Annotated in this window: 74 protein-coding genes; 25 read left to right on the top strand and 49 right to left on the bottom strand. The window is 38.6% G+C overall.

All coding sequences use genetic code 11. The features are described 5' to 3' along the window. Positions 1-802: 802 nt before the first annotated feature. On the bottom strand, positions 803-2,554 hold the full coding sequence (locus tag ACFSR8_RS12890; RefSeq protein WP_380292643.1) for a hypothetical protein: 1,752 nt from the start codon (positions 2,552-2,554) through the stop codon (positions 803-805). A gap of 218 nt (positions 2,555-2,772) precedes the next feature. On the opposite strand from ACFSR8_RS12890, the gene ACFSR8_RS12885 reads away from it, so the two are divergent. The 3 genes from ACFSR8_RS12885 (at position 2,773) to ACFSR8_RS12875 (ending at position 6,812) form a co-directional block, all read left to right on the top strand. Then, positions 2,773-3,291 carry an RNA polymerase sigma factor gene (locus ACFSR8_RS12885; RefSeq protein WP_380292641.1) on the top strand — a complete coding sequence of 173 codons (519 nt, stop codon included), beginning with the start codon at positions 2,773-2,775 and terminating at the stop codon, positions 3,289-3,291. A 265-nt stretch (positions 3,292-3,556) separates the two neighbouring features. Further along, positions 3,557-4,465, top strand: a complete 909-nt coding sequence (locus ACFSR8_RS12880; protein WP_380292639.1) for a FecR family protein — start codon at positions 3,557-3,559, stop codon at positions 4,463-4,465. Then, a complete protein-coding gene (locus tag ACFSR8_RS12875; protein ID WP_380292637.1) occupies positions 4,458-6,812 on the top strand; it encodes a TonB-dependent receptor plug domain-containing protein in 2,355 nt (784 codons plus the stop codon). Before ACFSR8_RS12880 ends, ACFSR8_RS12875 begins: the two co-directional genes overlap by 8 nt. Before the next feature lie 6 nt (positions 6,813-6,818). On the opposite strand, the gene argS is transcribed toward ACFSR8_RS12875, so the two are convergent. Continuing rightward, the gene (gene argS / locus ACFSR8_RS12870) at positions 6,819-8,603 is read right to left on the bottom strand and encodes an arginine--tRNA ligase (protein WP_380292649.1); all 1,785 of its coding nucleotides are present in this window, start codon (positions 8,601-8,603) and stop codon (positions 6,819-6,821) included. Positions 8,604-9,039: 436 nt separating this feature from the next. Here argS and ACFSR8_RS12865 point away from each other — a divergent pair, with 436 nt between their 5' ends. Next, positions 9,040-11,115 carry a tetratricopeptide repeat-containing sensor histidine kinase gene (locus tag ACFSR8_RS12865; RefSeq protein WP_380292635.1) on the top strand — a complete coding sequence of 692 codons (2,076 nt, stop codon included), beginning with the start codon at positions 9,040-9,042 and terminating at the stop codon, positions 11,113-11,115. Here ACFSR8_RS12865 and ctlX read toward each other — a convergent pair. From ctlX to rpsL, 39 genes are all read right to left on the bottom strand, one after another. Beyond that, on the bottom strand, positions 11,112-12,053 hold the full coding sequence (gene ctlX / locus ACFSR8_RS12860) for a citrulline utilization hydrolase CtlX (protein ID WP_380292633.1): 942 nt from the start codon (positions 12,051-12,053) through the stop codon (positions 11,112-11,114). The two genes, ACFSR8_RS12865 and ctlX, sit on opposite strands and share 4 nt — an antisense overlap. An 8-nt stretch (positions 12,054-12,061) precedes the next feature. Next, a complete protein-coding gene (locus ACFSR8_RS12855) occupies positions 12,062-12,976 on the bottom strand; it encodes a dimethylarginine dimethylaminohydrolase family protein (RefSeq protein WP_380292631.1) in 915 nt (304 codons plus the stop codon). Between the two features lie 147 nt (positions 12,977-13,123). Continuing rightward, positions 13,124-14,407: a citrate synthase gene (locus ACFSR8_RS12850; protein ID WP_186563036.1), complete on the bottom strand. Its 1,284-nt coding sequence runs from the start codon at positions 14,405-14,407 to the stop codon at positions 13,124-13,126. Between the two features lie 242 nt (positions 14,408-14,649). Continuing rightward, complete coding sequence (locus ACFSR8_RS12845; protein ID WP_380292629.1) at positions 14,650-15,162, bottom strand: DUF350 domain-containing protein; 513 nt, start codon at positions 15,160-15,162, stop codon at positions 14,650-14,652. Positions 15,163-15,165: 3 nt separating this feature from the next. Then, on the bottom strand, positions 15,166-16,203 hold the full coding sequence (locus ACFSR8_RS12840; protein WP_380292627.1) for a hypothetical protein: 1,038 nt from the start codon (positions 16,201-16,203) through the stop codon (positions 15,166-15,168). A gap of 76 nt (positions 16,204-16,279) precedes the next feature. After that, a complete protein-coding gene (eno, locus tag ACFSR8_RS12835; RefSeq protein WP_186563041.1) occupies positions 16,280-17,569 on the bottom strand; it encodes a phosphopyruvate hydratase in 1,290 nt (429 codons plus the stop codon). Between the two features lie 124 nt (positions 17,570-17,693). Continuing rightward, complete coding sequence (gene carA, locus ACFSR8_RS12830; protein WP_380292625.1) at positions 17,694-18,818, bottom strand: glutamine-hydrolyzing carbamoyl-phosphate synthase small subunit; 1,125 nt, start codon at positions 18,816-18,818, stop codon at positions 17,694-17,696. Between the two features lie 137 nt (positions 18,819-18,955). After that, positions 18,956-19,429, bottom strand: a complete 474-nt coding sequence (rplQ, locus tag ACFSR8_RS12825) for a 50S ribosomal protein L17 (RefSeq protein ID WP_380292623.1) — start codon at positions 19,427-19,429, stop codon at positions 18,956-18,958. A gap of 122 nt (positions 19,430-19,551) precedes the next feature. After that, a complete protein-coding gene (locus tag ACFSR8_RS12820; protein WP_186563047.1) occupies positions 19,552-20,544 on the bottom strand; it encodes a DNA-directed RNA polymerase subunit alpha in 993 nt (330 codons plus the stop codon). Positions 20,545-20,642: 98 nt separating this feature from the next. After that, complete coding sequence (rpsD, locus tag ACFSR8_RS12815; RefSeq protein WP_186563049.1) at positions 20,643-21,248, bottom strand: 30S ribosomal protein S4; 606 nt, start codon at positions 21,246-21,248, stop codon at positions 20,643-20,645. A gap of 174 nt (positions 21,249-21,422) precedes the next feature. Next, positions 21,423-21,806, bottom strand: a complete 384-nt coding sequence (rpsK, locus tag ACFSR8_RS12810; RefSeq protein WP_130965058.1) for a 30S ribosomal protein S11 — start codon at positions 21,804-21,806, stop codon at positions 21,423-21,425. Positions 21,807-21,905: 99 nt separating this feature from the next. After that, the gene (gene rpsM, locus ACFSR8_RS12805) at positions 21,906-22,280 is read right to left on the bottom strand and encodes a 30S ribosomal protein S13 (RefSeq protein WP_380292620.1); all 375 of its coding nucleotides are present in this window, start codon (positions 22,278-22,280) and stop codon (positions 21,906-21,908) included. A gap of 3 nt (positions 22,281-22,283) precedes the next feature. Next, positions 22,284-22,400, bottom strand: a complete 117-nt coding sequence (gene ykgO / locus ACFSR8_RS12800) for a type B 50S ribosomal protein L36 (RefSeq protein ID WP_010519235.1) — start codon at positions 22,398-22,400, stop codon at positions 22,284-22,286. A gap of 71 nt (positions 22,401-22,471) precedes the next feature. Next, positions 22,472-22,687 (bottom strand): translation initiation factor IF-1, encoded by a 216-nt coding sequence (infA, locus tag ACFSR8_RS12795; RefSeq protein ID WP_007094967.1) that lies wholly within the window; start codon positions 22,685-22,687, stop codon positions 22,472-22,474. A 53-nt stretch (positions 22,688-22,740) separates the two neighbouring features. Then, positions 22,741-24,108 carry a preprotein translocase subunit SecY gene (gene secY, locus ACFSR8_RS12790; RefSeq protein ID WP_380292617.1) on the bottom strand — a complete coding sequence of 456 codons (1,368 nt, stop codon included), beginning with the start codon at positions 24,106-24,108 and terminating at the stop codon, positions 22,741-22,743. A gap of 14 nt (positions 24,109-24,122) precedes the next feature. After that, on the bottom strand, positions 24,123-24,575 hold the full coding sequence (rplO, locus tag ACFSR8_RS12785; RefSeq protein WP_380292615.1) for a 50S ribosomal protein L15: 453 nt from the start codon (positions 24,573-24,575) through the stop codon (positions 24,123-24,125). A 15-nt stretch (positions 24,576-24,590) separates the two neighbouring features. Further along, positions 24,591-24,770: a 50S ribosomal protein L30 gene (rpmD, locus tag ACFSR8_RS12780; protein WP_186563058.1), complete on the bottom strand. Its 180-nt coding sequence runs from the start codon at positions 24,768-24,770 to the stop codon at positions 24,591-24,593. Between the two features lie 109 nt (positions 24,771-24,879). Continuing rightward, on the bottom strand, positions 24,880-25,404 hold the full coding sequence (gene rpsE, locus ACFSR8_RS12775; protein WP_186563060.1) for a 30S ribosomal protein S5: 525 nt from the start codon (positions 25,402-25,404) through the stop codon (positions 24,880-24,882). A gap of 6 nt (positions 25,405-25,410) precedes the next feature. After that, positions 25,411-25,767 (bottom strand): 50S ribosomal protein L18, encoded by a 357-nt coding sequence (gene rplR, locus ACFSR8_RS12770; RefSeq protein WP_380292613.1) that lies wholly within the window; start codon positions 25,765-25,767, stop codon positions 25,411-25,413. 10 nt (positions 25,768-25,777) lie between these two features. Next, entirely contained in the window at positions 25,778-26,320 is a 543-nt protein-coding gene (gene rplF / locus ACFSR8_RS12765) for a 50S ribosomal protein L6 (RefSeq protein WP_380292611.1), read from the bottom strand. Between the two features lie 15 nt (positions 26,321-26,335). After that, positions 26,336-26,734 (bottom strand): 30S ribosomal protein S8, encoded by a 399-nt coding sequence (gene rpsH, locus ACFSR8_RS12760; protein ID WP_380292647.1) that lies wholly within the window; start codon positions 26,732-26,734, stop codon positions 26,336-26,338. A gap of 76 nt (positions 26,735-26,810) precedes the next feature. Then, entirely contained in the window at positions 26,811-27,080 is a 270-nt protein-coding gene (rpsN, locus tag ACFSR8_RS12755; protein WP_092579393.1) for a 30S ribosomal protein S14, read from the bottom strand. Between the two features lie 3 nt (positions 27,081-27,083). Continuing rightward, positions 27,084-27,635: a 50S ribosomal protein L5 gene (gene rplE, locus ACFSR8_RS12750; protein WP_380292608.1), complete on the bottom strand. Its 552-nt coding sequence runs from the start codon at positions 27,633-27,635 to the stop codon at positions 27,084-27,086. 2 nt (positions 27,636-27,637) lie between these two features. Continuing rightward, positions 27,638-27,949 carry a 50S ribosomal protein L24 gene (gene rplX, locus ACFSR8_RS12745; protein ID WP_380292606.1) on the bottom strand — a complete coding sequence of 104 codons (312 nt, stop codon included), beginning with the start codon at positions 27,947-27,949 and terminating at the stop codon, positions 27,638-27,640. 36 nt (positions 27,950-27,985) lie between these two features. Further along, positions 27,986-28,354 carry a 50S ribosomal protein L14 gene (gene rplN / locus ACFSR8_RS12740; RefSeq protein ID WP_130937892.1) on the bottom strand — a complete coding sequence of 123 codons (369 nt, stop codon included), beginning with the start codon at positions 28,352-28,354 and terminating at the stop codon, positions 27,986-27,988. Positions 28,355-28,356: 2 nt separating this feature from the next. Further along, positions 28,357-28,614 carry a 30S ribosomal protein S17 gene (gene rpsQ / locus ACFSR8_RS12735; protein ID WP_042245209.1) on the bottom strand — a complete coding sequence of 86 codons (258 nt, stop codon included), beginning with the start codon at positions 28,612-28,614 and terminating at the stop codon, positions 28,357-28,359. An 11-nt stretch (positions 28,615-28,625) separates the two neighbouring features. Next, positions 28,626-28,817 (bottom strand): 50S ribosomal protein L29, encoded by a 192-nt coding sequence (gene rpmC, locus ACFSR8_RS12730; RefSeq protein ID WP_380292645.1) that lies wholly within the window; start codon positions 28,815-28,817, stop codon positions 28,626-28,628. A 12-nt stretch (positions 28,818-28,829) separates the two neighbouring features. After that, the gene (rplP, locus tag ACFSR8_RS12725; protein WP_380292603.1) at positions 28,830-29,249 is read right to left on the bottom strand and encodes a 50S ribosomal protein L16; all 420 of its coding nucleotides are present in this window, start codon (positions 29,247-29,249) and stop codon (positions 28,830-28,832) included. Positions 29,250-29,269: 20 nt separating this feature from the next. Further along, complete coding sequence (gene rpsC, locus ACFSR8_RS12720; RefSeq protein WP_186563072.1) at positions 29,270-29,983, bottom strand: 30S ribosomal protein S3; 714 nt, start codon at positions 29,981-29,983, stop codon at positions 29,270-29,272. A gap of 9 nt (positions 29,984-29,992) precedes the next feature. Beyond that, complete coding sequence (rplV, locus tag ACFSR8_RS12715; protein WP_380292600.1) at positions 29,993-30,400, bottom strand: 50S ribosomal protein L22; 408 nt, start codon at positions 30,398-30,400, stop codon at positions 29,993-29,995. A gap of 6 nt (positions 30,401-30,406) precedes the next feature. After that, on the bottom strand, positions 30,407-30,685 hold the full coding sequence (rpsS, locus tag ACFSR8_RS12710) for a 30S ribosomal protein S19 (protein ID WP_013869040.1): 279 nt from the start codon (positions 30,683-30,685) through the stop codon (positions 30,407-30,409). Positions 30,686-30,688: 3 nt separating this feature from the next. Further along, positions 30,689-31,516, bottom strand: a complete 828-nt coding sequence (rplB, locus tag ACFSR8_RS12705) for a 50S ribosomal protein L2 (RefSeq protein WP_186563075.1) — start codon at positions 31,514-31,516, stop codon at positions 30,689-30,691. A gap of 5 nt (positions 31,517-31,521) precedes the next feature. After that, positions 31,522-31,812: a 50S ribosomal protein L23 gene (rplW, locus tag ACFSR8_RS12700; RefSeq protein ID WP_186563077.1), complete on the bottom strand. Its 291-nt coding sequence runs from the start codon at positions 31,810-31,812 to the stop codon at positions 31,522-31,524. A 7-nt stretch (positions 31,813-31,819) separates the two neighbouring features. Next, positions 31,820-32,449, bottom strand: a complete 630-nt coding sequence (gene rplD, locus ACFSR8_RS12695; RefSeq protein WP_380292597.1) for a 50S ribosomal protein L4 — start codon at positions 32,447-32,449, stop codon at positions 31,820-31,822. Next, positions 32,449-33,066, bottom strand: a complete 618-nt coding sequence (rplC, locus tag ACFSR8_RS12690; protein WP_380292595.1) for a 50S ribosomal protein L3 — start codon at positions 33,064-33,066, stop codon at positions 32,449-32,451. Before rplC ends, rplD begins: the two co-directional genes overlap by 1 nt. 171 nt (positions 33,067-33,237) lie before the next feature. Then, positions 33,238-33,543, bottom strand: coding sequence for a 30S ribosomal protein S10 (gene rpsJ, locus ACFSR8_RS12685; protein WP_007650482.1), 306 nt, complete (start codon positions 33,541-33,543; stop codon positions 33,238-33,240). 11 nt (positions 33,544-33,554) lie between these two features. Next, complete coding sequence (fusA, locus tag ACFSR8_RS12680) at positions 33,555-35,681, bottom strand: elongation factor G (RefSeq protein WP_380292592.1); 2,127 nt, start codon at positions 35,679-35,681, stop codon at positions 33,555-33,557. A gap of 3 nt (positions 35,682-35,684) precedes the next feature. Continuing rightward, positions 35,685-36,161, bottom strand: a complete 477-nt coding sequence (rpsG, locus tag ACFSR8_RS12675; protein ID WP_380292590.1) for a 30S ribosomal protein S7 — start codon at positions 36,159-36,161, stop codon at positions 35,685-35,687. Between the two features lie 20 nt (positions 36,162-36,181). Beyond that, positions 36,182-36,556: a 30S ribosomal protein S12 gene (gene rpsL, locus ACFSR8_RS12670; protein ID WP_042245171.1), complete on the bottom strand. Its 375-nt coding sequence runs from the start codon at positions 36,554-36,556 to the stop codon at positions 36,182-36,184. Between the two features lie 210 nt (positions 36,557-36,766). On the opposite strand from rpsL, the gene ACFSR8_RS12665 reads away from it, so the two are divergent. The 7 genes from ACFSR8_RS12665 (at position 36,767) to rlmB (ending at position 49,505) form a co-directional block, all read left to right on the top strand. Further along, positions 36,767-38,485, top strand: coding sequence for a POTRA domain-containing protein (locus ACFSR8_RS12665; RefSeq protein ID WP_380292588.1), 1,719 nt, complete (start codon positions 36,767-36,769; stop codon positions 38,483-38,485). A gap of 306 nt (positions 38,486-38,791) precedes the next feature. Further along, positions 38,792-40,357 (top strand): carboxypeptidase-like regulatory domain-containing protein, encoded by a 1,566-nt coding sequence (locus ACFSR8_RS12660; RefSeq protein ID WP_380292586.1) that lies wholly within the window; start codon positions 38,792-38,794, stop codon positions 40,355-40,357. Between the two features lie 37 nt (positions 40,358-40,394). Then, entirely contained in the window at positions 40,395-41,960 is a 1,566-nt protein-coding gene (locus tag ACFSR8_RS12655) for a TonB-dependent receptor domain-containing protein (RefSeq protein WP_380292584.1), read from the top strand. Positions 41,961-41,974: 14 nt separating this feature from the next. Further along, complete coding sequence (locus tag ACFSR8_RS12650) at positions 41,975-43,672, top strand: SusD/RagB family nutrient-binding outer membrane lipoprotein (RefSeq protein ID WP_380292582.1); 1,698 nt, start codon at positions 41,975-41,977, stop codon at positions 43,670-43,672. 14 nt (positions 43,673-43,686) lie between these two features. Continuing rightward, positions 43,687-44,565, top strand: a complete 879-nt coding sequence (locus tag ACFSR8_RS12645; RefSeq protein WP_380292580.1) for a hypothetical protein — start codon at positions 43,687-43,689, stop codon at positions 44,563-44,565. 104 nt (positions 44,566-44,669) lie between these two features. Next, positions 44,670-48,647 carry an FG-GAP-like repeat-containing protein gene (locus ACFSR8_RS12640; protein WP_380292578.1) on the top strand — a complete coding sequence of 1,326 codons (3,978 nt, stop codon included), beginning with the start codon at positions 44,670-44,672 and terminating at the stop codon, positions 48,645-48,647. 117 nt (positions 48,648-48,764) lie between these two features. Then, positions 48,765-49,505, top strand: coding sequence for a 23S rRNA (guanosine(2251)-2'-O)-methyltransferase RlmB (gene rlmB, locus ACFSR8_RS12635; protein WP_380292576.1), 741 nt, complete (start codon positions 48,765-48,767; stop codon positions 49,503-49,505). Here rlmB and ACFSR8_RS12630 read toward each other — a convergent pair. Next, positions 49,502-50,284, bottom strand: a complete 783-nt coding sequence (locus ACFSR8_RS12630; protein WP_380292574.1) for a rhomboid family intramembrane serine protease — start codon at positions 50,282-50,284, stop codon at positions 49,502-49,504. The two genes, rlmB and ACFSR8_RS12630, sit on opposite strands and share 4 nt — an antisense overlap. Before the next feature lie 382 nt (positions 50,285-50,666). Here ACFSR8_RS12630 and ACFSR8_RS12625 point away from each other — a divergent pair, with 382 nt between their 5' ends. The 4 genes from ACFSR8_RS12625 to ACFSR8_RS12610 all read left to right on the top strand — a co-directional run bounded on the left by ACFSR8_RS12625 (position 50,667) and on the right by ACFSR8_RS12610 (position 58,774). Then, a complete protein-coding gene (locus ACFSR8_RS12625) occupies positions 50,667-52,829 on the top strand; it encodes a RagB/SusD family nutrient uptake outer membrane protein (RefSeq protein ID WP_380292572.1) in 2,163 nt (720 codons plus the stop codon). A gap of 459 nt (positions 52,830-53,288) precedes the next feature. Next, positions 53,289-56,999, top strand: coding sequence for a phosphoribosylformylglycinamidine synthase (gene purL / locus ACFSR8_RS12620; protein ID WP_380292570.1), 3,711 nt, complete (start codon positions 53,289-53,291; stop codon positions 56,997-56,999). Between the two features lie 166 nt (positions 57,000-57,165). Further along, the gene (locus ACFSR8_RS12615) at positions 57,166-57,684 is read left to right on the top strand and encodes a hypothetical protein (RefSeq protein WP_380292568.1); all 519 of its coding nucleotides are present in this window, start codon (positions 57,166-57,168) and stop codon (positions 57,682-57,684) included. Continuing rightward, positions 57,677-58,774 (top strand): hypothetical protein, encoded by a 1,098-nt coding sequence (locus tag ACFSR8_RS12610; RefSeq protein WP_380292566.1) that lies wholly within the window; start codon positions 57,677-57,679, stop codon positions 58,772-58,774. The genes ACFSR8_RS12615 and ACFSR8_RS12610 overlap by 8 nt, the downstream gene beginning before the upstream one ends. Before the next feature lie 130 nt (positions 58,775-58,904). Here the strand turns inward: ACFSR8_RS12610 and ppdK are convergent, their stop codons facing one another. The 4 genes from ppdK to pflB all read right to left on the bottom strand — a co-directional run bounded on the left by ppdK (position 58,905) and on the right by pflB (position 66,290). After that, complete coding sequence (ppdK, locus tag ACFSR8_RS12605) at positions 58,905-61,634, bottom strand: pyruvate, phosphate dikinase (RefSeq protein WP_380292565.1); 2,730 nt, start codon at positions 61,632-61,634, stop codon at positions 58,905-58,907. A 260-nt stretch (positions 61,635-61,894) separates the two neighbouring features. After that, positions 61,895-63,166: an L-lactate MFS transporter gene (locus tag ACFSR8_RS12600; protein WP_380292563.1), complete on the bottom strand. Its 1,272-nt coding sequence runs from the start codon at positions 63,164-63,166 to the stop codon at positions 61,895-61,897. 60 nt (positions 63,167-63,226) lie between these two features. Beyond that, positions 63,227-64,018, bottom strand: a complete 792-nt coding sequence (pflA, locus tag ACFSR8_RS12595) for a pyruvate formate-lyase-activating protein (protein ID WP_380292561.1) — start codon at positions 64,016-64,018, stop codon at positions 63,227-63,229. A gap of 46 nt (positions 64,019-64,064) precedes the next feature. Then, complete coding sequence (gene pflB, locus ACFSR8_RS12590) at positions 64,065-66,290, bottom strand: formate C-acetyltransferase (protein ID WP_380292559.1); 2,226 nt, start codon at positions 66,288-66,290, stop codon at positions 64,065-64,067. A 383-nt stretch (positions 66,291-66,673) separates the two neighbouring features. Here pflB and ACFSR8_RS12585 point away from each other — a divergent pair, with 383 nt between their 5' ends. The 10 genes from ACFSR8_RS12585 (at position 66,674) to ACFSR8_RS12540 (ending at position 78,543) form a co-directional block, all read left to right on the top strand. Beyond that, positions 66,674-68,443 carry an AMP-dependent synthetase/ligase gene (locus ACFSR8_RS12585; RefSeq protein WP_380292557.1) on the top strand — a complete coding sequence of 590 codons (1,770 nt, stop codon included), beginning with the start codon at positions 66,674-66,676 and terminating at the stop codon, positions 68,441-68,443. Between the two features lie 35 nt (positions 68,444-68,478). Continuing rightward, entirely contained in the window at positions 68,479-69,372 is an 894-nt protein-coding gene (locus tag ACFSR8_RS12580; RefSeq protein ID WP_380292555.1) for a DUF6882 domain-containing protein, read from the top strand. A 122-nt stretch (positions 69,373-69,494) separates the two neighbouring features. Further along, a complete protein-coding gene (locus ACFSR8_RS12575) occupies positions 69,495-69,875 on the top strand; it encodes a DUF1761 domain-containing protein (protein ID WP_380292553.1) in 381 nt (126 codons plus the stop codon). Between the two features lie 137 nt (positions 69,876-70,012). Beyond that, positions 70,013-70,453, top strand: a complete 441-nt coding sequence (locus tag ACFSR8_RS12570) for a MarR family winged helix-turn-helix transcriptional regulator (RefSeq protein ID WP_380292551.1) — start codon at positions 70,013-70,015, stop codon at positions 70,451-70,453. Between the two features lie 14 nt (positions 70,454-70,467). Beyond that, entirely contained in the window at positions 70,468-72,876 is a 2,409-nt protein-coding gene (locus ACFSR8_RS12565) for a 3-hydroxyacyl-CoA dehydrogenase/enoyl-CoA hydratase family protein (RefSeq protein WP_380292549.1), read from the top strand. Positions 72,877-73,008: 132 nt separating this feature from the next. Beyond that, complete coding sequence (locus ACFSR8_RS12560; protein ID WP_380292547.1) at positions 73,009-74,202, top strand: acetyl-CoA C-acyltransferase; 1,194 nt, start codon at positions 73,009-73,011, stop codon at positions 74,200-74,202. Positions 74,203-74,211: 9 nt separating this feature from the next. Next, positions 74,212-76,023, top strand: coding sequence for an acyl-CoA dehydrogenase family protein (locus ACFSR8_RS12555; RefSeq protein ID WP_380292545.1), 1,812 nt, complete (start codon positions 74,212-74,214; stop codon positions 76,021-76,023). Between the two features lie 88 nt (positions 76,024-76,111). Then, positions 76,112-76,306, top strand: a complete 195-nt coding sequence (locus tag ACFSR8_RS12550) for a hypothetical protein (RefSeq protein WP_380292543.1) — start codon at positions 76,112-76,114, stop codon at positions 76,304-76,306. Positions 76,307-76,317: 11 nt separating this feature from the next. Further along, positions 76,318-77,964: a M1 family metallopeptidase gene (locus ACFSR8_RS12545; protein ID WP_380292541.1), complete on the top strand. Its 1,647-nt coding sequence runs from the start codon at positions 76,318-76,320 to the stop codon at positions 77,962-77,964. Between the two features lie 3 nt (positions 77,965-77,967). Then, positions 77,968-78,543 (top strand): YdeI/OmpD-associated family protein, encoded by a 576-nt coding sequence (locus ACFSR8_RS12540; protein WP_380292539.1) that lies wholly within the window; start codon positions 77,968-77,970, stop codon positions 78,541-78,543. Here the strand turns inward: ACFSR8_RS12540 and ACFSR8_RS12535 are convergent. The 3 genes from ACFSR8_RS12535 to ACFSR8_RS12525 all read right to left on the bottom strand — a co-directional run bounded on the left by ACFSR8_RS12535 (position 78,540) and on the right by ACFSR8_RS12525 (position 82,939). Then, the gene (locus tag ACFSR8_RS12535) at positions 78,540-79,433 is read right to left on the bottom strand and encodes a carbohydrate kinase family protein (RefSeq protein ID WP_380292537.1); all 894 of its coding nucleotides are present in this window, start codon (positions 79,431-79,433) and stop codon (positions 78,540-78,542) included. The genes ACFSR8_RS12540 and ACFSR8_RS12535 overlap by 4 nt on opposite strands. Positions 79,434-79,443: 10 nt before the next feature. After that, a complete protein-coding gene (locus tag ACFSR8_RS12530) occupies positions 79,444-80,718 on the bottom strand; it encodes a glycosyltransferase (protein WP_380292535.1) in 1,275 nt (424 codons plus the stop codon). Between the two features lie 139 nt (positions 80,719-80,857). Then, a complete protein-coding gene (locus tag ACFSR8_RS12525) occupies positions 80,858-82,939 on the bottom strand; it encodes an HAD-IIB family hydrolase (RefSeq protein WP_380292533.1) in 2,082 nt (693 codons plus the stop codon). Positions 82,940-83,298 lie beyond the last annotated feature (359 nt).

Raw genomic sequence — 83,298 nt, 5'->3', positions numbered from 1 at the left:
AACTTTTCTTGGTAATCTTTCTTGCCTTGCATACAGAAAGATACGAATTTTCTGTATATTTAGCGAGTGGTTGTGCAACAGGCACAACGTGTATAGCTCATTGCGGCTGAATTCCTAATCGGAATTCATTGCAATTCACTATCTTTCGGTTACGGCGGAAAATCATAGCTGATTTTCCGCAACGAGCCATACACAAACCGTTAAACGAACTTTTGACCCGTCCTGAATAAACCAAAAAGCTACGCGAAAAACTTCGCTAACAAAGCAGCCCGCGGTAGGGATTGAACACATCGACTGCGCTTAGTGCAGGCTAAATGTTTGAAATCCTTTTTTAAAGCAGTTATGGTTTAAGTCTGTGCAGAAAATAAATTTTTGAGATTGCCACAGTCGTTCCTCCTTCGCGATGACAACTTAAAAAAGATTGAGTAGTGAAAGCCTGCCGGCAGGCAGGCCCGACCCGCAGGGGAACGCCCAAAAAATCACACTAAAGATGAGATCCCGATCTTCATAGGTATTAGTTTAACCATCAAACTTGAGCGCGGTTATAAAAACTTCTCAAATTTGGGTTTCACTAAAAAAAGGCTACCAAATTTAATTTGACAGCCTCTAAAAAGGAATCTTAGTTAACCAACCTACAAACCGAATAAATAAGGGTTTCCTTTATTAACCAAAAGCAAAAATTATTTCCTTGAAATTAATTTTTTAAATTCCCGTCAGTGCGGGAATGACAACCCCGCCTGCCGGCAGGCAGGTTCAATGGAAACCTCGAGACCTACAGCCTCGAGGAATTCTTTTCAATTTTTTATTGTGTTTTTTCAAGAACTAGGATACGCTCTATCATTCCGTTGGCACCGAAATCTTTCAATTCAATTCTGTTAGGCGTGATTTCCTTAATTCTCCATCTGTGGTTCAACTCATTCATTGGTTGCTGATCTCTTCCAAAATGCAACCCTAAATGAAGGCCATCGTTTCTGTAGGCCAACCAAGATCCGAAAAAGTTTTTCCCGGCACCTTCGGCAATCACTCTACCATTTTCATTGAAACCTATCACGATGTCGTTATAGTTATCGGTTAAATCAGCATCAAGCTCCATGTACGAGGCCACTTCCCAGATTCCGTTTATCAATACACCTTCAACATAATCTAAGTCGTCATCGATATCTGGACAGTGTCTCTTCAATACCATCTGGTTGTTTACATTAGTCAACTTAATAAAATCTTTACCTAGGAAAGTAATCAACCATTGTAGTTTCAAGTCTGGTCTTCCTTCAAGATTGATTTCCAATCCGATACCTGCAGGTCTTACAATTACTTCATAAGTACCCTCAAGTAATTCACCTTGAACTCTGATATGAACTTTGTTTCCTTCGTAGAACTTTAATGGTGTACCGATATAATCTTTCTCGTTATCCGCACCGTCAACTTGTAAACGGGCTACTCTCCATAAACATTCCTGTAAGAAGTTTTTAACACGCTCTTTAGTAATATCAACAACTACGTCGCAGTTTCTTTTTAGTACGATTCGGTTACCGCCTTCTTGGTAGATTTTAATTCTTCCGTCTTCGAATTCGTAAATGAACCACTCTAAAGTAAAGTCAGCCAAAGATTCAAACTCCATCTTAATCAAAGCACCTCTATCACTTACTCTTGTGCTCCAAGAACCGGTCAATACATCACCATTTCTAGCTTTCATGGTAACTACACCTTCTTTTTTGAAATTGATAGCATAGTTTTGGTAAGCCTCAGTCAAGGTATTGCTATCTCTTTTAAATTCGAATACCACCCAAGGACATCTAATCAAATACTCATCCAGACGCTCTTTAGTGAAATCGTCGTCGTTATGGTCGTTATCATCGTCTTCATCACAAGCATCTTTAGCTTCATGGATGATAGCTCTTAATTCTTCATTATTATTAGCCTGAATCGTAGTACCATCGGCCAATACCATAGTTACTGGGAAATTTAAACTAGCAATAACCTCGCTATTTCTTACACGCTTCATAAATCTGTGTAATTGGCGGTCGTTTTCAATAGTCACCACATCAATAACATCAAAATTAGGACTATACACAGAAAAGGAAATTGGATATTGGAAATCGATACATTCTATATCGTCGTCCTCTTCATTTTCGCCTTTACATTCTTTAACAAAAGCTTCCAACTCGTCCGCATTGTTAATGACTATTTCATCATGCTCCCTGTTAATAATAGTAATGGGGAAAATGATGTCCAGACGATCGTCGTCGGTATCAAACTCATCGTAAAGTTTTTCGATTAAACGAAAATCTTCTTTGGAATCGATACGAAGTTCAATCCCTCTCACCTTAACAATAACAGGTAATTTTACGGCAATACAGCTGGCTCTGTCGATAATATTATCAGCAGATCCGTCCATGGTAGATGCGGAGCTAATCATGGCGGTAAGTGCAGAATCTGCAACAAGGGCTTCGGCCTCGGTGGGCTCAGTAATTTCTACCGTTTCCTCCTGACACGAAGAAAACAATAGAAGGGCAAAAAAAGGCAATAGCAATAGGGCTTTAAATTTAGTTTTCATGGTATATGATTTTAGGTTAAACTTCTCTATGCGTTTCAATGATAAATAGGTGTTCATGATAGTTAAAAGATTGAAACGATTCATAGCGTTTTTATTATAAAACAGGGTAACTTTAAAAATTCCTACCCTACCTCTAAAAAATTTCAAAAAAAATAAATTCCAAATTCCAAAATAAAACACCAAAACCTTTATTTTAGTGGCACCAACTACCAAGTAACATGGCCAAACAATTACATGAAAATATTTGCGAAGAGCGTTTATTTTCATCCATATTCAATAAATATTCCAAGGATTTACACGATTTTTTATACTATAAGTTTGGAGAATTGCTCAATCCGAAGGACAAAGTACAGGAGGCTTTTGTAAAACTGTGGCAAAACTGCGCTAAAGTTTCCCCGGATAAGGCCAAAAGTTTTGTATTTACCACCGCCAACAATTTAATGTTGAACGAAGTGGCCCATCAAAAAGTGGTGCTGAAACATCAGCAAACATCAAAGCCAAAGATGAGCACCAATGAAAGTCCAGAGTTTTTAATGCTGGAACAGGAATATAATGACAAACTGCAACGGGCATTGGCCAATTTAACCGAACCTCAACGGGTGGCTTTTATGATGAACCGCGTGGAAGGGAAACGCTTTAAGGAAATTGCGGAACTGTTGGATATTTCCACCAAAGCGGTGGAGAAACGGATTTATGGGGCGCTGGAAAAGTTGCGGAAGGAGATTAAGGAGCTGTGAACAGTAGGCAGTCGCAGTATTCAGTTGACAGTGCCCTCAATAAGGCGTTCACACTGAACACTGAACACTGAACACTGAACACTGAACACTGAACACTGAACACTGAACACTGAACACTGAACACTGAACACTGAACACTGAACACTGAACACTGAACACTGAACACTGAACACTGAACACTGAAATTTAAGTTTTTGAAAAAAAATTAAATGATAGGGGTAGGAAAAAATAAAACATACTTGTTATATAATTGAATAACGATACGATGAAACGAGAAACACTCATATCAAAATGGTTAAATAACGATCTAAATGATCAGGAATTCGAGGCGTTTAAAGCGCTTGAGGACTATGACGAGTTAGTAAAGTTAGATAACAGCCTGCAAGGATTTAAGGCGGATACCTACGATACTTCCAGTGAATTGGAAGGGGTATTATCCAAAATCCGTGCGGCAGAAACGCAAAAAACGGCGCCAAAACTTGGGGTGTTCAAAACGTTTTTGCGTGTGGCGGCCGTTATTGCCATTTGTTTCAGCGTGTACTATTACACCACTACCCTTGATACTACGGTGACGACGCAATTTGCGCAAAAAACCACTGTAGAATTACCAGATGCATCTACCGTTTCCCTCAACGCAAAGTCAGTTTTGGCTTATAATAAAACCCATTGGAACAAAGAACGTGATGTTGAATTGCAAGGCGAGGCCTTTTTTAAAGTGGCCAAGGGCTCTACATTCAACGTAAACACCACATCAGGAACCGTAACGGTTTATGGTACTCAATTTAATGTAAAACAACGGGACAATTATTTTGAGGTTATTTGCTACGAAGGATTGGTTGGCGTTACCTACAATGCCCAAGAAACAAAATTAAAACCTGGCGACAGTTTTTTAATTATCGATGGGAAAAAAATTACTAAAGAAAAAGATTATCGCTCATCACCTTCGTGGTTAAATAACGAAAGTGAATTTAAAAGCATTCCGTTTAAGCAGGTTGTTGCCGAATTTGAGAGACAATACGAGGTGGATATTACCTTAGTTGGTGTAGACTCCACTCAACTGTTTACGGGATCATTCACCCACGACAACCTTGATGTGGCATTAAAATCTATTGCACTACCTTTACAAGTATCGTACAGCAAAAAAGACGGTACGATAATTTTAAAGCGTGAATAACAAAGGGCTACTTATTGTTCTTGTACTCTTATTTTTTTTGAATGGTGCCATCGGTTTCTCTCAAACCAATCAAGAAACCCAACCTCTTTCGGCTATTCTCAAAATACTGTCTGAACGCTATAAAGTTAGTTTTTCTTATGTGGATGAAACGATTGCAGATATTGAAACGACACTCCCAAATGCCGATTTAGACCTTTTGGACGCACTTGTAGAAATTGAAATCAACACCGATTTGGAATTCAATGTTTTGGACACGCGCTTTATTACGATTATTAAACAAAAAGAAGAAGAAAAAACAATAGTCAGGGAAAGGCTCGAAGAAGTGGTGGTCAATAATTACTTGACCTCGGGTATCACCAAATTTAATGATGGGACCATCAATTTAAGACCGGCCAAGTTCGGTATTTTGCCTGGATTGATTGAACCCGACGTGTTGCAGACCATTCAGGCACTTCCGGGGATTTTTAGTATTGATGAATCCGTTTCAAACATCAATGTAAGAGGTGGCACGCACGACCAAAACCTCATCCTTTGGGACGGCATAAAAATGTACCAATCCGGACATTTTTTCGGGCTGATTTCGGCATTTAATCCCTACACCACTGAAAAAGTGAATGTTTCGAAAAACGGGACCCGTGCCAGATTTGGAGATGGGATTTCCAGTGTGATTGATATGCGCCTTTCAGATGATGTGGACGGGAATTTCAATGGTGGACTTGGGTTTAATTTGATTAATGCCCACGGGTATGCCAAAATCCCGATTTTCCGAAATATGGAACTGCAAATTTCAACAAGACGTTCCATTACGGATTTAATCACCACACCCACATACGACCAGTATTTTAAGCGGGTATTTCAGGATTCTGATTTATCCAACCATCAAAAAAATGACAATACCATTTCCCAAAATGAGGATTTTACGTTTTATGATGTCACTGCTAAATTACTATACGACATCACCAAAAAGGATAAAATACGTCTGCATTTTTTAAATGTGAACAACAGCTTGAAATATGAGGAACGCTCTACCATAAATGACAGAAGCGAGGCACTGAATAGTAGTTTAAGTCAACAAAATTCGGCCTACGGTTTCACCTATATTCGGGATTGGAGTTCTAAATTCTCGACTACCGCACAATTATATGTAACCAATTATGATTTGGATGGCACCAACTTCGACATCATCAATAATCAGCGACTGATTCAGGAAAACGAAGTGTTTGACGGTTCGGGTCGATTGGACATCGATTATAAAATGAACCCCAATTTTAAAGTCAATTTAGGCTATCAATTTACCGAAACGGGCATCAGCAATTTGGAAGATGTTAACAATCCTGAATTCCGGAGCTTTATCAAAGAGGTGATCAGAAGTCATTCCGGTTATGGAGAAATTGCTTTTTTATCCAATTGTGCCAAAACAAAACTGAAATTGGGTACACGGGTCAATTATTTCAACAAATTTGATGAAGTTCTTGTAGAACCACGGTTGAACTTTAGCCAGCGCTTTTTGGGAGCTTTCCGATTGGAATTATTGGGCGAATATAAAAGTCAAACCACCACCCAGATTATCGATTTACAAAATGATTTTCTAGGAATTGAAAAACGCCGATGGGTATTGGCCAACAATAAAACCGAGGTAGAGATTGAAAATGGAAAATCATTGTATCCTGTTCCTATCGTAAAAAGCAAACAGGCCTCGGCTGGTATTCATTTCAATAAAAATAAGTTTTTAATAAGTGCCGAAGCCTTCATTAAAAAAGTGGACGGCATTACAACAAGAAGTCAAGGCTTTCAAAATCAATATCAATTTCTACATGCCGTTGGCAGTTACGAAATCAAGGGTATTGACGTACTCATTAATAAACAATTTTCGGATGTAGTGAGTACGTGGCTAGGCTATTCCTACAGTGTAAACGACTATACGTTTCCTAAACTTAATAACGGACAACCCTTCCCTAACAACGCCGACATTAGGCATGCCCTGACCTTTGCTGGAACATACAACTACAAAAATTTAAAATTGGCACTAGGTTTCAATTGGCACACCGGACGACCGACGACAATGTTCCTTGAAAACGATGATCCCAATAATCAGGACACTATTCTTTATGAAAGCCCGAATGCTTCCAACCTTCAGGATTATATGCGAGCAGATTTTTCGGCCACGTATTCATTCAACCTCTTTGGGAAATCAAAGGGGGTGATGGGCGCCTCACTTTGGAATCTTTTCAACAAAAAAAACATCTTGAACACTTACTATACTTTGGATGATGAAAACAATATTACCACAATTGAAAACCAATCCTTGGGTATTACCCCCAATGTAAGTTTTAGAATGGTGTTTTAGAAATATCTACATCCGCTCAGGCACATCAATACCCAAAACGCTGAAGGCATTTTTAATGGTCTGACCAACCGCATTTGAAAGTTGTACCCTAAATACTTTTTCATCGTCATTATCGGCGCCCAAAATGGAAACGTTTTGGTAAAAGGAGTTAAATTCCTTGACTAAATCGTATGTGTAGTTTGCGATTAAAGCCGGGCTATGTTGTTCCGCCCCAAACTGTATGATTTCTGGGAAGGACTGCAATTGTTTGATGAGTTCGCGCTCTTTTTCGTGAAGTGATACTTCAGTGGAATTCAGAGCTATATTTGGACTTAAATCGGCCTTTCTTAAAATCGATTGAATCCTAGCATAGGTATATTGGATAAAAGGCCCTGTATTCCCTTGAAAATCAATAGATTCTTTTGGATCAAATAAAATCCGTTTCTTGGGGTCAACCTTCAGAATAAAATACTTTAACGCTCCCAAACCAATGGTTTTATAAAGGGCTTTCTTTTCTGCTTCGGAATAACCGTCCAGTTTTCCCAATTCTTCCGAAATCTCTTCAGCCGTGGTTGCCATTTCAACAATTAAATCATCTGCATCCACCACAGTACCTTCCCTACTCTTCATTTTGCCACTTGGCAAATCTACCATGCCGTAGCTTAAATGGTATAGGTTTTTGGCCCAATCGAAGCCCAGTTTTTTCAGAATTAAAAACAATACCTTAAAATGATAATCCTGCTCGTTTCCAACGGTATATACCATGCCGCCAATATCAGGGTTATCCTTGATACGCTGTATGGCAGTACCAATATCTTGCGTCATATACACGGCAGTTCCATCTGCTCGCAATACGATTTTTTTATCCAATCCTTCGTCGGTCAAATCACACCAAACGGACCCGTCGTCCTCTTTAAAAAACACCCCGGATTTAAGGCCTTCGCCCACAAATTCCTTTCCCAGCAAATAGGTATCGCTTTCATAATACAAGGTATCGAAATCTACTCCTAAGTTTTTATAAGTTTCGTCGAAACCATCGTAAACCCATCCGTTCATGGTTTTCCATAGAGCAACTACTTCTTTATCACCTGCTTCCCATTGGCGAAGCATATCTTGTGCTTCCAATAGAATGGGTGCGTTCTTTTTAGCATCATCTTCGGATTGTCCGTCGGAGACCAATGCCTCTATTTCCTTTTTATATTCTTGGTCAAATTTTACATAATAATTTCCGACCAACTTATCCCCCTTAAGGCCAGTATTTTCGGGTGTTTCGCCATTCCCAAATCGTTGCCAGGCCAACATGCTTTTGCAAATATGGATCCCCCTATCATTGATAATCTGAGTTTTGTAGACCTTTTTGCCAGATGCTTTCAGGATTTCAGCCACACTGTAACCCAAAAGGTTATTGCGAATATGCCCTAAATGTAGTGGTTTGTTGGTGTTTGGCGAGGAATATTCCACCATTACGGCCTTCTCATCTTTATAAGGCGATACAAATCCATAATTTTCATCATTCTTGATACTGTCAAAGAAGTTCAAATAGTAAACATCACTGATCTCAATGTTTAAAAAGCCCTTTACAACGTTAAAGCCTTTGACCTCATCCACATGATTCACTAGGTAATAACCTATAGTTTCGCCGATAACTAAGGGATTTCCTTTTACAAAACGCAACATTGGAAAAATAACCAAGGTAATATCGCCTGCAAATTCCTTTCGGGTAGCTTGAAATTCAAAAGACTCTAAATCTACTTGATACTCGGTCGAAACAGCTTGCTTTACATGTGCAGAAAGGGTGTCTTGAAGGCTCATCATCTTGTGGTTATAGGCTGGCAAAGATAACAAGTTTTTCATGTTATTTCTAACAATAATTCCAAGCCTAAATTGGCGCTATAGCTTAAAAATGTCAAACTTGTAGAATATTGAATGTTAGATATTTATTCCATATAAAATCTGATGATTTTTTGTTGTGCGCATTTCGTCGATAAAAGTGCCGTTTTTCTATGATTTTTGCCGTTAATCTATTCGTCGATTTTTTAAAAAAAACTGAGGTTCCCTTCATCTAATTTTTTGGTAGAAAAACCCATAAATTAGAATATCAAGGGTCTTTTTGCAACTTTTGCTATGCGAAGCTATTATTGAACAAAAAATTGGATCAATCAACCGACCCCAATAAAGACTACTTGATCTCCCTCAACCAAGCATCTTTAAATAGTGGCTTTGTGAAAAGCTATAATTTAAAAGCTATATGAGGAGGATTTTTACCCTAATTATTTTCTTATCCGTATTCCTAGGTTTTACACAAACCAAGGAAATAGATAGCCTATCTATAGCTTTGGCATTTCAGACTTCTGACTCCCTTAAAGTTGACACTTCCCTCAAACTGATTGAATACCTTTTCGAGAACAAAGACTACGATCGTGCCATTAAATATATAATCGAAAGTGATAAGCTTTCCTCCAAAATTGGTTACGGAGATGGTATAGCTAAGACCACATATTATAAAGCTTTGATTTATGCCCGAAAGAGCGATTACATTAATGCCATAGATGGTTATACCAAGGCAAAGGCACTTTTTAATCAGCTAAAGGATACGCTTAACGTGGCCAAAGTAAACAATAGCATAGGCCTAATTGAGATTGAACGTGGCAATTATGCTAAGGGGCTACAATATTCACTTTCTGCTATAAAGGAGTTAGAGAACCGTAATTTGTACGAGGAATTAAGGACTGCCTATGCCAGTTTGGGCAAAGCTTATGGTGAAATTAATGATATGAATAAGGCCATCGAATTCAACACCAAAGCCTTAGAAATTCAAGAACAACTTAACGATAGTGAAGGCATAAGTAGCTCTAGTCTTAAATTGGCCGAACTCTATTCCAAAATAAAAGAGCACCGTAGGTCTATTGATTTTTACGAAAGGGTATTGGCAGGAAAAAATGGCAAAAACGATTCATTAAGAAGCGAAATACTTCCTAAATTAGGTGGAGAGTACCTTAGCTTTAATGATTATGATACTGCGACCAAATATTTAATTCAAGGCCTAAATCTTAACAGGAAAAATCGAAACCAGCAAAATTTGATGGTTACTTTGCATAATTTGGGCAGTTTAAATTTAAGCCAAAACAGATTAATTATTGCGGAGCAACAACTGCTAGAAGCCGGAGCCATTGCCAGAAGGCTTAATGACAAAGAGGAACTTTTAAAGCATTATAAACTAATGAAGGCTTTGGATTCCACCAAACGGAAATTTGACGGAGCTTTTGTTTGGCAACGCAATTATTACAACCTAAAAGACAGTTTGGAAAAGGCTAAAACCAAACCCATAGCCGAAACGGTTAAGATTCCTGAAGAGGACCTCAACTTAAATTTTGACCAGGAAGAAGACAAAAAAGAAGCCGCTCTTGAAAATAAAGAACAGATTATTACCGAAAACCAGGACAAGTTAAATCAATTTAAGTTGTTCTTTTATATTTTGTTGGGCGTACTTGCGCTGGTTTGTATATTCTTGGTCTGGGTTTATATGAAACGTAATAATAGCCTGAAATACGCTCAAGAACTAGAAGAAAAGAACCTAAAAATACAATTGCAAAATGAAGCTTTTGTGGAGCAGACCAAGCACCTGGAAAATATAAATAACGTTAAGGACAAGTTGTTCTCGATAGTTTCGCACGATTTGAAAGACTCTTTATCGTCCATTAACGGATTTATAGATTTGCTCAGGGACGGTTCTCTGTCCCGGGAAGAGTTTGATAACTTGATTCCCGAATTGAGCGAAAATGCTAATAATGCTTCGCTTTTATTGTTCAATTTATTGAATTGGTCCAAATCCCAAATGCAGTCGCTTAAGCCAAGTCCGAGCTTATTCGATATTCAAGAGGTATTTGAGGAAAAAGTGAAGCTAGTTGAGCAACGCTTGGAGAGTAAGGGCATTGAGCTGGTAGACCATTCGCTTCGTGATTTCGCTTATGCTGATAGAAGCATGATTGAAATCGTTATCCAAAATCTATTGGCCAATGCCTTAAAATTCTCAAGAAAAGGTGATACGATTACCATTTCAAACCACATCAGCAATGGCACATGCATTCTCAGCATTGCAGACACCGGCATAGGTATTTCTCAGCACAATATCGAAAAACTCTTTAAAAGTAGTAGTTTCACTACTATGGGCACCAATAATGAGAAAGGTACTGGTTTAGGGCTTTCAATTTGCAGAGAGTTGGTAGAACTTAACGGCGGTAAAATTTGGGTGGAAAGCACCGTTAATGTTGGAAGTACATTCTACGTTCAATTGCCGAAATCCAAACCCAACGGCGATCACTAATTTACTTTAGGCAAAAACACCTCTGCCATCATACACCGCGCGCTTCCTCCTCCGCAGGTTTCAATGGTATTCAGATCACTTGAAAGGATTTCGCAATGCTTCGCAATAGCATTGATTTGCTGTTTCGAAAGGCTGTCATATGCCGATTGGCTCATAATCAAATAGCGCTCATCATTTTGTGCCCTTACCTGCAACATATTGCCCGCAAATTGGGCTACTTGTTTTTCTGTAATATCAATAATTTCTTTACCATCATCTTTTAAGTGTTTGATAACATTTTTTCGTTCCTTTTTGTCGTCAATACTACTTAGACAAATTACAGCAAACGTTTCTGCCACGCACATCATTACATTGGTATGGTAAATCGGTTTCCTGTGCCCATCGACTGTTTGGTTGGCCGTAAACACAATAGGAAAATATTCAAAATCCTCACAAAACTCAATAAACAAATCCTCATTGGCCCTAGGCGATAATGCACAATATGCTTTTTGGTTGGCGCGATCTAAAATCACGCTTCCAGTACCTTCCAAAAACACTCCCTCTTCTTCGGCACTGGTATAATCAATTATATTATTGATAATGAACCCCTCGGATTCCAAGGTTTCCAAAATATCTTCTCTACGCTCCAATCTCCTGTTTTCAGCAAACATTGGATACAAGCCTACATCCCCATTTTCGTGAAAGGACACCCAGTTATTGGGGAAGATAGAATCGGGGGTATCCGTTTCTATTCTGTCATTTGCCACAACAACGTTTACACCTATACCACGTAACTTTTCAACATAGCTATCAAACTCGTTTTGCGCTTTTACCTTAATGGTTTCAGGCAAAACACCGTCAATGGATTCTTGATAATAGTTGTTAACAGCTGTCTGCTCGTTCATTCTAAAATTTACGGGACGCACCATTAATATGGTATTTGTGGTTTGTTGCTTCATATTTAAGTTTAATCTCTAAACAGTGACAAAGTGGTGCAACGCAACAATCCCTCCTGCTTTCCAATTTCAGCATAGGGCACTTCCTCAACAGTGAAACCTTGGGCTCTAAGCCAATTATTCAATCGGGTAAAATTGCATTCTGAAATTATCACATCTTCTGAAATTGAAAACACATTACTGTACATATCGTACATTTCATCCTTTGTAATCTCAAATAGGTTTTCCTTTCCAAAGAAGTTAACTAACCAATTATATTCTTCCTCTACTAAAAACCCGTTTTTATGGATAATGGCTTTTCCCTTTCCTAAAGGATTGAAGCAACAATCCAAATGCAGTGCATTCTCACGGGGGTTAGTATTGGATTTTCTCAATTCGAAAGATTTTACTTTTCTGTTAGGAAATAAATCCTGAATGGCGCCAACGGCCTGAGTATTTGTTCGTGCTGTAATCAAATCCGAATAATCCTTACCAGAATAGGTACCCATAAAAATATAGTCGTTCCATGGCATAACATCTCCACCTTCAACATGGCAATCCTCCGGTAAAATAATACGTTTGTCTTCGGACACCCGATTCCAGATATAATCAATGGCATGTACTTCTTCCTCGCGATGGGGCAAAATATTGGCTTCAATCATGATATCGTCAATCACAAAGGCAATATCCCTTGAAAAAATTTGATTACAATTTTCGATAACCTCGGGACGATACACTTTTACATCGTACTTTTCAAACACATTCAAAACGGTATTCATCTCTTTTATCATATCGGCTTCTGTTGGATACGTGCCCGCCAAAATATGCTCGATACTTTTTGGGTCGTAACAATCCTCAATGTTAGGAATGGGGCCAATGCTTTCAGCTGTGCCTAAAACGACTGAGCGCAATCTTGAAGTCTCATTTTGAACATTTAGTTGTATCATTTTTTCGACTAATGTTTTCGAATTTTTTAAAGTGCTAAACTACGGATTAAAAAGCAAATTTTGAATTATTCTCAGAAATAACAGAAATAACAAAAAAAGCTTCATGAAAACATCATGAAGCTTAACAATATCATAATCCCTAGGGCTTTATCTTTGATCAATCGGCTTAAACGACCTTTCTGTTGCACCAACATACAATTGTCTTGGGCGACCGATTGGCTCCTTGTTCAATCGCATTTCACGCCATTGGGCAATCCACCCTGGTAAACGTCCCATTGCAAACATTACGGTAAACATTTCCACCGGAATACCCATAGCCCTGTAAATGATACCTGAATAGAAATCTACATTAGGGTACAATTTTCTATCTACAAAATATTGATCTTCCAAAGCTTCTTTTTCCAAGCCTTTAGCAATGTCCAAAATAGGATCTTCAACACCTAAATCGGCTAGAACCTCATCAGCAGCCTTTTTGATAATTCGTGCCCTTGGATCAAAATTCTTATAAACTCTATGTCCAAATCCCATCAAGCGGAAAGGATCGCTTTTATCCTTGGCCTTCGCCATATACTTTTTAGTATCTCCCCCATCTTCCTTAATGGCCTCAAGCATTTCCAAAACAGCTTGGTTAGCGCCTCCATGCAGAGGTCCCCAAAGTGCAGAAATTCCGGCTGCTATAGAAACAAATAACCCTGCATGGGATGAACCTGTGATCCTCACCGTCGAAGTAGAACAATTTTGCTCATGATCCGCATGCAAAATCAATAATTTATCCAATGCATCCCTAACGATCTCATTCAGTTCAAAATCCTCATTGGGCTGTTGGAACATCATTTGCATTAAATTATCAACGTAGCTCAATTTTTTAGAGCCATAATTTAAAGGCAAGCCTTTCTTTTTCCGCATCACCCAAGCCACCAATACAGGGAACTGCCCCAATATTTTAACAATGGCTCGATACATCTCTTCCTCAGAGTCCACATTTACCGAAGATGGATTAAATGCAATTAATCCACTCGTTAAAGAAGAAAGCACACCCATAGGATGGGCATTCTTCGGAAATGCATCAAGAATCTTGTGTACGTCCTCATCCACCATTGAGTTTTCCATGATATCATGATGGAACTTCGCCAATTGCTCTGAAGTAGGCAACTCACCAAAAATTAATAAATAAGCTACTTCCAAAAAGTCTGCTTTTTCTGCTAGCTCTTCAATTGAATACCCTCTGTATCTTAATATACCTTTTTCTCCATCTAAAAACGTAATGGCACTTTCACATGACCCGGTATTTTTATATCCGGAATCCAAAGTAATGACCTTACTCACACCTCTAAGTGTTCTAATGTCTATTGCAACTTCATTTTCTGTTCCTTTTACAAGAGGAAACTCATATTTTTCTCCATTAATTTCAAGCGTAGCGGTATCTGACATGTATATATTGTATTTAATTTTTTTGGAAGTGCTAAATTACGAAATATCTGCTGATTTCTGAAGTTGATTTTTAAAGGTTTTATTAATTGAGATATTGTTAAAATTAATACCCATAAAAAGTGGTCATTTCAAGAAAACACCTACTTTGATAATTTAATTTCAATCGGGATTTGTTCTTTCCCTTTTACCACTTTTCATACTGAAAACAATCTCTCAAAGCCAATCGCCATTGGTTCTGTTGACTAATTAAACTGGACAAACTCGGGGTGAGGCAAAAACGTTTCCAAAAGAAAAATAAGACCTTCCTTTGAAATTAATGTTATTGAAATCAAGATACTTATTAGAAGTAGCGCCACGGAAAGATTATTTTGTTTTAAGGCTTCTACCTCCTTGATGTGTTTCGTCATCACTTTTACCAAGAAAAACGCGCCCATTTGTATTAAGGAAATCGTTAGAAACCCAATCAACAAACTAATAGTCGAATATTTGAAAACTTCTAAATACAGGTTGCCGTCGGCATTCGTTTTTATGAGCTGAACTGCATTGATAATAGAAGGAATTATAGCACTAAGTAAATATCCTATACTGAAAATTATTCCCGAAAAAAATATGCTCAAGGCCAGATTATCGTTCTCAAACTTGCTTTCATTCAATTTAAATGCCTTAATCAGAATTTTGTATGAAATGAAAAATATCACAATTGACAAGAAAATTGAAATTATCACTTGGCTTAAGGCGAGATAAAATAAGTCCATTTTTTAAGATTTAGCGTTAAATAAAAGTTCGAAATCCCATTTTTTGATATCTGACCATTCGGGATGCAAATAGCCAATAGGGCAACCACGAGTGGTTGTTTCTACAAAATAATATCTTTTATTGTTAATCGATTTAAACTTTCCGGTAGCAGGAATGTGAATCCCTAAAATTGAATGCTTATAAGCCTGGCTATTCAGGATAGCAATATCGTAATTAAAGCGGGAAAGCAATGTAAAGAGCAAAACGGTACGTGTATCGCAATCGCCTCTCAAATGGGAGATAAACTCTGCAGGTGCATAAAGTCCAAGTTTTATATTTCCATAGCAAGGTTTGATGTCCAAACTATCGCATGCTCTGCTCAAAATCAGGTTATACGGAATATCCTGAATGGCAGATATCATTAATTCGGCGAAATCCCTTCTACTTAATTTTTCTTGTTGCTGATAGGCATAAAAGGTCTCGGCCAGCTCATTAATTAATACTTGGTCGTTACCACAAAGTTGCTGGTAAAAGTCTCCCCATTTAAATCCAAAGGACACTTTATAATTTTTCCTATTTCGAGTAGATAGTTCCACATTATCAAAATTTATTTTGAAAGGCAGGGAATGTGGTTTTCTGCTGAAATCCCTCCAATTTTGAGTACTTAAATAGTATTTTTCTACCTCTCCATCGATACTGTCGGTATACAAGACAACCGATTCATCCACAATTCTTGGTTTTGAAGGTTTAGGAGCCTTTTTTACGCTAAGGGCGATCGCACAAAAAAATAGGATGGCAAATCCTAATTTAAAAATCTCAAACAAAAGAAACCTAAACGAATTTTTATGACCATAAATCTTTTCCCTATTTGACCAAACATATACGAATATGGCAGCTGCCAATCCAATCATCAAGACTAATATAGGCCTGTTAGTTATTGAATCAAAAGCTACACTTAAGATGATGACCAACGTTAACAGTACTGCAATAATTAGTATAGCACCTACCAGCAGATGATACAATAATTGAAGATAGTTTCTAATAATTTCTTTAAACTTCAATACTGGAGAATGGGTTAAAAACAAAAAATCCTGTTATCGATGATAACAGGATTTTAATATAGTAAGAAAAACTAATCTATTTCACTTTAAACGCTTTTTCCTGAGGAAAATAAGCTACAGAGCCCAGCTCCTCCTCGATACGAAGCAATTGATTGTATTTGGCCATACGGTCGCTACGCGATGCAGAACCTGTTTTGATTTGACCACAATTTAAAGCCACCGCCAAATCTGCGATAGTGTTATCCTCAGTTTCACCTGAACGGTGAGACATTACTGAAGTATATCCAGCGTTTTTCGCCATATTTACCGCAGCGATAGTTTCGGTTAAAGAACCGATTTGGTTTACCTTAATCAAAATTGAATTGGCAATGCCGTTTTCAATACCTCGTGATAAACGCTCAACATTAGTAACATATAAATCATCACCAACCAATTGCACTTTGTCACCAACTTTTTCAGTCAAGGATTTCCAGCCGTCCCAATCATTTTCATCCATACCATCTTCAATTGAAATAATTGGATACTTTTCACAAAGTTCGGCTAAGTAGGTAGCTTGCTCTTCTGAAGTTCTTACAACTCCGGTATCGCCTTCAAATTTTGTATAATCGTATTTGCCATTAACATAAAATTCTGCAGAAGCACAATCCAAAGCGATTTTAACTTCGTCGCCAAATTTATATCCAGCGTTTCCAACCGCTTTACCGATAGTTTCAATAGCATCCTCTGTACCATCCAAAGTTGGTGCAAATCCACCTTCGTCACCTACGGCAGTACTTAAATTTCTATCGTGCAATACTTTTTTCAAATGGTGAAAAATTTCAGTACCCATTTGCATGGCATGCGTAAAGTTTTTGGCCTTTACCGGCATAATCATAAATTCCTGGAATGCAATTGGTGCATCACTATGCGAACCTCCATTGATAATGTTCATCATAGGAACTGGTAACGTGTTTGCAGAAACACCTCCAACATATCTATATAAAGGCATATTCAACTCATTAGCCGCTGCTTTTGCTGCAGCCAAAGACACACCTAAGATAGCATTAGCGCCTAACTTTGATTTGTTTGGCGTACCATCCAAATCAATCATGGTTTGATCGATAAAGTTTTGCTCAAACACGGAAACGCCAAGCAATTCCTCAGCGATTACTGAATTTACGTTATCTACGGCCTTTAAAACGCCTTTGCCCATGTAAGTATCTCCTCCGTCACGTAACTCTACGGCTTCATGTTCTCCTGTTGATGCTCCCGATGGTACGGCAGCTCTACCTAATACTCCATTTTCAGTAATTACATCTACTTCCACTGTCGGATTTCCTCTTGAATCGAGGATTTGTCTTGCGTGGATATTAATAATTGCACTCATAATTGGTTGTTTTTTTAATCTTTCGAGCCCAAATTTACGGCTAAATCTTCTGTTATTAACTAGCTTTTGTCATAAAATCTTAAAAAGAAAGCTAAAACGTTTTAGTTTGAAAATGCCTCAAATTTTACTGAACGGTGGTCAGTTTGGCTTTTTTTATATTTTCTACGAATTGATCGAATAAATAGGATGAATCATGAGGCCCTGGACTAGCCTCTGGGTGATATTGGACCGAAAATACGTTTTTATTTTTCATCGCCAATCCCGCCACAGTATCATCATTCAAATGAATATGGGTAATCTGCAAATCTGTGTTTGCCTCTGCTTCTTCCCTATTTACGGCAAAACCATGGTTTTGGGAGGTGATTTCCCCTTTTCCTGTGATTAAGTTCTTTACAGGATGATTTATACCTCGATGCCCATTGTACATTTTATAAGTTGAAACACCATTTGCAATAGCAATAACTTGATGACCCAAACAAATACCAAACAAAGGCAAATCCCGTTTGATGATTTCTTTGGCCACTCCTTGAGCATCCACTAATGGTTCTGGGTCACCGGGGCCATTGGACAGGAAATATCCATCGGGCTCAAAAGCCTCCAAATCCTCAAACTTTGCATTGTAAGGAAACACTTTTATATAACAATCCCTGCTTGCAATATTCCTCAAGATGTTCTTTTTAATGCCAATGTCCAATGCCGCTACTTTGTAAGTGGCATTTTCATCTCCGAAATAATACGGCTCTTTCGTAGATACTTTTGAAGCCAATTCCAAACCTTCCATGCTTGGAACTTCGGCTAATTGTTTCTTTAAGCCCTCAATGTTATCCACTTCAGTTGAAATCACGGCGTTCATGGCGCCATGATCCCTAATATAACTCACCAAAGCTCTGGTATCCACATCCGAAATGGCCAAAAGATTATTTTTATCCAAAAACTCTTCAAGTGAACTATCTGCTGCAGGACGTGAATAGTCGTAGCTAAAGTTTTTGACGATCAAACCAGCTATTTTTATAGAATCGGATTCTACTTCATCTTCATTGGTGCCGTAATTGCCAATATGGGCATTGGTGGCTACCATAAGTTGTCCATAATATGAAGGGTCAGTAAAAATTTCCTGATACCCCGTCATTCCAGTATTAAAACATACTTCTCCGAAAGCCGTTCCTTGCTTTCCTCCTACTGCTTTTCCATAAAAAATCGTACCATCTGCAAGCAGAACGATGGCATTTTGTCTCTTTTGGTATTTCATTGTGATGCTATATAAGATTCCCGCTTGCACTTCGACTGCGCTCAGTGTGACGTGCCGGAAAAAGTTTTACAAAAATTCAAAAAAAAAGGATAAACTAAAAATAGTTTATCCTTTATATATTAAATGCTTATTAACATTTATTCTTCTTCGTTTGATGCGTTAGTTTCAACTGGCACTGCAACAGCTGACTTACTGCCTCCTCTTCTACTTCTTCTTGTAGTTTTCTTCTTCGGCTTGCCTGCGTTATAGATTTCGTTGTAATCCACCAACTCAATCATTGCCATATCGGCGTTGTCACCCAATCGGTTACCCAACTTAATCACTCTAGTGTAACCTCCCGGTCTGTCTCCAACCTTGGTAGCTACTTCCCTGAACAACTCAGTTACGGCTTCTTTTTGTCTTAAACGACTGAAAACGATACGTCTGTTGTGGGTGGTGTCCTCTTTAGACTTAGTAATTAATGGCTCCACAAATTGTTTTAAGGCTTTTGCCTTGGCAACTGTTGTGTTAATACGTTTATGCTCAATTAAAGAACAAGCCATATTGGCCAACATTGCCTTTCTGTGGGCTGTTTTTCTTCCTAAGTGGTTGAATTTTTTTCCGTGTCTCATGACTTTTGTTTTAAACCTTTATCTTGCTACTTCACTCTTTTTGAGGAGCAAATTATAAAGGAGTTAATAATAATATATTAAAAAAGACCTACAAGGTTTTGAAAACCTTGCAGGTCTAGCAGTTAATCTTTATCTAATTTATATTTGCTTAAATCCATTCCGAAGTTCAAACCTTTAACATGAACCAATTCTTCAAGCTCAGTTAGGGATTTTTTACCGAAGTTTCGGAACTTCATCAAATCATTTTTATTGAAAGATACCAAGTCGCCTAAAGTATCTACTTCTGCAGCTTTCAAACAGTTTAACGCACGAACAGACAAGTCCATATCGATTAACTTAGTTTTAAGCAACTGACGCATGTGAAGGGATTCTTCATCATAAGTTTCAGTTTGCGCAATTTCATCAGCTTCTAAAGTGATACGCTCATCAGAGAATAACATGAAGTGGTGAATCAAGGTTTTAGCCGCTTCGGTCAATGCATCCTGAGGTGTAATTGAACCATCAGTGATGATTTCAAAAACCAATTTTTCGTAATCCGTTTTTTGCTCTACACGATAGTTCTCAATGCTATACTTAACATTTTTGATCGGTGTGTAGATAGAATCTGTAAAGATAGTTCCCATTGGAGCAGAAGGTTTTTTGTTTTCCTCTGCAGGTACATATCCTCTACCTTTTTCAATAGTGATTTCCATGTTTAGGCTCACCTTAGGATCTAAATTACAGATTACCAATTCTGAATTCAAAACTTGGAATCCAGAGATAAACTTTTGGAAATCACCAGCCAAGATTTGCTCTTGACCTGAAATTGAAATTGAGATAGATTCGTTATCGATATCCTCGATCTGTCTTTTAAAACGGACTTGTTTTAAGTTCAAGATGATTTCAGTAACATCTTCAACAACCCCAGCGATTGTTGAAAATTCGTGGTCCACGCCCTCAATTCTTACTGAGGTAATTGCAAATCCTTCCAAAGAAGACAACAACACTCTTCTTAGAGCATTACCTACTGTTAATCCGTAACCAGGTTCTAACGGTCTGAATTCGAATTTACCTTCGAAATCAGTAGAATCGATCATGATTACTTTGTCGGGCTTCTGAAAATTAAATACTGCCATTTTTGTTTCTTCGTTTTAATTGTTACTTGGTTGCGCGGTTTATAAGTTTGAAGAAGTACGAATAAACCCTTTGGCCAAATACCAATGTTGTTAATATATTATTTAGAGTATAATTCGACGATGAATTGTTCGTTGATATTTTCTGGAATTTGGATTCTAGCAGGAACAGAAACGTATGTTCCAGATTTAGTATCGTTGTTCCAAGTAATCCACTCGTAAACGTGGCTTGAGTTAGAAAGCGACCTATCGATAGCCTCAAGAGATTTTGATTTTTCTCTTACCGCTACAACATCACCTGCCTTTAGTTGATAAGAAGGAATGTTTACGATTTCACCATTTACAGTAATGTGTCTGTGGGATACCAATTGACGGGCACCACTTCTTGAAGGGGAAATTCCCATTCTGAAAACCACGTTGTCCAATCTAGATTCACATAATTGTAAAAGCACCTCACCGGTAATTCCCTGTGCTGCTCTAGCTTTTTTAAATAAGCCTCTAAATTGACGCTCTAAAATACCATAAGTGTATTTTGCTTTTTGCTTTTCCGCTAATTGAATTGCGTACTCAGATTTTTTACCACGTCTTCTGTTGTTTCCGTGTTGTCCTGGAGGATAATTTCTTTTTTCAAATGATTTATCTTCTCCGAAGATTGCTTCGCCAAACTTACGGGCGATTTTAGTTTTAGGACCAGTATATCTTGCCATTTTTAATTAATTATGAGAGTAGTTATGAATTCAGGTCTTAATCTTATCCTTCGATAACCGTTATTCTCTCGGTGATACTTGTTTTTTCGGTTTGCAAATTTACATAAAAAATTAACATCAACTGAGTAACAGATGACATTAATTTTTTACCTGAATCACGATGCAAAACCGTGATTAAACTCTTCTACGTTTTGGTGGACGACATCCGTTGTGTGGTAGTGGTGTTACATCGATAATTTCGGTAACTTCAATACCAGCATTGTGGATAGAACGGATAGCAGATTCTCTACCATTACCAGGACCTTTTACGTACACTTTTACCTTTTTTAAACCAGCTTCCAAAGCTACGCCTGCCGCATCTTCTGCTGCTAACTGGGCTGCATAAGGTGTGTTCTTTTTAGATCCTCTAAATCCCATTTTACCAGCTGACGACCATGAGATGACGTCACCTTTCTTATTGGTTAATGAAATGATGATGTTATTGAAAGAAGCTGTTACGTGTGCTTCCCCAACAGCATCTACTATTACTTTACGTTTTTTAGTACTCGACTTTGCCATTTTTTTAGTTTTTAGTGATTAGTTAATAGTCGCTAGAATCCTAAACCTTTTAAATTTCAAACAGATTCCTTCCAACGTCTAAAGACTAAAGACTATTTATTATTTAGTTGCCTTTTTCTTGTTAGCAACAGTTTTTCTTCTACCTTTTCTTGTTCTAGAGTTGTTTTTAGTACGTTGCCCTCTTAACGGAAGACCAGCTCTGTGACGAATACCTCTGTAACATCCAATATCCATCAAACGTTTAATGTTCAATTGTGTTTCAGAACGTAATTCACCTTCAATAGTATAAACCGATACAGCCTCACGGATTGCTCCGATTTCGTCGTCTGTCCAATCTTGTACCTTTGTGTCTTCGTTAACTTTAGCCGTTGCTAAAATTTCTTTTGCTCTACTTTTACCAATACCGTAGATATAGGTTAAAGAAATAGCGCCTCTTTTTTGTTTTGGTATGTCTACACCTGCAATTCTTGCCATAATTTACCCTTGTCTTTGTTTAAATCTAGGATTCTTTTTGTTTATCACGTAAAGTCTACCTTTTCTACGCACAATCTTACAATCGGCGCTTCTTTTTTTAATTGATGCTCTTACTTTCATAATAATTCAATATTCAAGGTTCCAAATCCAACGTTCAACTTAAAACTTTGAACTTTGAACTTTGAACTTTTTTAGTATCTATAAGTTATACGAGCCTTAGTTAAATCGTACGGGCTCATTTCTAATTTCACTTTATCCCCTGGTAATAATTTGATATAGTGCATGCGCATCTTACCTGAAATATGTGCCGTCACAATGTGACCATTTTCCAATTCAACACGGAACATTGCGTTTGATAACGCCTCTATTATCGTTCCGTCTTGTTCTATTGCCGCTTGTTTTGCCATTTATTTTATATTTTGTTTACAGTCAGTGCGTTACACTAACCATGCCACAATATTTATGCAACTGCTTTTCTGTTTTTACCAGTTTTCATCAAGCCGTCATAGTGCCTATTCAGTAAATAGGAATTCACTTGTTGCATCGTATCGATAGCTACACCCACCATAATCAACAATGATGTACCACCAAAGAACAATGCCCAACCTTGCTGAACGTTGATCAATTTCACGATAAATGCAGGAAATACAGCAATTAACGCCAAAAAGATAGAACCGGGCAACGTTATTTGAGACATGATTTTATCCAAATATTCAGCAGTTTCGGTTCCCGGACGAATGCCAGGAATAAAACCTCCACTTCTTTTTAAATCATCTGCCATTTTATTGGTAGGTACCGTAATTGCAGTATAGAAATAGGTGAAAATTATAATCAACAGGGCAAAAATCAAGTTGTACCAAAATCCGAAGATATCAGAAAAATTAGTCTGTAACCATTGTCCAGTTGATGTATTCTCCAAGAAGGAAGCACCACCTATTAAACCAGGCACAAACATAATTGCCTGAGCAAAGATGATTGGCATTACACCAGAAGCATTCAACTTCAAGGGAATGTATTGTCTTGAACCGCCAGCGGCTGCTCTTTCATAACCCCCAGAAGCAGTGCGTCTTGCATATTGAACAGCAATCTTTCTGACAGCCATTACTAGCATTACAGATGCGAGTATGATCACGAACCAAATCACCAATTCAATTAAAATCATAATTAAACCACCATTGGATTCCGTCACCCTAGCCGCATATTCCTGAAGGAATGACTGAGGCATGGTAGCAATAATACCTACCATAATCAATAATGAAATACCGTTTCCGATACCTTTATCGGTAATCTTCTCACCCAGCCACATCGCAAAAATACATCCCGTTACCAATATGATTACGGAAGAGAACATGAATGTAGTTGAAGAAAAACCAGTCATCAATAAGGCTCCCATTGAAGGTGCACCTGATAATGCTGGTAAACTTGCCAAATAGCCCGGTGCTTGTACCAAACAGATAGCGATAGTTAACCAACGCGTAATCTGAGTGATTTTCTTTTGACCACTTGCACCTTCCTTTTGCAGTTTCTGTAAATACGGAATGGCAATACCCATTAACTGTACAACAATAGAAGCCGAAATGTATGGCATAATTCCAAGAGCGAACACAGAAGCGTTTGAGAACCCACCACCAGTAAAAGCGTTGATTAACCAAATTAATCCACCTTCCTCGGCACTTCCCCTAAGACCAGATAATTTTGAAAAATCTATTCCTGGAAGTACAATTTGGGCACCAAAACGATATACCAATAGTATACTAAGGGTAAGGATGATTCTGTTTCTTAGCTCCTCAATTTTCCAAACATTCTTTATTGATTCTATAAGTTTCATACGTTAATGTAATCTTATAAAGTTATCGCTTCTCCACCTGCCGCTTCAATTGCAGCTTTTGCTGAAGCAGAAAACTTGTGAGCAGATACTTTCAGTTTTGCTTTCAATTCACCTCTACCCAATATCTTAACCAAATCATTCTTTCCGGCTAATCCATTATTGAAAAGTGCTTCAAAATCAACAGTATCCTTTATTTTTTTATCATCTACCAAAGCCTGTAAAGTATCCAAATTGATTGGCTGATACTCCACACGGTTGATATTTGTAAAACCAAATTTAGGCACACGTCTCTGCAATGGCATTTGCCCACCTTCAAATCCTAATTTCTTGGAATATCCAGAACGAGACTTTGCCCCTTTGTGACCACGTGTAGCCGTACCACCTTTTCCTGAACCTTGTCCGCGACCTACTCGCTTGCCTTGTGTTTTTACCGATCCTTTTGCCGGTTGTAAGTTACTTAAATTCATTTTTCAGTTTTATTTTTAAGCTTCTTCTACAGAAACTAAATGTGACACTTTAGCAATCATACCCAAAATATTTGGTGTAGCTTCATGCTCTTTTACTTGACCAATCTTTTTAAGACCTAAAGCCTCTAAAGTTCTTTTTTGTCTTTGCGTACGATTGATAGCGCTTTTAACCTTTGTTACTTTAATTTTTCCCATCTTTCTTAGTTTTTAGTCTCTAGACTTTAGTCATTAGAATTGTTAAAATTCAAAATCCAATTTTTTGATACTTCTAACGTCTAACTACTAAAGACTACCGTCTAAATAATTATGCGTTAAAAACTTGTTCAAGTGAAATACCTCTATCCCTTGCAATGGCGTTTGCATCCCTTAATTGTAATAAAGCATCAAAAGTTGCCTTTACTACGTTATGAGGGTTTGACGATCCTTGGGATTTAGATAGTACGTCGTGCACACCAACGGCTTCAAGAACTGTTCTTACAGCACCACCGGCAATTACACCGGTACCGGGCGCGGCAGGAATGATATTCACTCTTGCTCCACCATATTTTCCCTTTTGGGCGTGAGGCAAAGTTCCTTTCCTGATAGGAATACGTACCAAGTTTTTCTTAGCATCCTCAACAGCCTTTGCGATTGCGCTGGCAACGTCCTTGGATTTTCCTAAACCTTGGCCAACTACCCCGTTTTCATCACCAACCACTACAATTGCCGAAAAACCGAAAGCTCTACCACCCTTTGTTACTTTGGTAACTCTTTGTACACCAACTAAACGATCTTTAAGATCCAATCCACCTGGTTTTACCAATTCTGCGTTTTTATATTTATGATACATAATGTCTTAGAATTTAAGTCCTGCTTCCCTAGCACCTTCGGCTAATGATTTTACTCTACCGTGGTATAAATAACCACCTCTATCAAAAGAAATAGTGTCAACACCAGCTTTCAAAGCTTTTTCGGCAACAGCCTTACCTACTAAAGCCGCTATTTCCTGCTTATTTCCTTTTGCTTTCGCAATATCCTTATCTCGAGAAGACGCAGCGCTAATGGTTTTTCCAGAAACGTCATCAACTATTTGAGCATAGATTTCCTTATTACTTCTAAAAACAGTCAATCGTGGTCTAGTTGCTGTACCAGAAACGATCTTGCGGATTCTGTTTTTAATTCTTAATCTTCTTTGATTCTTTGTTAATGCCATAACTCAATTATTAAGCTGATTTACCTGCTTTTCTTCTTAATTCTTCACCAACAAACTTGATTCCTTTTCCTTTGTAAGGCTCAGGCTTACGGAATGAACGGATCTTAGCGGCTACTTGACCAACTAACTGCTTGTCGTGAGATGTCAATTTTACAATTGGATTCTTTCCTTTTTCAGAAACTGTTTCAATTTTTACCTCAGGGGCAATATTCATCACAATATTATGTGAAAACCCTAAAGCTAAATCCAGTTTCTGACCTTGGTTTGAGGCTCTGTAACCTACACCAACCAATTCCAATTCCTTAGTAAAACCTTTAGAAACACCTTCAATCATGTTATTGACAAGTGCTCTATATAATCCATGCTTTGCTTTGTGTTCTTTAGTTTCTGCAGAACGCTCAACCAAAACATTGCCTTCTTCAACTTTTACATTTACGGTATCAAAACCTTGGGTCAATTCCCCTAATTTTCCTTTAACCGTAATAACGTTATCCTTTACTTCTACTGTAACTCCCTCAGGAATTCCAACCGGGTTATTTCCTATTCTACTCATCTCTTTCTCCCTTTATTAGTAAACGTAACATAAAACTTCACCACCTACATTGTCCCTTTTGGCTTGTTTACCAGTCATTACACCATGTGATGTAGAAACAATGGCAATACCAAGACCGTTAAGTACTCTAGGTAGTTCTTTAGCACCGGCATACTTACGTAAACCTGGCGTACTAACACGTTGAATTTTCTTGATTACAGGCTCTTTCGTTTCTTTGTTGTACTTCAAAGCAATCTTGATAGTACCTTGTACAGTAGAATCGTCGAACTTGTAGCTTAAAATATATCCTTGCTCGAATAATATTTTAGTAATGTCCTTTTTTAAGTTAGACGCAGGAATCTCAACCACTCTGTGGTTGGCTCTGATTGCATTTCTAACTCGCGTTAAATAATCCGCTATTGGATCTGAATACATATATATTAATTTGCGGTAATGGTTTTCAATCCCGATGGTCATCGGGACGAACCTTCTACCAATTTATAATCTTGTTTTACCAGCTTGCCTTTTTAACTCCTGGGATCAAACCTTGGTTTGCCATTTCTCTAAAAGTAACACGAGAAATTCCAAAAGTTCTCATGTAGCCTTTAGGTCTTCCAGTAAGCTTACATCTGTTGTGCTGACGTATAGGTGAAGCATTTTTTGGTAACTTTTGTAATGCTTCGTAATCTCCAGCTTCTTTTAAAGCTTTACGCTTTTCAGCATACTTGGCTACGGTTTTAGCTCTTTTTACCTCGCGGGCTTTCATTGATTCTTTAGCCATATCTTAATTCTTTTTAAAAGGTAATCCTAATTCGCTTAATAATGATTTTGCTTCCTTATCGGTTTCTGCGGAAGTCACAAATGTGATATCCATACCAGAGATTTTGTTCACTTTATCAATGTTAATCTCCGGGAAGATGATTTGCTCAGTAACTCCTAAGTTGTAGTTACCTCTTCCATCAAATCCAGTAGCCTTGATACCATTGAAATCTCTAACACGTGGCAATGCTGAAGTTACCAGTCTATCCAAAAACTCATACATTCTTTCGCCACGCAAAGTTACTTTTGCTCCGATTGGCATCCCTTTTCTTAATTTGAAAGAAGCAACATCTTTTTTAGACATTGTAGCTATGGCTTTTTGCCCTGATATCATGGTTAACTCGTCCACAGCGTGGTCGATTAACTTTTTGTCTGCAACAGCCCCACCAACTCCTTTAGATATTACTATCTTTTGAAGTTTAGGCACTTGCATTACATTTTTATATCCAAATTCGTCTGTAAGAGCAGCAATTACTCTGCTTTTGTACTCTTCTTTAAGTCTAGGTGAATATGCCATAACTATATTACTTCATTAGATTTTACTGAAAATCTCACTTTCTTGTCGCCTTCCATTCTATACCCAACTCTTGTTGTTTCTCCCTTTGAAGTCAACAATGATAAGTTGGAAATATGAATAGCCGCTTCTTTTTCAACGATTCCACCTTGAGGGCTTTGAGCACTTGGCTTAGTGTGTTTCTTTACCAAGTTTACACCTTCAACAATCGCTTTGTTCTTATCTATTAATACCTTTTGAACTTTACCTTCAGCACCTTTGTGGTCTCCAGCAATTACTTTTACGGTATCTCCAGTTTTTATTTTAAGCTTTCCCATTTTATTGTTTTTGTTGAAACGTAATAAATTACGTTTTTACAGCACTTCTGGTGCTAATGATACAATTTTCATGAATTGTTTATCACGAAGCTCTCTAGCAACAGGTCCAAAAACACGAGTACCTCTCATTTCACCAGTTGGGTTCAATAATACACAGGCATTGTCGTCAAATCTAATATAAGATCCGTCAGGACGTCTTACTTCTTTTACGGTACGCACAACAACTGCAGTTGAAACAGCTCCCTTTTTAATGTTTCCATTAGGAGTAGCATCCTTTACAGACACTACAATTTTATCCCCTACAGAAGCGTATCTTCTTTTAGTACCACCTAATACTCGGATAGTCAATACTTCCTTTGCACCAGTGTTGTCAGCTACTTTTAATCTTGATTCTTGTTGTACCATAATTACTTAGCTCTTTCAATTATTTCAACTAATCTCCAACATTTAGACTTACTCATAGGTCTTGTTTCCATAATCCTTACGGTATCGCCTTCGTTGCAGTCATTTTTCTCGTCGTGTGCTACGTACTTTTTAGTTTTAAGTACGAACTTACCATACATAGGGTGCTTTACTTTTTTCACCTCAGAAACCACAATAGACTTCTGCATCTTGTTACTAGTAACAACTCCTATACGCTCTTTTCTTAAATTTCTTGTTTCCATATTCAGCAGAATTATTGTAGTTCTCTTTTGGTTAATTCCGTTGCAATTCTAGCTACGGTACGTCTAAGGTTACGTAACTGAATTGGATTTTCTAAAGGAGATATGGCATGAGACATTTTAAGGTCTGCATAACTCTTTTTAGTTTCACCAAGTTTTTCTTGTAGCTCAGCTACTGATAATTCTTTAATTTCTGATTGTTTCATCATCTTAAATTATTATGCTTCGTAATCTCTAGCAATTATAAACTTAGTTTTCACCGGTAATTTTTGAGCTGCCAAACGCAATGCTTCTTTTGCAACATCTAGAGGCACACCTCCAACTTCAAATAAGATTCGACCTGGCCTAACAACGGCTGCCCAATATTCCACACCACCTTTACCTTTACCCATACGTACTTCAAGAGGCTTTTTCGTGATAGGCTTGTCTGGAAAAATTTTAATCCAAAGTTGCCCTTCCCTTTTCATGTAACGTGTAGCGGCAATACGTGCGGCTTCAATTTGACGCGAGGTTAAAAAGTTCGAGTCTAGTGATTTTATACCAAAAGTCCCGTTTGAAAGTTGGTGCCCTCTTCCGGCGTTCCCTTTCATACGACCTTTTTGCTGTTTACGAAATTTTGTTCTTTTAGGCTGTAACATTTTTCTCTTGCTTTAAAAAATTACTTTCTACGACGAGGGCCTTTGTTGCCACCACGTCCACCTTTTCCACCTTTTTTGGATAACCCAACAAGAGGAGAAAGCTCTCTTTTACCATAAACTTCACCTTTCATGATCCATACTTTTACACCCAATCTACCATAAGTAGTGTGTGCCTCAACCAAAGCATAGTCAATATCGGCTCTAAAAGTTGACAAAGGAATACGTCCTTCCTTATAGTGCTCGCTACGTGCCATTTCAGCACCATTTAAACGACCACTGATTTGGATCTTGATTCCTTCAGCATTCATACGCATTGTAGCAGCGATAGCCATTTTGATTGCACGACGGTAAGAGATACGATTCTCAATTTGACGGGCAATACTCGATGCTACTAAAAATGCATCCAGTTCAGGTCTTTTGATTTCAAAAATGTTGATCTGAACTTCTTTTCCGGTAATTTTTTTAAGCTCTTCTTTCAACTTGTCTACCTCTTGGCCACCTTTTCCGATAATGATACCAGGACGGGCGGTAGTGATAGTAACGGTTACAAGCTTAAGAGTTCTTTCAATAATTACTCTACTCACACTAGCTTTTGCTAGACGTACGTGAACGTACTTTCTGATTTTATCGTCTTCGGCAAGCTTATCGCCATAATCGTCTCCTCCGTACCAGTTGGATTCCCACCCTCTGATAATTCCTAAGCGATTTCCGATTGGATTTGTCTTTTGTCCCATACTTCTATCTTAGCTTTGTGTGTTATTGTTAGCGCCAACCACTAATGTAACGTGGTTAGAACGTTTTCTAATTCTGTGTGCACGACCTTGAGGCGCAGGGCGCAGTCTTTTCAACATTGTACCGCCATCCACTCTGATTTCCTTCACGAACAATTCAGCAGACTCCACATCCGCATCCTCATTCTTAGCTTGCCAGTTAGCAATAGCGGATAATAACAACTTCTCTAAACGATTAGATGCTTCCTTATTGCTGAATTTCAAGATATTAAGTGCTCTATCTACTTTTTCACCTCTTACCAAATCGGCTACTAAACGCATTTTTCTTGGTGACGTAGGACAGTTATTAAGCTTAGCAAAAGCGATGTGCTTCTTTGCTTCCTTAATAGCGTCTGCCATTTCTTTTTTACGACTTCCCATAGCTTACTACTTTTTACCTTTATTTTTAGCACCTGCATGCCCACGGAATGAACGCGTTGGTGAAAATTCTCCTAATTTATGCCCTACCATGTTTTCAGTTACATAAACTGGAACAAATTGACGGCCATTGTGTACTGCGATAGTTTGCCCAACAAAATCAGGAGTAATCATACTGGCACGAGACCAAGTTTTGATAACAGTTTTCTTGTTAGCTTCAACGTTTGCAGCTACTTTTCTTTCTAATTTATAATGAACGTAAGGTCCTTTTTTTAATGATCTTGCCATGTCTTATTTCTTTCTACGTTCTACGATATATTTATTACTTGGATTTGTTTTAGAACGGGTTCTATATCCTTTAGCAGGAATACCGTTTCTAGAACGTGGGTGCCCACCAGAAGCACGGCCTTCACCACCACCCATTGGGTGATCAACAGGGTTCATTCTAACTGGGTTGGTACGTGGTCTTCTACCTAACCATCTTGTTCTACCGGCTTTACCGCCAACGATCAACTGATGATCAGAATTTGAAACCACTCCAATAGTTGCCATACAAGTCACCAAAATCAAACGAGTTTCACCTGAAGGTAATTTTACCGTAGCAAACTTTCCATCCCTCGCCATTAACTGAGCAAAAGCTCCAGCACTACGCGCCATAACAGCACCTTGACCTGGACGCAACTCAACGCAGGAAATAATTGTTCCTAATGGAATTTCACTCAAAGGCATTGCATTTCCAATTTCAGGAGCAACACCAGAAGCACCAGAAACTACATTTTGCCCAACTTGTAAACCATTTTGAGCAATAATGTAACGCTTCTCGCCATCTTGATAGTTCAACAACGCGATAAACGCTGTTCTGTTTGGATCGTACTCGATAGATTTTACTTCAGCAGGGATTCCAGCTTTGTCTCTTTTAAAATCAATGATACGATACTTCTTTTTATGACCACCACCAATGTAGCGCATGGTCATTTTTCCTTGACTGTTTCTACCACCAGACCTTTTTTTCGGAGCCAATAGACTTTTCTCCGGCTTATCAGTAGTAATGGCGTCATACCCATTTACTACTCTAAAACGCTGTCCTGGTGTGATTGGTTTTAATTTTCTTACTGACATTCTAATTACATATTAGCATATAAATCAATCATCTCACCTTCCGCCAGTTGTACAATTGCCTTTTTAACAGCATTTGTTTTACCATGTTGAATACCTGTTTTTGTATAACGGGTACTTCTATCTGGACGGACATTTATTGTACGAACTTTTTCAACAGAAACACCATAAGCTGCCTCAACCGCTTTTTTGATTTCTACCTTGTTCGCCTTTGTGTTCACTTCAAACCAATAGCAACCTTTCAGCTCGCTATCCGCTGTCGCTTTTTCCGTGATAATAGGTTTAATTAAGATACTCATCTGATTCTTATTTACTCAAGTTTGATTCAATTCCTTCTAAAGCACCTTCTAAAAGTACTATTTGATTTGCATTTAAAATCTTATAAGTACTTAGCTCTGAATTAGTTATAACCTCAGAACCTTTTAAATTGCGCGATGACAAATATACATTATTATTCTGCCCACCCAACACAAACAAAGATTTTTTGCTTTCAAGGCCTAACGCCTTTAAAACTGCAGTAAAGCTTTTGGTTTTTGGCGCCTCAAAACTGAAGTCCTCTAAAACCGTAATAGCCTTTTCATTAGCTTTGATACTTAAAGCTGATTTACGGGCTAAACGCTTTACGTTTTTGTTCAATTTGAAACCATAGTTTCTTGGTCTTGGACCAAACATACGTCCACCACCTTTAAACACACCAGATTTGATGCTACCTGCTCTAGCAGTACCAGTTCCTTTTTGCTTTTTAATCTTACGTGTAGATCCAGTAATTTCACCTCTTTCCTTAGATTTGTGAGTACCTTGTCTTTGGTTTGCCAAATATTGTTTAACATCCAAATACACTGCATGATTATTAGGCTCGATAGCAAACACATCTTTAGAAAGGTCTGCCTTTCTACCTGTGTCTTTTCCGTTTATATCTAAAACTGCTACTTTCATTACTTCTGAATTGTTACATAAGCGTTTTTGTGTCCAGGCACACAACCTTTAACTACAAGCAAGTTCTTTTCAGGAACTACTTTTAAAACCCTTAAATTTTGAACTTTCACTTTTTCACCACCCATTCTTCCGGCCATTTTCATGCCTTTGAATACTCGTGCAGGATAAGATGCAGCTCCAATAGAACCTGGTGCTCTTAAACGGTTATGCTGACCGTGGGTAGCTTGACCTACACCACCGAAACCGTGACGTTTTACAACACCTTGAAATCCTTTTCCTTTTGATGTTCCGGAGATATCAACAAACTCACCTTCAGTAAAGTGCTCAACAGTGATAGCATCTCCTAATTTGTACTCCTCCTCAAAACCTTTGAATTCAACGACCTTGCGTTTTACAGAAGTACCCGCCTTTTTAGCATGACCTAAGTCTGCTTTAGTAGCGCTTTTTTCTGTCGCGTCATCGAAACCTAATTGAAGTGCTGAATAACCATCCACTTCTTCAGTTCTGACTTGGGTAACGATACATGGTCCAGCTTCGATTACTGTACAAGGAATATTCTTCCCGTTTTCATCAAAGATGCTGGTCATACCGATTTTCTTTCCAATTAACCCAGACATTTTTATTATTTATTAATTATTAATATTTCGTTGAACTTATGTTCAACATTCTTTTATAAAATTTCAGGGACAAAATACCTTTCGTCCCTGAAATGTATTTATCCGTTTTTCCCGCGACCGCATCGGTGGGACATGTTTTATAATTCTCAATTCAGAATTCTGAATTTCGAATTACACTTTTATCTCTACTTCAACACCACTTGGTAATTCAAGCTTCATCAATGCATCGATAGTTTTTGATGAAGAAGAGTAGATATCCAATAATCTTTTATAAGAAGATAATTGAAACTGCTCTCTTGATTTCTTGTTTACGTGTGGAGAACGTAGTACAGTGAAAATTTTCTTGTGCGTTGGTAATGGAATTGGTCCAGTTACTACAGCTCCAGTACTTTTTACTGTTTTTACAATCTTGTCAGCAGATTTATCTACCAAATTGTGATCGTAAGACTTAAGTTTTATTCTGATTTTTTGACTCATTTTCTTAAATTTTAAGCTTCAACGCCTTTTGCCGCTTTAATTACTTCTTCTGAAATATTAGAAGGAGTTTCAGCATAGTGTGAAAATTCCATTGTTGATGTCGCACGACCTGATGATAATGTTCTTAATGTAGTTACATAACCAAACATTTCAGATAAAGGCACAGTAGCTTTTACAGTTTTTGCACCAGCTCTATCACCCATGTCACTTACTTGACCTCTTCTTCTGTTCAAATCACCTACAATGTCACCCATGTTTTCTTCAGGAGTAATTACCTCAAGCTTCATGATTGGTTCCATTATAACAGCTTTTGCCGCTTTTGCAGCCGCTTTAAAACCAAGTTTTGCAGCCAATTCGAATGATAATTGATCAGAATCCACATCGTGGTAAGACCCATCCGTTAAGGTAACTTTCATTGAGTCCACCTCATATCCAGCCAATGGTCCGTTAACCATTGCCATTTTGAATCCTTTTTCAACAGAAGGAACAAATTCCTTAGGTACGTTACCTCCTTTAATCTCAGAAATAAATTCAAGACCCTGTTTTCCTTCTTCAGCAGGCTCCAAAGTGAACACGATATCAGCAAATTTACCACGTCCACCAGATTGTTTCTTATAAACTTCTCTGTGCTCAGCACGCTGTGTAATTGCTTCCTTGTACTCTACTTGAGGTTGCCCTTGGTTTACCTCAACCTTGAACTCACGCTTCAAACGGTCCACAATAATATCTAAATGAAGCTCACCCATTCCAGAAATAATAGTCTGTCCTGAAGCTTCGTCTGTTCTTGCAGTAAATGTTGGATCTTCTTCAGATAATTTAGCCAAAGCCATACCCAATTTATCCACATCAGCCTTAGTTTTAGGCTCAACCGCAATACCGATTACCGGATCTGGGAAATCCATAGATTCCAAAACGATTGGCGACTTTTCATCAGACAAAGTATCACCAGTTTTGATATCCTTAAACCCAACAGCTGCTCCAATATCTCCAGCTTCAATATACTCGATAGCATTTTGCTTATTGGAGTGCATTTGGTAAATACGAGAGATACGTTCTTTTTTACCAGAACGATTGTTCAATACATATGAACCGGCATCCAAACGACCAGAGTATGCACGGAAGAATGCCAAACGACCCACGAAAGGATCAGTAGCAATTTTAAATGCAAGCGCCGCAAATGGATCTTTTACATCTGGTTTACGAACAGCTTCATTACCTGTATTTGGATCAGTACCTACAATATTATCCCTATCTAAAGGAGAAGGCAAGTAACGACAAACAGCATCTAATAAAAACTGTACACCTTTATTTTTGAATGAAGAACCACAAATCATCGGAATGATAGCCATATCCATTACAGCAGCTCTAAGCGCAGCGTGCACTTCTTCTTCAGTAATTGAATCTTCATCTTCCATGAACTTCTCTAAAAGGTTCTCATCATAAGTAGCCACCTCCTCGATTAATAAAGCTCTATATTTTTTAGCTTCTTCTTCCAATTCAGCTGGAATATCAATAACGTCAAAAGTAGAACCTTGCGTTTCGTCATGCCACACAATAGCTCTATTCTTCACTAAATCAACCACACCTTTAAAGTCTGCTTCATCTCCAATGTTCAAAACGATTGGAACCGCATTAGACTTCAGCATATCTTTTACCTGCTGACAAACCCCTAAAAAGTTTGAGCCTTGACGATCCATTTTATTAACGAAACCAATACGAGGCACTTTGTAGTTATCAGCCAATCTCCAGTTAGTCTCAGATTGAGGTTCAACACCATCAACAGCACTAAACAAAAAGACTAATCCGTCCAATACTCTTAATGAACGGTTTACCTCAACGGTAAAATCCACGTGGCCCGGAGTATCAATAATATTGAAATGGTATCCCTTAGTTTCAGGAGTAGGCTGTCCATTTTGCAATGGGAAATTCCACGTACAGGTAGTAGCAGCAGAAGTAATGGTAATACCTCTTTCCTGCTCTTGCTCCATCCAGTCCATTGTTGCAGCACCATCGTGCACCTCACCAATTTTATGGGAAACACCTGTATAATACAAAATACGCTCGGTAGTTGTTGTTTTTCCTGCGTCAATATGCGCAGCAATACCTATATTTCTTGTAAATTTTAAATCTCTTGCCATGTCTTAAAATCTAAAGTGGGAGAATGCCTTATTGGCTTCCGCCATTTTATGAGTATCCACTCTTTTCTTCACTGCTGCACCTTCTTCTTTCGCTGCCGCTAGAATTTCCGAGGCCAAACGCTGTGCCATGGATTTTTCGTTGCGCTTGCGTGAATAGCTAATTAACCACTTCATAGCGGTTGATATCTTTCTATCAGGACGAATTTGCATTGGGATTTGGAAGGTTGCACCACCCACACGACGACTACGTACTTCTACGTGAGGCATCACGTTGGATAAAGCATCTTTCCAAATTTCTAAAGCTGATTTTTCGTCATCAGTCTTTTTAGCTTCTACGATATCAATAGCATCGTAAAATACTTTGAACGCTACAGACTTCTTACCGTCCCACATCATGTTGTTCACAAAACGTGTCACCAATTGATCGTTAAATCTTGGGTCTGGTAAAAGTGGTCTTTTTTTCGCTGCTCTTTTTCTCATGTCTTCTTCTTAAAGTTTAATTACTTCTTAGGGCGTTTGGCACCATACTTAGATCTGCGTTGGGTTCTTCCAGCAACACCTGCTGTATCCAAAGCGCCACGAACAACGTGGTATCTAACACCTGGTAAGTCCTTAACCCTTCCACCTCTAACCAATACTATCGAGTGCTCTTGCAAATTGTGCCCTTCGCCGCCAATGTATGCGTTAACCTCGTTACCGTTTGTCAAACGTACCCTTGCTACCTTTCTCATTGCCGAGTTAGGTTTTTTAGGAGTAGTTGTGTAAACACGAGTACATACACCACGTCTTTGCGGACAAGAATCCAAAGCAGCCGATTTACTCTTCTTGGTTATTTTGGCTCTTCCTTTTCTTACTAATTGTGAAATTGTTGGCATATAATTTTACTATAAAATTTTATTAACCTCTATTTAGAGGCGTGCAAAGGTAGAAATTAAAATGAATTATTCAAACCGTAGTACATTAATTTTGAGGAGTTTTTAAAATTAAATTTTTAGAGCATATTAAATCTGTGGTTTTTCCGTTAGATTTACACTTAAAAGACCGAAGTTTGAAGACGGAAGACAGAAGTACAGCAACCGTTTTCAATGATATATAGCTATACAATTACTGTGCATAAATCCCGCTTTTTACTCCTTATTATATGTATGTGTATTTCTTCGAAGGGATTTGCGCAAAATTTATACCTTAAAATATATGGTGAAACAGAAACCGAAACTTCTATTATTGATTCCCTCAGTTATGTCAAAACACATGAAAATTTCCTCTCGATACAATCTGAAGTCGACAGCTTAAAACACCAACTTAATAAAATAGGATTTATCGAAAACCGATTGATAGAACTCAAAAAGAAAAACGACTCCATTTTCAATGCAAAATTTCACCTAAAACAAAAATTCAACACCATATATATATACTACAATTCCAAAGACGTCAATTCATCGCTTTTAAATTCTATTTCTGAAAACGTAACGGACACATATTTCACCATAAATATTGAAGAGGCGGAATATGTTCTAAATTTCTTAAATTCAGAACTGACGAATAAGGGGCTTCCGTTTGCAAAACTGAAATTATTCCATATTCAAAAGAAAGACAAAGACAATCTTCGAGCAGATTTGAAAATAATATCCAATCAAAAGAAAAGAACCATTGATGATATCAAAATTGTGGGTTATGAGAAATTCCCAAAGTCGTTCGTAAAGCATTATTTAAAGTTAAAACCCTCTCAGATTTTTGATTTGGCAACTATCGAAAAGAAAACCGAGCAGTTAAACAACCTTAGATTTGCAAATAAAGTAAAAGCCCCCGAAGTTTTGTTTCAGGAAGATTCTACATCATTATATATATATGTAGAAAAAGCAAAAAGCAACACTTTTGATGGCTTTTTGGGTTTTGGTACGAATGAGGACACCAATAGATTAGAATTTGACGGTTTTCTCAACCTAAGGCTTATCAATAATTTGAATTATGGGGAATTATTTAGCCTACTTTATAAAAGTGATGAAAATGATCAGGACACTTTTGACGCAAGGCTCGAACTCCCCTATTTGTTCAGCTCCCCTATCGGGGTGGATTTAAATCTGAGAATCTTTAGAAAGGATTCCTCTTTCACCACCACTGACCAAAAAGCCAGAATAAATTACCAAATAAATGCATTACACAAAATTTCGGCCGGGATTTCAAGTACTGCATCCAGCAATCTAAGGTCAGAAAACATTGTGCTTTCGCTTCAAGATTACAACTCTACATTTTTTACCGCTTCATACGAATACTTAAAACCAACCTTTTATGATAGGTTGTTCCCTGTAAAATCAAACTTCTATTTAGAAACTAATTTTGGAAACAGAACATCTTCCGATATAAAAACGCAACAGTCATTGTTCGTTCTAAAGGCCTTTAACAATTTCAAACTGAATAGAAAAAACAGTATATATCTGAATGTGGATGCCGCAAATCTCATTTCGGACAATTATTTTGAAAACGAATTATTACGCTTTGGGGGCATCAACTCCATTCGGGGCTTTGAGGAGAATAGCTTGTTTTCATCTTTATTTGGCGTTTTGAACACAGAATACAGGTACCGTTTAAGTAATTCCATTTACATTCATTCCATTACGGATGTGGCCTATTTTGAAAATAAGACAACGGATATCAAAGAAAAACTTTTTGGTTTTGGCTTCGGATTTGGGATCCTAACCAATTCAGGTCTGCTGAAATTTAACTATGCCAACGGTAAAAATGAAAACCAAAAATTCAAATTGTCCAATTCCAAAATTCATATTAGTTTGGTAGCCCAATTTTAACCTTAAAGTTTCTATTCCAAACTAAAAAATTAACCTTATGAAAAAAACGATTTAGTTGATAAGGGTGTGAAATCAATGCACTTATACAAAAAGAGCGCAATTATTATGCGCGCATAATTAAATAGTAAGCAAATAAAAGAATTTACAGTAAATCCTAAATTTTGATAAATTTAATTGTAACAAATTCTCCTTTTTTTATAAAAAACACAATCAATTTGGAACCGAAACTTAAATTTTAACCAAATTTTATTGTTTAATTAACTTTATTTTATGATTTTTGACACGACTAATTCAAATAATTATAAAATGAAAACAAAGTTTAGTGGAATTCTAACGCTATTACTGGCGTTTGTCGTGCATCTATCTTTTGCACAAGAAAAGACAATTTCAGGTACGGTAAATGATGGATCTGGTCTGCCATTGCCTGGAACAACTGTCTTAGTTAAAGGTACAACTACTGGTACTTCTACAGATTTCGATGGTAAATACTCTATTACAGCAAACCAAGGTGCCACTTTGGTTTTTAGTTTTGTGGGGTATACAACCCAAGAAATTACAGTGGGTGCTGCCAACACAATTAACGTTACGCTCAAGGAAGATGCGGCGGCATTAGAGGAAGTTGTAGTAACGGCCTTCGGTATCAAAAGGAATCCGAAGAATTTAGGATATGCTGTTAGTACAGTTGAATCTGAAGAGGTGATTGAGAACTCTGAACCGGATTTAGTGCGTTCGTTAACAGGTAAAGTACCTGGGGTTGACGTAAATTTCTCTACTGGTGTAGCTGGTGTTTCCAACAGAATTCAAATTCGTGGTGCAACTAACTTAGGCGGTGGCCAACCACTTATCATTGTTGATGGTGTTGCTTATGACAACACGCAGATTACAACGACAAGCCAAACTACAGGTGGTGGTGGTTATGAATCTGGTATTTCATCGCTAGACCCTAATAGTATTGAGTCTATTAACATCCTTAAAAGTACGGCTGCGGCGGCTCTTTATGGTTCCAGAGCATCTAATGGTGTTATTGTTATTACAACCAAAGGTGGCAGTGCATCTGGTAATACCAACAGAAAACTTGATATCAGCATAAATTCGGGTACCTATTTCGAAGAAATAGCTAACCTTCCTGAATATCAAAATAAATATGGAAATGGGGTAAATTACAGTTATGTAAATGCAAATGGTTCTTGGGGACCTGCTTTTGACACCTTAGAAACTATTCCCACTTGGCCAAACTTGCTCAATGCATTTCCAGATCAGTTTGGTCCTACTGTGCCTTATGAGGCTAAGCCAAATAACGTAAAGGACCTATTTAGAACAGGGGTGGTATTAGACAACTCTATCTCTGCTTCATACGGTGGTGATAAAGGCAGTTTTAATGTAACACTTTCTGATTTACAACAAGAAGGTTATATTCCTTTTAACACGTATGACAGAACTTCCATTTCAGTTGGGGGTACTTTTAAATTATCGAATAATTTTACAGTTGGTGGTAATATGAGTTACTCTCATACCGATCAGGTTGGTCCTTTCCTGGGGAATAACCAATTTGCGGGATCTGCTGGTTCCTTTGCCCGTGCATTGTGGCTAGGAAGAACTTGGGATCTTAATTTACCTTACACCGATCCTGTTACCGGTGGTTCTGTTACTCCAAATAATGGATGGGATCACCCATTATGGGCTTGGGAGAATGATCAAATCATTACTGCAACTCATAGGACAGTTGCGAATTACAACATGTCTTATGAATTTAATGATAACATTTCTGCGTTATTCAGAATTGGTTTGAACAAATACGACTTAGAAAGAAAGCAAATTCGTCACCAATGCTTCAAGAGCATCTTTAACAGATGGTGGTTCGCTTCAATTTGATAACGCCACTAACGAAGATATTGAATCTACACTTCTAGTGAATTTTGATTACGACATCACAGAGGATATTGGTTTCAGTGCTATTGTCGGTGCAAACAGCCTGCAAAATTCTTTTAAAAGAGACACTTATAATGGTAGCACCTTTGTAGTTCCTGGCATTTATACTCTAAGAAATACTATTAATCAGGCCAGTGATTTCGATCTTTTTACTCGTAAGCGGAATTTTGGTGTATTTGGTGATGTAACATTCTCATACAAAGATTTTCTTTTCTTAAACGCAACGGGAAGAAACGACTGGAGTTCCACGTTACCTATAGACAATAGATCATATTTTTATCCATCTGTAAGTGGCTCTGTAATTTTAACAGAAGCACTTAACTTAAAAAGTAATGCGCTTACATATGCGAAATTAAGAGGTGGTTACGCCAGTGTTGGTCGGGATGCAGATCCTGAATTCTTAAATGTTGTTTATACCGTAGGTCAAGCATTTAATAGTGTACCTGTTATTAGTCAACAGAATTCAGCAGGTAACTTTGTGTTAGGGGATCAAGAAATTACTCCTGAGTTTACAGATGAATTGGAATTGGGTCTAGACTTGGAATTCTTTAATAGACGTATTGCTCTTGACTTTACATGGTACAAAAAAGTGACAACCGATTTGATCGCTGAGGTAGCTGTACCTAGAACAAGTGGTTTTGACGAATTTGTTACCAATATTGGTGAGATGGAGAATACCGGAGTGGAAATTGGTTTGACCTTGGTACCATTTCAAACAGAGAATTTCGAGTGGACTTCATTTACAACCTTTACAAGTAATGAAAATACTGTAACTGAGCTTGTTGATGGATTAGATAGAGTACAGCTGGCACCTAACCAAATTGCTTATGCGCAGGTAGGGGAGCCATTCGGTGTGTTCTATGGTACTCGCTTTGCAAGAGATGATGAAGGTAATTATCTTATAAATCAAGCAGGTGGTGGTATTATTCAGGATTTGCAAAATGGTGTAGTTGGTGATCCAAACCCTGATTTTAAGGTTGGCTTTATCAATACTTTTAGATATAAAAACTTATCTTTACGTACCCAATTTGATTGGAGAGAAGGTGGCGACATTCGTTCTATTAGTATCACCTCGCTTCTTGGTCGTGGTGTAACTAGAGATACCGAAGACAGGGAACGCACCTTCGTAATTCCAGGTTTCTTGGGTGATGGTGCTGGAAATCCAATTCTTGACGGTAGCGGGAATAAAATACCAAACACTACCCAGATTGACATGAACGAGCTGTATTTCTCTCCTGCCGGGGGTAATACATTTGGAATAAATTCAACGGATGAAGCCAATATTTTTGACGGAACTGTGTTTAGACTAAGAGAGGTGAGCCTTGCTTATGACGTGCCTGCCAACCTATTAAAGAAGACGCCGTTTGGAAAAGTAAGCTTCAGTATTGTAGGTAATAACCTTTGGTATTTTGCACCGAATGTACCAAAATACACGAATTTCGACCCAGAAGTAACTTCGTTTGGTAATGGTGCCGTTCAAGGTATTGAAAATACAACTGCCCCTACGGCCAAGAGGTACGGGTTTAAGGTTAATGTAACATTTTAAAAAAATAAAAAAGCATGAAAAATTCAAGTTTTAAGAAGTATTTTAAGTACTTTTTATCAGCACTCATCTTATCCGTTACATTCGGGTGCGATAAATACTTAGACGTCGATACGGATGAGGATAACCCAACCGTAGCGCCATTAAATCTATTATTAACGGATATTCAATACAATACCATTGCTAACGCAGGAAATTTCAATTTCTGGTCAGCAGATTTGATTTCGGTTTATACCCATCAGTTTACTGCTAGGGAAGAACAAGATCAATATGGTATTAAGGCTGATAACGTCAATTTAAATAATGAGTGGGAAAACACCTTTTTAGGGCTTAATAACCTTCAAACCCTAATATCTCAGGCTGCAGATCAGGAAAACCTAGTGTATTTAGGTATTGGTCAAATTCTCAAGGCTTATCTTATTACTTTAACGGTAGACTTATACGGTGATGTACCATTTACCGAAGCAACTAGCCTAACTTCTGGGGTTGTAAGTCCAGCCTTTGATGATGATGAGGCTATTTATCAGGCGGCTATGGATCTGTTAGATCAAGGTAAAACTAATGTGAACAGTGGTACAGGATTACTTCCAGGTGCAGATGATTTGATTTATGGAGGGGATGTAAATAAATGGACTAAGTTTGTTAACTCCTTAAAATTAAAGCTGTTTAATCAAGTGCGTTCTACCTCGCTTTACTCTCAAAGTGCTGTTGACGCATTAGTAAACGAAGGGAATTTCTTTTCGTCGAGTGCAGATGACTTCGAATTTGTTCATACTGCCAACATTGCTCCAACTGACGAGCGCAATCAATTGTTCCAAAGTGCTTATGGTGGTGCTCAAGTTACTCACTATATCAGTCCTTGGTTTTATGAGATCTTAATGGGAATGAATCCTAACATACATACTGGTATTGTTGATCCTCGAATTCCCTACTACTGGGTAAACCAGTTACAAGATGGTCAATTCCCAAGAGATCAAGGTGATACTGACACTGGAGACCCAAATGCGGATTACTGGGATAGATCTACAGGATTCTTTAGTATTCGTTTTGGTAGTATAGGACCTGACAGAGATCATGCGGTTCAAACTGATGCTACTTTCCCAGGTATTTTCCCATGTGGTGGAAGATACGATGACAATGCTGGATTTGCTCGAACTATAAATAGTGGAACAGGAGTGGCTCCAAAACGTATGCTTACTTATGATGAGTTACAATATGTTATGGCTGAAATGATGCATGCTGGCTTAATTGCTGGTAATGCAGGTGATCAATTAGAACAAGCCATTACCGATAGTTTTGCTAAGGTTGATAAAGTGGTTGCAGGTACTGGAACCACACAAACTGTACCTACTTTGTTAGGTACCACTGAAGCAACCGACTTTATAGCTGCTATCAGAGCTGAATTTGATGCTGCAAGTACTGAGAAGCAATTAGAGATTATTATGACCCAAAAGTGGACCGCTACATTTGGCGATCCAATCGATCAATACACAGATTACAGAAGAACAGGTTATCCTGTTTTAGCCGATCCTTCTGCTAACTCTGGTGAGTACCAATTAGATAACGGTGATGGTTGGCCTTTAGATGATACGTTAACAACGTTGAACAACCAATTCCAGACAGCAATGTTCTGGCCGCAAAACGAATTGGACCTTAATCAAAATGCTCCAGAGCAAAAAGATGCTACATCTTACAAAATTTTCTGGGATAACTAAAAAAAAGATGAATTATGAAAAATTTTAAGTATTTATTTTATTTGCTTGCTGTAACAGTTTTATCTGTTTCATGTGAGAATGATGGAGGAACATCCGTAATACCTTTAAATGACGGAGCCGTTCCTAACATGACCAAGTCTGCAACTACAGATGCCTTTTTTAATCTTATCAGGCTTAATAATGGGGAAAATGTTAGTGTATCATTTAACGCGGAAGTGGCTCAGGGTGCCCCTGCATCTGCCGACATTATCGGAATCTATAATACAGCTGACGGAAATACTTACAGCGCAACGTTATTTAGTGATGTATCTTTACCACAAGATTTTACAATTTCGATTAGCGATCTTGTTTCCGCCTTTGCCGAATTAAGCACCTCAGACGACATAAAAGTAGGGGATGCATTAACGATTTCAGCTCGATTTACAATGGCTGACGGTACTGTGCTAAATATCGTAAATGATGATGGGTCCAGTGGAACAGGTGCGAACATTCAAACTACCGTATTGTTTGCCACTGTTATTACTTATCCTGTGTCTTGTCCTTCAGATTTAGCAGGAGAATATTCTGCCATAACCAATGGGGACAATACAGATGGCCAACCACCTGCCGTAGATTTAGCTTATGATGTTACTATTACCGATGAAGGTGGAGGTATTTATACTATTTCCGACTTCCCTGCTGGAGCTTACATATTGTGGTACACGGTATATGGTTTAACCTTTGAGCAAACAGGTACTTTTACCGATGTTTGTGGATCTATTTCCGCTACATTCGCAGATGCATGGGGCCAAGAGGTTCCTGCTACTGGTACGGTTAATGAAGATGGTACAATAACTTTAACTTGGTCTAATCCTTGGGGCGATTTTGCTACTTCAATTTTGACAAAGAAATAAGGTTATACCTATAAAAATCAATTAATGTTCTTAATAACCATCAAATTCACTTTTGATGGTTATTTTTTTAGTTTACCTTAAATTCTTTTTACCTTTATACAGCTATGAAACGAGTAATAATCTTATTATTTCTGCTTCATTCTAATGTATTGCATCTCTTTCCACAACAATTCAAAGAGATATCCTCAGAAGCAAGATTAAATAATATATCTAAATCCAATGCCATATCCGTTGCTGACTACGATCAGGATGGCCTGTTGGATATATTCATAGTGGCTAGATTAGAATTTGATGAGAACAACCCGAATAGTTACAGTAAACTTTTCAAAAATATTGGAAACGGAAGTTTTATAAATGTTACGGAGGATGCCAAATTAAATGAATTCGTCTTTCAAGAAAGTAGTCAATTAGAAACCCGATCACTAGGCAACAAAATAGGTGCTTCCTGGGGGGACTTCAATAACGACTCCTATCCTGATTTGTTTTTATCCGGAGTGAGTTTCAACCATTTGTTTAAAAATAACCGTGATGGCACTTTTACCGAAATTACTGCAAGTGCCAATATTCCGCAGTTTTGCCAGACGTGCACAACGACTTCTTCTTTATGGTTTGACCATAACAAGGATGGATATCTGGACCTTTTTTTAACCGACTATACCAATAGGGAACCCAATCGTATTTATATTAATAATCAGGATGAGACTTTTAATTTACTGGAATCGAACGTAAATGACCTTATTTCTATTAGCTATTCTTCAATTCCAATTGATGCGAATAACGATGGGGATTTGGATATTTATGTCGCCAATGATTTTGACAGGAACAATTTCTTGTTTATCAAAAATAATGACAACTATATAGAAGATGCCCAAAGCTATAGTTTATTGGATCCCTTCGATGGAATGGGGTTGGCTACGCCAGACTTTAATAACGACGGGCTTTTCGATTTATTTGTTACTAATATTAATGAAAATGGTTTTTATGTCAACAAAGGCAATGGAAATTTTGAGGACGAAAGTGAGACATATGGTGTAAAGGAGACGGAATGGGCCTGGGGGGTTGTATTTGCAGATTTTGATAACGACGGTTATGAGGATTTATACATCGCTAACGGCGTTGCCACTACTTTGCAACCAAATTATTATTTTAAAAATGTTCCCAGCGGAAATAATAACAGAGCTTTTGAAAACCAAAGTTCAAATTTCTCGGATTTCGGTAGAACGACAATTAGCAAGTGTATAGCCGATTTTGATTTTGATAATGATGGCGATTTAGACTTAATCGTTGGAGATTTTGAAAGTAATCTACAGTTTTATGAGAATACTTTGGACGGTGACAACAATTGGGTAAAAATTGTCCTAGAAGGAACAATTTCCAACAAAAATGCCTTTGGAAGTATTGTAAAACTTAAAAGTAACAATAATAACCAACAACGTTTATATCACGGATCAAGGTTCTTGTCTCAATCTGTTACACCTGTGCATTTTGGTATAGAAAAAGCCTCTACTATTGATGAAATTTCAGTGAAATGGCCAAATGGATTAGAAGAAACTTATTTTAACATACCAGCCAACAATACCATTTTACTAACAGAAAATGAAGGCATTACCTTTATAGACAATACAGATATCACGCCTATTTTTGGTTGTACGGACGTAAACGCCTGCAACTATAATAGTGAGGCCACACAGAATGACAATTCATGCACATACTTAACCGGACCAAGTATCACAGGCACCACTACCCCTTCACCTCTTAGCATTCACGACTACACAGTACCTTCTGATATCTACTCCCAGTATGAATGGACAGTCGAAAACGGGAGCCTAATATCAGAACCTAATTCAAATTCAATTTCAATTGAATGGGGCATTGCAGACAAAGGTACAGTCAGGCTTGTGGCCCAGGATGGTGATTGCTCCACACAAGAAGTAAATCTTTCTGTTGACATATCCTATGCTCCAAGTACGACAAACAAACACTCGGTTGCAAGATTATGGAATGAGGTGTTATTGGAAGCTATTCGGAATGATTTTGCACGACCTACAGTTCATGCAAGAAACCTGTTTCATACCAGCATAGCGATGTATGATGCTTGGGCGCTGTATAACTTGGACACGTCCACCCCATATTTCTCCGATGAGTATGACGCAACTAAAATACCTAGTTTTGATAATGAAGAAGAAAAATTAGACGCTCAGGTAAAAACTATCAGTTATGCTGTGTACAACATTTTAAAGCATCGCTTTAGGAATTCACCAAAATTTGATGAAACTTCAGATATTATGGAAGGTTTAATGTTGTTACTTGAGCTTAATCCAAGCAACACAAAATTAGACTATAGCGACGGTGATCCAATTGCCTTAGGCAACTACATAGCCTCAAGAATAATTGATTTTGGATTAAGCGATGGCGCCAATGAAACGAATGATTATGGCAATCAATACTATAGCAGCATTAATCCTGCCTTAGTGCCTTATGAAGATGGAAATTCTAAAATTGTTGATGGAAATAGATGGCAACCGTTACTGCTAGATGTATTTATCGACCAAAGCGGCAATTTAGTCACTGATAATACCGCAATAGAGTTTTTGAGCCCAGAATGGGGCAATGTAGTGCCATTTTCTTTGAATGAAACCTTAAGAACAGAACTCCAAAGAAATGGAAACAATTATAAAGTATATCACGATCCGGGCCCTCCACCCTACCTCAGCCTAACTTCCCAATCCGCTGAAAGTGACGCTTATAAGTGGGGCAATGTCCTTGTGTCCGTATGGGGAGCGCATCTGGATCCAGCAGACAATGTATTGTGGGATATATCCCCCGCTTCCATTGGAAATATCAATAGTAGTTTATTCCCTGAGAATTTTTCAGGATATCCCAATTTTTACAACCTTTTGGAAGGAGGAGATATAGGAACGGGACGATCGATCAACCCCATCACCAATGCACCCTATCCTGCTCAGATGGTACCACGCGGTGATTACGCAAGAGTTTTGGCGGAGTTTTGGGCTGATGGACCAGATTCTGAAACACCACCGGGACATTGGTTTACTATCCTAAATTATGTAAGCGATCATCCAGATTTAGATAAAAGAATTATGGGTGAGGGGGAAACTTTGGATAACCTTGAATGGGACGTCAAATCTTATTTTATTTTGGGAGGTGGCATGCACGATTCGGCTATTGCCGCCTGGAGTGTTAAAGGTTGGTACGATTATGTTCGACCTATTTCTGCAATTCGTTATATGGCTGAAAACGGACAAAGTACTGATCCATCCAAATCTAATTATAATATTGGTGGCATTCCTCTTATAGAAGGTTATATAGAGTTAGTAGAAGCCGGAGATCCACTTGAGGGGAACATGCAAGAAAATATTGGTAAAATAAAATTATATACATGGAGAGGCCATGACTTCATTAATGACCCCAAGACCGATACGGCAGGTGTTGGTTGGATTTTGGCCGAAGATTGGTGGCCGTATCAAAGACCCTCTTTTGTGACGCCCCCTTTTGCAGGTTTTGTATCGGGACATTCCACATACTCTAGGGCAGCAGCGGAAATCATGACCCTAATCACAGGAGATGAATACTTTCCCGGCGGTGTTGGAGAGTTCATCGCGAAGAAAAATGAATTCTTAGTTTTTGAAGAAGGCCCCTCTGTGGACGTGAAGTTACAATGGGCAACCTACCGTGATGCTTCAGACCAATGTAGTCTCTCAAGAATATGGGGAGGTATTCATCCTCCTGCGGATGACATTCCCGGAAGGCTTATTGGGGAAAAAATTGGCAAGGAGGTGGTCAGTCATGCATTACCTTATTTCAGTGCAAAACAAATTAACCAAGAAGGTGAAGTAAAAATATACCCTAATCCAATATCTGAAGGCGTTATAAATATCTCAAATACGCAACCAACTGATAACTTTACACTCTTTGATATAAGAGGAGGCCGAATAGAAATTGAGAACGTTCAATATGATGAATTAAGCCGAACCACCCGTATAGACTTACCATCTTCAATTGCTTCGGGCGTTTATATTATTTCAATTAATAGCTCTGCCAAATTAATTGTTTGCAACTGATCAACTCTGATCCTTCATTTAAAGGTTGAAAAAAACCATAGTTAAGATTTTCGCTTAATGTATAAAGTTGGAAAAATGGCAGGTGCCAAACAATTTAGAAAACCTTAAATTTACCCCATGCAAAACCAAACCCAAATATTCGGCCTAAGAGCTATTATTGAAGCCATAAATTCTGGCGAAACCATTGATAAAGTCTTTCTGCAAAAAGGTCTTAGAGGTGAATTGTCTACGGAGCTGGAATCATTGCTAAGAAAGCATGCCATTAACAGTTCCTACGTACCCATTGAAAAGTTAAATAGGCTCACTAAAAAGAACCATCAAGGTGCCGTAGCGAATATATCACCTATTGCCTTCCATAATCTAGAGGATTTGGTAATAAACGTAGTTGAAAGTGGTAAAACACCACTATTCCTTTTACTTGATCAGCTCAGCGATGTCAGGAATTTTGGTGCCATCATTAGAACGGCCGATTGTACGGGTGTTAATGGCATTATTATTCAAAAGAAAGGCGGTGCACCTATAAATGGCGATACGATTAAAACCAGTGCCGGCGCGGTTTTCAAAGTACCTATTTGTAAAGTGGATCACATCAAGGATGCCGTGTTTTATATGCAAGCCTCAGGCATTAAAGTTATTGCAGCAACTGAAAAGACAGATGCACTCCTTTACGATCTATCATTTAAAGAACCATGTGCTATCATCATGGGATCCGAGGGTCGGGGCATTAACCCCTCTACCCTTAAAGTTGTAGATGAAAAAGCCAAATTACCACTGTTTGGAGATATCGAGTCACTCAATGTATCTGTAGCCTGTGGTGCTTTTTTGTATGAAGTTGTAAGACAGAGAACAGCCCCCTAACCCCCAAAGGGGGAATCCTTACCTTCATCATTCAAACCCTGAGACCTTGGCTTAAAAATATAGTTTACTGTACGATTCGAATCGGTATTTCCCAGTTCTCCCCCTTCGGGGGAGTTAGAGGGGGCATCAATAAAATTCCCATCTTCATCAAAATGCCTTAAAAAAGGATCATCGTCTGGATTATAGTTTTCTTGCTCCCAAACATATCGCTTTGGCTTAGCTATCTGTTTTCTAAAAAACAAAGCGAACAAAAACCCAGATATAAGACCTGCCAAATGTCCCTCCCAAGAAATCCCCTCCTCTATGGGAAAAGTGTACCACACCATACTTCCGTAAAGGAAAACCACCAGAAGCGACAGAGCTATTAACCTAAAATGTTTAGCAAAAACACCTTTAAAAAACGTAAAACTCACCAGTACATAGATCAGTCCGCTGGCACCAATATGATAGGACGGCCTACCGATACACCAGGTTAAAAAACCTGATAGCAAAATACCTAAAAACAACACCCTCCAAGCTATAGGTTTGTAGAAATAAAACAGTGCCATGGATAGTACAAATAATGGAATTGTATTATGATATAAATGTTCAATATCTCCATGTATAAAAGGGCTTAACACCACGCCTATAAGCCCTGATAACGTTCTTGGATAAATGCCAAACTTGGAAAAATTGAACCCAAAACGCACCTCAAACCAAAATACCAACCAAAGCGTCAGTATAAATAGTATGGGATACGCAATAACCCTTGTTGAAAATTTAAAATGTTGCTGTTCCATTTCATTAAATATAGCAAATAGCTATCCAATATTTGTTTAGTGCTAAATTGGCAGATGGCTATGCCTTTTAAAGTATAAGCTCCCGCTCCCGCTAGTTTTCAAAACCCCGCTCCCGCTAGTTTTCAAAACTAGTGGCGTAAGAGTAGGCAAGGAATAGTTATAACAAAAAGTGTCAGGGAGCTTTAGGCAAACAGGTTATGCTACATATTTTGCCATAATAAGGTCGTATATATCAACACTTAAAAAAATCAATAAAAAAATTGGAAAATATTGATCAGGCACATAGGTGTAAAAATTTCTCTCATAATTGGACTGAATACCTACAATCTTTTTACTATATTTATAGAATTATCTTACAAAACACGTTTTTAATTTTATGATTATGAAAAAGACTTTACTATTATTTTTTGGTTTAGTTGTTTCTCCTTTTCTTTTTGGTCAAACAGCAACAAGTAAGGCTTCTAACCTTGGTCAATTAGAGCTTGATCTAGAAACTATATTTGCTTCTTTCGAAAGTTCGCAAGAATTTGTAGAAGAGATGTATGCCTTAGTAGTGTCTTATGAACTACAAGCACATACCTTTCAGGATTATCTTTTAGGGGATGATGGTTTTGTAGATAGACCCACAAAAGCGAGTAGGGAAATTGATTCGGGAAGATTTCTGGATGTCTTAAATGATAGCTTTATTTACTTGAACAATCATTATAATTCTGAGTTCGGATCAACTGGGACCAATTCAGCAAATCTAGAAAACCCTAACAGTTTTAATAGACAAAGGCCTGGTTTATGGGACGGCAGTATACATGGTATCCTTAGAGCCAATATTGTGATACAAAATATAGACCTATTGGTAAATGCTACTCAAGCAGAAAAAGACGTAATTCTTGGCCAAGCGTATTTCTTTAGAGCATTTTTTCATAATGAAATAATGAAGTTTTGGGGACGCTTCCCTTATATTATTGATGTTTTTGATGCTGATGACATAGAGATATCTACACCACGTCCAGAAACATATAAGGAAGTTGCTTTGCTAGCTAATGAAGACTATAAGAAAGCTGCAGAATTTTTGCCTGTAGATTGGGATGAAGAAGCTTTTGGAGCATCTACATTAGGCAACAATAAAAATAAACTTACTAAAGGAATAGCGTATGCTTTTCAAGGTAAAAATTTACTTCTGGCTGCAAGTCCGTTAATGTTTTATAATAATAGTCCTGGGATAAATACGTATAACTATGATATTGAATTATGTGATATGGCAGTTGATGCTTTTGCAGAAATTCTTAAATTAAAAGATGTAGGTGTTTACACTTTAGCTTCCTGGGCAAATTACGATGAAGTTTTTTGGAAAACACCGATACCGGACACTTGGCCAGGAAGTACAGAATTCATCTTTTCAGCAATTTTAGGAGATAAAAGACAAGCCGAAAGATTTATGACATCTGGTGTACCTAGAGCGATTCATACGGGTTCTGCTGGGTATGAACTTATTGATGCTACACACAATTATATTCATTACAATTTTGGAATGGCTAATGGACTTTCTATTGAAGATGATCTTTCTGGTAATTTTGGCACGCCAACTTACAACCCTAATAAGCCTTTCGAAAATCGTGATCCACGTTTTTATAGGTGGCATATTATTGATGGAGATATTATAGATGCTGGAGCTCAGGATCCAAATCATATAACTGCCAAACTTTGGTATGTATCTTCAAGTAATAAGGGTGTTCATCGTAGTACTGGTGCTGAAAACATCAGAATAGTAAATACTACAGGGTATATGTGGACTAAATTTTACCCTAAAGTTGACGGTAAGTACCATAGCAGATGGAATCCTATAATAGATCAATTTAATGGGGTACGTTTGCATATGAGACTTACTGACGTGTACTTAATGTATGCTGAAGCACTACATGCATCTAAGGGAGCAACCGCGGCACCAGCTTCTTACAACTTAACTGCTGAGGAAGCTGTTAATTTATTCCGTAATCGAGCGGGTATTCCTAATGTACATGCTAATATAGTTGCCGATAACAATAAATTTATGGATGAATTAAGAAGAGAAAGAGCCGTAGAAATGTCATATGAAGGACACAGGTGGGTAGATATTCGTCGTTGGGGAGTAGCACATTTGGAAAGGTATAGACAAAAAACGCAATTAAATTTTCCAGAAAATCATGCTACTGCTGGTGGATATCAAGAAAGTGAACTTGTTATGAGAGTTTGTGAGTACCCTAAGCACTATTGGTTGCCTTTTCGCCCATTTCGAATAAAATATCCTGAAGGTTTTCCTCAAAACCCTGGTTGGGAAAGTATCGTTTTATCTGTAAAAGATGTTACTAATAAAGAGGATAATCTGTTGGTATACCCCAACCCTTCTTCTGGTATATTTAAAATTTCTGAGAATATTAAATATTCAATTTATGATATTACAGGTAGATTAATTCTTTCTGGAAAAGGAAAAACAATTGATTTATCTGCTCAAGAAAAAGGTGTATACTTTCTTCGTTTTAATGGAAATACAAAATCGATTATTAGATACTAAAACTAAAAACTAAGCAAAAACCTCCACTTGCCACCTCTCCCCTAGTTTTCAAAACTAGTGGCAGTAAGAGTTAGTAAGGAATAGTTATAATATTACCGCCACTAAGTACAACTTAACGGTAGCCTATAGGGCTTCTCAAAAGTTTATCTTGAGAACCCCGGAAGACTCATGCTTTGCTGTACACATATGGCAAAAAAAATATGACTTAGCCGTTATAAAACGACCTTGGCAGATACCTGCGTTAGGGTCCCGATAGCTATCGGGACAGCACAAAAAAGACATAGTGGAAAGCCTGTCTGCCGGTAGGCAGGCCCGACCCTTTTCGGGTAACGCCCAAACAAATAAAATAGTTGTTAAAAATACTGTTAATAACGGGCTGTGCTTTCGGTAAAAAAGGAACAACCTATCGTTAAAAAAGTGTATTTTTGCATTTTCTTAAACATACACAACTAAAGCGTAATGATTCACTTCTTTGGAAACGTAAACAATAAGATTTTTGCGATTCAAACTTCAAAAGAATTATCCTCTGAAACGATTTCGAAATTGACATGGCTTTTTGGCAACCAGCCTAAAATTGAGCAAGCATTTTTGGATGCTTTTTTTGTTGGTCCTCGCGCTGCCATGATAACACCATGGAGTACCAATGCTGTGGAAATTTCCCAAAACATGGGAATTGATGGTATTTTGAGAATTGAAGAGTTTAAAGCGGTTTCTAAAGATTTTAATGATTTTGACCCGATGATTTCGGAGAAGTTTGATGGTTTGAATCAAGAATCATTTACCATTGAAATTGAACCAGAGCCTATTCTAAACATTGAGGATATTGCGGCTTACAACGTGCAGGAAGGGTTATCGTTAAGCGATGAAGAGGTGGCTTATTTAGAAGGTGTTTCTAAAAAAATCGGACGACCGTTGACAGATTCCGAGGTGTTCGGCTTTTCACAAGTGAATAGTGAGCATTGTCGCCATAAAATTTTCAATGGGACATTTGTGATTGATGGCAAGGAGAAACCGACCTCTTTATTCAAATTGATTAAGGAAACGTCGAAACAGAACCCCAACGATATTGTTTCTGCATATAAGGACAATGTGGCATTTATTAAAGGCCCGATTGTTGAGCAATTTGCTCCGAAACGCGCTGACATTCCGGATTATTACACCACCGAAGATTTCGATTCCGTAATTTCCCTAAAAGCAGAAACACACAATTTCCCAACTACTGTGGAGCCCTTTAATGGTGCCGCAACGGGTTCTGGTGGCGAAATCAGGGATAGATTGGCAGGTGGAAAAGGATCCATTCCTTTGGCAGGTACCGCCGTTTATATGACGTCCTATTCCCGATTGGAAGAAAATAGGCCATGGGAAAACGGCGTAGCAGAGCGTGATTGGCTGTACCAGACGCCAATGGATATTTTGATAAAAGCTTCAAACGGAGCGTCCGACTTCGGGAATAAATTTGGGCAACCGCTTATTTGTGGATCTGTCTTAACCTTTGAACATGAGGAAGATGCTCGTAAACTTGGCTTCGATAAAGTGATTATGCAAGCAGGCGGTATCGGTTACGGAAAAGTGTCTCAAGCCTTAAAAGACAAACCAAAAACTGGTGATAAAATTGTAATTCTTGGAGGTGAAAACTATCGTATTGGCATGGGCGGTGCCGCCGTATCTTCTGCGGATACTGGAGAATTTGCCTCTGGTATTGAACTGAATGCAGTGCAACGCTCCAATCCTGAAATGCAAAAACGTGCCGCCAATGCGGTTCGTGGTATGGTGGAAAGTGAAGAAAACCATATCGTTTCCATTCACGACCATGGTGCAGGCGGCCATTTGAATTGTTTATCTGAATTGGTGGAAGACACTGGCGGAAAAATAGATTTGGATGCCCTTCCTGTTGGTGATCCCACCCTGTCTGACAAAGAAATTATAGGCAACGAGTCCCAAGAGCGCATGGGGCTGGTTATTGGTGAAAAACACTTGGATATGTTGCGCAAAATTGCCGATCGCGAGCGCTCACCAATGTACACTGTTGGTGATGTTACGGGAGACGATAGATTTACCTTCCAGTCCAAGACAAAAGGAAATACCCCCATGGATTTGGCCATGGAAGATATGTTTGGAAGTTCACCCAAAACTGTAATGGTTGACAATTCTGTGGAAAGGAACTATGCAGATGTAGATTATAACCCAAGTGAGTTTTACGATTACCTTGACCAAGTTTTACAACTGGAAGCCGTTGCCTGTAAAGATTGGCTTGTGAATAAAGTGGACCGTTGTGTTGGTGGAAAAGTGGCAAAACAACAGTGCGCAGGACATTTGCAACTGCCGTTGAACAACGTTGGCGTGATGGCATTGGATTACAAAGGAAAGGAAGGCATAGCAACTTCAATAGGCCACTCTCCTATTTCTGGATTGATAAATCCTGTCGCAGGAAGCAGAAATTCCATTACCGAGGCATTAACCAATATCATCTGGGCACCTTTAAAAGATGGATTAAAATCGGTTTCTTTATCAGCAAACTGGATGTGGCCATGTAAAAATGAAGGTGAAGATGCTAGGCTCTATGAAGCAGTAAAAGCAGTTTCCGAATTTTCCATTGATTTGGGCATCAACGTGCCAACAGGAAAAGATTCACTTTCGATGAAACAGAAATACCCCAATGAAGATGTGATTTCTCCTGGGACGGTAATTATTTCAGCGGCCGCCAATTGTAATGATATAAGCAAAGTGGTGGAACCTGTTTTGAAGAAAAACGGAGGCGATATGTATTATATCAACCTTTCACAGGATAGTTTCAAATTAGGTGGGAGCTCGTTTGCGCAGATTCTCAACAAAATAGGAAATGAAGCCCCAATCGTTCAGGACGCTGGTTATGTAAAAACGGTTTTCAATACGATTCAAGATTTAATAAGAAACGAGCAAATAGTTGCGGGTCATGATGTAGCCTCTGGTGGATTGATCACAACACTTTTGGAAATGTGTTTTGCCGATAACAATCTTGGCGCGGCTTTGGACTTATCTGCTTTAAATGAAAAAGATTCTTTTAAAGTTTTATTTGGGGAGAATGCAGGTATAGTGATTCAGGTAAAGGACGATTCTGTTGAAAGTGTTTTGTCTGGTTCGAATATTGATTTCGTCAACATTGGAAAAGTAACTGAAAGCGACATACTCAGCGTTATTAATGATGCTGACGTATTTACTATGACCGTTTCAAGACTGCGAGATGTTTGGTATAAAACATCGTATTTGTTGGACCAAAAGCAAACTGCAAATGGATTAGCGCAGGATAGATTTGATAATTATAAAAATCAACCGCTTAAATATAAATTTCCAAAACAGTTTACCGGAAAACTTGCCGATGTCATTCAGAGCGTAAGCGAAGAATCTGAGATTACCACGTCGCAAACTCCTCGTAATGACAATAAGAGACCTAAGGCAGCTATCCTTCGAGAAAAAGGTTCCAACTCTGAACGTGAAATGGCAAATACCATGTATTTGGCAGGTTTTGATGTGAAGGACGTACACATGACGGACTTAATTTCTGGCCGTGAAACCTTGGAAGATATACAATTTTTAGGTGCCGTAGGTGGGTTTAGCAATTCTGATGTTTTAGGCTCTGCCAAAGGATGGGCAGGTGCCATCAAATACAATGAGAAGGCGAAAAAGGCAATCCGAAACTTTTTTAATAGAGAAGACACGTTATCCGTTGGCATCTGCAACGGCTGTCAATTATGGATGGAATTGGACCTCATCAATCCTGACCATGAGATTCATGGCAAAATGCATCATAATGATTCGCAAAAACATGAAAGTTCGTTCACTTCAGTAAAAATTCAGGAAAATAATTCTGTCATGCTTTCAACGCTTGCTGGTTCAACTTTAGGAGTTTGGATATCCCATGGCGAAGGGAAATTCAGCCTGCCGTATTCCGAAGATAAATACCACATTGTGGCAAAATATGGTTATGAAGGCTATCCGCACAACCCGAACGGTTCAGATTTTAATACCGCTATGCTATGCGATAAAACTGGGCGTCATTTGGTAACCATGCCACACATCGAACGTTCCACTTTCCAATGGAACTGGGCACATTACCCTGAAGGACGAAAAGATGAGGTTTCACCGTGGCTCGAGGCTTTTGTAAATGCTCGAAAGTGGATTGAAAAACTTTAGGATTTTTTAACTCTTTTATTCTACCAAGGCCATTTAAAACTTGAGGTATTTCCAGAAATACACCAAATTAGCCAATGAAGTAAACTGGGATACCTTCCTGTTTCAGCATACTTTTTTCTAAATTAGCCTTTGGCCATAGGTCCGTTACTCGCCAATTCAATCATTTATGGGAAAGAAAGTAAAGGTTATTATTCTTGCATGCACACTCTTTGGGTTCCCTTTCCTGTTAAAAACAATCGACTTCAAACTTGAAATTTTCCCTTCTGTAACGCTTCCTTCGTATTCTGACCAGGTGAATACAGATCGGGATCTTCGCCTAGTGGAATTTGAACTTTTTGGCATCGATAAATTTGGGAAAGAACAAAAACTTGACCGCCAGAAATTTTTTAGAAGCATTCCTGCAAAATATGTACCTTGGATTATTAAAAACAATTTTGGGCTTAAACAAAACGGATATACCGAGCATACTACAATAAGATTTAATATTACCTACAGAAAGACCATAAATAATACTGAAAAGGACATTGCAAAGACCAAAACATGGCTAAAAGAGGGACTTATAGGTCAGAAATGCCAAGATTCTTTCTTAATTGTTAAAAGAAACAAACTGACGATCTCAGAAAAAACCAGAAGATTAAAAGACAAAGCATTCATTAACGATACCATATTCCGTCTCTATGAATAATCTGATTTACCGCATTATTTCGAGGTTGGAAAAAAACGCATCGGTGGATGGTAAAAGTTTATCCTTTTACCGTATTGTGTTTGGGGTACTTTTGCTTGTCTTTTTTTTGCCCTCTTGGTCGTGGGTCGGTGGCATCCCTCCATCATTTTTCAATCCCAATATTTTTAGTTTTGCTTATTTAACGGGCGGGTATCTACCAGCTATTATTTATGAAATCGCAGATATTATCGCCATCATTTTGATTGTGATGATCACCCTGGGCATTCGGGCCAGAATGGCGTTAATAGGCATGTTTTTTATCAGTGCCATAATGTATAGCTACTCTTATAGCTTTGGAAAAATTGACCACAACACCTCTTTTCTAATATTTGCCTACCTCCTCTTGGCATTCACCAACTGCGGACACGGAGTGGCATTATTGAAGGACAAAAAACTATCGGAAAAAACACAATCGCTTGCCATATTAATCATTGCCTTAATGATATGTTTCGGCTTTTTTACTGCGGGCATTTCTAAATTTATACGTTGGGTAGATTTTGATTTGTCCACCAGCGGTTTTTTGTACTGGTTCAATGGTCAATATTTTTTGGCGAATGAACCCAAAATGTTTTTGCAGGCTTACGTTTTCGATATCCCACTTATAGTTTTAGAAATAATGGATTCAGTAGCTTCGATATTTGAAATCAGTGGCATTTTCTTTTTGCTCAAAAGCAAAAGAACGTGGTACATATTTTTACTCCATGCGAATATATTTCACCTTTCCACGCTATTAATCTTGAATATTGATTTCTCATTAAATCTGCTTACCTATGGTATTTTCATGGTTACACCGATATTTTATTATTGGCAATTTGAAGCTAAAAAAGGGAAGGGTTTAACAAAATGGTTCGTTGGAATTATTAGCTTAATCGCTCTAATCAAGATCATTGCTGCACTTTATCAAGTGGAACATCCCTTATTGAATTATTGGTCGAATGATGTGGAAACTCAAAATTATATGTCCCTAGGCTTTTGGGTCATCAGTATTGGCTTACAGGTGTATATTTTAAGAAAATGGAACGTTTATGGTTTAAGAGAAATCCAAAGATAAATTATTGGACATGAAAGATTTTTAGCCTCCAATTTTATTTATGAAGTCATTTGAACAGTAAATCAAAAGCCCCGAAATGTTATACACATCCCGGAGCCTTTGGACTAAAATAATTATAAAAAACGAAAAATTATAACGTTGCCTTAATCGCTGCCTGTGCGGCAACCAAACGTGCAATCGGCACACGATATGGCGAACAGCTTACATAATCCATTCCGACATTATAACAGAATTCCACCGAACTTGGTTCACCACCATGTTCACCACAAATACCAACCTTTAAACTAGGCTTAGTGCTTCTGCCACGTTCCGTCCCTATTTTCACCAATTGACCGACACCTTCCTGGTCCAACACTTCAAAAGGATCAACTTTTAAAATGCCTTTTTCGATGTAAATTGGCAAGAATTTACCAGCGTCATCACGGGAATAACCAAAGGTCATTTGCGTTAAATCATTGGTTCCGAATGAGAAGAAATCTGCTTTTTCGGCAATCTTATCCGCCATTAACGCAGCTCGTGGAATCTCAATCATGGTGCCGACCAAATATTCCACAGTATCATTTCTCTCTTCAAAAATTAGATTTGCTGTAGATCGGACAATAGTTTCCTGAGCTTCGTACTCCTTTACAGTACCCACCAAAGGAATCATGATTTCAGGCTTACAAATAATCCCTCGTTCTTTCAAATTCAACGCGGCCTCGATAATGGCACGGGTTTGCATTTCGGTAATTTCTGGATAGGTGTTTCCTAACCTACAGCCCCTATGTCCCAACATCGGGTTGAACTCTTCCAATTCGGCTACTTTATTTTTTACAGCTTGAAGAGAAATATGCATTTCATCCGCCAAATCCTTTTGAGTTGCCAATTGATGTGGCACAAACTCGTGTAAGGGTGGATCCAACAAACGAATAGTTACCGCCAAGCCTTCCATGGCCTCAAAAATACCCTCAAAATCTGAGCGTTGCATCGGCAACAAGTCTTCAAGGGCTTGCTTTCTCCCTTTTACGGTATCCGCGAGTATCATTTCACGCATGGCCTTAATTCTATCCAATTCAAAGAACATGTGCTCCGTTCTTGTCAACCCAATCCCCTGTGCACCAAAATTACGTGCTACTTTTGCATCTTTCGGGCTATCGGCATTGGTCCGTACTTTCATTTTGGCATACTTATCTGATAGTGACATGATTTCAGCAAATTCACCGCTCAACTCCGGTTCAATAGTGGCTACTTTGCCCTCCAAAATATTTCCTGTGGAACCGTTTAAGGAAATCCAATCGCCTTCATGATACTCGTGGTCGCCAACGGTCAATGTTCTTTTTTTATAGTTGATCTTTAAAGCACCCGCTCCAGAAATACAGCATTTGCCCATACCTCGCGCCACAACGGCCGCGTGCGAAGTCATACCGCCCCGAGCAGTCAAAATACCTTTGGCAATATTCATACCTTCCAGATCTTCGGGAGAGGTCTCGATACGTACCAAAATACTATTCTTGTACTTGTCAGCTTCGTCAGCAAAAAATACAATTTTACCTGTTGCGGCTCCAGGAGAGGCCGGAAGTCCTTGGGCAATAGTTGTGGCTCTTTTTAATGCTTGGGGATCAAATACAGGGTGCAACAATTCGTCTAACTTATTTGGCTCAACCAATAAAAGCGCCTCTTTTTCGCTAATCATCCCTTCCTTGAGTAAATCCATGGCGATTTTTACCATGGCTGCCCCTGTACGTTTACCGTTTCTAGTTTGTAATATCCAAAGTTTTCCGTCCTGAATAGTGAATTCCATATCCTGCATATCGCGATAGTGCTTCTCCAAAATATCTTGATAATCATTCAATTCCTCGAACATGGATGGCATTAATTCTTCTAGTGACGGATAATTTTCAGCTCTATCGGCTTCTTCAATTTTTGCCAATTCGGCCCAACGTTGAGAACCTAATCTGGTAATTTGTTGTGGCGTTCTAACGCCAGCAACCACGTCTTCGCCTTGGGCGTTAATTAAATATTCTCCATTGAATACATTTTCACCTGTACCGGCATCACGGGTAAAACATACCCCAGTCCCAGAGTTGTTCCCCATATTACCATACACCATGGCCTGAACATTTACGGCCGTACCCCAATCCGCCGGATAGCCATTCATGCTTCTGTAATATACCGCTCTATCGCCGTTCCAGCTATTGAACACCGCCATAACTGCACCCCAAAGCTGCTCCCAGGGATCACTTGGGAAAATTAGACCCTTCCGCTTTCTTATCACATCCTTAAAATCGAAAACCAGGTCCTGTAAATCCTGAACTGAAAATTCAGTATCTAACTTAAAACCACGCTTTTCTTTAAGGTTTTCAATAATTTCCTCAAATGGATCGATATCCTCTTTTGACTCAGGTTTCATTCCTAAAACCACCCCGCCATACATTTGAATAAAACGGCGATAGGAGTCCCAGGCAAAAGCTGGATTTTTGGTTTTTTTGGCAAGCCCCAGAACAACCTCATCGTTCATTCCCAAATTAAGCACGGTATCCATCATCCCTGGCATAGAAACCCTTGCACCCGAACGGACTGAAACCAATAATGGATTTTTCTTGTTCCCAAATTCCGTTCCCATAACGGCCTCAATACTGGCTATGGAGGCCTTCACTTCTTCTTTTATCAAATCTATAACTGCTTCCCTTCCTAGGGCGTTATATTCGGTACACACTTCGGTAGTTATCGTAAATCCAGGCGGCACTGGAATTCCAATAGAGCTCATCTCGGCCAAATTGGCCCCTTTACCTCCCAAAAGGTTTTTCATTGAACTGTTGCCGTCGGCCTTTTTGTCTCCAAAACTGAAAACCCGAGCCTTTACATTTTCAAGTATTTCCATGATATTATTTGTTAAATTTCCTGTATCAAAAACTCCAATAAAAGTAGTTTTAAACCGTAGAAACATCTATGATAAAAGTCATGTATCCCTTGTTATTATTAACGAATTAACAATTTAACATCTATTTTTTATGAATATCGTTTTTTAAAATCCGTATAATGATAAAATCGTAAAAATTGCTTACATAAAAATGAGTAGCTACACAAAAAAAGCACCTTCATTTTCATGAAGGTGCTTTTCTAACTAACCAAATTTAAAGCTTAGGCAAACTTTAATTTTTTATCATCAACCGACTTATCTTTTTTTTGGTACGCCTTTACCACCGTGCGCTTCATAAGAAGAGACACTAATAAAGCCACAATAAATAAGCCTGCAAATACTTTAAGCGTAGTATCTAAAGAGCCCGTAGCGTTCTTGACCATATCATAAATAGTTGGCCCCACAACACCTGCTAATCCCCAAGCTGCCAATACCATACCGTGAATGGCACCAAGCTGTTTGGTTCCAAATAGGTCTCCTAAAAAGGCCGGAAGCGTGGCAAAACCGCCTCCATACATAGTTATCACAGTGAAGAGCACTACCAAGAACATAACTTCCATACCAATTTGAGGCAAGAAATAAAATGCTAAAATTTGAAATCCGAAGAAAATGATATACGTATTTGCGCGTCCTAAATAATCCGATAAACTGGACCACATAATTCTACCCAGACCATTAAACACGCCTATTAGCCCCACGATTGCCGCAGCTTCCATAGGTGTGTAATTTAATTTTTCCTGCATCATTGGGCTTGCCGCCGAAATAATGGCGATACCACATGCAATGTTGATAAACATCATAATCCAGATGTAGTAAAAACGTGATGTTTTTAAGGCTTCGTTGGCAGTAATGTTTGCCATATCCTTTTTGATGGTTTTGCCTTCACCTGGTTTGAATCCATCAGGTAAATAGCCTTCCGGAGGTCTTTCGATGTATCTAGCAGATGATAAAATCAATACCATATATATCAATCCTAAAAAATAAAAGGCATTGGAAACACCAACCGCATCAAAAAGGGATTGCATCACTGGGCCGAATATCAAAGCGGCAAAACCAAATCCCATAATGGCCATTCCTGTTGCCAAACCACGTCTATCCGGAAACCATTTTACCAAAGTACTTACGGGTGTAATATAGCCCAAACCTAAACCGATACCACCGATAACGCCATAGCATAAATAAAATAGCCATAACGCTTCCAGTTGAACGGCCAATCCCGAACCTAAAATACCAACACCATAAAAAATACCGGCGGCAGTACCACTAATTCTCGGGCCTACTTTTTCTACCCAACGGCCTAAAAATGCTGCGGAAAGTCCTAGTAATAAAATGGCGATTTTGAATGCCCATTTTATCACACTCCCGTCAACATCAAAAATATCCTTAACAGGGTTGGTCATTACCGAATAGGCATATACCGATCCGATTGAAATGTGTATCCCTACTGCCGAAGCCGCAATCAGCCATCGGTTTTTTAGTTTTTGTGTTTTCATCGTTTTGAAATTTATTGTTGTAGGCTCAGGCTTAGTTTACATACTGTTGCCCCAACTTTTTTAATTAATTCTAACTTCCTTGAAGTAGTTTTTTAAGATGGCTTTCGCAGCATCTATTTCTTCCATAGTGTTTTCCCTTGCATCCTTCAATTCGTATTCCCACCCCATGGCTTCCCATTTATGGACGCCCAAGGTATGGTAGGGTTGCAATTCGATTTTCTCTATGGTCTTGTAATCTTTAAAATACTCCCCCATGCTTTGTAGGAGCTCTGTCGTATTGGTAATTTCGGGGATTAGAACGTAACGCAGCCACATTGGTTTTCCTGAGGCTTCGCGATATTTTGCAAAGGTGAATGTAGTGTCTTTGTTTTTTTGTCCTGTAATAAATTGATAACCTTCCTCGGTCATGTGCTTAATGTCCAGCATCACCAAATCGGTGTAGTTATCCAAAAGTTCTTCGGAAAAATGATTGAGTAATCTCCCATTGGTATCCAAATTGGTATGGATGCCTTCTTCTTTCAACCTTTTAAAAAATGGAATCAATTCCTTGGCCTGTAATAATGGTTCACCTCCAGAGACGGTAACACCTCCCTTTTTGCCAAAATAGGCTTTCTCTTTAAGTGCCATTTGCACCAAATCCTCAATGTGATAATCCTTACCGCCATGTGTATCGATAGTATCCGGGTTATGACAATATTTACATCGGAGTTTACAGCCTTGTAAAAAGATGACCATTCTGATACCGGGCCCATCATGGGTGCCGAAGGATTCAATAGAATGTACGTGCAATATGTTGTCTTTATGCTCGATGGCTTTTGTCTTTAGAATTTTGCATTTAGCATCTGAAAACAAAGGTTTTACGCTTCATTTTCAGATGCTTACAAAATATTAATAGAGTTTACATGGACTCGTGGAAAGAACGGGTGATGACTTCCATCTGTTGCTCCTTCGTTAATCTCACAAAGTTAACAGCGTAACCGGAGACACGAATGGTCAACTGTGGATACTCTTCAGGATGCTCCATCGCGTCAAGTAAGGTATCCCTGTTCAACACATTCACATTTAAGTGCTGTGCGTTGTGTATAAAGTAACCATCAATAATGGATGACAAGTTTTCAATACGCTCCTCATCATCAGCGCCTAAGGATTTTGGTACAATGGAGAAGGTATTTGAAATACCATCTAAGGAATCTTTATAGTCAATTTTGGCAACAGAGTTCAATGATGCAATAGCACCGTTGCAGTCACGTCCGTGCATTGGGTTAGCACCCGGTGCAAATGGAATACCTTTAGCACGACCATCAGGTGTAGCCCCGGTTTTCTTACCGTAAGATACGTTAGACGTTATGGTCAATACAGACAATGTTGGCTCCGCATCTTTATACACTGGCAACTTCTTAAGCTCGTCATTGAAGTCTCTAACAGCATTGGCCGCCAAAGTATCTACACGATCATCATCATTACCATAGCAAGGGAATTCGCCTTCAATTTTGAAATCGACAGTTAAGCCATCTTCATTTCGAACTGGTTTCACTTTTGCATATTTTATAGCTGATAACGAATCCGCAACAATAGACAGACCAGCGATACCGTAAGCAATATTGATACTTGGATTCGTATCGATTAAAGCCATCTGTGCTTTTTCGTAATAATACTTATCGTGCATGTAGTGGATAATGTTCATAGAATCGTTATACACACGTGCCACTTCTTTCATGGCAATTTTGAAATTGGCCATTACTTTATCAAAATCCAAAACTTCACAGTTGCAAGGTTCGATGCCTTCTACCATCTGTTTTCCGGTGATTTCACAACGTCCTCCATTAATTGCCAATAATAATGTTTTGGCCAAGTTGGTTCTCGCGCCGAAGAACTGAATGGATTTACCCAAAGATTGGTGAGACACACAGCAGGCTATACCATAGTCGTCCGTACCACGCTCTTCACGCATCAACCTGTCATTTTCAAACTGAATAGAAGAGGTATCGATTGCCACTTTAGAACAGAAATCCTTAAAGTTTTGTGGTAAATCTTGTGACCAAAGTACTGTCATGTTTGGCTCCGGAGATGGGCCTAGGTTATAAAGCGTGTTTAAGAAACGGAAAGAGGTTTTAGTTACCTTAGTTCTTCCGTCTTCAAACATACCACCAATAGCTTCGGTAACCCATGTTGGGTCGCCAGCAAAAATTTCATCGTAAGCACCCATTCTTAAGTGACGCACCATACGTAGTTTCATCACAAATTGGTCGATATATTCCTGAGCTTCTTCCTCGGTAATCAGCCCTTCTCTGAGGTCATTTTCAATATAAATATCCAAGAATGTTGAAGTATTACCCAAGGACATAGCGGCACCATCTTGCTCTTTTACAGCTGCTAAGTAGGCCATATACGTCCATTGTACTGCTTCCCTTGCGTTCTCGGCAGGTCGAGCCAAATCTAAATCGTATTTAGCACCCAGCACAATCATATCTTTTAAAGCCCTAATTTGCTCGGACACCTCCTCACGTAAACGAATCACGGATTCCGTCATTGGTCCAGTGATATTAGCTAAATCCTTTTGCTTTTCTTCAATTAAGAAATCAATACCGTAAAGGGCTACACGACGGTAATCCCCGATAATTCTACCACGGGCATAGTTGTCTGGCAATCCAGTCAAAAATCCTAAGGAACGGAATTTTCGAATTTCAGCAGTATAGGCATCAAATACACCATCGTTATGTGTTTTTACATATTTTGAAAACAATTCGGTCAAGGCGTCATTCGGTTTTACACCTTGCTCTGATAATGCTTTCTGTACCACTTTAAAACCTCCAAAAGGCTTCATGGCCCTTTTTAATAATTCATCAGTCTGTAAACCAACAATTACTTCGTTTTCCTTGTCGATATATCCGGCATCAAAAGCACTAACTGTCGAAACTATTTCAGTATCTACAGAACGTACCCCGTTATTTTGGCGTTCTTCCTTGGTCGCTTGTTTACAAAGCTCCCATAATTTTTCAGTTCTGGCACTTGGGCCAACTAAAAATTCGTGTGTTCCATGGTAAGGGGTAATATTGTTCAATACGAAATCGCGAATGTCCACCTTTTTGGTCCAAACTCCTGGTTTAAATTGTTTAACTTCCATCTCTTTATATATTTAATATTTTGTAAAAAATGTTTGTCTGCTAAGACGTATCAAAGGTAAATACAGCCCTTCTGAAAAAAGATGACAATTGTCATTAAACGCAAGAAATCAATGATTTAACCCATAATTTTTTTAACGAAAACGTTTGAAATTTTAAGTCGAAACAACCACTTTTTCAATATTTCATTTATTTTGATAAATATTCGATCTATTTTGACACTGTTTTTTGATGAATATCACAATTATTTTCATAAAATATTTCATTATTCACAAATTTATTAAGGTCGAAATCTTATCTTTTTACAAAATTTTCAAAATAAAGGGCTGTTTGAAAATCCTATTTAATTTCATATTTTGCATAATAGCTCTCAAAATTATTCGCTATGAAAGAGATAACACGACTTTTTGATTTTCCATATTATCAGCAGAACAACCATCCTTTGGATGCGGCTTTGAACACCAAACAAAATGGCCAATGGGTAAAAACATCTATCCATGATTATTTGGACAAATCCAATGCCGTCAGCCGGGCGTTGCTAAAATTGGGCGTTAAAAAGAACGATAGAATTGCTGTTATTTCCACCACAAACCGAACGGAATGGAACATTGTTGACATTGGCGTGTTGCAGGTAGGAGCTCAAAATATCCCGATTTACCCAACTATTAGCTCTGATGATTACGAGTACATTTTAAATCATAGCGAATCTATTTATTGCTTTGTTTCAGATGAGGAAGTTTTGGAAAAAGTCAATAAGATCAAAACCAGAACTGGGCTTAAGGAAGTGTATTCCTTTGATGAAATAAAGGGGTGCAAACATTATTCTGAGTTATTGGAACTCGGCAAAGACGATGGCATACAACCTGAAGTCGAGGCAAGAATGGCCGATGTAAAACCCGAAGAATTGGCCACCATAATTTATACTTCCGGCACAACGGGAAAGCCAAAAGGCGTGATGCTCTCCCATAATAATATTGTGTCCAATGTACTTTCGGCATCCAACAGATTCCCTTTAGATGCCGAAAACAGGGCCCTAAGCTTTTTGCCGATATGCCACATTTTTGAAAGGGTATTTACCTATTTGTATCAATTCCGAAGCATAGAAACCTATTATGCCGAGGCGATTGACAAAATTGGCGATAATGCGAGGGAAGTAAAGCCTCATACCATGACAGTGGTGCCAAGATTAGTCGAAAAAGTGTACGACAAAATCATGGATAAAGGTGCGGATTTGACCGGTCTCAAAAAGAAACTGTTCTTTTGGGCAGTCGAGCATGGAGCAGTATTTAAACCTTACAAACAAAATGGTTTCCTTTATGAATTAAAACTCTCTATTGCCCGAAAATTGATCTTTAGTAAATGGCAGGCCGCCTTGGGTGGTGAAATTATATTTATGGCCTCCGGTAGTGCGGCATTGCAATCCCGATTGGGACGGATTTTTGGAGCCGCCCAAATGCCCATTATGGAGTGCTATGGATTGACAGAGACCTCACCAGGTATTTCGGCGAGCGACAGACGCAACGGAGGGTGGAAAATCGGCTACGTTGGACGGGTCATCGATGGCGTGGAAGTTAAAATAGCCGAAGATGGTGAAATCCTCTGCAAGGGGCCCAACGTAATGATGGGCTATTACAAAGACCCTGAAAAAACAGCTTCCGTGATGACGGGGGACTACTTTCATACCGGGGATAAAGGCGAAATTGATGCCGATGGCTTCCTAAAAATTACTGGACGTAAAAAGGAAATGTTTAAAACCTCAGGCGGGAAATATATTATCCCTACCCTTTTAGAAAATCAATTGAAACAATCCCGATTTATTGAACAAATCATGGTGATCGGTGAAGGCGAAAAAATGCCTGCAGCTCTGATTCAGCCCAATTTTGAATTTTTACAGGATTGGATCGAACGGAAAAACCACTCGGCAGGAAATACATTGGAAGCTATTTGCAGTTCCGAAATTGTGCAAAAGCGCATTCAAAAGGAGGTGGACAAATGCAACCAAAAATTTGGCAAGTGGGAGCAAATCAAAAAATTTGAAATCACCCCCGAAGAATGGTCCATCGATGCTGGCCACCTCACGCCTACCATGAAAATGAAGCGGGATGTGATTAAGAAAATGTATTCGGATTTGATTGAACGGATTTATCGGGGGTAGTTGCGATTATAAATATATTTCTCTAATTAAACGAAATGCACAAATCAATCTTGACAATATTATTAATTATGTTTTCATTCTTCTCTAAAGGTCAATCAGACTTGGAAACTAAATTTTCAGAAGCAAATTCTGCTATGAATTTAAGAAACATGTATCAAAGAATAGTTTGGAATATGCAACCGACAAATCAATATTTGTTTGACCAGACAAAAGGAGAAGTTAAATATACTGTTGAGGAAAATGACTATGAAGTAATTGCAACACCTAAATTTTTAGGAACGTTCAATCTCGACGACAAAACATTTTTATGGGCAGACAAAAATCCTTCAATCAATAAAAGACTAAATGACAAAGTAGATTCGTTTAGAAAAACTCTACCAAAAAAATATCAAAAGGATAAGTTCAAATCTTCAACTGAATCGAATACAAATTTGTTGTCTCTTTTCAGTTTTCAATTGAATTCAAATGGCTTCGACTCAAAGCGTCAAGACAATACAATCATATATTATTCTCTTTTAGATATTAAAATATTCAAGGATGGAAATGAAATTTTAGTAATTGAACCTACAAATCATACTATTCAATTAGAAGTTTCAGAAAATATCGGACTGATAAAAAAATTCCACAAAGAAAAACTTGAAATAAACAAACAGTATAATGAACAAAAAATAAGCTCTAGCGAAGCATTTAAAAAAATAGAAAAGGTACATTTGAAATATTGGCTTAATGAAGACCCTTATTTTTTCCCTTCATTGTCTTGGCCCTGCGGTTTTGATGAAAAGTTAATACTTGAATGGAAAGAATTCAAAATCGACGACAATAGACTTTTTGTAATGTACACTACTGATTTAGGATGGACTTCTGAGTCATACGCATATGAAATTGATTTAAATGTTAGTGGAGATAAAAGGATAATAAACGAATATTAAAAGTAACCAGCTATGTATTGACTCCTTTGAAAAGCTTCGTCCGGTAGTTAAACACAACAACCCTCAACCCCACTTATTCCTTTTTTAGTACTTTTAAGCATAACTAATTAAAAATCAAACCAATGAAAACAAAAAATTTTCTAGTTTCAGGTATTGTTGGCGGCATTGTAAATTTCCTTTTAGGCTGGCTATTTTACGGTCTTCTCTTCGCCAATGTGTTTCCCCAGCCCGAAGAAAGCAGTTCCACTATGCTGTATATCTTTTTGGGCTGTATTACCTTCGGACTTTTTGTGGCTTATGTTTACACCAAATGGGCGCAAATTACCACGGCATCCACGGGAGCAACAGCAGGGGCAGTTATCGGGCTATTTATCGGATTGTTTTACAATTTCTTCAACTTGGCGATGGTGCCGGGCATGGAATTGCAACTGGCGGCCTTGGATGTAGGTATATCTGTAATCATGACAGCTATTATGGGCGCAGTAATTGGAAAATTAGGATAGGATATTTTTTAAATATTTAAAAAAATCACCCGAATAACAGGGTGATTTTTTTTGGAATTCGTTCAAATCGATTTTATCCTATTTATTATGCATGCATAATATATTTTTACTATATTTGGACATTCTAACTCTCAAGAATGAAAGACAAAACCATAGATTATGTATTGCGAACCACGTGGTTAACGGTGAACAAGATGTACAACGAAGAAGCCTCAAAATTTGAGAGTACGATGGCCACAGGGTTCACATTGCTGAGCATTGACCCCGAAAAAGGAACACCATCCACCGCTCTTGGCCCTAAAATGGGTATGGAGGCCACAAGCCTATCGCGTATATTAAAAACCATGGAAAAAAGGGGCTTGATTGAGCGTCATCCAAACCCCAACGACGGCAGGGGTGTCCTCATTCATTTAACGGAGTTCGGAAAGGAAAAGCGCGAACTTTCAAAAGAGAAAGTGTTGACATTCAACGAAACCATAAGGGAGCATATTCCTGAGGAAAAAATCAACCATTTCTATGAAGTTGCCGAAACGATTAATGAAATGGTCTGCAATAAAAAGATTTATAACAATAAATAGAAGTTTATACACGAATGGGTAAACGCATAATTAAAAAAGTTGCCGTAATTGGTTCTGGTATTATGGGAAGCGGTATTGCTTGTCATTTTGCCAATATTGGCGTAGAAGTATTGTTATTGGATATCGTCCCACGGGAATTGACGGAAGCTGAAAACGCGAAAGGACTCACTTTAGAGGATAAAACAGTTAGGAATCGTTTGGTAAACGATGCCCTTAAAAATGCCTTAAAATCCAAGCCCTCCCCTATTTATCATCAAAAATTTGCAAGTAGGATTACTACCGGAAATTTAGAGGACGATATCGCGAAAGTAAAGGATGTAGATTGGATTATTGAGGTGGTAGTGGAGCGTTTGGATATCAAACAAAAAGTGTTTGAAAACCTTGAAAAGCATAGAACTCCGGGTACTTTGATTACCAGTAACACTTCGGGCATTCCCATTAAATTTATGAGCGAAGGCCGAAGTGACGATTTCCAAAAGCATTTTTGTGGCACGCACTTTTTTAATCCGCCAAGATATTTAAAGCTGTTTGAAATCATTCCAGGACCGAAGACCGATGCTTCTGTTTTGGAATTCTTAAATAATTATGGTGAACAGTATCTGGGCAAAACTTCAGTAGTGGCGAAAGATACCCCAGCCTTCATAGGAAATCGCGTTGGTATTTTCAGCATTATGAGCTTGTTTCATGCGGTAAATGAGATGGGTTTGACCATTGAGGAAGTGGATAAACTTACAGGACCAGTAATTGGTCGACCAAAATCTGCCACTTTTAGAACTGTGGATGTGGTTGGTTTGGACACTTTGGTGCATGTGGCCAATGGTATTGCCGAAAACTGCAAGGATGACGAGCGGTTGGAATTGTTCAAACTTCCAGATTTTATCACAAAAATGGTGGACAATAAGTGGTTTGGCAGTAAAACAGGGCAAGGTTTTTATAAGAAAATTAAAGGCGATGGTGGCAAAAGTGAAATACTTTCTTTGGATTTGAGCAATTTGGAATACCGTTCATCCAAAAAAGCGAAATTTGCGACTTTGGAATTGACCAAACCCATTGAAAAGGTAATAGACCGATTTAAGGTACTGGTTTCTGGAAAAGATAAAGCTGGGGAATTTTATAGAAAAACATTTGGACAACTCTTTGCTTACGTAACTCACCGTATTCCAGAAATTTCAGATGAATTATACAAAATTGACGATGCCATGAAAGCTGGATTTGGCTGGGAGCATGGGCCTTTCCAAATTTGGGATACCATCGGGGTTGAAAAAGGCTTAGAATTGATAAAATCTGAAGGCTTGGAACCTGCGGATTGGGTTAACGATATGTTGAGTTCGGGAAGCAAATCCTTTTATACCGTCCAAAACGGTGCTTCCTATTATTATGATATTCCTACAAAATCTCAGGCGAAAGTCCCCGGGCAGGATGCCTTTATCATTTTGGATAATATCAGAAAATCCAATGAGGTGTTCAAAAACTCAGGTGTCGTTATTGAAGATTTGGGGGACGGTATATTAAACTGTGAGTTTCAATCGAAAATGAATACCATTGGCGGAGATGTTTTAGCAGGCTTAAACAAAGCTATCGACATTGCTGAAAAGGATTTTGACGGTCTGGTAATTGGCAACCAAGCCGCTAACTTTTCTGTTGGAGCAAATATCGGCATGATATTCATGATGGCCGTTGAGCAAGAATACGACGAATTAAACATGGCCGTAAAATATTTTCAGGACACGATGATGCGGATGCGCTATTCGGCCATTCCAACAGTATCGGCGCCTCATGGCATGTCCCTTGGAGGGGCCTGCGAACTGTCCATGCACGCTGATAAGGTCGTGGCGGCAGCTGAAACCTATATTGGTTTAGTTGAGTTTGGCGTTGGTGTTATTCCAGGTGGAGCGGGCTCTAAAGAGATGGCCCTAAGAGCATCGGACACTTTCAAAAAAGGCGATGTGGAATTGAATGTGCTTCAAGAATATTTTCTAACCATTGGTATGGCAAAGGTTTCAACCTCAGCTTATGAAGCTTACGATTTAGGTATTCTGCAAAAGGGAAAAGATGTTGTTGTAGTTAATAAAGACAGACAGATTGCTACGGCAAAGGCACACGCAAGGTTAATGGCGGACGCTGGTTATACACAACCGGTAAAACGAAAGGATGTGAAAGTATTGGGTAAGCAAGCCTTAGCCATGTTCTTGGTTGGGACGGATGCCATGGAAGACAGTAACTATATCAGCGAACATGACCAAAAGATTGCCAATAAACTAGCCTATGTAATGGCAGGAGGTGATTTATCAGAACCAACACTCGTTTCCGAGCAGTATTTGTTGGATTTGGAACGCGAGGCATTTTTAAGCCTCTGTACAGAACGCAAAACCTTGGAACGTATTCAGCATATGTTGACTAAGGGGAAACCGTTGAGGAATTAAATAAGCCCCACCTAACCTCCCCAAAGGGGAGGAAATGAGAAGGTTGATAAAAGATATTTTTTGAATAAGTAATAAATAAATTCACCCTGAGTAAGTTTCTCCCCCTTTTGGGGGAGTTAGAGGGGGCATGTTATGAAACAAGCATACATAGTAAAAGCATACAGAACCGCAGTGGGAAAGGCACCGAGGGGCGTTTTCCGATTCAAACGAACAGATGAGTTGGCCGCTGAAACCATTCAGTATATGATGAAGGAATTGCCAGAATTGGACAAAAAACGTATAGACGATGTTATTGTGGGCAACGCCATGCCAGAAGGCTCGCAGGGTCTAAATATGGCGAGGCTCATTTCCCTGATGGGACTGGATATTGTGGATGTTCCTGGGGTTACGGTCAATCGGTTTTGTTCGTCTGGGGTTGAGACCATTGCCATTGCGGCCGCTAAAATTCAAGCTGGAATGGCCGATTGCATTATTGCCGGAGGAGCCGAAAGTATGAGTGCCGTACCAATGACGGGGTTTAAAACAGAACTGAATTACGACGACATTGTAAAAAAAGGCCACGAGGAATATTACTGGGGTATGGGCAATACAGCCGAAGCCGTTGCAAAGGAATTCAAAGTGTCTCGTGAGGACCAAGATGAATTCGCTTATAATTCCCATATGAAAGCGCTAAAGGCTCAGGCTGAAAACAGATTTCAGGACCAAATTGTTCCGATTGATGTTGAACAGACCTATGTGGATGAAAATGGTAAAAAAGTAACTAAATCATACACTGTAACTAAAGACGAAGGACCTAGAAAAGGCACAAACTTGGAAGCCCTTGCAAAGTTGCGTCCGGTATTTGCTCAAGGTGGTAGTGTTACGGCGGGTAACTCTTCCCAGATGAGTGACGGTGCGGCTTTTGTGATGTTAATGAGCGAGGATATGGTTAAAGAATTAAAGCTTGAACCCATTGCCCGTTTAGTAAACTACGCCGCTGCCGGTGTTGAACCACGAATCATGGGTATCGGACCGGTTAAAGCCATTCCAAAGGCATTGGGGCTTGCCGGCCTGAAACAAAAGGATTTAGAGTTAATAGAACTCAACGAAGCCTTTGCATCCCAATCCTTGGCTGTAATTCGAGAACTGAATTTGAATCCAGATATAGTGAATGTTAATGGAGGTGCAATAGCACTTGGCCACCCCTTGGGATGTACAGGGGCTAAGCTTTCGGTGCAACTATTTGACGAAATGCGGAAACGAGATATGAAAGGTAAATATGGAGCTGTGACCATGTGCGTAGGTACTGGACAAGGCGCCTGTGGAATTTTTGAATTTTTAAACTAAAAATAAGCAATGGAAGCTCAAGAAAAAGATATTATTAGAGGTAGTCAATTTTTGGTAAAGGAAGCCAATTGCGAAGACATTTTTACACCTGAAGATTTTAACGAGGATCAGCTTATGATGAAAGAAGCGGTCACTGAGTTTGTGGATCGCGAAATATGGGCTAAAAAAGCCCAATTTGAACAAAAAGATTATGCTTTGACGGAATCCTGTATGAGACAGGCTGGTGAACTTGGATTTTTAAGCGTTTCAGTTCCAGAAGAATACGGTGGCATGGGCATGGGATTTGTTGATACGGTCTTAGTCTGCGATTTTATTTCGGGTGCGACAGGTTCTTTCAGTACAGCCTTTGGTGCGCACACCGGTATTGGCACTATGCCCATAACACTTTATGGAAATGAAGAACAAAAACAGAAATACGTTCCTAAATTGGCAACAGGTGAATGGTTTGGTTCCTATTGTTTAACGGAGCCAACGGCAGGAAGTGACGCCAATTCTGGTCGCACAAAGGCAGTGCTTTCTGAAGATGGTAAAACCTATAAAATTACCGGGCAGAAAATGTGGATTTCCAATGCGGGGTTCTGCCGTTTGATGATTGTTTTCGCTCGCATTGAAGATGACAAAAACATTACAGGCTTTATTGTGGAATACGATCCCGAAAACCCAAATGGAATTACCATGGGCGAGGAAGAGCATAAATTGGGTATTCGTGCTTCCTCTACGAGACAGGTGTTTTTTAATGATACTCTTGTGCCTGTTGAAAATATGTTATCGGAGAGAGGTAACGGTTTCAAAATTGCAATGAACGCCCTAAATGTGGGAAGAATTAAGTTGGCCGCAGCTTGTTTGGATGCACAACGACGCACCATTACGGAGTCGGTGAAATATGCCAATGAACGTATCCAGTTTAAAGTACCAATTTCGAGTTTTGGTGCTATCCGCCAAAAAATTGCAGAAATGGCCACCAACTGCTGGGTAGGCGAAGCTGCCTGTTACCGCGCATCAAAAGATATAGAAAACCGTATTGAGTTGAGAAAAAATAACGGCAAAGACTCGCATCAGGAAGCAGAGCTCAAAGGCGTTGAGGAATACGCTATCGAATGTTCGATTCTAAAAGTAGCCGTTTCTGAATTCATTCAAAATTGTACAGATGAAGGCATCCAAATTTTTGGAGGGATGGGCTTTTCAGAAGAAACACCAATAGAATCTGCTTGGAGAGACGCACGTATTTCAAGGATTTACGAAGGAACCAACGAAATCAATAGAATGCTTTGTGTAGGCATGTTAATTAAAAAAGCCATGAAGGGCCATGTAGATGTATTGACCCCCGCTATGGCCGTAAAAGAGGAATTGATGGGCATTCCTTCATTTGACGTTCCAGATTATTCGGAACTTTTCTCTGAAGAAAAAAGCATCGTTAAAAACCTAAAAAAGCTCTTTTTGATGGTAGCCGGTGCCGCATTGCAGAAATATGGCGAAAAAATTGAGCAACAACAACAATTGATGTTAGCCGCATCGGATATTATGATCCAGATTTATTTGGCAGAATCGGCTATTCTTCGTGCAGAAAAGATGGCAAAAAAAGAAGGCGAAGACAACGTAAAAGAGCAAATCGCCATGGCGAAGTTGAATTTATTTCATGCCATTGACGTTATAGAAACTGCCGGAAAACATTCCATCATTTCTTTCTCGGAAGGAGACGAGCAAAAAATGATGTTGATGGGATTAAGACGATATATCAAATATGTCAACATGCCGAATATTATTGAACTGAGGCATACTATCGCTGAGAAAGTAATTAAAGAAAATAAATATTGTTTTTGAGATTGTAATAATCTCCCCGTGACTAATTCAAATGTAAAATGCGTCTCAAATTCGGTTTTGGGGCGTTTTTTATTTAATTCAATCTTTAATGCGTATTCAGAAAATGAAAAAGGCTGAACTTGAAGGCATGGTTTTTGAAAAAGTAAACGATAACGATATGAATATTTTTATAGATATCAAAAATAAAGATGGTTCCACCGAAACTTACAAAGTCAATTATATTAAATCCTTAAGGTTGCCTCTTATTTTAAAAAACAGTAAATTCGGAGTATGTTCTGCTTAAATGAAAAGCCAATGCACAGATTTATATATGTTATTTTTCTAATTGTCATTTGTTTCACTGAAGGATTGAATGCTCAAGGCCTGCTATCGGAAAAACAGAATTTCACAAGGCAGGATACACTTCGTGGCAGTATCACCCCTGAACGGGAATGGTGGGACCTCACTTATTATCATTTGGACGTTAAAGTCCATCCCGAAAAAAAATTCATATTAGGCAAAAATACCATTCAATATAAAGTATTGAAACCCCATTCGGTAATGCAAATTGATTTGCAGGAGCCTATGCAACTTGTAAGCGCTGTTCAAAACGGGGACACTTTGGACATAAAACATGACGGGAATGCACACTTCATTTCATTGCTTCAACCTCAAGATATCGGTACCATAAACGAAATTGAAGTGTTTTATGAAGGCCAGCCCAGAGAAGCCGTCAACCCGCCATGGGATGGAGGTATTTCATGGACAAAAGACAAAAATGGGAATCACTTCATTGCATCGTCCTGTCAAGGTTTGGGTGCCAGTGTTTGGTGGCCTTGCAAGGATCATATGTACGACGAAGTAGATAGTATGAAAATAAGCGTAAATGTTCCTTCAAAATTGACCAATGTTTCAAATGGTAGATTGCAACTTGTAGAGCGCATCGGTGATACCAAAACATTTCATTGGATCGTGAAAAATCCGATTAACAATTACGGCGTCAATATCAATATTGGGGACTATGTGAATTTTTCTGAAGTGTACGACGGCATGGCTGGAAATTTGGATATGGATTATTATGTTTTAAGCTATAATTTAGATAAGGCTAAGCAGCAATTCAAACAGGCTCCAAAAATGATGAAGGCCTTTGAGCATTGGTTTGGGCAGTATCCGTTTTATGCAGACAGCTTCAAATTGGTAGAGGCACCGTACCTAGGTATGGAACACCAAAGTTCGGTCACCTATGGTAATGGTTTTCAAAATGGGTATTTGGGCAAAGATTTCTCAGGTACCGGTTGGGGATTAAAATTCGATTTTATCATCATCCACGAATCTGGGCACGAATGGTTCGCCAATAACATTACCAATAAGGACATTGCCGATATGTGGATCCATGAGAGTTTTACGGCATATTCTGAAAACCTGTATTTGGACTATCACTTTGGTAAAGAAGCATCATCGGCATATGTTATTGGTACCCGAAGGGCTATAGTCAATGACCGCCCCATCATAGGACATTACAATGTTAACAAAGAAGGCTCGGGAGATATGTATTTCAAAGGGGCTAACATGTTGCACACCCTCCGTCAATTAATCGAAGATGATGAAAAATGGCGAAAAATTCTTCGGAAAATGAATGTGGAGTTTTACCATCAAACGGTGACCACCCAACAAATCGAATCTTTTTTGAGCAAAGAAACAGGTATTGACCTGACTGAATTTTTTAATCAATATTTAAGAACCATCAAAATTCCAACACTTGAATATTCGGTAGACAAAAAAAGCTTAAAATACCGATGGACAAACATTGTTGAAGGGTTCGATATGCCCATTCAAATTGAAATCAACGGCGAAAGTCAATGGCTATTTCCGAAGGCAGACTGGAATACCTTAAAGACCGATTCAAAAATAAAATCTTTTGAAATCGACCCTGATTTTTATGTCCTTTCCAAACAGATTTAAGATTTGAAAGACTTACCTGAACTTTATTTTGAGCGCGACGCGGATTGGTACGATTGGCTATTGCGCAACCACACCAAAATTGATGGGGTTTACCTCATTTTCTATAAACTTGAAATGAATATCCCCACCATGCGATGGGAAGAAGCCGTAAAAGTGGCACTTTGTTTTGGCTGGATAGATTCTACAGTTAAAAGCTTGGGCAACGGACGACGACGCCAATATTTCTGTCCTAGAAATCCCAAAAGCACGTGGAGCGCACTTAATAAAAAATATATTGAGGAGCCAGAACAGTTAGGATTGATTCACGAATCCGGATATCAGATGATTGAATTGGCCAAAACCACCGGAACGTGGAGTGCCATGGATGATGTTGAAAACGGTATTATTCCCGAAGATCTTCAAAAGGCCTTTGATAAAAATGAGCGCGCCTTTGAAAACTACCAGAATTTTTCCAAGGGGTATAGAAAAAGTTATTTGTCTTGGTTGCGCAGTGCCAAACGCGAAACCACGCGACAGAAACGCATATCAGAAATCATTAGACTTTGCCATGAAAATATAAAATCCAGAGACTCCTATTAATCTATTCTTGGATGAATAAAGGACTTAATATCAGATTTCGACAATTTCGGGTTTGCTCCTTCGCTTTGCGCCACCAAAGCCCCTACTCCACAAGCAATGTCCAATGCTTTTTGAGGATCAACGTCATTGAGCAATTGACTAATTAATGTCCCCAAAAATGAATCACCCGCACCTACGGTATCCTTCACTTTGATTTGATAACCACTGTTGTAGTAAAGTTGGCCGTCATAAAGTAAAACGGCACCGTGCTCACCTTTTGTTACGCAAATATGCTGGGTATTGGTTTGCCTTGAAATGAACTTTAAATTCTGCTCCAGTCCATTGTATTCCGAATTCAAATAGCCTGCAACTTCGTAAAGCTCCTCATCATTAAACTTTATAAAATTGGCCTTATTCATCAGATCGATCAACATATTTTTTGAATAATGAGGTGGCCGTAAATTCAAATCGAAAACACTGTACTTTGATAAATCTAAGAGACTTAGAAGGGTTTGTTTTGAAACCTCATCCCTCGTAACCAAACTTCCAAAAACGAGGGCATCAGATGAAGCTACCTTTTCTTTTAATCCATCCGACAACTCAATTTTGTCCCATGCCCTTGGGTGTTCGATTTGATAAGTAGCAGAACCCTTCTTATTCAATGTTACGGTAACCTCTCCCGTACTGAATTTATCTTTTTTTTGTACAAACGTAGTATCAAGCCCGTTTTCAAGCATATATTCCAACAACTTTTGTCCATTTTCATCTTCTCCGATGGCACTAACTATGGCCACCTGGTTTCCAAAAGAAGCTATTCGCAAGGCAACATTCAAAGGGGCGCCACCAATTTTTTTTTCGCCATTGGGAAATATATCCCAAAGCACTTCACCGAAACAGACTATTTTGGGCATGAGCGCAAGTTTAGTAAATATTGGATTCCATAGTTTGCTGGTTAATGGAATTTCTAAACACCTGAAGCATACGTTTTGCAATACCAGTCCAACCAAAATTTCTACGAGCAAAACGTGCCCCTTCCACAGAAAGTTCATTTCTCAGGGTTGGATAAAGCAAGGGCATTGCCATCATAGCTCCAAACTCTAAGGGCCTGTGCGGATCTGCAAACAGCGCCTGATTGCCAAAATCAATCAAATCATATAACCCTCCATGCACGGTAATCACACTTGGCGTGCCACAGGCCATGGCCTCAATAGCCACCATCCCGAATGGCTCGTATCTTGACGGCATAGCGAATATATTTGCAGAACGATACACGTTGGCCAAATCTTCATCGGCTATATAATTCTTCCACTTAATTTTTTTATTTACGCCCAATTCGTTGGCCAATTCCTTCAACTTTTTAATGCCTTGCTTGTCCTGTTCAGAATCTCCACCAACCGCGGCAACTAAACGAGCTTCGGGTACTAATTCAAAAACGGTTGGCAAAGCTTTTATCAGTAAATCGTACCCTTTATTGTGCGCCATTCTTCCCAAGGCCAAAATATCGGTGGGGTGTATATCATATTTTGCTCGTATTTTATCGTTCTCTTTTGTGGGAACAGGGTAAAAGCGGTTTTCATCAATACCAGGTGGAATCATGGTACAGTTTCTTGGTAATACATCGTATTGCTGTGTCAACAAATCAACTTGTGGCAAGGTAGTAGCAATCACGTGATTACACATTTGAAATACAAAATACTCCTTTCGAATTCGCTCCTTAAAACGATAGTTTTCCTCCATTTCCTTTTCGTCCATATCGCTACCCATGGTATGCTGTTTCCACCATCCTAAGGAATGCGGCGTATGGACATGTGAAATGCCTAATTCTTCAGCAATCTTCTGACCGGCCCATCCTGCATCCCAATAATGGGAATAAATTACATCGTACTTTTTGTTCTCCTTTTTTATCGCTGCCAAGGTATTCGTAACAAATTTTTTCAAGTGGTCGTGCATATCCTCTTTTCTGATAAACTCCCTACCCCCAAAAGGGATACGCCACACACTGTAATTCTCATCTACATGGTCATACTCAGGCTGGTCTTCAAAACGTCTCGTGAGCAAATCTACTTTTTTACCTAACCTGCTAAAACGATCTGCAAGTTCGAGTACGTACACCACCTGTCCTCCCGTATCGGGTTTTCCTAGTTCTGGATTCGCGCCTACGTATCCATGTAAAGAGATCATTAAAATTGATTTCATCTGTTTAAATTTTATTGTTATATACTGGTCATGCTTCGACTACGCTCAGCACAGGGATGTAATTCGCCATTAAACATTTCGGTGGGTATTTCCACTTTGTTTGTATGGCTCATTTCATAATATGTCGTTTTAGATGTTCCTAAATTATTTTCAGGTCATGGCAAGCAGAAATATATTGTGCTGCTGACCAAGCCTGATAGGCCTTACCCATTGGTTTCCCGGTGGTACCGTGCGCCCATTCGTTAAACTCCCATTCTTCATTGATGCCTTCTTTGTTGATTAAAGCCAGTTTGTACAATTCGGCTTTGGCGATGTCCTTTAATCCCAATTTATTGACAAATTTCACCCAAAAACCACCAACGAATGGCCATATTCCACCATTGTGATAGTGGTTTGGTAAATTCAAAAGATTTACGGTATAATACGGACGCCAATCCGGGTCGCCAGGGCTTACCACAGGATATACATTCGCCACAGGATATGGGTCATTCACCCCCACTCCTAGCATAAATTTGAAGGTTTGATGTGCTTTTTCTGAATCGATAGTGCCATGTAAAAATGCCAAAATATTGCCCAAAGTATCGCAACGCCAGCTAAAATCAAATGGCGTGGTTTGCGCAATTAAATATGAGGTATCACCGAGGGTAAATTGCTTCTCTGCAAAGGATACCGATTGAAATAGCTGCTGCTGGGTGGATGGCCAAAAATTCTGAAGAATTTCTTTTTTAATGACCTGAGACCAACGGATATATTCCCCTGCCTGTTCATGATCGCCCAACATTTCCAGCATACGGCCAAAACATACATTGGAGCGATACCATAAAATTTCATCGTAAAGAATGTTGTAGCTTCTTCCAAATAAGTCAGTCCAATCTCCCGCCTCCGGGATTTCCAAAAGCGCATCATTATTACTGTCGTGCGCACCCAACCAGCGCATCGTTTCCTTAATATCTGAAATGTATTCCCTAAGGAATTTAATATCCTTGGTAACCATTACATATTCGTAAAACGCAATGACCGTCCATATACCGCTATCAATAGAACAGATGCCGCCTACTCCGGAATAATCGGGCACATTATCCTTTATCCTAACATTTGAAGGTATCTGCCCGTTTCTAGAAATATGCTCGAACAATGTGATAAGTGTTTGTCGAGCACATTTATGGATTTCTTTGTCTTTTTTGATTAATGGCAAAGCTCCAATTACAGTAATGGCACCATCTCTGGCCCAAACACTATAATAATTTTCATCCGTCCCATGTGCCACATTATCTTCTATTGAACAAGCAGAAAACCCTAATGGTGTAATATTTTTTTTCAGGGCTATAATTGCTTTTTTATAGCCTTCCTTAATAAGAGCTATTTTTTCGTCTTCATCCTCAGTAGCTATATGGCTCAATTCCTGCTGAATGAAAAAGTCTTCAGTATGATCTACATTCGTATCCACTTTGGCATCCTCTGGCAGTACTCCATAATAAATTAAACCTTCAATGATACCATCTCCCTTCTCATTTTCAGTATGATATACTTGACGATGTTTGGTATATTGGTATAACTCCTCATGGGCATTGGCTACTACTATGCCTTTAACATCCTTTACATCAAACATGGCGGAATCGTTTCCACTATCTCCAGCTACCAAAACGGCATTTGACTTTATCTTTAACTGCTTAAGCAACCATTGCAAAGCATTGGCCTTATTGGCAAACTTTGGAAGAATATCGAGAAATTTATCCCCGGAATACACCACATTAACATGCATATTAGCGTCCGCAAAATCCTGCTCAACACTTACAATTAATTCTGGAGTGGCATCATGGAAAAAATAACTACGCTTGTAAGCATGCTGGAATTTCGTGGGTTGTTCACTAATAGGATGGTCAATATTTTGAATAACATTTTCAACCGATTTCAAATCCCAACCATCATCCAAAACATCATTAAACTCCTTAACTACCTTTTTTTCCTTATAGTTGTAAATATGGGTGCCTACTCCTGAAATGATATAATCTGGTTTTGGCAGAATACCCTTGGCAATTAAATTAAGGACGTCGTCAATCAAGCGCCCAGTATTATAAGTTAAAAGAACACCATTGGGTTTATACTTTTCCCATATTTTTCGGAAGTTACTTTTGAAAGTATGAAAATCCATTAACGTGTTATCTATGTCAAATGAAAGTAACAGTATTTTTTCAGAAACGTCGGTGTTGTTTTTAGTCATACACAATTTTAAAAATTAAACGCTTTTTGCTGATATTTTGAAGAAAATAAGGCTTTATATGCCCAAAAACAAGTTAAAATGCCCTAATTCTTAAATATTTGGAATATTTTAAATACTATGACTAATAGTTATCAATACCAAAACCTACTCCAAATATTTTAGCAAATCAGCAAACGGAAAAATGCTTGATTTTAAAAAAAATGAGTGTTTCTTTATGAAGAAATACTCATTGGAACATTAATATAAAGACGCTAGAAATTCAAATTAAATCTTTATAAACTTATAATTTGAATTACCCGTTGTGCATTATGATTTAAAAGAAAAAAGTTGTTCATCTTACTGATAATCAGTAAATTGTT

The sequence above is a fragment of the Hyunsoonleella rubra genome (assembly GCF_042684665.1).
GTDB lineage: Bacteria > Bacteroidota > Bacteroidia > Flavobacteriales > Flavobacteriaceae > Jejuia > Jejuia rubra.
Note: the sequence above shows the minus strand (reverse complement) of the source record. Positions and strands in the feature narration are given on the sequence as shown.

Excerpts from the sequence above, each read along its gene's own strand:
- rpsJ (WP_007650482.1), bottom strand. The coding sequence starts at position 33,543 with ATGAGTCAAAAAATCAGAATAAAACTTAAGTCTTACGATCACAATTTG.
- ACFSR8_RS12535 (WP_380292537.1), bottom strand. The coding sequence starts at position 79,433 with ATGCCCAAAATAGTCTGTTTCGGTGAAGTGCTTTGGGATATATTTCCC.
- rplD (WP_380292597.1), bottom strand. The coding sequence starts at position 32,449 with ATGAAAGTAGCAGTTTTAGATATAAACGGAAAAGACACAGGTAGAAAG.
- ACFSR8_RS12580 (WP_380292555.1), top strand. The coding sequence starts at position 68,479 with ATGCACAAATCAATCTTGACAATATTATTAATTATGTTTTCATTCTTC.
- eno (WP_186563041.1), bottom strand. The coding sequence starts at position 17,569 with ATGAGTGCAATTATTAATATCCACGCAAGACAAATCCTCGATTCAAGA.
- ACFSR8_RS12865 (WP_380292635.1), top strand. The coding sequence starts at position 9,040 with ATGAGGAGGATTTTTACCCTAATTATTTTCTTATCCGTATTCCTAGGT.
- rpsE (WP_186563060.1), bottom strand. The coding sequence starts at position 25,404 with ATGTATCATAAATATAAAAACGCAGAATTGGTAAAACCAGGTGGATTG.
- rpsD (WP_186563049.1), bottom strand. The coding sequence starts at position 21,248 with ATGGCAAGATATACTGGTCCTAAAACTAAAATCGCCCGTAAGTTTGGC.
- ACFSR8_RS12615 (WP_380292568.1), top strand. The coding sequence starts at position 57,166 with ATGGGAAAGAAAGTAAAGGTTATTATTCTTGCATGCACACTCTTTGGG.
- ACFSR8_RS12645 (WP_380292580.1), top strand. The coding sequence starts at position 43,687 with ATGAAAAATTTTAAGTATTTATTTTATTTGCTTGCTGTAACAGTTTTA.
- ACFSR8_RS12525 (WP_380292533.1), bottom strand. The coding sequence starts at position 82,939 with ATGACTAAAAACAACACCGACGTTTCTGAAAAAATACTGTTACTTTCA.
- ACFSR8_RS12550 (WP_380292543.1), top strand. The coding sequence starts at position 76,112 with ATGCGTATTCAGAAAATGAAAAAGGCTGAACTTGAAGGCATGGTTTTT.
- ACFSR8_RS12640 (WP_380292578.1), top strand. The coding sequence starts at position 44,670 with ATGAAACGAGTAATAATCTTATTATTTCTGCTTCATTCTAATGTATTG.
- ACFSR8_RS12665 (WP_380292588.1), top strand. The coding sequence starts at position 36,767 with ATGATATATAGCTATACAATTACTGTGCATAAATCCCGCTTTTTACTC.
- carA (WP_380292625.1), bottom strand. The coding sequence starts at position 18,818 with ATGAAATACCAAAAGAGACAAAATGCCATCGTTCTGCTTGCAGATGGT.
- ACFSR8_RS12530 (WP_380292535.1), bottom strand. The coding sequence starts at position 80,718 with ATGAAATCAATTTTAATGATCTCTTTACATGGATACGTAGGCGCGAAT.
- ACFSR8_RS12630 (WP_380292574.1), bottom strand. The coding sequence starts at position 50,284 with ATGGAACAGCAACATTTTAAATTTTCAACAAGGGTTATTGCGTATCCC.
- rplE (WP_380292608.1), bottom strand. The coding sequence starts at position 27,635 with ATGGCATATTCACCTAGACTTAAAGAAGAGTACAAAAGCAGAGTAATT.
- ACFSR8_RS12625 (WP_380292572.1), top strand. The coding sequence starts at position 50,667 with ATGAAAAAGACTTTACTATTATTTTTTGGTTTAGTTGTTTCTCCTTTT.
- rplP (WP_380292603.1), bottom strand. The coding sequence starts at position 29,249 with ATGTTACAGCCTAAAAGAACAAAATTTCGTAAACAGCAAAAAGGTCGT.
- ACFSR8_RS12565 (WP_380292549.1), top strand. The coding sequence starts at position 70,468 with ATGGGTAAACGCATAATTAAAAAAGTTGCCGTAATTGGTTCTGGTATT.
- rplQ (WP_380292623.1), bottom strand. The coding sequence starts at position 19,429 with ATGAGACACGGAAAAAAATTCAACCACTTAGGAAGAAAAACAGCCCAC.
- purL (WP_380292570.1), top strand. The coding sequence starts at position 53,289 with ATGATTCACTTCTTTGGAAACGTAAACAATAAGATTTTTGCGATTCAA.
- ACFSR8_RS12820 (WP_186563047.1), bottom strand. The coding sequence starts at position 20,544 with ATGGCAGTATTTAATTTTCAGAAGCCCGACAAAGTAATCATGATCGAT.
- rpsG (WP_380292590.1), bottom strand. The coding sequence starts at position 36,161 with ATGAGAAAAAGAGCAGCGAAAAAAAGACCACTTTTACCAGACCCAAGA.
- rpsL (WP_042245171.1), bottom strand. The coding sequence starts at position 36,556 with ATGCCAACAATTTCACAATTAGTAAGAAAAGGAAGAGCCAAAATAACC.
- pflB (WP_380292559.1), bottom strand. The coding sequence starts at position 66,290 with ATGGAAGTTAAACAATTTAAACCAGGAGTTTGGACCAAAAAGGTGGAC.
- ACFSR8_RS12600 (WP_380292563.1), bottom strand. The coding sequence starts at position 63,166 with ATGAAAACACAAAAACTAAAAAACCGATGGCTGATTGCGGCTTCGGCA.
- rplO (WP_380292615.1), bottom strand. The coding sequence starts at position 24,575 with ATGAATTTAAGTAACTTACAACCGGCAAAAGGATCGGTAAAAACACAA.
- ACFSR8_RS12585 (WP_380292557.1), top strand. The coding sequence starts at position 66,674 with ATGAAAGAGATAACACGACTTTTTGATTTTCCATATTATCAGCAGAAC.
- ykgO (WP_010519235.1), bottom strand. The coding sequence starts at position 22,400 with ATGAAAGTAAGAGCATCAATTAAAAAAAGAAGCGCCGATTGTAAGATT.
- ppdK (WP_380292565.1), bottom strand. The coding sequence starts at position 61,634 with ATGGAAATACTTGAAAATGTAAAGGCTCGGGTTTTCAGTTTTGGAGAC.
- rpsC (WP_186563072.1), bottom strand. The coding sequence starts at position 29,983 with ATGGGACAAAAGACAAATCCAATCGGAAATCGCTTAGGAATTATCAGA.
- rpsM (WP_380292620.1), bottom strand. The coding sequence starts at position 22,280 with ATGGCAAGAATTGCAGGTGTAGACATACCAAAACAAAAAAGAGGCGCT.
- rplN (WP_130937892.1), bottom strand. The coding sequence starts at position 28,354 with ATGGTACAACAAGAATCAAGATTAAAAGTAGCTGACAACACTGGTGCA.
- rpmC (WP_380292645.1), bottom strand. The coding sequence starts at position 28,817 with ATGAAACAATCAGAAATTAAAGAATTATCAGTAGCTGAGCTACAAGAA.
- rpsH (WP_380292647.1), bottom strand. The coding sequence starts at position 26,734 with ATGTATTCAGATCCAATAGCGGATTATTTAACGCGAGTTAGAAATGCA.
- fusA (WP_380292592.1), bottom strand. The coding sequence starts at position 35,681 with ATGGCAAGAGATTTAAAATTTACAAGAAATATAGGTATTGCTGCGCAT.
- ACFSR8_RS12880 (WP_380292639.1), top strand. The coding sequence starts at position 3,557 with ATGAAACGAGAAACACTCATATCAAAATGGTTAAATAACGATCTAAAT.
- rpsN (WP_092579393.1), bottom strand. The coding sequence starts at position 27,080 with ATGGCTAAAGAATCAATGAAAGCCCGCGAGGTAAAAAGAGCTAAAACC.
- ACFSR8_RS12845 (WP_380292629.1), bottom strand. The coding sequence starts at position 15,162 with ATGGACTTATTTTATCTCGCCTTAAGCCAAGTGATAATTTCAATTTTC.
- argS (WP_380292649.1), bottom strand. The coding sequence starts at position 8,603 with ATGAGCCTTCAAGACACCCTTTCTGCACATGTAAAGCAAGCTGTTTCG.
- rplV (WP_380292600.1), bottom strand. The coding sequence starts at position 30,400 with ATGGGAAGTCGTAAAAAAGAAATGGCAGACGCTATTAAGGAAGCAAAG.
- ACFSR8_RS12660 (WP_380292586.1), top strand. The coding sequence starts at position 38,792 with ATGAAAACAAAGTTTAGTGGAATTCTAACGCTATTACTGGCGTTTGTC.
- rplF (WP_380292611.1), bottom strand. The coding sequence starts at position 26,320 with ATGAGTAGAATAGGAAATAACCCGGTTGGAATTCCTGAGGGAGTTACA.
- ACFSR8_RS12890 (WP_380292643.1), bottom strand. The coding sequence starts at position 2,554 with ATGAAAACTAAATTTAAAGCCCTATTGCTATTGCCTTTTTTTGCCCTT.
- ACFSR8_RS12560 (WP_380292547.1), top strand. The coding sequence starts at position 73,009 with ATGAAACAAGCATACATAGTAAAAGCATACAGAACCGCAGTGGGAAAG.
- rplX (WP_380292606.1), bottom strand. The coding sequence starts at position 27,949 with ATGGGAAAGCTTAAAATAAAAACTGGAGATACCGTAAAAGTAATTGCT.
- rpsQ (WP_042245209.1), bottom strand. The coding sequence starts at position 28,614 with ATGGAAACAAGAAATTTAAGAAAAGAGCGTATAGGAGTTGTTACTAGT.
- rpmD (WP_186563058.1), bottom strand. The coding sequence starts at position 24,770 with ATGGGAAAAATTAAAGTAACAAAGGTTAAAAGCGCTATCAATCGTACG.
- ACFSR8_RS12575 (WP_380292553.1), top strand. The coding sequence starts at position 69,495 with ATGAAAACAAAAAATTTTCTAGTTTCAGGTATTGTTGGCGGCATTGTA.
- ACFSR8_RS12855 (WP_380292631.1), bottom strand. The coding sequence starts at position 12,976 with ATGATACAACTAAATGTTCAAAATGAGACTTCAAGATTGCGCTCAGTC.
- rlmB (WP_380292576.1), top strand. The coding sequence starts at position 48,765 with ATGCAAAACCAAACCCAAATATTCGGCCTAAGAGCTATTATTGAAGCC.
- rpsS (WP_013869040.1), bottom strand. The coding sequence starts at position 30,685 with ATGGCAAGATCATTAAAAAAAGGACCTTACGTTCATTATAAATTAGAA.
- ACFSR8_RS12650 (WP_380292582.1), top strand. The coding sequence starts at position 41,975 with ATGAAAAATTCAAGTTTTAAGAAGTATTTTAAGTACTTTTTATCAGCA.
- ctlX (WP_380292633.1), bottom strand. The coding sequence starts at position 12,053 with ATGAAGCAACAAACCACAAATACCATATTAATGGTGCGTCCCGTAAAT.
- rplW (WP_186563077.1), bottom strand. The coding sequence starts at position 31,812 with ATGAGTATCTTAATTAAACCTATTATCACGGAAAAAGCGACAGCGGAT.
- rpsK (WP_130965058.1), bottom strand. The coding sequence starts at position 21,806 with ATGGCAAAGTCGAGTACTAAAAAACGTAAAGTAATAGTAGATGCTGTT.
- ACFSR8_RS12885 (WP_380292641.1), top strand. The coding sequence starts at position 2,773 with ATGGCCAAACAATTACATGAAAATATTTGCGAAGAGCGTTTATTTTCA.
- infA (WP_007094967.1), bottom strand. The coding sequence starts at position 22,687 with ATGGCAAAACAAGCGGCAATAGAACAAGACGGAACGATAATAGAGGCG.
- rplB (WP_186563075.1), bottom strand. The coding sequence starts at position 31,516 with ATGTCAGTAAGAAAATTAAAACCAATCACACCAGGACAGCGTTTTAGA.
- secY (WP_380292617.1), bottom strand. The coding sequence starts at position 24,108 with ATGAAACTTATAGAATCAATAAAGAATGTTTGGAAAATTGAGGAGCTA.
- ACFSR8_RS12850 (WP_186563036.1), bottom strand. The coding sequence starts at position 14,407 with ATGTCAGATACCGCTACGCTTGAAATTAATGGAGAAAAATATGAGTTT.
- rplC (WP_380292595.1), bottom strand. The coding sequence starts at position 33,066 with ATGTCTGGGTTAATTGGAAAGAAAATCGGTATGACCAGCATCTTTGAT.
- ACFSR8_RS12555 (WP_380292545.1), top strand. The coding sequence starts at position 74,212 with ATGGAAGCTCAAGAAAAAGATATTATTAGAGGTAGTCAATTTTTGGTA.
- rplR (WP_380292613.1), bottom strand. The coding sequence starts at position 25,767 with ATGGCATTAACAAAGAATCAAAGAAGATTAAGAATTAAAAACAGAATC.
- ACFSR8_RS12570 (WP_380292551.1), top strand. The coding sequence starts at position 70,013 with ATGAAAGACAAAACCATAGATTATGTATTGCGAACCACGTGGTTAACG.
- ACFSR8_RS12610 (WP_380292566.1), top strand. The coding sequence starts at position 57,677 with ATGAATAATCTGATTTACCGCATTATTTCGAGGTTGGAAAAAAACGCA.
- ACFSR8_RS12545 (WP_380292541.1), top strand. The coding sequence starts at position 76,318 with ATGCACAGATTTATATATGTTATTTTTCTAATTGTCATTTGTTTCACT.